General features: G+C 71.7%; 103 protein-coding genes, 1 tRNA gene and 6 pseudogenes (2 of these 110 only partly in view). 65 read left to right on the forward strand and 45 right to left on the reverse strand.

The features are described 5' to 3' along the window. A protein-coding gene (locus tag IPK81_18090) for a sigma-70 family RNA polymerase sigma factor (protein ID QQS11468.1) crosses the window boundary here: on the forward strand, positions 1-85 show its 3' end. Its footprint begins 419 nt before the window's first position; only the last 85 of its 504 coding nucleotides appear in the window; its start codon lies beyond the left edge, outside the window; it ends in the stop codon at positions 83-85. Beyond that, complete coding sequence (locus IPK81_18095; protein ID QQS11469.1) at positions 82-903, forward strand: anti-sigma factor; 822 nt, start codon at positions 82-84, stop codon at positions 901-903. The genes IPK81_18090 and IPK81_18095 overlap by 4 nt, the downstream gene beginning before the upstream one ends. A gap of 22 nt (positions 904-925) precedes the next feature. On the opposite strand, the gene IPK81_18100 is transcribed toward IPK81_18095, so the two are convergent. Together IPK81_18100 and IPK81_18105 are read right to left on the reverse strand one after the other, a co-directional pair. Continuing rightward, the gene (locus tag IPK81_18100; protein ID QQS11470.1) at positions 926-2,344 is read right to left on the reverse strand and encodes a sodium:proton antiporter; all 1,419 of its coding nucleotides are present in this window, start codon (positions 2,342-2,344) and stop codon (positions 926-928) included. A 126-nt stretch (positions 2,345-2,470) separates the two neighbouring features. Then, the gene (locus IPK81_18105; GenBank protein QQS11471.1) at positions 2,471-3,235 is read right to left on the reverse strand and encodes an SDR family oxidoreductase; all 765 of its coding nucleotides are present in this window, start codon (positions 3,233-3,235) and stop codon (positions 2,471-2,473) included. 100 nt (positions 3,236-3,335) lie between these two features. Between IPK81_18105 and ugpQ the strand changes: the two genes are divergently transcribed. The 8 genes and pseudogenes from ugpQ to glpK all read left to right on the forward strand — a co-directional run bounded on the left by ugpQ (position 3,336) and on the right by glpK (position 12,519). Then, positions 3,336-4,085 (forward strand): glycerophosphodiester phosphodiesterase, encoded by a 750-nt coding sequence (ugpQ, locus tag IPK81_18110; GenBank protein ID QQS11472.1) that lies wholly within the window; start codon positions 3,336-3,338, stop codon positions 4,083-4,085. Between the two features lie 151 nt (positions 4,086-4,236). Next, positions 4,237-5,553 (forward strand): sn-glycerol-3-phosphate ABC transporter substrate-binding protein UgpB, encoded by a 1,317-nt coding sequence (gene ugpB, locus IPK81_18115; protein QQS11473.1) that lies wholly within the window; start codon positions 4,237-4,239, stop codon positions 5,551-5,553. Between the two features lie 71 nt (positions 5,554-5,624). Further along, entirely contained in the window at positions 5,625-6,554 is a 930-nt protein-coding gene (gene ugpA, locus IPK81_18120) for a sn-glycerol-3-phosphate ABC transporter permease UgpA (protein ID QQS11474.1), read from the forward strand. An 8-nt stretch (positions 6,555-6,562) separates the two neighbouring features. Further along, positions 6,563-7,411 carry a sn-glycerol-3-phosphate ABC transporter permease UgpE gene (gene ugpE / locus IPK81_18125; GenBank protein ID QQS11475.1) on the forward strand — a complete coding sequence of 283 codons (849 nt, stop codon included), beginning with the start codon at positions 6,563-6,565 and terminating at the stop codon, positions 7,409-7,411. Between the two features lies 1 nt (position 7,412). Further along, positions 7,413-8,500, forward strand: a pseudogene (locus tag IPK81_18130) (sn-glycerol-3-phosphate import ATP-binding protein UgpC). A gap of 36 nt (positions 8,501-8,536) precedes the next feature. Continuing rightward, complete coding sequence (locus IPK81_18135; protein QQS11476.1) at positions 8,537-9,388, forward strand: endonuclease/exonuclease/phosphatase family protein; 852 nt, start codon at positions 8,537-8,539, stop codon at positions 9,386-9,388. Positions 9,389-9,445: 57 nt separating this feature from the next. Beyond that, positions 9,446-10,999, forward strand: coding sequence for a glycerol-3-phosphate dehydrogenase (gene glpD, locus IPK81_18140; protein QQS11477.1), 1,554 nt, complete (start codon positions 9,446-9,448; stop codon positions 10,997-10,999). Positions 11,000-11,031: 32 nt separating this feature from the next. Beyond that, entirely contained in the window at positions 11,032-12,519 is a 1,488-nt protein-coding gene (glpK, locus tag IPK81_18145) for a glycerol kinase GlpK (GenBank protein QQS11478.1), read from the forward strand. A 9-nt stretch (positions 12,520-12,528) separates the two neighbouring features. Here glpK and IPK81_18150 read toward each other — a convergent pair whose 3' ends face one another. Continuing rightward, positions 12,529-13,311: a helix-turn-helix domain-containing protein gene (locus tag IPK81_18150; protein ID QQS11479.1), complete on the reverse strand. Its 783-nt coding sequence runs from the start codon at positions 13,309-13,311 to the stop codon at positions 12,529-12,531. A 140-nt stretch (positions 13,312-13,451) separates the two neighbouring features. Between IPK81_18150 and IPK81_18155 the strand changes: the two are divergent. Then, positions 13,452-14,287: pseudogene (locus tag IPK81_18155) on the forward strand (TauD/TfdA family dioxygenase). Between the two features lie 8 nt (positions 14,288-14,295). Here the strand turns inward: IPK81_18155 and IPK81_18160 are convergent. From IPK81_18160 to IPK81_18170, 3 genes are read right to left on the reverse strand one after another with little or no spacing between them, the layout of a single operon-like run. After that, entirely contained in the window at positions 14,296-15,396 is a 1,101-nt protein-coding gene (locus IPK81_18160; protein ID QQS11480.1) for an ionic transporter y4hA, read from the reverse strand. Between the two features lie 37 nt (positions 15,397-15,433). After that, positions 15,434-16,645 carry a GTP-binding protein gene (locus IPK81_18165; GenBank protein QQS11481.1) on the reverse strand — a complete coding sequence of 404 codons (1,212 nt, stop codon included), beginning with the start codon at positions 16,643-16,645 and terminating at the stop codon, positions 15,434-15,436. Then, the gene (locus tag IPK81_18170) at positions 16,642-17,622 is read right to left on the reverse strand and encodes a CHAD domain-containing protein (protein QQS11482.1); all 981 of its coding nucleotides are present in this window, start codon (positions 17,620-17,622) and stop codon (positions 16,642-16,644) included. Before IPK81_18170 ends, IPK81_18165 begins: the two co-directional genes overlap by 4 nt. Positions 17,623-17,770: 148 nt before the next feature. On the opposite strand from IPK81_18170, the gene IPK81_18175 reads away from it, so the two are divergent. After that, entirely contained in the window at positions 17,771-18,286 is a 516-nt protein-coding gene (locus tag IPK81_18175) for a flavin reductase family protein (GenBank protein QQS11483.1), read from the forward strand. On the opposite strand, the gene IPK81_18180 is transcribed toward IPK81_18175, so the two are convergent. Next, positions 18,283-19,107, reverse strand: coding sequence for an enoyl-CoA hydratase/isomerase family protein (locus tag IPK81_18180; protein QQS11484.1), 825 nt, complete (start codon positions 19,105-19,107; stop codon positions 18,283-18,285). The two genes, IPK81_18175 and IPK81_18180, sit on opposite strands and share 4 nt — an antisense overlap. 152 nt (positions 19,108-19,259) lie before the next feature. Between IPK81_18180 and IPK81_18185 the strand changes: the two genes are divergently transcribed. Both IPK81_18185 and IPK81_18190 read left to right on the forward strand, forming a co-directional pair. Continuing rightward, on the forward strand, positions 19,260-19,469 hold the full coding sequence (locus tag IPK81_18185) for a hypothetical protein (protein QQS11485.1): 210 nt from the start codon (positions 19,260-19,262) through the stop codon (positions 19,467-19,469). After that, positions 19,466-20,866 (forward strand): amidase, encoded by a 1,401-nt coding sequence (locus tag IPK81_18190; protein ID QQS11486.1) that lies wholly within the window; start codon positions 19,466-19,468, stop codon positions 20,864-20,866. Before IPK81_18185 ends, IPK81_18190 begins: the two co-directional genes overlap by 4 nt. A 140-nt stretch (positions 20,867-21,006) precedes the next feature. Here the strand turns inward: IPK81_18190 and IPK81_18195 are convergent, their stop codons facing one another. Continuing rightward, positions 21,007-23,346 carry a xanthine dehydrogenase family protein molybdopterin-binding subunit gene (locus IPK81_18195; protein ID QQS11487.1) on the reverse strand — a complete coding sequence of 780 codons (2,340 nt, stop codon included), beginning with the start codon at positions 23,344-23,346 and terminating at the stop codon, positions 21,007-21,009. Positions 23,347-23,577: 231 nt separating this feature from the next. On the opposite strand from IPK81_18195, the gene tcuA reads away from it, so the two are divergent. From tcuA to IPK81_18210, 3 genes are all read left to right on the forward strand, one after another. Next, positions 23,578-24,975, forward strand: coding sequence for an FAD-dependent tricarballylate dehydrogenase TcuA (gene tcuA, locus IPK81_18200; protein ID QQS11488.1), 1,398 nt, complete (start codon positions 23,578-23,580; stop codon positions 24,973-24,975). After that, on the forward strand, positions 24,962-26,089 hold the full coding sequence (gene tcuB / locus IPK81_18205) for a tricarballylate utilization 4Fe-4S protein TcuB (protein ID QQS11489.1): 1,128 nt from the start codon (positions 24,962-24,964) through the stop codon (positions 26,087-26,089). The genes tcuA and tcuB overlap by 14 nt, the downstream gene beginning before the upstream one ends. Positions 26,090-26,159: 70 nt before the next feature. Further along, positions 26,160-26,234, forward strand: a tRNA-Gln gene (locus tag IPK81_18210). Between the two features lie 292 nt (positions 26,235-26,526). On the opposite strand, the gene IPK81_18215 is transcribed toward IPK81_18210, so the two are convergent. Then, positions 26,527-27,279 (reverse strand): cyclic nucleotide-binding domain-containing protein, encoded by a 753-nt coding sequence (locus IPK81_18215; GenBank protein QQS11490.1) that lies wholly within the window; start codon positions 27,277-27,279, stop codon positions 26,527-26,529. A gap of 252 nt (positions 27,280-27,531) precedes the next feature. On the opposite strand from IPK81_18215, the gene IPK81_18220 reads away from it, so the two are divergent. The 7 genes from IPK81_18220 (at position 27,532) to IPK81_18250 (ending at position 38,325) form a co-directional block, all read left to right on the forward strand. Next, complete coding sequence (locus IPK81_18220; GenBank protein ID QQS11491.1) at positions 27,532-30,264, forward strand: MFS transporter; 2,733 nt, start codon at positions 27,532-27,534, stop codon at positions 30,262-30,264. Positions 30,265-30,289: 25 nt separating this feature from the next. Beyond that, the gene (locus IPK81_18225; protein QQS11492.1) at positions 30,290-34,021 is read left to right on the forward strand and encodes a nitrate reductase subunit alpha; all 3,732 of its coding nucleotides are present in this window, start codon (positions 30,290-30,292) and stop codon (positions 34,019-34,021) included. 31 nt (positions 34,022-34,052) lie between these two features. After that, a complete protein-coding gene (gene narH, locus IPK81_18230) occupies positions 34,053-35,579 on the forward strand; it encodes a nitrate reductase subunit beta (GenBank protein QQS11493.1) in 1,527 nt (508 codons plus the stop codon). Further along, a complete protein-coding gene (gene narJ, locus IPK81_18235; protein QQS11494.1) occupies positions 35,579-36,253 on the forward strand; it encodes a nitrate reductase molybdenum cofactor assembly chaperone in 675 nt (224 codons plus the stop codon). Before narH ends, narJ begins: the two co-directional genes overlap by 1 nt. 9 nt (positions 36,254-36,262) lie before the next feature. Further along, complete coding sequence (gene narI, locus IPK81_18240) at positions 36,263-36,973, forward strand: respiratory nitrate reductase subunit gamma (protein QQS11495.1); 711 nt, start codon at positions 36,263-36,265, stop codon at positions 36,971-36,973. 70 nt (positions 36,974-37,043) lie between these two features. Next, positions 37,044-37,754: a peptidyl-prolyl cis-trans isomerase gene (locus IPK81_18245; GenBank protein ID QQS11496.1), complete on the forward strand. Its 711-nt coding sequence runs from the start codon at positions 37,044-37,046 to the stop codon at positions 37,752-37,754. Positions 37,755-37,761: 7 nt separating this feature from the next. Next, the gene (locus tag IPK81_18250) at positions 37,762-38,325 is read left to right on the forward strand and encodes a hemerythrin domain-containing protein (GenBank protein QQS11497.1); all 564 of its coding nucleotides are present in this window, start codon (positions 37,762-37,764) and stop codon (positions 38,323-38,325) included. 144 nt (positions 38,326-38,469) lie between these two features. Here IPK81_18250 and IPK81_18255 read toward each other — a convergent pair whose 3' ends face one another. Beyond that, positions 38,470-38,928 carry a hypothetical protein gene (locus IPK81_18255; GenBank protein QQS11498.1) on the reverse strand — a complete coding sequence of 153 codons (459 nt, stop codon included), beginning with the start codon at positions 38,926-38,928 and terminating at the stop codon, positions 38,470-38,472. Between the two features lie 257 nt (positions 38,929-39,185). Between IPK81_18255 and IPK81_18260 the strand changes: the two genes are divergently transcribed. Further along, entirely contained in the window at positions 39,186-40,025 is an 840-nt protein-coding gene (locus tag IPK81_18260) for an amidohydrolase family protein (GenBank protein QQS11499.1), read from the forward strand. An 88-nt stretch (positions 40,026-40,113) separates the two neighbouring features. Continuing rightward, positions 40,114-41,322 carry a CoA transferase gene (locus IPK81_18265; GenBank protein QQS11500.1) on the forward strand — a complete coding sequence of 403 codons (1,209 nt, stop codon included), beginning with the start codon at positions 40,114-40,116 and terminating at the stop codon, positions 41,320-41,322. 259 nt (positions 41,323-41,581) lie between these two features. Here IPK81_18265 and IPK81_18270 read toward each other — a convergent pair whose 3' ends face one another. The 5 genes from IPK81_18270 to IPK81_18290 all read right to left on the reverse strand — a co-directional run bounded on the left by IPK81_18270 (position 41,582) and on the right by IPK81_18290 (position 45,742). Next, positions 41,582-41,872 carry a hypothetical protein gene (locus tag IPK81_18270; protein ID QQS11501.1) on the reverse strand — a complete coding sequence of 97 codons (291 nt, stop codon included), beginning with the start codon at positions 41,870-41,872 and terminating at the stop codon, positions 41,582-41,584. 63 nt (positions 41,873-41,935) lie between these two features. Beyond that, positions 41,936-42,196: a hypothetical protein gene (locus tag IPK81_18275; protein QQS11502.1), complete on the reverse strand. Its 261-nt coding sequence runs from the start codon at positions 42,194-42,196 to the stop codon at positions 41,936-41,938. 136 nt (positions 42,197-42,332) lie between these two features. Continuing rightward, positions 42,333-44,048 (reverse strand): amidohydrolase family protein, encoded by a 1,716-nt coding sequence (locus tag IPK81_18280; protein QQS11503.1) that lies wholly within the window; start codon positions 44,046-44,048, stop codon positions 42,333-42,335. A 235-nt stretch (positions 44,049-44,283) separates the two neighbouring features. After that, complete coding sequence (locus IPK81_18285; protein ID QQS11504.1) at positions 44,284-44,631, reverse strand: hypothetical protein; 348 nt, start codon at positions 44,629-44,631, stop codon at positions 44,284-44,286. A gap of 4 nt (positions 44,632-44,635) precedes the next feature. Then, entirely contained in the window at positions 44,636-45,742 is a 1,107-nt protein-coding gene (locus tag IPK81_18290) for a fatty acid desaturase (GenBank protein ID QQS11505.1), read from the reverse strand. A 422-nt stretch (positions 45,743-46,164) separates the two neighbouring features. Here IPK81_18290 and IPK81_18295 point away from each other — a divergent pair, with 422 nt between their 5' ends. Next, positions 46,165-46,413, forward strand: coding sequence for a hypothetical protein (locus IPK81_18295; GenBank protein QQS11506.1), 249 nt, complete (start codon positions 46,165-46,167; stop codon positions 46,411-46,413). 97 nt (positions 46,414-46,510) lie between these two features. Beyond that, entirely contained in the window at positions 46,511-46,948 is a 438-nt protein-coding gene (locus IPK81_18300) for a hypothetical protein (GenBank protein ID QQS11507.1), read from the forward strand. 25 nt (positions 46,949-46,973) lie between these two features. Here the strand turns inward: IPK81_18300 and IPK81_18305 are convergent, their stop codons facing one another. The 3 genes from IPK81_18305 to IPK81_18315 form a co-directional block, all read right to left on the reverse strand. Beyond that, the gene (locus IPK81_18305) at positions 46,974-47,120 is read right to left on the reverse strand and encodes a hypothetical protein (GenBank protein QQS11508.1); all 147 of its coding nucleotides are present in this window, start codon (positions 47,118-47,120) and stop codon (positions 46,974-46,976) included. Positions 47,121-47,209: 89 nt separating this feature from the next. Continuing rightward, complete coding sequence (locus tag IPK81_18310; protein QQS11509.1) at positions 47,210-47,422, reverse strand: cold-shock protein; 213 nt, start codon at positions 47,420-47,422, stop codon at positions 47,210-47,212. Positions 47,423-47,640: 218 nt separating this feature from the next. Next, entirely contained in the window at positions 47,641-48,258 is a 618-nt protein-coding gene (locus tag IPK81_18315; protein ID QQS11510.1) for a DUF488 domain-containing protein, read from the reverse strand. 67 nt (positions 48,259-48,325) lie between these two features. Between IPK81_18315 and IPK81_18320 the strand changes: the two genes are divergently transcribed. Next, a complete protein-coding gene (locus IPK81_18320; protein ID QQS11511.1) occupies positions 48,326-48,790 on the forward strand; it encodes a PaaI family thioesterase in 465 nt (154 codons plus the stop codon). A gap of 199 nt (positions 48,791-48,989) precedes the next feature. Further along, complete coding sequence (locus tag IPK81_18325) at positions 48,990-49,508, forward strand: PaaI family thioesterase (protein ID QQS11512.1); 519 nt, start codon at positions 48,990-48,992, stop codon at positions 49,506-49,508. A gap of 6 nt (positions 49,509-49,514) precedes the next feature. On the opposite strand, the gene IPK81_18330 is transcribed toward IPK81_18325, so the two are convergent. The 6 genes from IPK81_18330 to IPK81_18355 all read right to left on the reverse strand — a co-directional run bounded on the left by IPK81_18330 (position 49,515) and on the right by IPK81_18355 (position 55,488). Further along, complete coding sequence (locus IPK81_18330; protein QQS11513.1) at positions 49,515-50,231, reverse strand: helix-turn-helix transcriptional regulator; 717 nt, start codon at positions 50,229-50,231, stop codon at positions 49,515-49,517. 217 nt (positions 50,232-50,448) lie between these two features. Then, positions 50,449-50,985, reverse strand: coding sequence for a DUF3035 domain-containing protein (locus IPK81_18335; protein QQS11514.1), 537 nt, complete (start codon positions 50,983-50,985; stop codon positions 50,449-50,451). 114 nt (positions 50,986-51,099) lie between these two features. Further along, on the reverse strand, positions 51,100-51,369 hold the full coding sequence (lspA, locus tag IPK81_18340; GenBank protein ID QQS11515.1) for a signal peptidase II: 270 nt from the start codon (positions 51,367-51,369) through the stop codon (positions 51,100-51,102). 81 nt (positions 51,370-51,450) lie between these two features. Continuing rightward, complete coding sequence (locus tag IPK81_18345) at positions 51,451-54,324, reverse strand: isoleucine--tRNA ligase (GenBank protein ID QQS11516.1); 2,874 nt, start codon at positions 54,322-54,324, stop codon at positions 51,451-51,453. 187 nt (positions 54,325-54,511) lie between these two features. Further along, positions 54,512-55,177 carry an endonuclease/exonuclease/phosphatase family protein gene (locus tag IPK81_18350; GenBank protein ID QQS11517.1) on the reverse strand — a complete coding sequence of 222 codons (666 nt, stop codon included), beginning with the start codon at positions 55,175-55,177 and terminating at the stop codon, positions 54,512-54,514. Next, positions 55,174-55,488: a hypothetical protein gene (locus IPK81_18355; GenBank protein QQS11518.1), complete on the reverse strand. Its 315-nt coding sequence runs from the start codon at positions 55,486-55,488 to the stop codon at positions 55,174-55,176. Before IPK81_18355 ends, IPK81_18350 begins: the two co-directional genes overlap by 4 nt. A 148-nt stretch (positions 55,489-55,636) precedes the next feature. Here IPK81_18355 and IPK81_18360 point away from each other — a divergent pair. Together IPK81_18360 and IPK81_18365 are read left to right on the forward strand one after the other, a co-directional pair. Beyond that, positions 55,637-56,303: pseudogene (locus IPK81_18360) on the forward strand (glutathione S-transferase family protein). Positions 56,304-56,584: 281 nt separating this feature from the next. Continuing rightward, positions 56,585-57,877, forward strand: a complete 1,293-nt coding sequence (locus IPK81_18365; protein QQS11519.1) for an RICIN domain-containing protein — start codon at positions 56,585-56,587, stop codon at positions 57,875-57,877. A 226-nt stretch (positions 57,878-58,103) separates the two neighbouring features. Here the strand turns inward: IPK81_18365 and IPK81_18370 are convergent, their stop codons facing one another. Beyond that, the gene (locus tag IPK81_18370) at positions 58,104-58,364 is read right to left on the reverse strand and encodes a hypothetical protein (protein ID QQS11520.1); all 261 of its coding nucleotides are present in this window, start codon (positions 58,362-58,364) and stop codon (positions 58,104-58,106) included. A gap of 253 nt (positions 58,365-58,617) precedes the next feature. Between IPK81_18370 and IPK81_18375 the strand changes: the two genes are divergently transcribed. After that, complete coding sequence (locus IPK81_18375) at positions 58,618-58,968, forward strand: topoisomerase DNA-binding C4 zinc finger domain-containing protein (GenBank protein ID QQS11521.1); 351 nt, start codon at positions 58,618-58,620, stop codon at positions 58,966-58,968. Between the two features lie 181 nt (positions 58,969-59,149). Here IPK81_18375 and IPK81_18380 read toward each other — a convergent pair whose 3' ends face one another. Further along, entirely contained in the window at positions 59,150-59,677 is a 528-nt protein-coding gene (locus tag IPK81_18380) for a hypothetical protein (protein QQS11522.1), read from the reverse strand. Between the two features lie 282 nt (positions 59,678-59,959). Between IPK81_18380 and IPK81_18385 the strand changes: the two genes are divergently transcribed. The 6 genes and pseudogenes from IPK81_18385 to IPK81_18410 all read left to right on the forward strand — a co-directional run bounded on the left by IPK81_18385 (position 59,960) and on the right by IPK81_18410 (position 67,529). Beyond that, positions 59,960-61,009: a zinc-binding dehydrogenase gene (locus IPK81_18385; GenBank protein ID QQS11523.1), complete on the forward strand. Its 1,050-nt coding sequence runs from the start codon at positions 59,960-59,962 to the stop codon at positions 61,007-61,009. A 212-nt stretch (positions 61,010-61,221) separates the two neighbouring features. Next, on the forward strand, positions 61,222-61,884 hold the full coding sequence (locus tag IPK81_18390) for a superoxide dismutase (GenBank protein ID QQS15170.1): 663 nt from the start codon (positions 61,222-61,224) through the stop codon (positions 61,882-61,884). A gap of 66 nt (positions 61,885-61,950) precedes the next feature. Continuing rightward, a complete protein-coding gene (locus IPK81_18395; protein ID QQS11524.1) occupies positions 61,951-62,709 on the forward strand; it encodes an SDR family oxidoreductase in 759 nt (252 codons plus the stop codon). Between the two features lie 273 nt (positions 62,710-62,982). Further along, positions 62,983-63,824, forward strand: a pseudogene (locus IPK81_18400) (LLM class F420-dependent oxidoreductase). Positions 63,825-63,933: 109 nt separating this feature from the next. After that, a complete protein-coding gene (locus tag IPK81_18405; protein ID QQS11525.1) occupies positions 63,934-65,739 on the forward strand; it encodes a hypothetical protein in 1,806 nt (601 codons plus the stop codon). Continuing rightward, the gene (locus IPK81_18410) at positions 65,736-67,529 is read left to right on the forward strand and encodes a tetratricopeptide repeat protein (GenBank protein QQS11526.1); all 1,794 of its coding nucleotides are present in this window, start codon (positions 65,736-65,738) and stop codon (positions 67,527-67,529) included. Before IPK81_18405 ends, IPK81_18410 begins: the two co-directional genes overlap by 4 nt. A 469-nt stretch (positions 67,530-67,998) precedes the next feature. Here the strand turns inward: IPK81_18410 and IPK81_18415 are convergent, their stop codons facing one another. Beyond that, a complete protein-coding gene (locus IPK81_18415) occupies positions 67,999-69,198 on the reverse strand; it encodes an ABC transporter substrate-binding protein (GenBank protein QQS11527.1) in 1,200 nt (399 codons plus the stop codon). 157 nt (positions 69,199-69,355) lie between these two features. On the opposite strand from IPK81_18415, the gene IPK81_18420 reads away from it, so the two are divergent. The 6 genes from IPK81_18420 (at position 69,356) to IPK81_18445 (ending at position 74,235) form a co-directional block, all read left to right on the forward strand. Next, on the forward strand, positions 69,356-70,111 hold the full coding sequence (locus IPK81_18420) for an ABC transporter ATP-binding protein (GenBank protein QQS11528.1): 756 nt from the start codon (positions 69,356-69,358) through the stop codon (positions 70,109-70,111). After that, positions 70,104-70,808, forward strand: a complete 705-nt coding sequence (locus tag IPK81_18425; protein QQS11529.1) for an ABC transporter ATP-binding protein — start codon at positions 70,104-70,106, stop codon at positions 70,806-70,808. Before IPK81_18420 ends, IPK81_18425 begins: the two co-directional genes overlap by 8 nt. Positions 70,809-70,853: 45 nt before the next feature. Further along, positions 70,854-71,735, forward strand: coding sequence for a branched-chain amino acid ABC transporter permease (locus tag IPK81_18430; protein ID QQS11530.1), 882 nt, complete (start codon positions 70,854-70,856; stop codon positions 71,733-71,735). Continuing rightward, positions 71,732-72,664, forward strand: a complete 933-nt coding sequence (locus IPK81_18435; protein ID QQS11531.1) for a branched-chain amino acid ABC transporter permease — start codon at positions 71,732-71,734, stop codon at positions 72,662-72,664. The genes IPK81_18430 and IPK81_18435 overlap by 4 nt, the downstream gene beginning before the upstream one ends. Positions 72,665-72,711: 47 nt before the next feature. Beyond that, positions 72,712-73,611, forward strand: a complete 900-nt coding sequence (locus IPK81_18440; protein QQS11532.1) for a protein kinase — start codon at positions 72,712-72,714, stop codon at positions 73,609-73,611. 81 nt (positions 73,612-73,692) lie between these two features. Further along, complete coding sequence (locus tag IPK81_18445) at positions 73,693-74,235, forward strand: DUF4142 domain-containing protein (GenBank protein ID QQS11533.1); 543 nt, start codon at positions 73,693-73,695, stop codon at positions 74,233-74,235. 277 nt (positions 74,236-74,512) lie between these two features. Here IPK81_18445 and IPK81_18450 read toward each other — a convergent pair whose 3' ends face one another. The 5 genes from IPK81_18450 to IPK81_18470 form a co-directional block, all read right to left on the reverse strand. After that, on the reverse strand, positions 74,513-74,737 hold the full coding sequence (locus IPK81_18450; GenBank protein QQS11534.1) for a hypothetical protein: 225 nt from the start codon (positions 74,735-74,737) through the stop codon (positions 74,513-74,515). A gap of 380 nt (positions 74,738-75,117) precedes the next feature. Next, positions 75,118-76,065 carry a bifunctional riboflavin kinase/FAD synthetase gene (locus tag IPK81_18455; protein ID QQS11535.1) on the reverse strand — a complete coding sequence of 316 codons (948 nt, stop codon included), beginning with the start codon at positions 76,063-76,065 and terminating at the stop codon, positions 75,118-75,120. Between the two features lie 19 nt (positions 76,066-76,084). Continuing rightward, positions 76,085-76,507 carry a MaoC family dehydratase gene (locus tag IPK81_18460; GenBank protein ID QQS15171.1) on the reverse strand — a complete coding sequence of 141 codons (423 nt, stop codon included), beginning with the start codon at positions 76,505-76,507 and terminating at the stop codon, positions 76,085-76,087. An 88-nt stretch (positions 76,508-76,595) separates the two neighbouring features. Then, a complete protein-coding gene (locus IPK81_18465; protein QQS11536.1) occupies positions 76,596-78,020 on the reverse strand; it encodes an amidase in 1,425 nt (474 codons plus the stop codon). 91 nt (positions 78,021-78,111) lie between these two features. Then, the gene (locus IPK81_18470) at positions 78,112-79,185 is read right to left on the reverse strand and encodes a glycosyltransferase family 4 protein (protein ID QQS11537.1); all 1,074 of its coding nucleotides are present in this window, start codon (positions 79,183-79,185) and stop codon (positions 78,112-78,114) included. A 96-nt stretch (positions 79,186-79,281) separates the two neighbouring features. Between IPK81_18470 and IPK81_18475 the strand changes: the two genes are divergently transcribed. Further along, positions 79,282-80,325: a phosphotransferase family protein gene (locus tag IPK81_18475; GenBank protein QQS11538.1), complete on the forward strand. Its 1,044-nt coding sequence runs from the start codon at positions 79,282-79,284 to the stop codon at positions 80,323-80,325. A 1-nt stretch (position 80,326) separates the two neighbouring features. Then, positions 80,327-80,686, forward strand: coding sequence for a hypothetical protein (locus IPK81_18480; GenBank protein QQS11539.1), 360 nt, complete (start codon positions 80,327-80,329; stop codon positions 80,684-80,686). Between the two features lie 64 nt (positions 80,687-80,750). Here IPK81_18480 and IPK81_18485 read toward each other — a convergent pair whose 3' ends face one another. Then, entirely contained in the window at positions 80,751-81,923 is a 1,173-nt protein-coding gene (locus IPK81_18485) for an MFS transporter (GenBank protein QQS11540.1), read from the reverse strand. Positions 81,924-82,073: 150 nt separating this feature from the next. Between IPK81_18485 and IPK81_18490 the strand changes: the two genes are divergently transcribed. Then, positions 82,074-83,447: an insulinase family protein gene (locus IPK81_18490; protein QQS11541.1), complete on the forward strand. Its 1,374-nt coding sequence runs from the start codon at positions 82,074-82,076 to the stop codon at positions 83,445-83,447. Beyond that, on the forward strand, positions 83,444-84,820 hold the full coding sequence (locus IPK81_18495) for an insulinase family protein (GenBank protein ID QQS11542.1): 1,377 nt from the start codon (positions 83,444-83,446) through the stop codon (positions 84,818-84,820). The genes IPK81_18490 and IPK81_18495 overlap by 4 nt, the downstream gene beginning before the upstream one ends. A 17-nt stretch (positions 84,821-84,837) precedes the next feature. Here IPK81_18495 and IPK81_18500 read toward each other — a convergent pair whose 3' ends face one another. Continuing rightward, positions 84,838-85,821 (reverse strand): NAD(P)-dependent oxidoreductase, encoded by a 984-nt coding sequence (locus IPK81_18500; protein QQS11543.1) that lies wholly within the window; start codon positions 85,819-85,821, stop codon positions 84,838-84,840. 219 nt (positions 85,822-86,040) lie between these two features. Here IPK81_18500 and IPK81_18505 point away from each other — a divergent pair, with 219 nt between their 5' ends. After that, complete coding sequence (locus IPK81_18505) at positions 86,041-86,511, forward strand: MAPEG family protein (GenBank protein QQS11544.1); 471 nt, start codon at positions 86,041-86,043, stop codon at positions 86,509-86,511. 214 nt (positions 86,512-86,725) lie between these two features. On the opposite strand, the gene IPK81_18510 is transcribed toward IPK81_18505, so the two are convergent. Further along, the gene (locus tag IPK81_18510) at positions 86,726-87,418 is read right to left on the reverse strand and encodes a lectin (protein QQS11545.1); all 693 of its coding nucleotides are present in this window, start codon (positions 87,416-87,418) and stop codon (positions 86,726-86,728) included. A gap of 199 nt (positions 87,419-87,617) precedes the next feature. Between IPK81_18510 and IPK81_18515 the strand changes: the two genes are divergently transcribed. Beyond that, complete coding sequence (locus IPK81_18515) at positions 87,618-88,244, forward strand: glutathione S-transferase N-terminal domain-containing protein (protein ID QQS11546.1); 627 nt, start codon at positions 87,618-87,620, stop codon at positions 88,242-88,244. A gap of 164 nt (positions 88,245-88,408) precedes the next feature. Here IPK81_18515 and IPK81_18520 read toward each other — a convergent pair whose 3' ends face one another. From IPK81_18520 to queG, 3 genes are all read right to left on the reverse strand, one after another. Continuing rightward, positions 88,409-89,077 (reverse strand): DUF1028 domain-containing protein, encoded by a 669-nt coding sequence (locus tag IPK81_18520; GenBank protein QQS11547.1) that lies wholly within the window; start codon positions 89,075-89,077, stop codon positions 88,409-88,411. A gap of 42 nt (positions 89,078-89,119) precedes the next feature. Then, complete coding sequence (locus IPK81_18525; GenBank protein ID QQS11548.1) at positions 89,120-89,578, reverse strand: hypothetical protein; 459 nt, start codon at positions 89,576-89,578, stop codon at positions 89,120-89,122. 177 nt (positions 89,579-89,755) lie between these two features. Continuing rightward, the gene (gene queG, locus IPK81_18530) at positions 89,756-90,922 is read right to left on the reverse strand and encodes a tRNA epoxyqueuosine(34) reductase QueG (protein ID QQS11549.1); all 1,167 of its coding nucleotides are present in this window, start codon (positions 90,920-90,922) and stop codon (positions 89,756-89,758) included. Positions 90,923-91,246: 324 nt separating this feature from the next. On the opposite strand from queG, the gene IPK81_18535 reads away from it, so the two are divergent. The 4 genes and pseudogenes from IPK81_18535 (at position 91,247) to IPK81_18550 (ending at position 95,918) form a co-directional block, all read left to right on the forward strand. Further along, complete coding sequence (locus IPK81_18535) at positions 91,247-91,960, forward strand: gamma-glutamyl-gamma-aminobutyrate hydrolase family protein (protein ID QQS11550.1); 714 nt, start codon at positions 91,247-91,249, stop codon at positions 91,958-91,960. A gap of 368 nt (positions 91,961-92,328) precedes the next feature. Beyond that, positions 92,329-92,994 (forward strand): annotated as a pseudogene (locus IPK81_18540) (rRNA pseudouridine synthase). Positions 92,995-94,683: 1,689 nt separating this feature from the next. Continuing rightward, complete coding sequence (gene rsmD, locus IPK81_18545) at positions 94,684-95,304, forward strand: 16S rRNA (guanine(966)-N(2))-methyltransferase RsmD (GenBank protein ID QQS15172.1); 621 nt, start codon at positions 94,684-94,686, stop codon at positions 95,302-95,304. Continuing rightward, entirely contained in the window at positions 95,301-95,918 is a 618-nt protein-coding gene (locus tag IPK81_18550) for a histidine phosphatase family protein (protein QQS11551.1), read from the forward strand. Before rsmD ends, IPK81_18550 begins: the two co-directional genes overlap by 4 nt. A gap of 9 nt (positions 95,919-95,927) precedes the next feature. On the opposite strand, the gene IPK81_18555 is transcribed toward IPK81_18550, so the two are convergent. Then, the gene (locus IPK81_18555) at positions 95,928-96,485 is read right to left on the reverse strand and encodes an RNA 2'-phosphotransferase (GenBank protein QQS11552.1); all 558 of its coding nucleotides are present in this window, start codon (positions 96,483-96,485) and stop codon (positions 95,928-95,930) included. Between the two features lie 102 nt (positions 96,486-96,587). On the opposite strand from IPK81_18555, the gene queF reads away from it, so the two are divergent. Both queF and IPK81_18565 read left to right on the forward strand, forming a co-directional pair. Further along, positions 96,588-97,046 carry an NADPH-dependent 7-cyano-7-deazaguanine reductase QueF gene (queF, locus tag IPK81_18560; protein ID QQS11553.1) on the forward strand — a complete coding sequence of 153 codons (459 nt, stop codon included), beginning with the start codon at positions 96,588-96,590 and terminating at the stop codon, positions 97,044-97,046. A 23-nt stretch (positions 97,047-97,069) separates the two neighbouring features. Next, positions 97,070-97,501 carry a nucleoside deaminase gene (locus IPK81_18565; GenBank protein ID QQS15173.1) on the forward strand — a complete coding sequence of 144 codons (432 nt, stop codon included), beginning with the start codon at positions 97,070-97,072 and terminating at the stop codon, positions 97,499-97,501. A gap of 122 nt (positions 97,502-97,623) precedes the next feature. Here IPK81_18565 and IPK81_18570 read toward each other — a convergent pair whose 3' ends face one another. Both IPK81_18570 and IPK81_18575 read right to left on the reverse strand, forming a co-directional pair. Beyond that, complete coding sequence (locus tag IPK81_18570) at positions 97,624-98,580, reverse strand: nitronate monooxygenase (protein QQS11554.1); 957 nt, start codon at positions 98,578-98,580, stop codon at positions 97,624-97,626. A gap of 166 nt (positions 98,581-98,746) precedes the next feature. Further along, on the reverse strand, positions 98,747-99,946 hold the full coding sequence (locus IPK81_18575; protein ID QQS11555.1) for a CoA transferase: 1,200 nt from the start codon (positions 99,944-99,946) through the stop codon (positions 98,747-98,749). 254 nt (positions 99,947-100,200) lie between these two features. On the opposite strand from IPK81_18575, the gene prfA reads away from it, so the two are divergent. Next, positions 100,201-101,277 carry a peptide chain release factor 1 gene (gene prfA / locus IPK81_18580; protein ID QQS11556.1) on the forward strand — a complete coding sequence of 359 codons (1,077 nt, stop codon included), beginning with the start codon at positions 100,201-100,203 and terminating at the stop codon, positions 101,275-101,277. A 177-nt stretch (positions 101,278-101,454) separates the two neighbouring features. Further along, on the forward strand, positions 101,455-102,057 hold the full coding sequence (locus tag IPK81_18585) for a hypothetical protein (GenBank protein QQS11557.1): 603 nt from the start codon (positions 101,455-101,457) through the stop codon (positions 102,055-102,057). A 37-nt stretch (positions 102,058-102,094) separates the two neighbouring features. Here IPK81_18585 and IPK81_18590 read toward each other — a convergent pair whose 3' ends face one another. Continuing rightward, positions 102,095-102,784: an ankyrin repeat domain-containing protein gene (locus tag IPK81_18590; GenBank protein QQS11558.1), complete on the reverse strand. Its 690-nt coding sequence runs from the start codon at positions 102,782-102,784 to the stop codon at positions 102,095-102,097. An 82-nt stretch (positions 102,785-102,866) separates the two neighbouring features. Between IPK81_18590 and IPK81_18595 the strand changes: the two genes are divergently transcribed. From IPK81_18595 to IPK81_18610, 4 genes are all read left to right on the forward strand, one after another. Beyond that, positions 102,867-103,382, forward strand: coding sequence for an L-2-amino-thiazoline-4-carboxylic acid hydrolase (locus tag IPK81_18595; protein QQS11559.1), 516 nt, complete (start codon positions 102,867-102,869; stop codon positions 103,380-103,382). Positions 103,383-103,492: 110 nt separating this feature from the next. After that, positions 103,493-104,350, forward strand: coding sequence for a peptide chain release factor N(5)-glutamine methyltransferase (gene prmC, locus IPK81_18600; GenBank protein QQS11560.1), 858 nt, complete (start codon positions 103,493-103,495; stop codon positions 104,348-104,350). Between the two features lie 252 nt (positions 104,351-104,602). Beyond that, positions 104,603-105,754 carry a DUF4167 domain-containing protein gene (locus IPK81_18605; GenBank protein ID QQS11561.1) on the forward strand — a complete coding sequence of 384 codons (1,152 nt, stop codon included), beginning with the start codon at positions 104,603-104,605 and terminating at the stop codon, positions 105,752-105,754. A gap of 316 nt (positions 105,755-106,070) precedes the next feature. After that, positions 106,071-106,292: a hypothetical protein gene (locus IPK81_18610; protein QQS11562.1), complete on the forward strand. Its 222-nt coding sequence runs from the start codon at positions 106,071-106,073 to the stop codon at positions 106,290-106,292. Positions 106,293-106,308: 16 nt separating this feature from the next. Here the strand turns inward: IPK81_18610 and IPK81_18615 are convergent, their stop codons facing one another. Both IPK81_18615 and IPK81_18620 read right to left on the reverse strand, forming a co-directional pair. Beyond that, on the reverse strand, positions 106,309-107,328 hold the full coding sequence (locus IPK81_18615) for an MOSC domain-containing protein (protein ID QQS11563.1): 1,020 nt from the start codon (positions 107,326-107,328) through the stop codon (positions 106,309-106,311). 42 nt (positions 107,329-107,370) lie between these two features. Beyond that, the gene (locus IPK81_18620) at positions 107,371-107,763 is read right to left on the reverse strand and encodes a nuclear transport factor 2 family protein (protein ID QQS11564.1); all 393 of its coding nucleotides are present in this window, start codon (positions 107,761-107,763) and stop codon (positions 107,371-107,373) included. 183 nt (positions 107,764-107,946) lie between these two features. Between IPK81_18620 and clpB the strand changes: the two are divergent. Together clpB and IPK81_18630 are read left to right on the forward strand one after the other, a co-directional pair. Continuing rightward, positions 107,947-110,576 (forward strand): annotated as a pseudogene (gene clpB, locus IPK81_18625) (ATP-dependent chaperone ClpB). Positions 110,577-111,073: 497 nt separating this feature from the next. Further along, complete coding sequence (locus IPK81_18630) at positions 111,074-111,841, forward strand: methyltransferase domain-containing protein (GenBank protein QQS11565.1); 768 nt, start codon at positions 111,074-111,076, stop codon at positions 111,839-111,841. Positions 111,842-111,859: 18 nt separating this feature from the next. Here the strand turns inward: IPK81_18630 and IPK81_18635 are convergent, their stop codons facing one another. Further along, a protein-coding gene (locus tag IPK81_18635; GenBank protein ID QQS11566.1) for a Rieske 2Fe-2S domain-containing protein crosses the window boundary here: on the reverse strand, positions 111,860-112,287 show its final stretch. The gene runs 865 nt beyond the window's last position; only the last 428 of its 1,293 coding nucleotides appear in the window; its start codon lies off the right edge, out of view — the gene reads right to left on this strand; the stop codon is at positions 111,860-111,862.

Raw genomic sequence — 112,287 nt, forward strand, 5'->3', positions numbered from 1 at the left:
CATGTCGCGCCTCTCGCGGGCTCGCGACAGGCTGCGCGATTTGATGGCCGGCGGCCCCGCCGCCGAGCCGAGGAGGGCGGTATGAGCGCGTCCGGGTCCGACCGGCCGGGCGTGCGGGACGACGACCTGCACGCCTATGTCGACGGCCAGCTCGACGCCGACGCGCGCCGGGCGCTGGAGGCGTTGCTGGTCGACGACGCCGAGGCGGCGGCTCGCGCCGCCGACTGGTCGGCGCAGAACGCCGCCCTGCGCCACGCCTTCGATCCGGTGCTGCACGAGCCGTTGCCGCCGGCGATGCGCCGGACGCTGGAGAAGGCGCGCCGCGGGACCGCCGCGTCCGGCGGCGGCTTCGCGCCGTGGGCGATGCGCCTCGCGGCGGCCGCCGCCTGGCTGATGGTCGGCGGCGCCGTCGGCTTCGGCGCCGCCCGCTGGGGCGGGGTCGGCGCGCCGGCGGAGACGCCGCCGAGCCTCAGCGCCGCCTTGCCGCTCGAGGCCGCGAGCGCCTACCGCGTCTACATCTCCGAGCGGCGGCACGTGGTCGAGGTGCCGGCCGCCGAGGTCGACCACCTGACCAACTGGCTCAGCAACAAGATGAAGACCAAGGTCCGGCCGCCGGACCTGGCGCCGCTGGGCTGGAAGCTGCTGGGCGGCCGACTGCTGGCGAGCACCGCCGCCGGCCCGGCCTGCCTGTTCGTCTACGAGAACGCGGCCGGAAAGCGCGTCATGGTGTACCTCGTCTCCAACGCCAGGAACGAGGGCACGACGGTGCAGTTCCGCGACCGCGACAACGTGCGCTCGCTGTTCTGGCTGGAGGGGCCGCTCGGCTACGCGCTGACCGGCGACCTCGACCGCGATTCGCTCGCGCCGATCGCCGCGGTGGTGCGCGAGAAGATGAGGTTCTGACGCCGCTGGCGGCCGGCGCCGATCAGCGGAAGAACACGAACGTCATCACGACGAAGATCGGCACCAGGATGCCGCACGACCACGCCATGTAGCCGAAAAAGCTCGGCATTCGGATGCCCGAATCCTCGACCACCGCCTTGACCATGAAGTTGGGAGCGTTACCGATATAGGTGTTGGCCCCCATGAACACCGCGCCGGACGAGATCGCGGCCAGCGTCAAGGCCATCGGCCCCATCAGGTTCGCCGCGTCGCCGCCCGCCAGGTTGAAGAAGACGAGGTAGGTCGGCGCGTTGTCGAGGAAGCTCGACAGGCCGCCCGCCAGCCAGAAGTACCACGCGTTGATCGGCGTGCCGTCCGGGCGCGTGACCAGCGCCACCAGCGGGCCGAACGCGCCGTCCTTGCCGGCCTTCAGGATCGCGATGGCCGGGATGATCGTCAGGAAGATGCCGATGAACAGCTTGGCGACCTCCAGCATCGGCCCCCAGCTGAACCCGTTGCCGTCGCGCGTCTCCTGGCGCGTCAGCTTGAGCGACAGCGCCGTGATCGCCAGCAGCAGCACGTCGCGGACGACGTTCTGCAGCTCGATGTCGACGTGGTAGACCGTCCACTTGACGCCGGGATTCCACGTGCCGCTCATCAGCACCGCGCCGATGATCGCGAGGATCAGAACGACGTTGACGCCGCCCTCGATCCGGATGGGGCTATCCGGCGTCGGATCGCGCGGCAGGTGGCCCTCCTTGGAGTACCAGTAGCGGTCGAGGGCGTAGAAGCCGCCGAGCAGCACGATCGCGCAGAACAGCATCTCGGCGAAGAGGTGGGTGGTCGGCCAGAAGAAGTCGACGCCCTTGAGGAAGCCGAGGAACAGCGGCGGGTCTCCGAGCGGCGTCAGCGCGCCGCCGACGTTGGACACGAGGAAGATGAAGAACACGAAGACGTGGGTCTTGTGGCGGCGGTCGTCGTTGGCGCGGATGACGGGGCGGATCAGCAGCATCGAGGCGCCGGTCGTGCCGATCCAGCCGGCGAGAACCGTGCCGATCGCGAGCAGCGCGGTGTTCAGCGACGGCGAGCCGTGCAGGTTGCCCGTGATCCGGATCCCGCCGGCGACGGTGAACAGCGCCAGCAGCAGGATGATGAACGGGACGTACTCCAGCGCCAGCGTGTGCAGCAGCTCGTAGCTCGCGACGCCGATCCCCGCGAACGCGGCGAAGGGGACGATGAACAGGGCCGCCCAGGCCGCAGACACCTTGCCGAAATGATGGTGCCAGAAGCCCGGCGCGGCCAGCGGCATGATCGCGATCGACAGCAGGATGCCGACGAACGGGACGACCCAGAGGAAGCCGAGCTTCGCGCCGTCGACGTGCGGCGCGCCGCCGGCGGCCTGCGCGGCGCCGGCGGACCCGAACACGAGCGCCGCCGCGGCGAGCGCGCTGAATATCCGCATCGAATCACTCCCCGGCCTTCATTGGCGGCCGCGCGATGGGGCCACGGACTCCGACCTTCCTCAGCCGCGGCCAAGACGCAAGGCGGCTGATCGGCGCGGCGGACGCGCCGCGGGCGTCAGGCGGCGTCACCCCACGCCCAGCGTCGCGGCGACGCCGCCGTCGACCACCAGCGTGTGGCCGTTGATGAAGGCGCCGGCGGGCGACGCGAGCAACAGCGCGGCGCCCGCGATCTCGGCGGGTTCGCCCCAGCGTCCCAGCGGCACGCGCGCCGCCCAGCGCGCGCCGACCTCGGTGCGCGACCAGTCGCGGTTGGTCTCGGTGGCGAAGAAGCCCGGCGCGATGGCGTTGCAGGTCACGCCGTGGCGGCCGTACTCGGCGGCGATGGCGCGCGTCAGCGCCGCGAGCCCGCCCTTGGCGGCGATGTAGGCGGGGTCGCCGGGCGCGGCCAGCTCGGCCACCACCGTCGTCACCATCAGCACGCGGCCGGAACCGCGCTCCGCCATGCCCGGCAGCAGCGCCCGCGTCAGGCGGTAGGCTGCGGTCAGGTCGACAGCGACCAGCCGGGCGAAATCGTCGGCGTCCATCCGCCGGATCGAGCGGCGGTCCCGCGCGCCCACGTTGTTGACGAGGATGTCGATCGGTTCCGCCGCCGCCGCCGCGCGCTCGACGGCGGCCGCGTCGGCGACGTCGAACGCCGAGGCCTCGGCGGCGAGGCCCGCGCCACGCAGCTCCGCGACGCGCGGCGCCAGGCGGGCGGCGTCTCGGCCGTTGAGCAGGACGTGGGCGCCGGCCTCGGCCAGCGCCCGTGCGATCTCCCAGCCCAGCCCGCGTCCCGCGCCGGTCACCAGCGCGCGCTTTCCATCGAGGCGTAGCGAATCGAAGATCGTCATGGCGTCCTTCGTGGCGTGTCGTCGCGCACGCATACCGCGCCGCGTCGGCCGGGAGTAGGGGCCCGTTGAAGCCGCGTCGCGGCGGCCCTATCGTGCGACGATGACCCTCGCACCGCTCCGTCTTCCCCGTGTCGTCGGCCACCGTGGCGCCGCCACCTACGCGCCGGAGAACACCCTGGCGTCGCTGCGCGAGGCGCGCCGGCGCGGCGCCACCTGGGTCGAGTTCGACGTCAAGCTGTCGTCCGACGGCACGCTCCTGCTGATGCACGACGACTCGCTGAAGCGCACGGCCGGAATGGACCGGCCGGTGGCCGCGACGCCCTGGGCCGATATCCGCGCGCTCGACGCCGGCGCCTGGAAGGACCCGCGCTTCGCGGGCGAGACCGTGCCGTCGTTCGAGGCGGCGGTCGCATGCCTGGCGGCTGAGGGGCTGGGGGCCAACGTCGAGATCAAGCCTTGCGCCGGCAGGATCGAGGAGACCGGCCGGGCGGTCGTCGGGGCGCTGCGGCGCCTGTGGCCGGCGTCGCTGCCGACGCCGCTGCTGTCCAGCTTCAAGGATGCGGCGCTGGCGGCGGCCCGCGACGCCGCCCCGGAGTATCCGCGCGCCATCCTGATCGACGAGCTGAAGGACGACTGGCGCGCCCGCGCCGAGGCGGTCGGCGCGGTCGGCGTCAACACCAACGGCGGCAAGCTGGCCGCCGCCCGCGCCAAGGAGATCAAGGATTCCGGCTACCTGTTGAGCGTCTACACGATCAACGACCCCGCGCTGGCCGCGACCCTGGTCGGATGGGGCGCGGATTGCGTGATCACCGACGCGCCGGACGCGATCATCGCCGCCATCGGCGCCTGACGTTCCCGCGGCCGGCCGTCCGATCGTTTTTCCCCCCTTTCCGCCGGCGGGCGCGCCGGGTAACGTGACCGTCATCAAACCGCAACCAAGCGGTGACGACGGCGCCCTACGCGGTGCCCTCGATCGAACGTCACGAGGGAGACGACGGGACATGCGCACCAGAATTCTCGCCACCGCCGCCGGCATGCTGTTGGCCGCCGCGCCGGCCAGCGCCCAGAAGGAAATCCAGTGGTGGCACGCCATGGGCGGCAACCTCGGTGAGACGGTCAACCAGCTGGCGGACGCCTTCAACAAGTCGCAGACCGAGTACAAGGTCGTGCCGGTGTTCAAGGGCTCCTACACCGAGACCCTGACGGCGGCGATCGCCGCGTTCCGCGCCCGCCAGAACGCCCATCCGCACATCGTCCAGGTGTTCGAGGTCGGCACCGCCACGATGATGTCGGCCAAGGGCGCCATCTATCCGGTGCACCAGCTCATGGCCGACGCCAAGGAGCCGTTCGACCCCAAGACCTACATCGGGCCGGTCTACGGCTACTACTCGACGACCGACGGCAAGCTGCTGTCGATGCCGTTCAACTCCTCGACGCCGGTGCTGTACTGGAACAAGGAGCTGTTCAAGAAGGCCGGCCTCGACCCGAACGTCCCGCCCAAGACCTGGCCCGAACTGGGCGAGATGGGCAAGAAGCTGGTCGCGTCGGGCGCCAAGTGCGGGTTCACGCCGCAGTGGCAGACCTGGACGATGATCGAGAATTTCGGCGCCTGGCACAATCTGCCGTTCGCCACCAAGGCCAACGGCTTCGGCGGCCTCGACATCGAGCTGAAGTTCAACAGCCCGGCGCACGTCAAGCACATCCAGACGCTGGCCGACTGGGGCAAGGACAAGGTCTTCGTCTACGGCGGCCGCGAGGGCAAGTCGACGGCGATCTTCAACGCCGGCGAATGCGCCATGCACATCGGGTCGTCGGCCTCGGCGTCCGCGATCACCAAGGCGCTCGGCGCCGACAAGATCGGCATCGCCATGATGCCGTACTGGCCGGACGTCGCGGCGAAGCCGCAGAACTCGATCATCGGCGGCGCCACGCTGTGGACGCTGACCGGCAAGCCGAAGGAGGAGTACGCCGGCGTCGCCAAGTTCTTCACCTTCCTGTCGCGCGGCGACGTGCAGGCGAAATGGCACCAGGAGACGGGCTACGTGCCGATCAGCGTGTCGGCCGCCGAGATCACGGAGAAGGCCGGTTTCTACAAGACCAACCCGGGCCGCGACATCGCCGTCAAGCAGCTCGAGCTGAACCCGGCGACCGAGAACTCCAAAGGCCTGCGCATCGGCAGCTTCGTGCAGATCCGCGACGTGATGGACGAGGAGCTGGAGTCGGTGTGGGCCGGCAAGAAGACCGCCAAGCAGGCGCTCGACGACGCCGTCGCCCGCGGCAACAAGCTGCTCAAGGACTTCGAGGCCGCCAACAAGTAGGGCCGGCGGCGGGCCGCGCGGCGTAGCGCGGCCCGCCTTCGCGCCGCGGGGGAAGGGCGGACGGTCCGGCGATGGAAAAGCGCGTCACCTTCGACGGCCGGCTGCTGCCGTATCTGCTGCTGGCGCCGCAGATCATCGTCACGATAGCGTTCTTCATCTGGCCGTCGGCGCAGACCGTCTGGCAGTCGTTCCTGCTCGAGGACGCGTTCGGCGGCAACACCCAGTTCCTGTGCGCCGCGTTGCCGGGCGATCCGCTCGGCGCGGACGCCTGGAGCCGCTGCTTCCGCCACTTCAACAAGTTGTTCGCCGATCCCGGCTACTGGCACTCGGCGCGCCTGACGCTGGTGTTCAGCGCCCTGGTCGCGGTGATCGGCCTGGCGTTCTCGCTGCTGCTCGCGGTCATGGCCGACCGCACGCTGCGCGGCGCCACGACCTACAAGACCTTCCTGATCTGGCCCTACGCCGTGGCGCCCGCCGTCGCCGGCGTGCTGTTCGGCTTCCTGTTCAACCCCCGGGTCGGCATCCTGGCGTGGTGGCTGGAGCGCGCCGGCATCCCGTGGAACCACCAGACCAACGGCGACCAGGCGCTGATGCTGGTGGTCTTCGCGGCCTGCTGGAACCAGATCAGCTACAATTTCATCTTCTTCCTCGCCGGTCTGCAGTCGATCCCCAAGTCGCTGATCGAGGCCGCCGCGATCGACGGCGCCGGCCCGTCGCGGCGCTTCTGGACCATCGTGTTCCCGCTGCTGTCGCCGACCGGCTTCTTCCTGCTGGTCGTGAACATCATCTACGCCTTCTTCGGCACGTTCGGCGTGGTCGACGCGCTGACCCAGGGCGGTCCCGCCCAGGCCACGGAGATCCGCGTCTTCAAGGTCTACAAGGACGGCTTCCGCGGCCAGGATTTCAGCGGCTCGGCCGCCCAGTCGACGATCCTGATGATGATCGTCGTCACGCTCACCGTGGTGCAGTTCCGCTACATCGAGCGGCGGGTCCACTACTGAGGCGCGCCATGGTCGAGAACCGCCCCTTCCTCACCTTCGTGGCGCACGCCGTGCTGATCCTCGGCGTCGCCGTGATCGCGTTCCCGGTCTGGGTCACCTTCGTGGCCACGACCCACGACAGCGCCACCATGCTGCGGGCCCCGATCCCGCTGCTGCCCGGCCCGCACATGATCGAGAACTACATGGCGGTGCTGACCGAGGGCTTCGCGCAGGCCTCGCGCACGCCGCTGTGGCGCGTCCTGCTCAACAGCCTGATCATGGCGCTGGGCGTGTGCGCCGGGAAGATCGCGATCTCGCTGATCGCGGCCTACGCCATCGTCTATTTCCGCTTTCCGCTGCGGATGACGGCGTTCTGGATGATCTTCATCACGCTGATGCTGCCGATCGAGGTGCGCATCGTGCCGACCTACACGGTGGTCGCCAATTTCGGGATGCTGAACACCTACGGCGGCCTGATCGTCCCGCTCATCGCGTCGGCCACCGCCACTTTCCTGTTCCGGCAGTTCTTCATGAGCGTGCCCGACGAGCTGACCGAGGCGGCCCGGGTCGACGGCGCCGGACCGGTGCGCTTCTTCATCGACATCCTGGTGCCGATGAGCCGCACCAGCATCGCCGCCCTGTTCGTCATCCAGTTCATCTACGGCTGGAACCAGTACCTGTGGCCGCTGCTGGTGACGACCAAGGAGGAGTTCTACACCGTGATCATGACGCTCTCGCGCCAGGCCAACGCGGTGGACGGCGTGCCCCAGTGGAACCTGATCATGACGGTCGGCATGCTCGCGATGCTGCCGCCGGTGCTGGTCGTCGTGCTCATGCAGCGCCAGTTCGTGCGCGGCCTCGTCGAGACGGAGAAGTGACATGGCCGGCGTGAGCCTGCGCGGCGTCAAGAAGTCTTACGACGGCAAGGTCGACGTCATCCACGGCGTCGACATGGAGATCGCCGACGGCGAGTTCGTCGTCATCGTCGGTCCGTCGGGCTGCGGCAAGTCGACCCTGCTGCGCATGGTCGCCGGACTCGAGCGCACCACCGGCGGCGAGATCGCGATCGGCGACCGCGTCGTGACCAACCTGGAGCCCAAGGACCGCGACATCGCGATGGTGTTCCAGAACTACGCGCTCTATCCGCACATGTCCGTGTACCAGAACATGGCGTTCGGGTTGAAGATCCGCGGGTTCGCGAAGGACGAGATCGAGAAGCGCGTCCAGAAGGCGGCCGGCATCCTCGAGCTGTCGGCGCTGCTCCAGCGCAAGCCGCGCCAGCTCTCCGGCGGTCAGCGCCAGCGCGTCGCCATGGGCCGCGCCATCGTGCGCCAGCCCGCGGTGTTCCTGTTCGACGAGCCGCTCAGCAACCTCGACGCCAAGCTGCGCGTGCAGATGCGGCTGGAGATCAAGCGCCTGCAGCGGGACCTCGGCACCACCAGCGTCTACGTGACCCACGACCAGGTCGAGGCGATGACGCTGGCCGACCGCCTGGTGGTGATGAACGCCGGCCGCGCCGAGCAGATCGGCACGCCGATGGACGTCTACGAGACGCCGGCGACCGCCTATGTCGGGGCTTCATCGGCTCGCCGTCGATGAATTTGCTACCCGGCCGGATCGCCACCGACCGGCGCGCCGCCGAGGTGGCCGGCGCCACGCTGCCGCTGATGGCGTCGGCGGCCGCCGGCGTCGAGGCGGGCCAAGCCGTCAGCGTCGGCATCCGGCCCGAGCACCTGACGCCGCACGGCGGCGCCGGCGCGGCGCTGGCGCTGACGGTCGAGATGGCCGAGCCGCTGGGCGCCGACACGCTGCTGCACGGCCGCTTCGCCGGCGCCGACGGGCTCGTCACCGTGCGGCTGCCGGGCCACGTGCGCGCCGCGCCCGGCGAGAAGCGCTCCTTCGCCGTCGAATCCGGCCAGCTCCACCTGTTCGACGCCGCGACCGGGCGGCGCATCGGCGCGGCCTGACGCGACACCGGCGCGTCGGCGCGGTAAGACGGCGCCATGCTGTTCGCCTCCTACAACATCCACTACGGCCTCGGCCGCGACAACCGCTACGACGTGGCGCGTATCGCCGACGTGGTCGCGGCCGCCGACGTGATCTGCCTGCAGGAGGTCGTGCAGGGCTGGGCCCTCAACGCCTTCGCCGACCAGGCGGCCGAGATCGCCGAACGGCTGAACCGCTACTTCTTCTTCCATGGCGCGTTCGACGCCGATTCCAGCTCGGTCGATGCCGACGGCCGGATCGTCAACCGGCGGCGCACCTTCGGCAACGCCCTGGTGTCGCGCTGGCCGATCCTGGAGGCGCGCGGTCACCTGTTGCCCAAGACGGCGCTGCCGGCGCAGTTCGACCTGCAGCGCGGCGTGGTCGAGGCGCTGGTCGCCGCGCCGTCGGGCGCGTTGCGCGTCCACAGCGCCCACCTCTCGCACGTCGCCACGCGGATGCGCCGGCCGCAGGTCGCGGCGATCCTCGACCTCGTGCGCGGCGCGGCCCGCCGCGGCGGCGCCTGGGACCACCGCGCCTCGGACATGTTCGTGTTCGACGAGGAGGCGCGGCCGGTGCCGGAATCGGCCGTCGTGATGGGCGACTTCAACTTCACCTCGACCGATCCCGAGTACCCCATGCTGGCCGGCGAGATCAGCCCGATCTTCGGCCGCGTCGCCACGGTCGACGACCTGGTCGACGCCTGGGTGGCCGCCGGCAACGCCGAGGGGCCGGAGAGCTTCCCCGGCGAGGGCCGCATCGACCATTGCTTCGTCACCCACGATCTGGCCGGCGCGGTGCGGCGCGCCTGGATCGACGAGTCGACGCCGGCCTCCGACCACTTCCCGCTGTTCGTGGAGATCGACCGCTGATGGCGCGGCGCGCGTCAGGCCTCCCCCCGTCGGCGGCCGCGGCGTAGGATCGCCGCCATGGAACCTCCGGAGGACAAGCGTCCGCTCGACCTGTTCGTGATCGGCGGCGGCGTCAACGGCGCCGGCATCGCCTGCGACGCGACCGGCCGCGGCCTGCGCGTCGGGCTGTGCGAGGCCAACGATTTCGCGTCGGCGACCTCCTCGTCGTCCAGCAAGCTGATCCACGGCGGCCTGCGCTACCTCGAGCGCTACGAATTCCGCCTCGTGCGCGAGTCGCTGATGGAGCGCGAGGTGCTGCTGGCGAAGATGCCGCACATCTCCTGGCCGCTGCGCTTCGTGCTGCCGCACGAGCCGCATCTGCGGCCGCGGTGGATGCTGCGCATCGGGCTGTTCATCTACGACCACCTGAACCCGCGCATGCGCCTGCCGAAGACCGAGAGCGTACGGCTGGGGCGCAGCCCCTACGGCGCCGGCCTCAAGCCGGAGTTCGACCATGGATTCGTCTACTCCGACGGCTGGGTCGACGACGCGCGTCTGGTCATCGGCAACCTCAAATCGGCGCGCAACCGCGGCGCCGACATCTACGCGCGCCACCGCTGCGTCGCCGCCCGCCGCGTGGCCGCCGCCGGCGGCGCGCCGCTATGGGAGGTCGACCTCGAGGAGGCCGGTACCGCGCGGCGCCTGACGCTGAGGGCGAAGGCGCTGGTCAACGCCGGCGGGCCGTGGGTCAAGTCGCTGCTGCACGTCGTCGACGGCGTCGAGACCCGCAAGCGCGTGCGCCTGGTCAAGGGCAGCCACATCGTCGTGCCCAGGCTCCACGACGGCGACCACGCGTTCATCCTCCAGAACAAGGACGACCGGATCGTTTTCGTGATCCCCTACGAGCGCGACTTCTCGCTGATCGGCACCACCGACATCGCGCTCGACGACGACGACGCGGCCGGCGCGGCGGCGATCTCGGCCGAGGAGACGGCGTATCTGTGCGACCTCTCCAACCACTACATGGCGCGCCGGATCGCGCCATCCGACGTGGTCTGGTCGTACGCCGGCGTGCGGCCGTTGTTCGACGACGGCAGCGACGATCCCTCGGCCGTCACCCGCGACTACGTGCTGGAGACCGACGCCGGCGACGGCAAGGCGCCGCTGCTCAGCGTGTTCGGCGGCAAGATCACGACCTACCGGCGGCTGGCGGAACACGCGCTCGAGGATCTGCGGCCCTATCTGCCCGGCATGGGCGGGCCTTGGACCGCGTTCGAGCCGCTGGCCGACGGCGAGATGGCGCGGTCCGACTTCGAGGCCTTCGTCGAGGGCCTCTACCAGCGCTACCTCGGCCTGCCGGAGGTCTACCTGTATCGCCTCGCGCGTCGCCACGGCACGGGCTGCGAGGAGGTGCTCGGCGAGGCGTCGGAGGTCGCGTCGCTGGGGCGGCATTTTGGCGGCGACCTGTACGAGATCGAGGTCGACTATCTGATGCGCGAGGAGTGGGCGCGCGAGCCCGGCGACGTGCTGTGGCGGCGCACCAAGGAGGGGCTGCACATGACGCCGGCCGAACGCGAGGCGTTCGCCGCCTGGATGGCCGCCCGCCGACGCAACGACGACACGCCGCGCTGACGCCGCGACGACAACGCTGGGACACGCACGCCATGGCCGCCCGACACATCCTCGCCATCGACCAGGGCACCACCAGCACGCGCGCCATCGTTTTCGACGCCGCCGCGCGTCCGCTCGCCACCGCGCAGAAGGAGCTGCCTCAGATCTTCCCGCGGCCGGGCTGGGTCGAGCACGACGCCGACGAGATATGGCGCGCCACGGTCGAGGTCTGCCGCGGCGCCATCGCCAAGGCCGGCGTCGAGCCGCGCGCCATCGCCGGCATCGGCATCACCAACCAGCGCGAGACCACCGTCGTGTGGGACCGTGCGACCGGCGCGCCGATCCACAACGCCATCGTCTGGCAGGACCGCCGCACGGCGGACCGCTGCGCCGATCTGCGCGCGGCGGGCCTCGAGGCGGATGTCGCCGCCCGCACCGGCCTGCTGCTCGATCCCTATTTTTCCGGCACCAAGGTGGCGTGGATCCTCGACAGCGTCGCCGGCGCGCGAGCGCGGGCGGAGCGGGGCGAGCTGGCGTTCGGCACGATCGAGTCGTTCCTGCTGTGGCGTCTGACCGGTGGACGCCGCCACGCCAGCGACGCCACCAACGCCAGCCGCACCATGTTGTTCGACATCCACCGGCAGGTCTGGGATCCGGAGCTCGCGCGCGCCCTGAACGTGCCGATGGCGGTGCTGCCGGCGGTGGTGGACTGCGCCGGCACGTTCGGCGCCACCGACGCCGCGTTGTTCGGCGCGCCGATTCCCGTGCTCGGCATGGCCGGCGACCAGCAGGCCGCCACCGTCGGCCAGGCCTGCCTCGAGCCGGGCATGGTCAAGAGCACCTATGGCACGGGCTGCTTCGCGCTGCTCAACACCGGCGCGACGGCGGTGGCCTCGCGGCACCGGCTGCTGACGACGGTCGCCTACCGGCTCGACGGCGTCGCGACCTACGCGCTGGAGGGCAGCATCTTCGTCGCCGGCGCCGCCGTGCAGTGGTTGCGCGACGGCCTCAAGCTGATCGCGCGCTCGTCCGAGATCGAGGCGCTCGCGCACTCGGCGCGGCCCGACCACGGCGTCCACATGGTGCCGGCCTTCGTCGGGTTGGGGGCGCCGTACTGGGACGCGGACGCGCGCGGCGCGCTGCTGGGCCTGACACGCGACACCGGCCCGGCCGAGATCGCCGCCGCGACGCTCGATTCCGTCTGCTACCAGACCCGCGACCTGGTCGAGGCCATGCGGGCCGACGGCGCCGCGATCGCCGCGCTGCGCGTCGATGGCGGCATGGTGGCCAACGATCCGCTGATGGCGCGGCTGGCCGACACGCTGGGCGCGCCCGTCGAGCGCCCGGTGGTGACGGAGACCACGGCGCTGGGCGCCGCGTTCCTCGCCGGACTGCAGGCCGGGCTGTTCCCTTCGCTCGCCGCCATCGCCGCGAGCTGGAAGCTGGACCGCGCCTTCACGCCGTCGGAGGATGCGGCCGCCCGCGACCGCCGCTACGCCGGCTGGAAGGCCGCCGTGGCGCGCGTCCGCACGGCGCCGTAGGCCGCCGACTCAGCCGACGTCGGTCTTGAACGCGCGCGCGGCGGCGGCGCGTGCCAGCGCCGCCAGCGGCGGCACGTACCGCCTGGTGGCGTCGGCCTCGGTCATCACCGACTTGGGATAGCGCAGCGACACGCAGCCCAGCACGTGGCCGCCGTGCTGGATCGGCACGGCGATGCCGTTCAGGCGGCTGGGCCGCGCCGGCACTGTGACGGCGTAGCCGTCCCGCCGGATGCGCTGGAACGCGGCATCGAGCGCGGCCTCCTGGCGGACGCCGGTGCGCGCGTCGCGGCCGGTGGCGCCGATCTCGCGCAGGATGGCGGCGCGCTCCTCCTCCGGACAGAACGCGAGATAGGCGCGGCCGATCGCGCTGGCGAGCGGCGCGGCGCGCTGGTTGTAGCCGGCGGCCTCGAACGACATCGGACTCTCGGGCGCGGTGCTGTACCGGATGACCATGGCGCCGTGGCTGATGGTGCCGAGATACAAAGGCCAGCCATGGTCGCGCGTGAACTTGCGCATCAGCGGCGCGGCCACGTCGACCAGATGGTCGACGAAGCGGATGCCGCCCGACAGGGTCAGCACCCTGTCGGTCACGCGGTAGCCCAGCCGTCGCGACACCTGCGCGGCGTACCCCAGGGCGACCAGGGTCTCCAGCAGGCGCGACAGCGTCGGCTTGGGCAGGCCGGTCTCGGTGCTCAGCTCGGTCAGCGTGCTGGCGCGGCGGCCGTTCAGCGCCGCCAGCACCGCGAAGGCCCGGCGCACCGGCTCGATGGCGATGGGTGACGCGAGCGGCATGGCGGCCTCCTTCCGCCGGAAACGATATTCCGTAATACGGAAAACGTCGACTCCGCAGGCGGTCGCGCGCCCGTCGCCGCGTATGATGCGTCCACGGCCGCCGGAAACGCGGCGGACGGACACGGGAACGGAGACGCGCGATGGCCTACCAGACGATCGAAGTGCGCAAGCTGACGCCGGTGATCGGCGCCGAGATCGGCGGCGTCGACCTCTCCAAGCCGCTGGGCAACCAGCAGTTCCAGGAGGTGCACGACGCGCTGATGGACAACCTCGTCGTGTTCTTCCGCGACCAGACCATGACGATCGAGCAGCACAAGGAGTTCGGACGGCGCTTCGGCAAGCTGCACGTCCATCCCAACGCGCCGATCGAGATCCCGGAACACCCCGAGATCCTGGTCATCAAGGCCGATGAGAAGTCGAAGCACGTCGCGGGCGAGGAGTGGCACTCCGACGTGAGCTGCGACGTCGAGCCGCCGATGGGCTCGATCCTGCACCTGACGACGGTGCCGCCGGTCGGCGGCGACACGCTGTTCGCCAACATGTACGCGGCCTACGAGGCGCTGTCGCCGGCGATGCGCCAGTTCGTCGAGGGGCTGACGGCGACCCACGACAGCTCCAAGGCGCACTACTACCGCGTCAAGGCGACGGACCGCGACGACATCAAGTTCCCCAACGCCGAGCATCCCGTGGTGCGCACGCATCCCGTGACCGGCCGCAAGGCCTGTACGTCAATCGCGGCTTCACCCTGCGCATCCCGCAGCTGCGCCGCAACGAGAGCGACGCGCTGCTGGAGATGCTCTACCGCCATATCGAGACGCCGGAGTTCCAGTGCCGCTTCAAGTGGCAGCCCAACTCGGTGGCGTTCTGGGACAACCGCTGCGCCCAGCACCACGCGATGTTCGACTACCACCCGCACCGCCGCTACGGCCACCGCGTGACGGTGTGCGGCAACAAGCCGTTCCTGCGCGCCGGCTGAACGGCGCGCTACGGCGCGAAGACGAGGAAGACGAAGGTCGCGAACAGCACGAGGTGCACGAACCCCGGCAGGATGTTCGTGCGCCCGGCGCCGAAGGTGACGAGGCTGACGCCGAAGGTCAGCGCCAGCAGGATGGCGTCGATGGCCTCCAGGCCGAGCGCCAGGGGCCGGTCGACGATCACCGACAGCGCCGCGACCGCGGGGATCGTCAGCCCGATCGTCGCCAGCGACGAGCCCAGCGCCAGGTTCAGGCTCTTCTGCAGCTCGTCGCGCCGCGCCGCGCGCAGCGCCGCCAGCGTCTCCGGCAGCAGCACCAGCAGCGCCACCAGCAGGCCGATGACCGCGACCGGCGCGCCCAGCGCGGCGACCGCCGTCTTGACCGAGTCGGCGAAGCTCTTGGCCAGCAGCACGACGGCGGTCAGCGACATCAGCAGCAGGCCCGCGCTTTCCCACACCGCGCCGGCGGTCGGCGGCGGGTGCTCGGCGCCGGCCGGCGCCTTCGCCGCGTCCGACAGGAAGTAGTCGCGGTGGCGCACGGTCTGCACGTAGAGGAACACGCCGTACAGCGCCAGCGTCGCGGCGCCGATGAACAGCACCTGGGGCGCGGTGTAGAACGGGCCGGGCGCGCTGGTGGTGTGGCTCGGCAGGATCAGCGTCAACGTCGCCAGCGGCATCAGCACCACCAGATAGGCGCTGGCGCCGGTCACGCGGAAGCCCTGCTCGCCGTATTTCAGGCCGCCGAACACGAGGCAGAGGCCGACCAGGCCGTTGCACACCAGCATGACGACGGCGAACACGGTGTCGCGCGCCAGCGTCGGGCTGCCGTCGCCCGCCAGCATGATCGAGACGATCAGCGACACCTCGATCACCGTGACCGCGACGGTCAGCACCAGCGTGCCGTAGGGTTCGCCGGTGCGGTGGGCGATGACGTCGGCGTGGTGCACGGCCGCGAACACGGCGCCGGTCAGCACCGCCAGCTCGAGCGGCGGCCAGGCGACCGCCAGCGGCGCCGGCAGGTGGAGGCTGCCGGCGGTGGCGAACGCCACGACGGCGACCAGCAGCGCCACCGGCGGCACCACGCGCCAGAGGGGGAAACGCGCGCCCGTCATCGCGCCGCTCCGCCGGCGCGGCGGAGGAGGCCGCCCGTCAACGGCCGGTGGGGGCGCCCGTGTCGCCCCATTTCTCCGCGCTCTCGATGAACGACACGAAGACCTTGCGGATCGTCGCCTCGGGGATGTCGCGGGTGATGAAGACGATGCGCGTGCGGCGGTCGTCGTCCGGCCACTTCTCCAGCACCGCCGGCGGATGGAACACGTGCTGCACGCCGTGCACCACCACCGGCTTGTCGCTGTCGACGACGTTGAGGATGCCCTTGATGCGCAGCAGATCGGGGCCGCGGTAGGTCACCAGCGCGTCGAACGCCGCCGCGACGGTGGCCCATTGCATCGGCTTGTCGAACACCACGCAGAACGAGCGGATGCGGTCGTCGTGGCGGTTGACGTCGTGCGGATCCTGCGCCGCGTAGCCGGCGGCGTCGAGTCCGTCGAACGGCGAGTCCGGCGACCCGGTGGCGCCCTTGGCGCTGTGGCCGTGCTTGTGGCCGTGGTCGTGGCCATGCTCGTGATGGTGGTGCCCGTGTCCGTGCCCGTGGTCGTGCTCGCCGAGGTACGCCTCTTCGCGCAGCCAGCGCTTGACGTCAGCGGTCTTGGTCTCGGGATTGTAGAGACCGGCGTTCATCACGTCCGCCGGCGTCACGTCGCCGTGCCGGACGGGCAGCAGCGGCGCGCCGGGATTCAGCACGTGCAGCCGGGTGCGGACCGTGTCGATCTGCTCGGCGCTGGCGATGTCGGTCTTGGTCAGCAGCAGGCGGTCGGCGACGGCGGCCTGCTTGACCGCCTCCTCGTGGTTGTCGAGCGTGCCGCCGCCGTTGACGGCGTCGACCGTGACCACGACGCCGTCCATGCGGTAGCGCGTCGCCAGCAGCGGGTCGGTCATCAGCGTGTGCAGGATGGGCGCCGGATCGGCCAGGCCGGTGGTCTCGACCACCATCCGCTTGAACGGCGTGACCTCGCCGCGGGCGCGCTTGAGGTACAGCTCGCTCATGGTGCGGACGAGGTCGCCGCGCACGGTGCAGCACAGGCAGCCGCTGTTCAGCGTGACCATGCCCTCCTCGCTCGAGTTCTCGACCAGCTGGTGGTCGAGCCCGATCTCCCCGAACTCGTTGATGATGACGGCGGTGTCGCCCATCTCCGGCCGCTTCAGCAGCTCGCGCAGCACCGTCGTCTTGCCGCTGCCGAGGAAGCCGGTCAGCACCGAGACGGGGATGCGCTCCTCGGGCGCCGGGGGTCTATCCGTCATGTCCACTCTCCGTCTCCGGCGGCGCCGCGCGCCGCCGCCTTGACACGCCAGAACAGGGGTGCGGCCTCGAATCGCTTCCACGCCCGGCGCAGCGCCTTCTCCTCGCCATCGGCGCGGGCGGGATCGGCGTCCCGCGCCGCCAGCCAGCCCTCGATCGCGCCGCCGATCCGGTCCAGCCGGCCCTTCGGCCGGGCGGCCGCCCGGATATCCGCCGCGACCCGCGTGGCGACGGCGCGGTCGTTGGCCAGACCCAGCGCGTCCTGCAGCCCGGCGGCCGCCTCGATATAGGGACGCGCGGCGGCCGGGTCAAAGAGTCCGGCGAAGAACGTCGCCGCGTAGCGCAGCTTCTTCACCCTCAAGCGCAGCGCGTGGCGCCCGTCGGCGTCGAGCGCGCGCAGCTTGCGGCCGGCCTTCCGCGCCTTCCGGTGGAGCCTGTCGAGCGCCCGGCGGGCGAAGTTCCGCGCGGCGTCGGCCGTCGCGTCGTCGACGCCCTCGGGCGCCGGTAGCGTCGTCGCGAGCCGCGTGTCGAACGCCGCGAACACGTCGCCGGCCAGCGCGCGGCGCGCCGAGTCGTGGCGGGTCCGCCGCAGCCGCAGGGCCGTGGCGCGCCAGGCGCGGAGGGAGTCGTCGATGCCGGGCACCGCCGCCAATCCGGCCGCGGCCTGGGCCATCGCGCCGGCGATGAACACGTCGAGATCGCGCGTCGGCCCGCACGAATCGGCGAGGAACCGCGCGTCGCCGCGCAACGCGCGCAGCACCGCGATGTCGGCGGCCGGCAACGCCGCCGCGCCGGCCGTATCCTCGGCGGCCGCGAACAGACCGCATGCCGCGCGCAGCCGCCGAAGCGCCACGCGGGCGCGGTGGATTCCCTCCGGATCGCGCGTCTCGAGCGCCGCCCGGCGCGCCGCCAGCAGCTCCTCGCGGCAGCGGCGCGTCGTGGCGCCGGCGAGCCGCGCGACGGGGGAGGGGGCGTCCATGGCGCCCTTGTGGCCCGCGCGCGGCGGCGATTCAACCGCCATGGCGCCGCGCCGCCCGCCGGCATCGGCGGCATGCGCCTCCGGCGCTTGCGTCGACGCGGCGTCCGGGCCACTTTCGGGCTCGGCAACCACGCGGAACCCGCATCCCATGACCATCGACGCCGGCGCCTTCAAGAAAGGCATGCGCCACCTCGCGGCCAGCGTGTGCCTGATCACGACGCGGCACGGCGCGGAGCGCGGTGGATTGACCGCGACGGCGGTGTGCTCGGTGTCGGCCGCGCCGCCGCAGCTTCTGGTCTGCGTCAACCGCGACGCCAGCGCGCATCCGCTCATCGTCGCCAGCCGCAGATTCTGCGTCAACGTGCTGGCGCCGGCCCACCGCCGCATCGCCGAGCGCTTCGCCGGCATGGACGGCGTCGAGGGCGATGCCCGCTTCGAAGGGCTCGGCGAGTGGCGCGCGATGATGGGCGACGTGCCGGCGCTGGCCGGCTGCCCCGTGACGTTCGCGTGCGAGACCACCGACACGATGGTCGCCGGCACGCACACCATCGTGGTCGGCCGCATCGTCGACGTGGCGCTCGACGCCGACGCCAGCGCGCTGCTCTACGCCGACGCCACCTTCGTGCCGGCCGAGGTCCTGCGCGGCATCGCGCCGCCGAGCTAGCGGCCGGCGAAGACGGGCGCGCGCTTCTCGACGAAGGCGCGCACCGCCTCCTTGTGGTCCTCGGTCTGCGAGCCGGCGATCATCAGCTCGGCCTCCCGGTCGGCGGCCTCGACGTAGCCGGCGCGCTCCGCGAGGTCGAGGTTCTCCTTCATGGAGCGCAGCGCGATCCGCGGGCCCGCCGCCATGTCGCGCGCCATCGCGAAGGCGGCGTCGGCCAGCGCCGCGTCGTCGACCACGCGGTTGACGATGCCCAGCCGCTCGGCCTCGGCGGCCTCGACGCGGGCGTTGGTGAACATCAGCTCGCGCGCCTTGCCGGTGCCGACCTGGCGCGTCAGCAGCCAGGCGATGCCGTAGTCGCCGGACAGGCCGACGCGGGCGTAGCCGGTGCCGACGAAGGCCGAGCGCGCCGCGATGCGGACGTCGGCGGCCAGCGCCAGCGCGAAGCCGGCGCCGACGGCCGGGCCGGGCAGGGCGGCGATGGTCGGCTTCGGCACCGCAAGCAGCGCGCCGGTCAGCGCCTGCTGCCGCCACTTCAGGTCGACCACGCGCTCCTCGGGCGTCATCGTGGTCCTGCGGTTCTCGCCCATGCCCTTGACGTCGCCGCCGGCGCAGAACGCCTTGCCGGCGCCGGTGACCACGATGGCGCCGACCGAGTCGTCCTCGCCCATCTCCTTGATCATCCGGCGCAACGCCGGCGTCAGCTCGGTCGACATGGTGTTGCGGGCTTCCGGCCGGTTCAGCGTGATCGTCGCGACGCCCTCGCGCACCGCGCAGAGCAGCTGGGTGGTGCCGGTGTCGATCTCGCGCGCGGTCGTGGCCATGTCGTGTCTCCCTCGGTTGAGGGCGCGAGGATGGTCCGGGCCGGCGGTCCCGGCAAAGCGCGATTTTCGCCGGTACCGCCATGCGGCCGGATCGGTTGGACCGGACGCGCCGGGCCGACTACGCTCGTCGCGAGGGCAGAGGAGCGACCGCCATGGACGATCTCGCGGCATTGCGCCGGCGCGCGCGGGAACTGGGGCTCGACCGTTTGACGGACACGCAGCTGGCGGAGTTCGGCCGCGCCATGGCGGCGGCGGAGAGGCACGTCGCCACCGTCCCGCGCGCCTTCCCGCCGGCCGACGAGCCGGCGCACGTGTTCCGCATGCCGCCGCGCGACGCTGGCGGCCGGGGGAACGGCCGATGACCGAGCTCGCCTGGTTGACCGTCGCGGAGGCGTCCGGGCTGCTGCGCGCGCGCAAGCTGTCGCCGGTGGAGTACGCCACGGCGCTGCTGGACCGCATCGCCCGGCTGAATCCCAGGATCGACGCCTTCATCCGCGTCTGTGGCGAGCACGCGATGGCGGCCGCGCGCCGCGCCGAGGCCGAGATCGCGGCCGGCGGTTGGCGCGGTCCGTGGCACGGCGTGCCCTACGGGCTGAAGGACATCATCGATTTCGCCGGGCTGCCGACCACGGCCCACAGCGCGGTGCTGCTCGACAACGTCGCGTCGGCGCACGCGCACGTCACGTCGCGGATCGAGGCCGCCGGCGCCGTGTTCCTCGGCAAGCTCGCGACGCATGAATTCGCCATCGGCGGACCGATCTTCGACCTGCCGTTCCCGCCCGCCCGCAACCCGTGGAACCGCGACCACCACCCCGGAGGCTCGTCGTCCGGCTCGGGCGCGGCGCTGGCCGCCGGGCTGCTGCCGTTCGCGCTGGGCACCGACACGGGCGGCTCCGTGCGCAACCCCGCCTCGGCCTGCGCCATCGTCGGCATGAAGCCGACCTACGGGCTGGTGTCGCGCGCCGGCGTCGTGCCGCTGGCCTTCAGCCTCGACCATGTCGGGCCGATGACGCGGACCGTGCGCGACAACGCCATGCTGCTGAACCTGCTGGCCGGCCATGACCCCGCCGATATCGGGTCGGCGCGGACGCCGGCCGTCGACTACGCCGCCGATCTCGACCGCGGCGTGAAGGGCATGCGCATCGGGATCATCCGGCACTTCCACGCCCGCGATCTGATCGCCGATCCGGAGATGGCCGCGGCCATCGAGAAGGCCGTCGAGACGCTGGCCGGCCTCGGGGCCGAGATCCGCGAGATCGAGGTCGAGCCGCTCGACCATTACCTCGCGATCAACCGCCTGATCCTCTCGGCCGAGGCCTTCGCGATCCACGAGAAGTGGTTGAGCGAGAAGCCGGAGGCCTATGGCGCGCTGACCCGCGAGCGGCTGCTGGCCGGCGCGTTCTACCGCTCGGTCGACTACCTGCAGGCGCTGCGCGCGCGCCAGCGCGCGGTGGCGGGGATGACGGCGGCGATGGAGGGGCTCGACGCGGTGGTCGCCGCCTCGGCCATGGAGCCGCCCTGCGCCATCGAAGATCCCGCCGCCGTCGCGCGCACCTATCCGCGCCAGGCGCGGCAGGTGTTCAACGTCACCGGCCATCCCGCGATCTCGGTTCCGACCGGCTTCTCGCGGGCGGGGCTACCGCTGGCCATGCAGATCGTCGGCCACGCCTTCGAGGAGGCCACGGTCTACCGCGTCGCCCACGCCTACGAGCAGGCAGCCGGCTGGCACACCGCCCACCCGAAGCTGGACGCGGCGTAAGGCGGAGCCGGAGCGAGCCTTCTCTGCCATCCCGAGCGCAGCGAGGGATCCAGGTGTCGACCCTGGATCCCTCGCTGCGCTCGGGATGACAGAAGAGGTGGTCCGGCAACTTGCCTCTATCCGGCCACGCCGCATCCCTCTCACGGATTGAGCGCGCGCCAGACCTTCTCCGGGGTCGCCGGCATGTCGATGTGCGCGACGCCGCGCGCCGACAGCGCGTCGACGATGGCGTTCATCACCGACGGCAGCGCGCCGGCGCAGCCCGCCTCGCCGCAGCCCTTGACGCCCAGCGTGTTGGTCTTGGCCGGCACGGGGTGGCTGATCACCGTGAAGGACGGGGAATCGGAGGCCCGCGGCATGGCGTAATCCATGTACGAGCCGGCCAGCGGCTGGCCTTGCTCGTCGTACACCGTCCGCTCCATCAGCGCCTGGCCGATGCCCTGCACGACGCCGCCGTGGCTCTGGCCTTCGACCAGCGGCGGATTCACGACCGTGCCGAAATCGTTGACCATGACGTAGCGCGCCACCGTGACGGCGCCGGTGTCGGGATCGATCTCGACCTCGGCGACGTGGCAGCCGTTTGGGAACGCCGAGGGCGGCGTGTCGGAGACGTGGCCGACGTCGAGCGACGAGGGCACGTCGTCCGGCAGCTTGGCGGCCTGGCGCAGGCGTTGCGCCACCTCCAGCAGGCCGATGCTCCGGTCCGTGCCGGCGATGCGGAAGCGGCCGCGCGCGAACTCGATATCGGCGAAGGCGGCCTCCAGCAGATGCGCGGCGGCCTTCCTCCCCTTCTCGATCACCAGGTCGCCGGCCTCGAGGAACGCCTGTCCGGCGACGATCATCGAGCGCGAGCCGCCCGTGCCGCCGCCGGCCTTCAACTCGTCGCTGTCGCCCTGCACCAGCCGGAAGCGGTCGAACGGGATGCCTAGCTTGTCGACCAGCACCTGCGCGAAGGGCGCGGCGTGGCCCTGGCCGTAGTCCAAAGTGCCGCTGATCATCGTGACCTTGCCGTCTGCCTCGAAGCGCAGCCCGCCCATCTCCTTGCCCGGCGGGGCGGTCACCTCGAGGTAGCTGCCGATGCCGCGGCCGCGCAACATGCCCCGCGCCTCGCTCTCGGCGCGGCGCTTGTCGAAGCCGTCCCAGTCGGCCGCCGCCAGCGCCTTGTCGAGCACGGCGCGGAACTCGCCGCTGTCGTAGAGCATGCCCGACGGCGCCTTGTACGGCATCGCCTCCGGCGCGATGTGGTTGCGCCGCCGCAGCTCGACGCGGTCGATGCCGGTCTCGCGCGCCGCCGTGTCGATCAGGCGCTCCATGAAGTAGTTGCCCTCCGGGCGCCCGGCGCCGCGGTAGGCCGCGATCGGCGTCGTGTTGGTGAACGCCACCTTGGTGTTCACCTCGATCACCGGCGTGCGGTAGACGTCGACGATGTTCTTCACCGCGTTGGCCGTCGCCGGCACCGGCGGATAGATGAACGCGCCGGCGTTGCTGGTGCCGGTCAGGCGCACGGCGAGGAAGCGCCCGTCGGCGTCGAGCGCGAGTTCCGCCACGCGCTGGTGGTCGCGGCCGTGGTGGTCGGACAGGAAGCTCTCCGAGCGTTCGTCCGTCCACTTCACCGGCCGGCCCAGCAGCTTCGCCGCCAGCAGCAGCGGCGGATACTCGGGATAGGCCGGCGCCTTCATGCCGAACGAGCCGCCGACGTTGCCGGTCAGCACGCGCACCTTGTCGGGCGCGACGCCGAGGATCTCCTTGGCGATGGTCGCGCGCATGCCGAACGCGCCCTGGCAGCCGACATGCAGCGTCCAGCGGCCGCTGGCGGCGTCGTATGCGCCGATGGCTGAGCGCGGTTCCATGGCGTTGACCACGATCCGGTTGCTGTCGATCGCCAGCCGCGTCACGTGCGCGGCCTTGGCGAACGCGGCCGCCACCGCCGCGGCGTCACCGTAGTGGAAGTCGAGCACCAGATTGCCCGGCGCCTCGGGGTGGATCCGCGGCGCGTCCGGTGCCAGCGCCGCGTCGGGCGTGGTCACCGCCGGCAGCTCCTCGACGTCGAGGACGACGGCCTCGGCGGCGTCCTTGGCCTGGATCTGCGTCTCGGCGACGACGACCGCCACCGCCTCGCCGACGAAGCGCACGTGGCCCTTGGCCAGCGGCGGCCGCACCGGGGTCTTCATCGGCGTGCCGTCGCGGTTGGGGATGTTCACGGGGCATTTCAGCGTGCCGAACCCGGCGGCCTCGAGATCGGCCGCCGTGTAGACGGCGAGCACCCCCGGCATGCCCAGCGCCTCCACGGAGTCGATGCCGCGCAGGACGCCGTGCGCGTGCCGGCTGCGCACCATCACGGCGTGGGCCTGGCCCGGCAGGTTGACGTCGTCGGTGTAGCGCCCCTCGCCGCGCAGCAGGGTGGGGTCCTCGGTGCGCGGCACGGGCTGGCCGACGCCGAATTTCATCAGCGCCGGATCGGCGTCGGTCATGGCGTTCATGGGTGTCCTCGCGGGAGTCGCGCCGCCGGCCGCGCTGAACGCGTCGCCGGGGCAGGGGGGAGAGTGGAGGCCGATGCTAGCGCGCGCCGCCCGCGCCCGCCAACCGCGCCACCCCGCGAGCATGTCCGCATTGCGCGCCACGCTACCGCGCCACCGGCGGTGCTTGAACATCGCGGCCCGCGGCCGTATCCACGGAGCGGCCGCGGCGCTCCCCGCGGGTCGGGGAGCATGATGGTCGATCTGACGCGCAAGTACGACGTGCTGGTGATCGGCGGCGGCAACGCCGCGCTGTGCGCGGCGATCAGCGCGCGCCGGGCCGGCGCCTCGGTGCTGGTGCTGGAGGCGGCGACGAAGTTCTGGCGCGGCGGCAACACGCGCCACACCCGCAACATGCGTTGCGCCCACGACGCGGCGACGGCCACTTTGTCGGGGCCCTACACCGAGGAGGAGTTCTTCGACGACCTGCTGCGCGTCACCGGCGGCGAGACCGACGAGAAGCTCGCCCGCATGATGATCCATGAATCCAAGGAGATGCTGGACTGGATCGTCGAGCAGGGCGTGCGCTTCCAGCCGTCGCTGGGCGGCACCCTGAGCCTCGGCCGCACCAACTCGTTCTTCCTCGGCGGCGGGCGCGCCATGCTCAACGCGCTGTACCTGACGGCCGAGCGGCTGGGCGTCGACATCCTCTACGAGGCCGAGGTGGTGTCGATGGACATCGCCGACGGCATGTTCCTGTCGGCCACCCTGCGCCGCGACGGCGCCGACGCCACGGTGCGGGCCGGCGCGCTGGTCGCCGCCGCCGGCGGCTTCGAGTCCAACATCGAGTGGCTGAAGGAGTACTGGGGCGACGCCGCGGATAACTTCCTGATCCGGGGCACGCGCAACAACAAGGGCACGATCCTCAAGATGCTGCTCGCCGCCGGCGTGCGGCGCGTCGGCGATCCGACCCAGTGCCACGCGGTGGCGATCGACGCGCGCGCTCCGAAGTACGACGGCGGCATCATCACGCGGCTGGACTGCGTGGTGTTCGGCATCGTCGTCAACCGCGACGCCGAGCGCTTCTACGACGAGGGCGAGGATTTCTGGCCGAAGCGCTACGCCATCTGGGGCCGGCTGGTCGCCGGCCAGCCAGATCAGATCGCCTACATCGTGTTCGACGCGAAATCGCTGACCATGTTCATGCCCTCGCTCTATCCCGCCATCGAGGCGCCGAGCATCGGCGCGCTTGCCGGCAAGCTCGGCCTCGATCCGGCGGCGCTCGAGGGCACGGTCGCGGCGTTCAACGCCGCCGTGCGGCCCGGCACGTTCGACCACACGATCCTCGACGACTGCCGCACCGAGGGGCTGACGCCGGCCAAGACGCACTGGGCGCGGCGCATCGAGACGGCGCCGTTCTACGCCTATCCCGTGCGCCCGGGCATCACCTTCACCTATCTCGGCACCCGCGTGAACGAGCGCGCGCGCATGCTGATGGAGGACGGCCGGCCCTCGGCCAACATGTTCGCCGCCGGCGAGATCATGGCCGGCAACGTCCTCGGCAAGGGCTACGCCGCCGGCATCGGCATGACGATCGGCAGCGTCTTCGGCCGCATCGCGGGACGGGAGGCCGCCGGCAATGCACGCAACTAGGCTCCTGGAGGAGGCGGATCGTCTGATGACGGTCTGCAACTCCTGCCGGTACTGCGAAGGCCTCTGCGCCGTGTTCCCGGCGATGGAGATGCGGCGCGCCTTCCCGGACGGCGATCTCAACTACCTCGCCAATCTCTGCCATGGCTGCGGCGCCTGCTTCAGCGACTGCCAGTTCTCGCCGCCGCACGAGTTCGACGTGAACGTGCCGGTGACGCTGGCGGCGCTGCGCGCCGAATCCTACGAGCGCTACGCCTGGCCGGCGGCGTTCTCCGGCCTGTTCCGGCGCAATGGCCTCGCCATCGCGGCGATCGCGGCGTTGAGCGTGGCGGGCTTCATCGCCGGCTTCGCGGCGTGGCACGATCCCGCCGTCCTGTTCGCCAGCCACACCGGGCCGGGCGCGTTCTACCGGCTGATGCCGCACAACGCGATGGCGGCGCTGTTCGGCGCGGCGTTCCTCTACGCCGTCGTCGCGTCCCTGATGGGTCTGCGCAATTTCTGGCGCGATATCGGCGAACCGGCGGCGACGCTCGCGGAGCCGGTCTCGCTGTGGCAGGCGATGCGCGATGCCGGCCGGCTGCGCTATCTCGACGGCGGCGGCGTCGGCTGCGTCAACGACGACGAGCGGCCGACAGACAACCGGAGGCTCTACCACCACCTGACCTTCTACGGCTTCCTGCTGTGCTTCGCCTCGACCTCGGTGGCGACGCTCTACCACTACGTCCTCGGCCGCGTGGCCCCGTACCCTTGGTACGACCTGCCGGTCGTGCTCGGCGCGCTGGGCGGCGTCGGGCTCCTGATCGGGCCCGTCGGATTGCTCAAGGCCAAGATGACGCGTGATCCGGCGCTGCGCGATCCGCCGCGGCTGGGCATGGACGTGGCGTTCCTGGCGATGCTGTTCCTGACCAGCGCCACCGGGCTGGCGCTGCTGCTGCTGCGCGCGACGCCGGCCATGGCGTCGCTGCTGGCGTTGCATCTCGGCGTCGTGTTCGCGCTGTTCCTGACCATGCCCTACGGCAAGTTCGTGCACGGCCTGTACCGCTTCGCGGCGCTGGTGCGCTACGCGCGCGAGAGCCGCCGCCTGGCGGCGGGCGAAATCGACGCCGGCGGGGCGTGAGGCGGCGGACTTGAGGCGCGCGGCCGGTTGGAGTACCAGTCCGGCGCCCGCCGGACGGGCGGCGCGACGCTGGGGCGTAGCCAAGCGGTAAGGCAGCGGATTTTGATTCCGCCATCCCCTGGTTCGAATCCAGGCGCCCCAGCCAGTCGCCAGAAAATACAATCATATCAATAGCATATGACGGGCGAAGTCGCCTCTCGGGGATTTATTCCGACGCCAATCCATCTCTCGTCGGTGGCGCGACGCCGCCCTCGGCTGGCCTAGCTGCGGTGCCACCGAGATGATCGGCGAACGAAGCGCGTTCTTCAGCGTTCAGCGTCGGCATGGCGCGGCTTGACGAGGCGCGGCGCCCCGCCGCCAAGGATGGCGTAAGCCCGACGGCCGCGGTGCGGGAGGCCTACGGCGTCGTATCTACCGCCGCCGTCGAGACCTCGCCGTCAGGTCGCGCGCGCCTCCACGTTCACCGGCGGCCTCCGCGTCGCGGCCGCGGCGGCCGGCGCGGGGAGCGTCGGCCAGCCGCCGCCCGCGAGGTCGCGGAGCCGCTGCGGGTCGTCGATGGTCACGTCGCGTCCGCCGCCGGAGACGCCGTGGTGCTTTAGGACCGCGTAGGCCCGCGAGAAGCATTCCGGGCTGATGCCGACGCGCGCGGCGATCAGGTTGCGGCCTTCGGGCAGGCGCACCGTGACGGGGCCGTGCTCGCGCGGCGATAGCTTGACGAGGAAGCCCGCGACGCGCTGGACCGCGGTGTGGAGCTTGAGATCCTTGATCTGGCCGACCAGCGACCGCCAGTACCCCGCCAGCAGCATCGACATCCCGTAGGACAGATCCGGGTCGCTTTTCAGGGCGGCCCGGAACGGCCCGGCGGGCCACATCAGGATCCGCGAATCGGCGATCAACGTCGCGGTCATGAGGTAGGGCGCGTCCAGCATCGCGGCGGGCGCGATGAAGGCGTCGCCGCACCCGAAGAACTCGACCACCGTCCGCTGTCCTTCCTTGTTGTCCGCGAACAAGCCGACGCGGCCGTCCATGACGATGTGCAGGAACTCCGGCCGCTCGTCCTGCACGCACAGCGTCGTTCCCTTGGGGAGCGTCTGCGCGAACGTCCCCAGCAGCAGACCGGAGATGTGCGCGTCGGTCATCCGGGCGAAGAGCGGGGAACGGCGCAGCAGCGGCGCGTCGGTCGGTCTCATGGGGCCTCCGGGGCGGTCGTCCACCCACGCCAGCATGTGCGCGGCCCGCGGCGCCATCATTGATCCGAATCAACCCGCGGTCTTCCGGCGGCCATCACGGATCTTGACCGCGATCAAGGCCAGGGCACCCCGCCGGTCAAGTTCCGGCGTCGGCGTGCCCGTGGCGGCCGATTCGTTGACCCAGGTCAACAGGCCTCGCGCCCGCGACGGCGAAGCATGCGCCTTGGAAGCGGCACGACACCGGGGGGAACCATGCAAGTCGGTGGTGGCGGGATACGGAGCGGCGACCAGACCAACGCGTTGGGATGGAGCACGGTGGCCTTCACCGTCTGCTTCGCGGTGTGGACGATCTTCTCCATCATCGGCGTCCAGATAAAGGCCGACCTCGGCCTCTCGGACACCCAGTTCGGCCTGCTCGTCGGCACGCCGATCCTGACCGGCTCCCTCAGCCGGCTCATGCTCGGCATCTGGACCGACCAGTACGGCGGCCGGATCGTCTACGTGCTGGTGATGCTCGCCGCGGCGGTCGCCACGTGGTTGCTGACCTACGCCACGACCTACACGACCTTCCTGATCGCCGCGCTCGGCGTCGGCATCGCCGGCGGCTCCTTCTCGGTCGGAATCGCCTACGTCTCGCGCTGGTATCCGACCGGCAAGCAGGGAACGGCGCTCGGCGTGTTCGGCGCCGGCAACGTCGGCGCGGCGGTCACCAAGTTCCTCGCCCCGTTCATCATGGTCGCCTACGGCTGGAAGACGGTCGCCGAGATCTGGGCCGGAGCGCTGGTCGTCATGGCCGCGCTGTTCTGGTTCGGCACGAAGGACGACCCGCTGCTCGCCGAGCGCCGTCGCACGGGAGCGCGGCCGGAGCCGATGTCGGCGATGCTCGAGCCGCTGCGCAACGTCCAGGTCTGGCGGTTCTCGCTCTACTACTTCTTCGTCTTCGGCGGCTTCGTGGCGCTCGCGCTGTGGCTGCCGCGCTACCTCATCGGCGTCTACGGCCTCGACATCACCACCGCCGGCATGATCGGCGCCGCCTACTCGGTGCCCGCCAGCCTGTTCCGGATCTACGGCGGCGTGCTGTCCGACAGGTACGGCGCGCGGCGCGTCATGTACTGGACGTTCGGCGTCTCGGTGGCGGCCTGCTTCGTGATGTCCTACCCGCCGACCCAGTACGTCGTGAAGGGCATAACCGGTCCGATCGCCTTCACGATGGAGATGGGCCTCGTCACGTTCACGGTCGTGGCGTTCGTGCTGGGCTTCTTCATGAGCCTCGGCAAGGCCGCGGTCTACAAGCACATCCCGGTCTACTACCCGAAGCACGTCGGCGCCGTCGGCGGCGTCGTCGGCTTGGTCGGCGGCCTGGGCGGCTTCGCGCTGCCGATCGCCTTCGGCGTCATGAACGACCTCACTGGCGTGTGGACGAGCTGCTTCATGCTGCTGTTCCTGATCGCCGCCGGCTCTCTGGTCTGGATGCACGTGTCGATACGCGCGATGGAGCGGGAAGCCGCCGGCGAGGCGCTCGACCGCCTGCCGGAACTGCCGGAGATGCGCGAGATCCACGAACCGCGCCACGTCGGCGCGCTGTCGGCCAAGACGATCGCCGACTGGCGCCCCGAGGATCCGGCCTTCTGGTCGTCCACGGGACGCGCCATCGCGCGGCGCAACCTGCTGATCTCGATCCCGGCGCTGCTGCTGTCGTTCGCGGTGTGGATGGTGTGGTCGGTGGTGGTCGCGAAGCTGCCGGCGATCGGCTTCCGCTACAGCACGGACCAGCTGTTCTGGCTGGCGGCGCTGCCCGGCCTGTCCGGCGCCACGCTGCGGATCTTCTACTCCTTCACGGTGCCGATCTTCGGCGGGCGGCTGTGGACGACGCTGGCGACGTGGTCGCTGCTGATCCCGGCGCTGGGGATCGGATTCGCGGTCCAGAACCCCGCGACGCCGTACTGGATGTTCCTCGTGCTGGCGCTGCTGTGCGGCTTCGGCGGCGGCAACTTCGCCTCGTCGATGTCGAACATCTCCTTCTTCTTCCCGAAGGCGGAGAAGGGCAACGCGCTGGCGCTCAACGCCGGCCTGGGCAACCTCGGCGTCAGCGTCGTGCAGTTCGTGGTGCCGCTGGTGATCACCGCCGGCGTGTTCGGCTGGCTGGGCGGCGATCCCGTGACCGCCAAGGAAGCCGGCCGCGAGAGCAGGATGTGGCTGCAGAACGCCGGCTTCATCTGGGTGCCGTTCATCGTCGCGTCCGCCTTCGCGGCGTGGTTAGGGATGAACGACCTCGCCTCCGCCAAGGCGTCGTTCGCCGACCAGTCGATCATCTTCCAGCGCCGCCACAACTGGATCATGTGCTGGCTGTACACCGGCACGTTCGGATCCTTCATCGGCTACTCGGCCGGATTCCCGCTGCTGGCGAAGACGCAGTTCCCCGAGATCAACGCCCTGCAGTACGCCTTCCTCGGGCCGCTGGTCGGCGCCGTGTCGCGGTCGCTGACCGGCTGGGTCTCCGACCGCTGGGGCGGGGGCCGCGTGACCTTCTGGGTGTTCATCGTCATGGCGTTCGGCGCCGCCGGCGTCGTGCACTTCCTCGGCGAGCGGAACTTCGCCGGGTTCTTCGCGATGTTCCTGCTGCTGTTCTTCGCCAGCGGCGTGGGCAACGCGTCGACGTTCCAGATGATCCCCGCGATCATGCGCAGGGACATGGACCGGCTGATGCCGGGCGCCACCGCCGACGCGCGCCGCCTGCAGGGCGACAAGGAGTCGGCCGCGATCATCGGCTTCACCTCGGCGATCGCGGCCTACGGCGCGTTCTTCGTGCCCAAGGCCTACGGCAGCTCGATCTCGATCACCGGCGGACCGCAGGCCGCGTTGTGGGCGTTCTGCGCCTTCTACGTCACCTGCATCGCCATCACCTGGTTCTTCTACACCCGCCGGGGCGGCCTGCTCCACGACATCGAGCGCGCCCGTCCGGCGGCCGCGCCCGCCGCCGCCTGACGCGACCGATCAAGGAGACCGCACCATGAGCCACTTCCTCGACCGGCTGATGTTCTTCCGCAAGAATGTCGAAGCCTTCTCGGGCGCCCACGGCACCGTCACCAACGAGGACCGGACGTGGGAGGACGGCTACCGCGGCCGCTGGAGCCACGACCGGATCGTGCGCTCCACGCACGGCGCCAACTGCACCGGCTCCTGCTCGTGGAAGATCTACGTCAAGGGCGGGATCGTCACCTGGGAGACGCAGCAGACCGACTACCCGCGCACGCGGCCGGACCTGCCGAACCACGAGCCGCGCGGCTGCTCGCGCGGCGCCAGCTACAGCTGGTACCTCTACAGCGCCAACCGCGTGAAGTACCCGCTGGTGCGCGGGCGGCTGCTGCGCCTGTGGCGCGCCGCCAAGGCGGTCTCGCCGGACCCGGTGACCGCGTGGGCGTCGATCGTCGAGGATCCCGCCAAGGCGCGGACCTACCGCGAGGTGCGCGGCCGCGGCGGCTTCGTGCGCGCCGGCTGGGACGAGATCAACGAGCTGATCGCCGCCGCCAACGCCTACACCGTCAAGCGGCACGGCCCCGACCGGATCATCGGATTCTCGCCGATCCCGGCGATGTCGATGGTCTCCTACGCCGCCGGCTCGCGCTACCTGTCGCTGATCGGCGGCGTCTGCATGAGCTTCTACGACTGGTACTGCGACCTGCCGCCGTCCTCGCCGCAGACCTGGGGCGAGCAGACCGACGTGCCCGAGAGCGCCGACTGGTACAACTCCACCTTCATCATGATGTGGGGCTCGAACGTGCCGCAGACGCGCACGCCCGACGCCCATTTCATGACCGAGGTCCGCTACAAGGGCGCCAAGACCGTCACGGTCACGCCCGACTACAGCGAGGCCTCGAAGTTCGCCGACGTGTGGCTGGCGCCCAAGCAGGGCACCGACGCCGCGCTCGCGATGGCGATGGGCCACGTCGTGCTGAGCGAATGGCACGTCAAAGGCAGGAGCGCCTATTTCGACGACTACTGCCGCCGCTACACCGACATGCCGATGCTGGTCCGGCTCGAGAAGCGCGACGGCCGCTACGTCGCCGGCCGCTTCCTGCGCGCCTCGGACTTCGTCGACGGCAAGGGCGAGACCAACAACCCCGACTGGAAGACGCTGTGCGTCGACGACGCCACGGGGAACATCGCCGTGCCGACCGGCACCGTGGGCTTCCGGTGGGGTCAGCAGGGGAAGTGGAACCTTGAGACGCGCGACGCCACGACCGGTTCCGAGTTCAAGCCGCGCCTGACGCTGGCCGCCGGCCACGACGAGGTCGTCCCGGTCGGCTTCCCGTATTTCGGCAACATCGCGCACGAGCACTTCAAGAGCACGGCGCACGAATCCGTCCTCGACCGGAACGTGCCGGCCAAGCGCCTCGCGCTGAAGGACGGCGAGGCGCTGGTCGCCACGGTCTACGACCTCTTCCTGGCCAACTACGGCGTCGATCGCGGCCTCGGCGGCGGCAACGTGGCGGCCTCGTTCGACGACGACGTTCCCTACACGCCGGCCTGGCAGGAGCGGATCACCGGCGTTCCCCGCGCCAGCGTGGTCGAGGTGGCGCGCGCCTTCGCCGAGAACGCGCACAAGACCAACGGCAAGTCGATGGTGATCCTCGGCGCCGCGGTGAACCACTGGTACCACGCCGACATGAACTACCGCGCCATCATCAACCTGCTGGTGATGTGCGGATGCGTCGGCCAGTCGGGCGGCGGCTGGGCCCACTACGTCGGCCAGGAGAAGCTGCGGCCGCAGACCGGCTGGGCGCCGCTGGCCTTCGCGCTCGACTGGCACCGCCCGCCCAAGCAGATGAACTCGACCTCGTTCTTCTACCTGCACACCGGCCAGTGGCGGTACGAGAAGGTCGGCGTCGAATCGATCCTCTCGCCGCTCGAGAAGGGCAGCGTCAAGGGCAGTTTGGTCGACCTCAACGTGCGCGCAGAGCGCATGGGCTGGCTGCCGTCGGCGCCGCAGCTGGCGGCCAACGCGCTCGACGTCTGCCGCGACGCCGCCGCCGCCGGCAAGGATCCGGTGGCCTACGCGTGCGACGCGCTCAAGAACCGGACCCTGCGCATGGCCAGCGAGGATCCCGACAATCCCGTGAACTTCCCGCGCAACATGTTCGTCTGGCGCTCGAACCTGCTGGGCTCGAGCGGCAAGGGTCACGAGTACTTCCTCAAGCACCTGCTCGGCACCCAGCACGGCGTGCAGGGCAAGGATCTCGGCGAGGAGGGGGCGGAGAAGCCGCTCGAGGTCCGGTGGCGGGACGCTCCCGACGGCAAGCTGGACCTGCTGGTGACGCTCGACTTCCGCATGTCCACGACATGCATGTACTCCGACATCGTGCTGCCGACTGCCACCTGGTACGAGAAGCACGATCTCAACACGTCGGACATGCACCCCTTCATCCATCCGCTGACCGCGGCGGTCGATCCGGCGTGGGAGGCGCGCAGCGACTGGGAGATCTTCAAGGGCATCGCCAGGTCGTTCTCGGAGGTCTGCAAGCCGCATCTCGGCGTCGAGAAAGAGCTCGTGCTGACGCCGATCATGCACGACACGCCCGGCGAACTCGCGCAGGCGTTCGAACCGAAGGACTGGGGCGCCGGCGAATGCGAGCTGGTCCCGGGCAGGACCGCGCCGTCGATGGCCGTGGTCGAGCGCGACTATCCGAACACCTACCGCAAGTTCACCTCGCTCGGTCCGCTGATGGTGAAAGCCGGAAACGGCGGCAAGGGCATCGGCTGGAACACGGACGACGAGGTCAAGTTCCTCGGCGAGCTGAACGGCGTCGTGACCGAGGACGGCGTGAGCAAGGGCCTGCCCCGGATCGAGACCGACATCGACGCGGCCGAGGTGATCCTGAGCCTGGCGCCGGAGACGAACGGCCACGTCGCGGTCAAGGCGTGGGCGGCCTTGGGCAAGGCCACCGGCCGCGACCACCGCCACCTCGCCGAGGCGCGCGAGGACGACAAGATCCGGTTCCGCGACACCGTCGCGCAGCCGCGCAAGATCATCTCGTCGCCGACCTGGAGCGGGCTGGAGTCCGAGAAGGTCTCCTACAACGCGGGCTACACCAACGTGCACGAGCTGATCCCGTGGCGCACGCTCACGGGCCGCCAGCAGCTCTACCAGGACCACGCGTGGATGCGGGCGTTCGGCGAGGCGCTGTGCTCTTACCGGCCGCCGGTGGACACCGGCACCATCGCGCCGCTTCTCGGCAAGCGCGGCAACGGCAACCGCGAGCTGGTGCTGAACTTCATCACGCCGCACCAGAAATGGGGCATCCACAGCACCTACACCGACAACCTGCTGATGCTGACGCTCTCGCGCGGCGGGCCGATCGTGTGGCTGAGCGAGACCGACGCGAAGGCCGCCGGCATCGAGGACAACGACTGGATCGAGGCGTTCAACGCCAACGGCGCGCTGGTCGCGCGCGCCGTCGTCAGCCAGCGCGTCCCGTCGGGCATGGTCATGATGTACCACGCGCAGGAGAAGATCGTGAACGTGCCGGGCAGCGAGATCACCGGCGCGCGCGGCGGCATCCACAACTCCGTCACGCGCGCCTGCCCGAAGCCGACGCACATGATCGGCGGCTACGCGCAGCAGAGCTACGGGTTCAACTACTACGGGACGATCGGCACGAACCGCGACGAGTTCGTGATCGTGCGGAAGATGGCGAACATCGACTGGCTCGACGGCCCGCTCGTCGCGCCGGCGGCGCGTTGAGCCGGCGTCGCGGCGGACCTGGAGGACGACCATGAAAGTGCGCGCCCAGATCGCGATGGTGCTCAACCTCGACAAGTGCATCGGCTGCCACACCTGCTCGGTGACGTGCAAGAACGTCTGGACGAGCCGGTCGGGCGTCGAATACGCCTGGTTCAACAACGTCGAGACCAAACCGGGCATCGGCTACCCCAAGGAGTGGGAGAACCAGGACAAGTGGAAGGGCGGCTGGACCCGCCTGCGCAACGGCCGCATCCAGCCGAGGATCGGCGGCCGCTGGCGCGTTCTGTCGAAGATCTTCGCCAATCCGCATCTGCCGGAGATCGACGACTACTACGAGCCGTTCACCTTCGACTACGAGCACCTCCAGACGGCGCCGGAGTCCGAGGCTATGCCGGTGGCGCGCCCGGTGTCCCTCATCACCGGCAAGCGCATGGACCGCATCAAGTGGGGTCCGAACTGGGAGGAGATCCTCGGCACCGAGTTCGCCAAGCGCTCGCGCGACGCCAACTTCGAGGGCGTCCAGAAGGAGATCTACGGGCAGTTCGAGAACACCTTCATGTTCTACCTGCCGCGGCTTTGCGAGCACTGCCTCAACCCGGCCTGCGTCGCGGCGTGCCCGTCGGGATCGATCTACAAGCGCGAGGAGGACGGCATCGTCCTCGTCGACCAGGACAAGTGCCGCGGCTGGCGCATGTGCGTCAGCGCCTGCCCCTACAAGAAGATCTACTACAACTGGCAGTCGGGGAAGGCCGAGAAGTGCGTGTTCTGCTATCCGCGGATCGAGGCGGGCGAACCGACGGTCTGCTCGGAGACCTGCGTCGGACGCATCCGCTACCTCGGCGTGATGCTCTACGACGCCGACCGCATCGAGGCGGCGGCCGCCGTGGAGGGGGACCGGAACGTCTACCAGGCGCAGCTCGACCTCTTCCTCGACCCCGAGGATCCGGCGGTGGTCGCGCAGGCGCGGCGCGACGGCGTCCCCGAGGCGTGGCTGACCGCGGCGCGCAGGTCGCCGACCTACCGGATGGCGATCGACTGGAAGATCGCGTTCCCGCTCCATCCCGAATACCGCACGCTGCCGATGGTGTGGTACGTGCCGCCGCTCTCGCCGATCCACGCCGCCGCCGACGCGGGCAAGATCGGCATGTCGGGGGACATTCCCGACGTGCGGTCGCTGCGCATCCCCGTGCGCTACCTCGCCAACCTGCTGACCGCCGGCGAGGAGGCGCCCGTGGTCTCGGCGCTGGAGCGCATGATGGCGATGCGCGCCTACATGCGGGCGCGCCACGTGGACGGCGTCGAGCGCGCCGACCTGCTCGAGCGCGTGTCGCTGACCGCGGCCCAGGTCGACGACATGTACCGGACCATGGCGATCGCCAACTACGAGGACCGGTACGTCATCCCCTCGACGCACCGCGAGTACGCGGAGAACGCCTTCGACCTGCGCGGCGGCTGCGGCTTCTCGTTCGGCAACGGCTGCTCGGACGGGGCCGCGACCAGCGGCATCGGCCTGTTCGGCGGCGCGAGAAAGGCCCGCAAGCCGGAGGAGGTGTCGTGATGTTCACCCTGCGCGTGATCGGCCGGCTGCTGTCCTATCCCGACGTCGGGCTGCGCGCCGCGCTGCCGGAGCTGCGCGACGCGCTGCGCTCGGAGGCCTTCCTCTCGCCGTCGGCGCGCGCCGGCGTCGAGCGGCTGATGCTGGCGCTCGGCGGCGGCGACACGCTCGACCGCCAGGCGGAGTTCGTGTCCCTGTTCGATCGCGTGCGCACGCTGTCGCTGCACCTGTTCGAGCACGTGCATGGCGATTCGCGCGACCGCGGACCGGCGATGCTCGACCTCGTCGCCCTGTACCGCCAGCACGGGCTGGACGTGACCGCCGGCGAGCTGCCGGACTACCTGCCGCTGTTCCTCGAGTTCCTGTCGATCCTCGACCCGGCCGAGGCGCGCCGGCTGCTGGCCGAGACAGGCCACATCCTGGCGGCGGTCTACGCCCGCCTCGACAAGCGGCGCTCGCCCTACGCGGCGGCGTTCCTCGCGCTGGCCGAGATCGCCGGCGCGACGCTGCCCGCCGACGTCTCGGCGGTCGACGACGTCGACGAGAACGACCTCGTGGCGCTCGACCGCGCCTGGGAGGACGCGGCGGTGACGTTCGGCCCGGAGAACGCGCCCGGTCTCCAGGACGGCGCCGGCTGCGGCCGGGCGTCGGCCATGGTCGCGCGCATGACGGCATAGGAGAGGACGATGCAGGCCTACCTCCACCAGTTCGTCTTCGGCATCTACCCGTACATCTGCGGCGCGGTGTTCCTCGCCGGCAGCCTGATCCGGTTCGACCGCGAGCAGTACACCTGGCGCAGCGGCTCGAGCCAGATGCTGCGCGCGCGCCAGCTCCGCTGGGGCAGCAACCTGTTCCACGTCGGCGTGCTGTTCCTGTTCGCCGGGCACTTCGTCGGCATGCTGACGCCGCACGCCGTCTACGAGCATTTCATCTCCGCCGGCGGCAAGCAGCTGCTGGCGATGGTGTCCGGCGGCATCGCCGGCGCGGCGTGCTTCGTCGGCCTCTCGATGCTGCTGCACCGGCGCCTGTCGGATCCGCGCATCCGCGCCACCAGCTCCGCGATGGACATCGCGATCCTGGCGATCCTCTGGGTCCAGCTCGTGCTCGGCATGGCCACGATCCCGTTCTCGGCGGGTCACCTCGACGGCGGCGTGATGATGGCGCTGTCGGAGTGGGCGCAGCGGATCGTGACCTTCCGTGGCGGCGCCGCCGACGTGGTGGCCGGTGTCGACGCCGTGTTCAAGGCGCACATGTTCCTCGGCATGACGATCTTCCTGCTGTTCCCCTTCAGCCGGCTCGTGCACGTCTGGAGCGCGCCGGTCTGGTACGTGTTCCGTCCCTACCAGGTGGTCCGCCGCCGGGGATCGGCGCCGCCGGCGTCGGGAGCGCGGCCATGACCGCGGTCTCGGTCGACGGCGTCGAGATTCCGAGGCGGCGATCGCGCGCGAGACCCAGCACCATCCCGACGTGTCGGTCGACGCCGCGCGCGGATCGGCGGCGCGGGCTCTGGTGGTGCGCGCGCTGCTGCTTCGCGAGGCCGCGCGCCGCGGCCTGACCGGCGCGGCGGCGGTCGAGTCCGATCCCGACGGCGACGACGCGGCGATCGCGGCCCTGTTGTCGGAGGCCGTCGCCGTGCCTGAGCCCGACGACGCGACGTGCCGCCGCTACTGGGCCAACAACCGCGCCCGCTACCGGAGTCCCGACCTCGTCGAGGCGGCGCACATCCTGCTGATGGCGGCGCCCGACGACGCGGACGCCCGCGTCCGCGCCAAGGCGGCGGCGCAAGAGCTGATCGCTACGCTGGCGGCGCGACCGGAGCTGTTCCCGGCGCTGGCGGCGGAGCGTTCCGCGTGCCCCTCGAAGAGCGACGGCGGCCGTCTCGGCCAGGTCGCGCGCGGCGACACCGTCGACGAGTTGGAGACGTTCCTGTTCAATCTCGACGCGCCGGGGCTCTGCCCCGTGCCCGTGCCGACGCGCTACGGCTATCACGTCGTGCGCGTCGACCACATCGCGCGCGGGCGCGAGCTGCCGTACGACGCGATGGCCGGCGCGATCGCCGAGGAGCTGCGCACGCGGTCGTGGACGCGCGGCGTCGCCCAGTATATCCGCCTGCTGGCCGGAGCGGCCCGTATCGAGGGGGTCGATCTTCCCGCCGCCAGCTCGCCGCTGGTCCAGTGAGAGGTCGATGGACGCCCGCGCCGATGGAGGCGCCCCGGAGGCGGCCCGCGGTGGCGCGATCGAGGCGCTGGACGCCGCGCTCCTCGACGAGCCGCTCGACTACCACGACGCCGAGCACTACCGCCTGCTGGCGGTGCTCAACTTGCTGGAGAACATCGCCGGCGGCGGCGGGGCCGGCGCGTGGCGGCGGCTGGCGCGCGCCGTGGTCGCCTATCTGCGGACGGATCTCGCGCGCCACGTCGCCGACGAGGAGGACCTGGTCGCGATCCTGATCGACGCTCCCGGCGTCGACGCCGCGGCGAGAGGCCTGATCGAGTCGCTACGGCGCGGCCACGCCGACGTCCTGGCGGCCGCCGGGCGGCTGGCGCGCGCGCTGGAGGCGCGCCTTCACGTCGACGCGGCCGATGCCCGCGAGGAGGTCGCGCGCGCGGCCGGGGCGTTCATCACCGCGCAGCGCGCGCGCCTCGCGCTCAAGGGCGATCTGTTGATGCCGGTCGCCCGCGCGCGGCTCGGTGCGCGGCAACGCCGGCGCCTCGCCCGCCGCATGGCCGGTCGGCGCGCGGCCCGTTGAAGGGCCTGTCCGGCGCCGGCCGGATGGGCGGCGCGACGCACGTGCGTGGCGAAGGAGTAAGGGTGCGGATTCTAATTCCGCCACTCCCTCATCCGAATTCAGACGCCCCGGCCAATCGCTACACGTGCCGCTATGGCGACCGCGTCACTCCAAGGGATAGTCCCGTATTCTGTGACCGTTACATCTGAGCGCCGTTGCGATCGAGCCGTGGAAGCTCGCGCAGGTTCGGTCAAGCGCATCAAGCGTCGGACGGGTAAATGCGCCTCGCCGAATATATCGGACAGTCAAGACGTCCATCTCCATCATGAGCTTGACTACTTCGTGATCTTCATTGTCAAAGCACAGCCCTCGTTCTCGTGCGTCGGCCGCCAAGCGGTTGACGTTGTGACCGTAGTCGCGTCGAAGCGCCATCACGGAAACGTCGCGAGAGCGAAGAAACGCTTTCAAATATAGCTCGATGGCGTGACAGTACAGGAACCATGCCGGGTCCTCGGGATGAGTTGCCTTCGCCGGATGCGCACGCAGCGTCGCGGCTGATCGCCAGTAGGAATGGGCGAAATTGAAGAGTCCAACCGCCGTTGTTCGATCATCGTCGTCCGGCATTGCGCTGTCCTGCCACATTGCGAACAACGACCATTGTACGTGCGATGACGTATTCGATAAAGTTCGCTCGTAAGTGCGGGGCGGACGTGCGCACTGTGGATAGAATCGTCTGGCCAAGATCTCGGTTTCGGAATGCGTCTCGGCAAGCGCCGCCTTGAACGGCGGCGCCGCGCGACCTAGCCTCGCGTCCAATGACGGTCGGACGGGCGCGCCTTGAAGCGGCGCGCCGGCGCCGACGGGGCGAAAGGGTGGAAGCGATGCCGGTGATCGACGCGCAGGTGCATGTCTACGAGCGGAACCATCCCGGACGGCCGTGGACGGCCGTGCTGCACGGCCCGCCGCAGGTCACCGGCGACGACATGGTGGCGGCGATGGACGCGGTCGGCGTCGACGCGGCCCTGCTGGTGTCCGTGTGGACCATGTACCGCTACGACCCCAGCTACATGATCGCGGCCCACGCCGCCCATCCCGGCCGCTTCGCGATGATCAAGCCGGTCGACGCCAACGACCCGGCCGTGGCCGACACGATCGCCGACTGGGCGGCCACCAAGGGCGCCGTCGCGATCCGCATCATGATGGTCGAGGGCGTGTCGACCGATCCCGCCGATCCCGGCGTCAACCGCGTGCTCGCGGCCGCCGGCCGCCACGGCCTGCCGGTGAACCTGATGGCGCGCGGCCGGCTGGACCAGGTCGCGGCGCTCGCCGCGCGGCATCCCGACACCACGCTGGTGATCGACCATCTCGGCCTGGCGCAGCCGTTCGAGCCGCCGGCGCCGCCGGAGCCGTGGACCGAGCTGCCCAAGCTGCTGGCGCTGGCGGCGCGGCCCAACGTGGTTGTGAAGATCACCGGCGCCTGCACGCTGGCGCACCAGCCGTTCCCGTACAAGGACATCTGGGATCCACTGGGCCGCATCTTCGACGCCTTCGGGCTCGAGCGCTGCATGTGGGGCACGGACTGGACGCGGGCGGTGGCGCTGCTGACCTACAAGCAGGGCGTCGACTCGTTCCGCGTCACCGACCGGTTGTCCGACGGCGACCGCGCGACGCTGATGGGCGGCTCTCTCCAGCGCATCTACAAGTGGACGCCGGGCGCCTGACCGCCGGCGTCCGGCGCCGCGTCGGCCGCCTCGTTCCGTCCTAGACCGCCCGGCGCCGCCGCCGGGCCCAGCGAATCGGTGCGCATCCATGGCAAGCTCCGGCCGTCCGCCGCTCGACGGAATCCGCGTCGTCGATTTCTCCCGCGTCATCGCCGGACCGTTGTGCACGCAGATCCTCGCCGACATGGGCGCCGACGTGGTGAAGATCGAGAATCCCGACGGCGGCGACGACACGCGCAAGGGCGCCGGTCCGCGCGCCGGCGGGCCGGACGGCGAACACCACATGTTCATGACCTTCAACCGCGGCAAGCGCAGCGTCGCGCTCGACTTCACCCGGCCGGAGGGCCAGGCGGTCGTGCACCGGCTGCTGGCGAAGGCCGACGTGATGGTCGAGAATTTCCGTCCCGGCGTGCTCAAGAAGCACGGCCTCGACTACGACAGCGTCCGCGCGGAATATCCCGCGCTGATCTACCTCTCGATCTCGGCCTACGGCCAGACCGGCCCGCTGTCGGACCGGCCGGGCTACGATCCCGTGCTGCAGGGCGAGTCCGGCATGATGAGCGTCAACGGCGAGGCCGACGGCGAAGGGCTGCGGCACGCCATCGCCGTGGTCGACACCATGACCGCGCTTCATTCGGTGGCCGCGATCAACGCCGCGCTCTACGCCCGGCGCGACACCGGCCGCGGCCAGCGCGTCGACCTGGCGCTCTACGACACGGCGCTGGCGGCGCTCGGCAATATGGGATCGTACTACCTGATTGGCGGCGAGGAGCCGCGGCGCGCCGGCAACGGCCATTTCGCCTCGGCGCCCAACAGCTCGTTCGACACCGCCAACGGCAAGATCTACATGGCGGTCGCCAACCAGAAGCTGTTCGCGGACACCTGCCGCGCGCTGGGCCACCCCGAGTGGATCGCCGATCCGCGCTTCGCCACGCTGGCCGACCGCGTCGCCAACAAGCCGGCGTTGATGGCGGCGATGGAGGCGGTGCTGCGGACCGACACCAAGGAGAACTGGGGCGAGAAGCTGCGCCATCTGCCGGCCGGTCCGATCCGCAGCATGAAGGAGGCGCTCGACGAGCCGGAGGTGCGCCGCCGCGGCATGCTCAAGACCTACCGCCACGCGCGCGCCGGCGACGTCCCGATCATGGGCTCCAACTACCGTTTCTCCGACACGCCGGTCGACGACAGCCGGCCGCCGCCGGCGCTGGGCCAGCATACCGACGAGGTCCTGCGCGACATCGCCGGCCTCGACGCCGCCGGGATCGCCGCGTTGCGCGCCAAGGGCGTCATCGGGTAGGCCGCGAGGCGCCGCTGACCGCTCGGACTTGGGCGGACGTCAGATCAAGGACGCCGGCTGTCATCCCGAGCGCGGCGAGGGTGTGGATTCACATTCGAAGCGCAACAGTGTTTCGAGGAAGATCTCGGCCGGCGACCTGAAGCCGAGGCGCTTGCGGGGCGTGTTGTTGTAGGCGGCGTGCGCGGTCCGTTCGGACCGGCCGTATGACGGTGGGCGCCCGCGCGGAGCGCGTTCGTCCGCTTACGCCGCGCGCCGCGTCCTAGTTGCTCAGCGACGACGGCGCGGCCGGAGCGGTGGCGCCGATGGCCTTCGCGGCGCCGGCGACGAGGTCGGCGCTGTCGCGCGGCGCCGTCGCGCCCTCGGTGGTGGTCGGACCCTGCGTGGACAGCGCGACCTGCGCGTCGGCCGCCGCGGGCGCGGCGGCGGCGCCGGTCTGCTCGCCCTGCGCGCGGCCGGACATCGGCGGCGACTGCGACGGCGCGAGCACGCCCAGCGCGACGACGCCGACGGCGAGGATCGCGACGATGGCGAGGGGAGGGGAGATCTTCATGATGGCTTCCTTCGTGGCCTGGATGGCCGGTGGTTCGATGGCCGCGCGCCGGGCGCGTGGACGCTAGGGCGCGTCGTCGGCTTCCCGCGCGGCGGTGAGCTCGAGCGGGTCGATGGTGATCGTCTCCGCGAACCCCGCGCGGCCGGGCGGTCCGGGCAGGAACAGGCGGGTCTCGACGCGTCGCCAGACAGGGAACGAGACGCTTTCGATCAGCTCCTCGTCGGTCTCGACCTGGTAGATGCCCGCGGGTCGCTGCGCCTCCATGCCGTCGAGGCGGAACGGACGGCTGAACCGGATGGTGCTCTGGGTGGTGCGGGTCGTCATGGCGTCCTCGCCGCGGCGGGACCGCCCGCGGAAACGCGATGAAACCTGATCCCTTGCCACTGCCGATATGGGTCGCGGGCGCCGCGATTCACAGATGGGGCGGAAAAGAAACCTTCCGCGGGCGGCGTGCGTGGCCTCAGGCCGCGGCGGCGCGCATCAGGCGGCCCGGCCGGGCGCCGGTGTCGGCGCCGTCGACCTGCGTCACCTCGCCGCCGACCACCACGGCGGCGATGCCGGCGGCCTTCTGCACCAGCCGGCGCGCGCCGCCCGGCAGGTCGCGCTCGACCGTCGGCAGCAGCGGCCGCACGGCGGCTTCGTCGAACACCACGACGTCGGCCGCCATGCCCGGCCGCAGCAGGCCGCGGTCGCGCAGATCCCACGCCGAGGCGATGTCGAACGTCATCTTGCGCACCGCCTCCTCGAGCGTGAAGGCGCCGCGCTTGCGCACCCAGTAGTTCAGCATGTGCGTCTGCAGCGACGACCCCATCTCCTGGGCGACGTGGGCGCCGGAGTCGGAGAACGTCGCCAGCGTGCGGGGATGCCTGAGCAGGCCCAGCACCTCGTCCGGCCGCTCGTTGACGATCGGCTGCACGAACACCTGGTGCTCGTCGGCGACCATCATGTCGAGCATCGCCTCGACGGGATGCACGCCCCGCCGGCGCGCCACCTCGCCGACCGGCGGCTCGTCCCAGTCGACGCCGGTGAGCCCGAACAGGTTCTCGTAGTCGGGCCGGCGCGGGTCGGTGGTCGCGGCGCCGCCGCCCTGGAAGACGTTGTCGCGCGGCTTCATGCCGGCCTCGGCGGCGACCAGCGCGCGCCGCGTCTCCGGATCGGAGAATCGCCGGCGCTGCTCGTCGGCCGCCAGCGCGCGCACCGGCTTCCACGCCGGCAGCGCGTCGAACGGCAGGTAGGATTTGAGCGAGAAGATCGCGTTGATCGAGCGCGTCGTGGTCTGGCCCCAGATGCGGCCGCCGGCGGCCGCGACCTCGTCGAGCCAGCGCGTCTGGTACTCCCACGGATTGGGCGCCTCGCCCTGGCGCGTCGAGATCGTGCCGAACATCACCGGCCGGCCGATGTCGAGCGCCAGAGCCTTGAGCTGCGCCAGGAAGGCGCGCTGGCCGGCGCCGCTGCTGGTGTCCGGCGCCACCTGGAAGATGCCGGAACCGGTCTCGCCCAGCACGGCGGCGATGCGCTCGACCTCGCGCCATTCGGCGATCCGGCTGGCCACGGGCGCGTCGCCGGGCGCGGTGTGGGTCGGCGAGCGCGAGGTCGAGAAGCCCATCGCGCCGGCCGCCAGCGCCCCGCGCACGACGGCGCGCATGCGCTCGATCTCCTCGTCGGTGGCCTTCTCGGTCATGGCGCGCGCGCCCATCACGTACATGCGCGTCGCGGAGTGGCCGACATAGGCGCCGTAGTTGATCGCCTTGGGGAACGACTCGATGGCGTCGAGGTACTGCGGGAAGCTCTCCCAGCGCCAGTCGACGCCGGCCAGGATGGCCTCCGTCGGGATGTCCTCGACGGCGGTCAGGCAGCGCGCGAACCATTCGCGGTCCCCGGGCCTGCACGGCGCCAGCGCGAAGCCGCAATTGCCCATCACCACCGACGTCACGCCGTGCCAGCACGAGCACGAGCCCAGCGGATCCCACGCCACCTGCGCGTCCATGTGGGTGTGGCCGTCGATGAAGCCGGGCGCGACGATCAGGCCGTCGGCGTCGATGACGCGGCGCGCGGGCTCGCGGATGCGGCCGACACGGACGATCACGCCGCCCGCGATCCCGACATCGGCGCGGAACCGCGGCCCGCCCGATCCGTCGACCACCGTGCCGCCGCGGATGACCAGATCGAGCGCCATGCTTCCCTCCCTCGGCGTGTCAGCGTCCGGGAGCATAGCCGATCGCGCGCGCCGTCGCTCCACCCCGCCGGTCGCTCGTGGAGCGCCGTTGGGGCCGCGGCGATGCGGAACCGCGGGGTCGCGCCATCGCGACTGCCATCCCGAGCGCAGCGAGGGATGACAGGCGGCTCGGGACGACGGTTGGGAGCGGATCGCGGCGCGATAGCGGGCGGGACGACGCCCGCCCGCCGTCGCGCTACTTCGAGCGGCCCTTGCGGGCGGCGTAGCGGGCGTCGCGGGCGGCCTTGCGCTCGATCTCCAGCGCGGCCTCGCGCGCCGCCGCCTCGGCGGCCTCGCGCGCCTGCCGCTCGGCGTCGGCGGCGGCCTTCTCGGCGGCCGCCTTCTCCGCGGCGGCCTTCTCGAGCGCCTTGCGCTCCGCGGCCTTGCGCTCGCGCTCGGCGTTGGCGGCGCGCCGCGCCTCCTGCTGCTGGATGAACTCGGGGCGCTTGGTGGGGTCGTTGGCGCGCGCCCTCTCGAGCTGCGCCCGGCGCGCCTCGTTGGAGGCGCTCAACCGGTCCTGCAAGCTCGTTTCCCTGGCCTTCATATCCTCAGCTCTCCGTTGTGGCGTGGATCGTGGAACCGCGCTCGCGCGCGTACTGGTCGAAGCGGATCATCCGCCCCTCCGCCTCGTCCCACAGCCAGTATGCCGCGGCGCGCAGCCCGTCGCCGATGCTCAAGGTCGGCACGCGTTGCAGATCGGCGTTGCCGGCATGGCAGGCCGCGAGGCGGTAGTTGGGGATGCGGGGGTCGAGATGGTGGACGTGGTGGAAGCCGATATTGCCGGTGAACCACCGCAGCACGGCCGGCAGCCGTAGGTACGAGGTGCCGCGCAGCGACGCCGGCGTCGCCGCCCACGTGTCGCGGGTGAACCAGCGCGCGCCGTCGAAACGGTGCTGCACCGAGAACAGCCAGACGCCGATGATGGCGGCGAACGCCATGATCGGCAGCTGCACCTGCGCCATCGCGCCGAAGCCCAGCGCGAAGCCGAGCGCCGTCACCATGGCCGCCAGCGCGAGGTTGGTGGCGTGCACCGAGAGCCGTTCGCGCCACCAGTCGGCCGGCGTGTCGAACGGCAGGCGGTAGAGCAGCAGAAACACCAGCGGCGGCAGCAGGATCAACGCCACCACGGGGTGGCGCATCAGACGGTGGCCGAGCCGCTGGCGCGCCGTCAGGCGGCCGTACTCGGCGGTCGTCAGGCAGGTCGAGTAGATGTCGGCGCCGCTCTCGCGGCGGTCGAGGTTGTTCCAGTTGGCGTGGTGGTTCGCGTGCTGGCGGCGCCAGTTGGCGTAGGGCGTCAGCGTGGCGAGGCTGCAGAGGCGGCCGATCCAGTCGTTGGCCGCGCGCGAACGGAAGAACGCCCCGTGCCCGCAATCGTGCTGGATGATGAAGATGCGGACGACGAACCCCGCCGCCAGGGGCGCCAGCGCCAGGGTCAGCCAGAACGAGATGTCGACGGTGGCGTACATCAGCGCGCACACCGCGACGAACGGCAGGAACGACGAGGCGATCTGGCCGAGGCTGCGCGCCGGGCTGGCGGTCCGGTGCGCCGACAGCGCGCGGCGCAGGGCGGCGCGGTCGATGCCGTCCGCGGCCGCGTGGATGGAGGGCGCGGCCGCGTTCCGCGGCGCGCTGGTGGGAGTCGTATCGCTGCTCATCGTGGAACCGCCTTCCAAACGGCGACGATGCCTCGCCGTGCGTGCGGACGGTCGTGCGGCGGCGGGCATCGATCGCCACCATGGGGCGTCCCGGGGGACCGGTCGCCGAATTCCGATATAGGTACTGGGGCCGCTTCCCGCATCGCCGGCGGAGCGGAACATCGGCGCGCGCGACCACGTTTGTCGTTCCATGCGCGCCTCCCCGCTGGCTCCGTCGGCGGCGTCGGCGGGGAACACGCTTGAAAGATGATCCCGCCGGCATCATCTGTAGACCACGCATTCGTCGTTTTGGTCGGTCCCGCGGGCGTCGCCCGGAAGCGGGGCCGCGCTCCGAACCGCCCCGAACGATGGTCACGACAGGATGGTCCGGCGAACACACGGCGCCGCGGCCGGACGCGCGATTCGCGGGAGGGACACGCACCATGACCGACGACACAAGCTGGAAGCGCGAGAGCGGCGTCGACGAGGCCGTGGTCAACGGCCGCGCCTGCCGCGTCGTGCGCTATCCCGCCGGCTCGCCGATGGAGGGCCGCTTCGGATGCTATCTCGACGGCCAGTTCAAGGGCGCGGCCAACAGCGCCGACGCCGCCCGCTCGCGCTGCCGCAGCCTGAGCGGCTCCGGCCGCACCGCGCGCGACCGCATCAACATGAGGGCGTGGCAGCCGCAGTGAACCGCGCGCCCGTCCCGGCGCCGGCGCGCCCATCTCGACATCGAAGGGACATGACCATGCGCTCGACCAGATGACGCCCGTGCTGTCGATACCGCGGATGCCACCCGAGCTCGACGCGTTCCTGTACGCGCCGATCGGCGAGGACGGCAACGGCATGGCGCTGAGCGTGCTATCGGGCCTCTGCCGCCTCGATATCGACCCGTGGGACGAGGCCGAACGGCTGGCGCGGCTGCCCAAGGACCGCGCGATCGCGGCGCTGGGACGCCGTCTGGCGCTGCTTCCGCCGGCGGTGCGCGGATTGTCGGATGCCGCCGGCATAGCGGCGCGGCTGGTGGATCTGCTGCCGAGGCGCGACTTCGTGGCGTCGGTGCAGCCGAAGGCGGTCGTCGCGATCCTCAAACCGTCGCCGGCGACGCTGCTGTTGCTGGTCGCGGCGGTCATCGCGGTGGTCCTGATCCTCGGCATCGCCGGGCGCGCCGAGAGCGCGTCGGGCGGCGCGGCCGGAGTCGTGGCGGCCATGAGGCCGGCGCCATAGGCGCCGCCGTCCGGCGCGTCGCGCGTCAGCGCTTCTTCTTGCCGTCGCCGGGCGCGGGCGCGAGGCCCCGCGTCATGAACGAGGGCTGCGGGGCGCCGGGGGCCGGGGCCGCGGGCTTCTTCGCCTTCGGCTTCTTGGCTTCGCGGTTGCTGCGTTGCTGGCCTTTGGCCATCGTGGCCTCCTCTGCGCCCAGGACCGGCGCGGTCGACATGGCGCGGAAGAAGCCGGCGGCCCGGGAGACCCGGGCCGCCGTCGTCGGGATCAGCCTACGGCGCGCAGGTTGTCGGCCGACATCTTGCCGCTGCGGCGGTCCGAGACGAGCTCGAACTCGACCTTCTGGCCCTCGCGCAGGTCGGACATGCCGGCCCGCTCCACGGCGCTGATGTGGACGAAAGCGTCGTTACCGCCCTCGTCCGGCGCGATGAAGCCGAAGCCCTTCTGGAGATTGAACCACTTCACGGTTCCCGTCGTCATGGGAAACCCTTTCAAGAACATAGGTTAGGCGCGCCCGCGCGGACGCGGGCCGTCGAATTCGCATTTTTCGGGAGAGAGGATGGTTAGCTCGGCGCGGCGTTGAGTCCGCGCAAGGCCAAGTCTTCTGGCCGTCTATCGACGCCGCTCATATGCGCCCTATGCGCGCCGGGCGCAAGGCGGCGGCGCGGTTTATTTCGTCGGGCCGCGCGCCGCGGGTATCAACCGCCCAGCATCCAGCGCGCCCGCGCGTCGTAGGCGGCGTCGATGGCTCCGCCACGCGCCTCCGCGGTTGGCGCGAACAGGTCGCTTTGCGCGGCGGGCGCGCCGCCCGCCCGGCGCCTGTGCCACGCCAGCAGGCGCTCCTCGAGCGCGGCGTGCGGTTCGACGCGGCCGTCGGCGTGCACATGAGCCAGCGCCGCGCCGCGGCGGGCGAGATGGCGCGCCACCAGCACGACGCGGTGGCATTCCAGCGGCTCGCGCTCGGCGCACATCAGCGCCACCGTCGCGCGCGCCGCCTCCGCCTCGACCAGGTCCAGCGCCGTGGTGAAGGACGGCGCGGCGGCGATGCGCTCATAGCGCCGCGCGCCGTCGCCGGCCGCGTCGTCGGGCGGCTTGCCGCCCAGCGCCTCGCCGAGGTGGCGGTAGCCGATGCCCGCGTCCGCCAGCGCGCGCGCCAGCGCCGGCCGCGAGAAATGCGGCAGGCGGCGCGAGTAGGGGATCGAGCGCACGTCGATCACCGCCGCCACGCCGGCGCCGCGCGCCAGCGCGACGAAGGCGTCGATGGCGTGGTTGGAATGGCCGATGGTGAGGATCGGCGCGGTGGTTTCGTCGGCCATGGAAGCGCGCTATGTGGGGGGCTCCACTGTCGCCCGTCCGTGGCGGCGTCGCAACGCGGGACGATCCGTGCCGTCATCCCCAGCAGATCCGCCCGCCGGTTTCGTCGAGCTGCCGTCGCGCGGCGGCTTCACCGGCCTGAACGGACCGTGGTTCGAGCGGACCGACGCCGACGGCCGCGTCACCCGCGGCATGCGGGCGCTGCCGCACCACCTCAACGCGCTGGGCATCGTGCACGGTGGATTGCTGACCGCGTTCCTCGACGCCGCGCTGGGCGGCGCGGCGTGGCGCGCCAGCGGCCGCCGGTGCGTGACGCTCAAGCTCGACGTGTCGTTCCTCAGCCACGGCCGGCTCGGCGACTGGATCGAGGCCGAGGCGGTGTGCGCCGGCTTCGACGACCACGTCGCGCATGTCGAGGGGCGCCTGTCCGGAAAGCGCCACGCCATCATGACCGGCCAGGGTGTGTTCGCCCTGCTGCGCGCCAACCGTCCGCTGAAGGCGCCGCCCGACGGCGCGCGGCGGGACGACGCGTGACAGCGGCCGTCGCGGCGCGCCGGCGCCTTGTCGTTCCCGTCATCCCGAGCGCAGCGAGGGATCTTTTAGCGGCGGAAGGATCCCTCGCTGCGCTCTGGATGACGGGAGGTCTTCGGTGTCTAGGAAGCGGATCCATTGCCGTCCCGGCGAAGCGCGGCAACTCTCGCTGCGCGCCTGCCCATCCAGCCCGGAACCACGCATGACCCTCGACACCGCTTCCCCGCCCGCGCCGCCCTCGATCCCGGACGATCCGCCGGCCGGCTTCAAGTTGATCGACTTCCAGCGCGGCGGGCTGGCGCGCGATTTCAACTCCCATATCGGGCCGCTCTACGCGCGGCGCGGCGCCGAGGGCTCGGCCGATCGCTTCGTGATGGGCTTCCGCGTCCAGCCGCACATGTGCAATCCAGCCGGCACGCTGCGTGGCGGCATGATGATGTCGGTGGCCGACCTGATCGGCGGGATGGGCGCGGCCTATGTCGCGGGCGTGCGCCGCGACTTCTATCCGACCATCAACATGACGTTCGATTTCGTGGCGCCGGCCCGGCTCGGCGACTGGGTCGAGGGCCGGCCCGAGGTCGTGCGCGCGACGCGCTCGATGATCTTCTCGCACATCTACCTGACGGTCGGCGCGACGCGCATCCTGCGCGCCAGCGCCATCGTCAAGCTGCCGTCGGGCGACGGCTGGAAGATCGGCCGCAAGGACTCCACGCCGGCTTGACACGCCTCACGGCGTGGCCCGGAACACCTCGCGCAGCGCCCGCGCGCCCGACGGCGTCAACGCCACGGCGCGGCCCTTGCGGGCGCGCTTGGCCCAGCCGCGGCGGAAGAACATGTCGGTGATGGCGGCGCCCAGCGCGCCGGCGATGTGCGGCCGCCGCTCGCTCCAGTCGAGGCATTGCCGCGCGAAGCGGCGCCGGCCGGCGGCGGCCGCGGCGCGCGCGCCGTCGACGTCGACGCCGATACGCCGGCACAGCGCCTCGCCGGTCTCGGTCAGGCGCCAGTCCTTGCCGGCGAACGGCTCGATGGCGCCGTCGCGCGTCAGCGCGTCGGTCACCGCCATGCCGACCTGGCCGGCGAGGTGGTCGTAGCAGGTGCGGCAGAACCGGAGGTCGGGATCGCGGCGCCACGCCGCGCTCCTCGGCGCCGGCGGCGGATCGGCGGCGCGCCGGCCGGCCACGACCATGATCGCCTCGATGGCGGTGGCGACCGAGGGATCGGCCAGCCGATAGAAGCGGTTACGGCCGTCGCGGCGGACGTCGAGCAGCCCGGCCGCGACCATGCGCGCGAGATGGCCGCTGGCGGTCTGCGGCATCACCCGCGCCTCGATCGCCAGCTCGCTGGCCGGCCGCGCGCGACCATCCATCAGCGACACCAGCATGCTGGCGCGCGCCGGATCGCCCATCAGGGCGGCGACTTCCGAGACGGCGTTGGTGGTCGGCATGGCGGCGTCTCCCGATCTCCCGGGAGTATACGCCATCGCCCGCGGCGATGGTTCGGCACGCGCCGAAGTGACGGTGATCTCGGGAACGAAGCTTCCGTCACCCCTTGCGCAGCGAGGGGTCCTTCAGCGTCGGAAAGTTCCCTCGCTGGGCTCGGGAGGACGGCGGAGGGACCGAAGGTCGACCGACGACGGCGGCGACCGCGTCGCCGCCCGCGTCCTAGAAGATCCCCTCGAGGATGCCGCGGCGGCGGCGCTCGATGACGGGGGCGTCGCTCTTCGGCGGCGCGCCGCTGGCCTGGGCCTCGCGCAGGCGTTGCTGCTCCTTGGCGGGGTCGAGCAGCACGCCGGGCTGCGGCTCCTCCTGCCAGAAGATCAGGCTGTTGATGAAGGATTTGTTGCTGTCGGCGATCACGCGGCTCTCGCGGTTGACGCGGTTGCGGATCTCCGGATCGGCGGCCGAGCCCGAGGCGCTGGACTTCGCCAGCAGCGCCGCCTCGGCGGCGCCGCCGCCGCGCGCCGCCGGCGCCGGCTTGCGGCCCTCGCGGCCGCCGGTGGTCACGATCTCGCGCGCCTGGGCGGTCGGCGTCGTCTCCATCGGCCGCGGCGCGCCCGGCGTCGGCGGCCGCAGATCGGCGCTCGGCGGCATCGTCAGCGGCGTGTGCGACACGATCTTGAACTCGTCGGGCGACGTCTTCTTGCCGCCGCCGATCAATTCGAACGCCGAGCAGGCGCCCAGCAGGGAGAGCGCGCCCATCAGCGCGGCGCCGCGCAGGATGACCCAGGTTCATCGTTCCGTTCCTCGTTCGACCATACGGGGGGACGCCCTACCCATCGTCCGCGCGCTCGGTAGCACCGAATCGCCCGCGCGTCACCGCTTCGGCGCGGTCCGCGACGCCAGCGCCGATTCGACCAGCAGCATGCCCACGCCGACCACGATGGCCGAATCGGCGACGTTGAAGGCGGGCCACCGCCATTCGCCGACGTGGAAATCGGCGAAATCGAACACCGCGCCCCAGCGCGCGCGGTCGATAACGTTGCCGATGGCCCCGCCTATGACAAGCCCGATCCCGATCACGCTCAAGGGGTGGGTTGCGCGGCGCAACCATACCCCGAGCCCAATGCAGATCGCGACCGCCACGGCCGAGTCGCCGCCGTCAGGGCGGCGATCAGCAGGCCGATGCGGAACATCGGCTTCATCGCGCGCGGTCCCGGCCTGGGGTCACGCCGCCGCCTTGGGCTGGGCCGTCACGGCGTCCTCGCAGCGCCCGCACAGCTCGGGATGGGCGGCCGATTTCCCGACCTCCGGCAGCACCTGCCAGCAGCGGCCGCACTTGGCGCCATCGGCCAGCGCCGGCACGACGCCGACGCCGGGCACGTCGGGGAGCGTGAAGGCGCCCGCCGGCGGCTCGCCCTCGACCAGGGTCGCCGCCGACACGATGCAGATCTCCGCCAGGTCGAGCCCGGCCAGCGCCTCGACGTGGTCGCGCGTCGCGTGCACCACCGGCGCGGCCTGCAGCGAGCTGCCGACGCGCTTCTCGGCGCGCTCCTTCTCCAGCGCGCCGGTGACGACGCGGCGCAGCGCCCGCACCCGGCGCCAGCGCTCGCCCAGGGCGTCGTTCCGCCACGCCGCCGGGATCTCCGGGAACAGCCGCTGGTGCACGCTCTCGGGGCCGCCGTCGGTCGCCGCCGTCGGCCGCGCCAGCCACGCCTCCTCGGCGGTGAAGCAGGCCAGCGGCGCCAGCCACGCCGTGACGAACGACAGCAGCTCGGCCATCACCGTGCGCGCGGCGCGGCGGCGGATCGAGCCGGGTCCGTCGCAGTAGATCGCGTCCTTGCGGATGTCGAAGTAGAACGCCGACAGGTCGACTGCGCAGAAATTGTGCAGCGTCGTCGAGATCGCGTGGAAGTCGAAATCGTGCACGGCCTGGCGGAACTCGACGTCGAGCTCGGCCATGCGGTGCAGCACCCAGCGGTCGAGCTCCGGCATCTCCGCCGGCGCGACGCGCTCGGCCGGCGCGAAGCCCGCGAGGCTGCCCAGCAGGTAGCGCAGCGTGTTGCGCAGGCGGCGGTAGGCGTCGGAGTGGTGCTTCAGGATCTCCGGCCCGATGCGCTGGTCCTCGACGTAGTCGGAGCCGACCACCCACAGGCGCAGGATGTCGGCGCCGGCGGTCTCGCAGACCTCCTGCGGCGCCGTCACGTTGCCCATCGACTTGGACATCTTGCGGCCCTGCTCGTCGAGCGTGAAGCCGTGCGTCAGCACCGCCTCGTAGGGCGCGCGTCCCCGCGTGCCGCAGCTCTCCAGGAGCGAGGAATGGAACCAGCCGCGGTGCTGGTCGGAGCCCTCGAGGTAGAGCGACGCCGGCCATTTCAGCTCCGGCCGGTCCTCCAGCGTGAAGGTGTGCGTCGAGCCGGAGTCGAACCACACGTCGAGGATGTCGGTCACCGGCTCGTAGCGCGCCGGATCGTGGTCGGGGCCGAGGAACGCCTTGGGATCCTCGAACCAGGCGTCGGCGCCCCTCGTGCGGAACGCCGCCACGATGCGGTCCATCACCTTCTGGTCGCGCAGCGGCTCGCCGGTCTCCTTGTCGACGAACACCGCGATCGGCACGCCCCAGGCGCGCTGGCGCGACACGCACCAGTCCGGCCGCTGCTCGATCATCGCGCGCAGCCGCGTCTGGCCCGCCGGCGGCACGAAGCGCGTCTCGTCGATCGCCTTCGGGGCCACCTCGCGCAGCGTGCCGGGGATGCCCTTGATCGGCCGGTCCATCGCGATGAACCATTGCGGCGTGCAGCGGAAGATCACCGGCGCCTTCGAGCGCCACGAGTGCGGATAGGAATGCGTCAGCGTCGCCTTGCCCAGCAGCGCACCCGTCTCGGCCAGCCGCGCGATCACAGCGCCGTTGGCATCGCCCGGTCCGCCGAGCTGGGTGTAGACCCGCTTGCCGCCGAACAGCGCGACCCGCGGATGGTAGACGCCGTCGTCGGCGACGTAGTCCTCGGCCGGGATGCCGTGCTTGCGGCCCAGCTCGAAATCGTCGGCGCCGTGGCTGGGCGCGATGTGCACCACGCCGGTGCCGGCCTCGGTGGTGACGAACTCGCCGGTCAGCACCGGCGTGTCGCGGCCGTAGAACGTGTCCAGCGGCGCCAGCGGATGCGCGCAGACCGTGCCGACGAGGTCGGCGCCTTTGAGCGTGGCGCCACGCTTGAACGACTCCACCTTGACGGCTGCGCGCACCGCCTCCTCGAGCGCCACGGCGAACACCAGCCGGTCGCCCGGCTTGGCGGCCGCGCCGTCGGCGGCGGTCTCCACCGTGTGCACGGCGTAATCGATGTCGGCGCCGACCGCGAGCGCGCGGTTGGCGGGGATCGTCCACGGCGTCGTCGTCCAGATCAGGACGGCGGCGCCCTCAAGCTCCGGCCGCGACGCCGTCACCACGGGGAACCGCGCGTACAGCGTCGTCGATTTATGGTCGTGGTACTCGACCTCGGCCTCGGCCAGCGCGGTCTTCTCGACCACCGACCACATCACCGGCTTGGCGCCCTTGTAGAGCCCGCCGTTCATCAGGAACTTGCCGAGCTCGCCGACGATGCGCGCCTCGGCCTCGAACGCCATCGTCGAGTAGGGGTTGTCCCAGTCGCCGATCACGCCCAGCCGCTTGAACTCGCCGCGCTGCACGTCGATCCAGTGCGACGCGAAGGCGCGGCACTCCTGGCGGAACTCGTTGATCGGGACCTGGTCCTTGTCCTGGTTCTTGAGCCGGTACGCCTCCTCGATCTTCCACTCGATCGGCAGGCCGTGGCAGTCCCAGCCCGGCACGTAGTGGCTGTCCATGCCGCTCATCTGCCGGCTGCGCGTGATCACGTCCTTGAGGATCTTGTTCAGCGCGTGCCCGATATGGAGGTTGCCGTTGGCGTAGGGCGGGCCGTCGTGGAGGATGAATTTCTCGCGCCCCTTCGACTCGGCGCGCAGCTTGCCGAACAGGTCGATGCGCTCCCAGAACGCCAGCAGCTCCGGCTCTTTCTTCGAGAGGCCGGCGCGCATGGGGAACGGCGTGTCGGGCAGGAAGACGGTCGATTTGTAGTCGGTGGTCACGGCGGATGCTCGTCGGAAAGTCCGGCGCGAAGCGGGCGCGGAGCGGGAAAACGATGTCGAATCAACGGGATCACCCGGCCGCGTTCAGCGGACCGGGCGGCTAATTCGCTCCGGACGGACGTTCTGGCGTCCGATGACGCGCCGCATCGACATGACCGCCGCAAGATACGGACCCCCCCGCCGGGGGTCAAGGCGCGGGGGAGGTCACGGCGCGGCACCGCACCGTCGCGTGCACGGGGCGGTGGTCGGAGCCGACGGGCGGCCCGACGCGGCGTTCGACGACCGCGCAGCCGCCGCCGGCGAGGATGTGGTCGATGGACACGGCGAACGGACCGAGGAACCACGGCCACGTGCCGCCCCACGCGCCGGCCGGCAGCGCCAGCCCGGCGCCGGCGAGGAAACGCCGCAGCGGCGCGGCCCACGGCGTGGCGTTGAAATCGCCGGACACGACCAGCGGGCCGTCGACCGAACGCGCGAAGGCCGCCGCCGCGTCGATCTCGCGCCGCCGCCGCGCGTCGAGCGGCGCGAACATCGGCGCTGGCGGATGCAGCGCCAGCACGGTGAGGCGAACGCCCGCCGCGTCGATCTCCAGCGCGCGCCCGTGCCCGCCGCGCACGCCGTCGATGCGGCCATGGATCCGCGTGATGGGATGCTTGGAGAGGACGCCGATATCGCCGCCCGCCAGCAGCCGGTGGGGATACCGCGGCGCCAGCGTCTCCAGCGCGACCGTCCACGCAGACGTCAGCTCCTGCACGACGATCACGTCGGAATCGACGGCGGCGAGATAGGCCAGCATGCGCCGGTGGTCGCGGTTGCCGGCGAACAGGTTGACGCCTGTGATCTCCAACCTCACGCCGCCATCGCCATCCGCCGCCGCGCCGCGGCCGGCGTCGACGCGCAGCGACGGCGCCAGCAGAGCGCCGGAGACGCCGAGCAGCGTGGCGCCCAGCGCCAGCGCGGCGTCGCGCGCGGCGGCAGCGCCATCGCGACCGCGGTGGCGACGCACGCGACGGCGATCTGCGGCCGCAGCTCGGCGGGGATGTCCAGCGGCCACGGCCAGTCGGCGCCGGCCATGGCGAATGCGGCCGCGCCCAGCGCCGCGATGGCGAGGACGACGGCGCCGGCGTGGACCAGGTCGGGCGGCGGTCGGGGTCGATCGGGCATCGTCGGCTCGCGGTGTTCGGGCGCGGAAGCGGGAGCGGCGATGATGACCGGCCACCGTGCGCGCGATGAGGCGGCTGCGTGCACTTTCCGTGCGCTCTTTGCTTGTGCCGATCCTTGCCAACGTAGGGGAGCCCGCATGCCCGCGCCGATCCGCCTCTACTCCTGTCCGCTCAGCATGTCCGGCGCCAAGGGCGAGATCGCGGCGCTCGAGAAAGGGCTCGACGTCGAGGCCGTGGTGGTGCCGTTCGCGATGCGGACGCTCGACGAGCCGAATCATACCGAGGGGGCGCGCGTCAATCCCAAGCGCCAGGTGCCGGTGCTGGTCGACGGCGATCTCGAGATCTTCGATTCGACGCGGATCTTCGAGTACCTCGAGGATCTCGAGCCCGAGCCGCCGATATGCCCCGCCGATCCGAAAGCGCGGGCCCGCGCGCGCCTGCTCGAACACACATCCGACGAGGTGTTCTTCCCGCACGTCGTCAGCCTGATGGGATCGCAGGCCGATCTCGCCGGCGCCGCCGCCGCCGCGGCGCGCGACGCCGCCGTCGCGTACGACCGCTACATCGAGGCGTCGCTGGCCGGCCGCGACTTCCTCGCCGGCGCCTATATCCTACGCCGACATCGCGTTCCACATGGCGCGGTTCTTCGCCGACCGGCTCGGCGCGCCGAGGCCGCCCGACGTCCCGCGGCTGCTGGCGTGGCGCGAGCGCATGACGGCGCGGCCGGCGGTGCGCAAGGTGGCGTCGGCGATGGCGCGCTACCTCGTCTCGGTCGGTGGCCGCGCGCCGGGCTTCGCGCCGCTCGACGCGGCGTGAGGCGCGACACCCGTCGCGCCGGAAGCCACCGCGCGCGCCGGCGATCCAGCGGGCCGCTTGGCGGTTCCCGCGCGCGTCTGCTATACGCGGCGGGCCAACAGCTGCCCATCGGCCATGCGCGGTCGCAAGCGACCTTGGCCGCCGGATCGAGAACGTCCAGATCGGGACGCGCGGATCGGCGGGAGCGGCGGCGATTCTCACGACGCGTCGTCAAGCCTCCGGGGCCGTGTTGGGGGACACGGGCCCGGGGTCGCGCGCATGTTCCCCGTGGGAGTCCGGCAATGATCGATCCGAAACGGATCACGCGGCGTCTCGGCGCGTTCCTCGTCATGGCGTTGCTGCCGCTCGCGGCCGCCGTCGCCTTGGCCGCGCCGGCGTCGGCGCAGCAGTTCCAACGCATTGAGAACCGCTGGACGCAGGCGCAGATCCACGTCCAGAACGGCGTGCCGGAAGCCGGCGCCACGCAGCCGGGCTGGTTCAGCGCCGACTGGGTCGTGGAGCCGGTGGCCGGCGAGCCGTTCGTGCGCATCCGGAACCGTTGGAAGAACCAGTTCCTCCATGTCCAGAATGGTTCGCTCGAGGCCGGCGCCATCCAAACGGGCTGGTGGAGCGCCCAATGGGCGATCGAGCCGGCCGGCGGCCAGTTCGTGAGGATCAAGAACCGTTGGACCAACGTGTTCCTGCACGTCGAGAGCGGCACCCTGGTCGCCGGCGCGATCCAGCCGGGCTGGCAGAGCGCGCAGTGGCGGATGGTCGGGGCGTCGTCGACGCCACCGCCGCCGCCGTCGCGGATCCCCTCGGCACCGCCGTCGCCCGTGCCGCCGGTGGCGTCGTCGCCCTCAGCGCCGGCATCGACCGGGCAGTTCCAGCGCTTCGAGAACCGCTGGACGCAGGCGCAGATCCACGTCCAGAACGGCGTGCCGGAGGCCGGCGCCACGCAGCCGGGCTGGTTCAGCGCCGACTGGGTCGTCGAGCCGGTGGCCGGCGAGCCGTTCGTGCGCATCCGGAACCGGTGGAAGAACCAGTTCCTCCATGTCCAGAATGGTTCGCTCGAGGCCGGCGCCATCCAAACGGGCTGGTGGAGCGCCCAATGGGCGATCGAGCCGGCCGGCGGCCAGTTCGTGAGAATCAAGAACCGTTGGACCGGCGTGTTCCTGCACGTCGAGAGCGGCCCCCTGGTCGCCGGCGCGATCCAGCCGGGCTGGCACAGCGCGCAGTGGCGGATGGTCGGGGCCTCGTCGACGCCGTCGCGCATCCCCTCGGCACCGCCGGTGGCGTCGCCGACTCCCATGCCGCCGGGAGCGCCGCCGTCCTCCGCGTCGCCAGCGTGGCAGATGGCGAAGGGGCGGTGCGAGACCGCCGTGTTCAACCGGGTCGCGCGCGACAAGAACACGCGCAACGTGACGATCCAGTCCGATGACGTCGACGGCGGCTTCGGGGGGCCGGGTCCCGTCGCCGTGCGCGGGCAGGGGACGTACCCGTCCTCGAACGAGACCCAGCAGTTCCAGTTCCGCTGCACCTACGATCCGGGCAGCGACCGCGTCGTGACCGTCGACTACCACAAGACGAACTGAACGCCGCCGCGCCGCCGCGCCTCGCCGCGGCGGCGGTACGACACCTCGTCCCGGCCGCCTGCCGTGCGCCGGGAGTGGCGCCGCTTCGCACGTCGTGGTGGACCGCGGCCGCGGCTCGGTCGGTCGACGGCGGCGCGTCCGCCACGGCGTCGTGGCGCCGTGGGCGACGCGACGCGCGATCCCGTTCCCGCCTTCCCGCGTCGTGGAGACGTCGACTGGCGCCGCCCTACCGCGGCTTGCGGTACAGCGCCGAGGGGTCGAGCCGCGCGGGATGCGCCTTCATCGATCCGAGGATGCGCACGCGGGCGTTGACGCACCGCTTGTTCACGGCGCGCCGCGTCTCGGGATCGGCCAGCAGGCGCGCCGCGTCGGACTCCAGATAGCCGCGGGCGATCAGCTGCCGTTCGACGTCGGTCGAATCCATGCATTCGCCGGTGTCCGCCAGCGCCTCAATCAGCGGCCGTATGTTGGCCTCGCGCACACCCATGATCGACACTGTCCGTCCCCCGATTCCGCGGCCGACATCGATGCGTGGCGCGCGCCCCGCGCGACCGCCGCTTCGTTCAAACCGGACGCGTCTGCGGGAGATCGTCCCCCCGCGCCCGTCCGATACCGACCATCTGCCACATGCACATGAATGCAATATGAATGCCACCTCATTTGCGACACCGGCGCTATGCTGCGGGCCTTCGTCGCATGCGCGGCGGACAGCCTCGTCGGACAGCGCCACCAGCATCGCCATGATCGACCCGATCGACACGCCGCGCCGGATCGCGGCCGCCATCTCGGCGGCGGCCGCCTTCGCCGCCGCCTATCTCGCGATCGCCGACGGCGTCGACTTCGTGCCGCGGATCATCGGCGCGTCGGCGGCGGCCGCCGTCGCGTGGTTCGCGGCGTACTGGCTGTGGTGGTGGGCGCGCGGGCTGTGGCGGCGCCGCGTGGCGCGGTCGCGCGACGATCCGGACGCGCCGCGCTGCCTGCGCTGCGGCGCGCCGATGCTGCGCAAGGTCGCCCGCCACGGCGCCGACCGCGGCCACGAGTTCTGGGGCTGCTCGCGCTTTCCGTCGTGCCGCGGCGTGCGTGACGTCTGATCCGCCGCGGTCCGGACAAAAAAGCGCCCGTCGCGGGTCTGGACCCGTCGGCGGGCGCGCGGCGAATGGCGGCGGGGCGAGGATAGGGGGAGAGCGGCCCGGCCGCGTGGCGCCTGTCCCGTAACGCGCGCCGCCGGGAATGGTTGCGCGCCGGCGCCCGGTGGGCGCCACGCCGGCGCCGTCAGCCGCCGAACGGCAGCGCGCCGAGCTTGCCGGCGAGGTCGGTGTAGCGGACCCTGGCCTGGGTCATCTTGGTCGGGTTCGGCTTGATGACTTTGAGCTGGCCGTCGATCAGCAGCTTCAGCACCTGGCGCGACATGTTCTTGTTGTCGGCCATGTGCACGCGCCAGCGGCCGACGCCGTTGTTGTGCAGGTCCATGTCCTTGCGCGAGCGCGGATTGTCGTCGATCTCCTCGTGCAGCGAGGTGATGAAGCCCGACACGTCCTGCCCGCATTCGCGCATCACCAGCGCGCTCCAGAAGCAGTGCCGGAAGGCGTCGCCCTCGTCGTCCTCGCCGGTCGAGAAGAAGATCGCCTTCTCCTCCTCGTAGGCCTCCGACGCGCAGTTCGAGATCTTGCGGGCCGAGAAGGGATGCGTGAGGTACCACGCCTCCTCGGCCGTGGTGAGATGGTGGCCGGTGAGCTTCTCGATCATCTGGAGGCCGACATAGCCCCGGACGATCGCGTAGATGGCGGCGTTGATGACCATGGATGTTTCCTCCCGCGACCAGACGCCGGGAACATCCGGCGGGATGGAGAAGTCTAGGACCCCGCCGCCGGTCGCGGCAATCCGCCGGGCGGGGCCGCGCCGGTAACGATCCGGTGCGCGGCGTCGGAGCCCATGTTCCTCTCGTTCATCGCGGGAGAGGCGAGGTGAGGGGCGCCGCCGCGACGCCGGGCATTCGCGGCCCGCACTTGCGGCGTGGGCGGGCCGGGTCGACGATGTCGCGGCGCGCGGCGATCCGCGCCACGAAGTCGGGGGAGGAAGACCATGAAGGCCGTCGTGTTCACGGGCGACCGCCAGCTGGCGTTGATGGAGTTCGACGATCCGTCGCCCGGACCGGGCGAGGTCGTGCTCGAGATGAAGGCGTCGGGCATGTGCGGCACCGACCTGAAGACCTACCGCGCGCCCAAGGGCGGCGCCGCCGGCCTCGGCCTCGCCGGCGCCGCCGGTCCGGTGATCGCCGGCCACGAGCCCTGCGGCGTGGTCTGCGCCGTCGGCGCCGGCGTGCCCGCCGCGGTGGCGTGGATCGGCCAGCGCGCGATGTGCCACCACTACAAGGGCTGCGGCGTCTGCCGCCACTGCCTGACGGGATGGGCCCAGCTCTGCGCCAAGGACGGCATGGTGGTCTACGGCGCCAACGGCCACGGCGGCCACGCGCGCTACATGAAGGTGCCGGCCTCGACGCTGGTGACCCTGCCCGACGCGCTGTCGTTCGAGACCGGGGCGGCGATCTCCTGCGGCACCGGCACCGCGTTCGGCGCGCTCCAGCGCATCGACCTGTCGGGCCGCGACACCATCGCGATCTTCGGCCAGGGTCCGGTCGGGCTGTCGGCGACGCAGTTCGCCGTCGCGATGGGCGCCCGCGTCATCGCGCTCGACGTCAGCCCCGAGCGCCTGGCGCGCGCCAAGGAATTCGGCGCCGACGCCGTGGTCGATCCGCGCGCCGTCGATCCGGTGGCCGCGATCCGCGATCTCACCTCGGGCGAGGGCGCCCACAAGTCGCTGGACACGTCGGGCGCGCCGGACGCGCGCGCCCAGGCGGTGCGGGCGCTGCGCACCTGGGGCGTCGCCTGCTTCGTCGGCGAGGGCGGCACGCTGTCGCTCGACGTCAGCCCCGACCTGCTGCGCCGCCAGATCTCGATCGTCGGCTCGTGGACCTTCTCGACCGTCGGCCAGGCGGATTGCGCCCGCTTCGTCGAGGAACGCCGGATCGACGTCGACCACCTGTTCACGCACCGCTGGCGGCTCGACCAGGCGGCCGAGGCCTACGAGGTGTTCGACAAGCAGAACACCGGCAAGGGCGTGTTCTTGATGTGACGGCGCGGCGCCGCCACGCGCGGCCGACGCCGCCGGCGCGTCGCGGGTCGATTGACGCGCGCCGCTCCGGCTGCGAGCCTCGGGCGTGGCGTCGCGGCGGGCGCGGCCACGGTCGCGGCGCCCGGCGTCCGGCCGCCAACCTCGGAGGCGTGGAGATGCGCAGGCTGAACCGTGCGACGGCGCGCGCGAAATCCATCGACCGTCGCGGATTCATGGTGGCCGCCGCCGCCGCGGGCCTCGCCACCGGCGTGGCCGTCATCCGCGCCGCGCGGGCGGCGCCGCTCGCGCTGCCGCCGCTGCCGTATCCCGACGGCGCGCTGGCGCCGGTGGTCTCCGCCAACACGATCGGCTTCCACTACGGGCGGCACCACAAGGGCTACCTCGACAACCTGAACGCGATGGTCGCGGGCACGCCCCACGCCGACGCGCCGCTGGAGCGGATCGTCCTCGACAGCGCCGGCAAGGCCGACGCCGTCGCGCTGTTCAACAACGCCGCCCAGGTCTGGAACCACACCTTCTACTGGAACAGCATGCGGCCGTCCGGCGGCGGCCGGCCGCCGGCGTCGCTGGCGCGGCGCATCGAGGCCGATTTCGGCAGCTTCGAGAATTTCCGCAAGGAGATGACCGCGACCGCCATCGGGCAGTTCGCCAGCGGCTGGGGCTGGCTGGTCGAGGACGCCGGCAGGCTGCGGTGCGTCCGCACGTCGAACGCCGAGACCCCGATCACGCGCGGCCAGAGGCCGTTGCTGACGATCGGCGTCTGGGAGCACGCCTACTACCTCGATTACCAGAACCGCCGCGCCGACTACGTGAACGCCGTGTTCGACAAGCTGCTGAACTGGGAGTTCGCCGAGGCCAACCTCGCGCGGCGCTGACCGCGCGCGCCGCCGGCGTCGGGCGCGTCCCTGTCGCGACGCCCGCGCCGCCACGAAGGAGCTCCGATGCCGCTCGCCGGTAGGACCGCGCTCGTCACGGGCGCGCAGCAGGGGATCGGGGCGGCCATCGCGCGGGCGCTGGCGGCGGCCGGCGCCGACGTCGCCGTCAACTTCCTCGACGACGCCGCGGCCGCCGGGACCGTGGCGGCGGGTGTCCGCGCGCAGGGCCGCCGCGCCGCGCTGGTGCGGGCCGACATGTCGCGGATCGACGAGATCGAGCGGATGGTCGCCGACACCGCGGCCGCGATCGGAATCCCCGACATCCTCGTCAACAACGCCGGCGTCTATCCGCGCGTGCCGTTGCTGGAGATGCGCGAGGCCGACTGGGACCACGTGCTCGACATCAACCTCAAGGCCGGCTGCTTCGCGACCATCGCCGTCGCCAAGGCGTTGATCGCGGCCGGCGGCCGGCGCGGCGCCGTGATCAACCTGGCGTCCGCCGCGGTCCGCGGCGCCGTGCGCGGCGTCCACTACAGCGCCAGCAAGGGCGGGATCGTCTCGATGACGCGGGCGATGGCGCTCGAATTGGCGCCGCATGGCATCCGCGTCAACGCCATCGCGCCCGGCCTGACCGACACCGCGCAACCGCGCTTCGGCAACACCGACGCCGAGCTGGTGGAGATGGCGCGCGCCACCATCCCGCTCGGTGGCCGGCTGCTGACGCCCGACGAGATCGCCGGCAGCGCCGTGTTCCTCGCGTCGGACGCCGCGTCCATGGTCACCGGCCAGGTGCTGCACGTGAACGGCGGCTCGTACATGCCGTGAGCGGGCGAGTCGGACGTGGGCGCGCCCGCTGTCGGTTCCCGGTGCCTCGGTCGTCCTGCATCACCTTCCGCCGTCATCCCGCGCGCAGCGAGGGATCTTTCTTTCGTCGGCGTCGCGGGCACGCATCGCTGAAAGATCCCTCGCTGCGCTCGGGATGACGCGAGTGACAAGGGGGCGAAGCATCCGGCTGCTGGACTGCTGTCTAATCCCGCATCCCCGATCCTGCGCAAATCCGCTACGCTCCCTCCCGACACCACCCGGGAGGACCAGAACATGCGGATCGGCATCACGATGTTTCCCACCGACTACGCGATCCCGCCGCACGAGCTGGCGGTCGAGGCGGAGGCGCGCGGCTTCGAGTCGCTGTGGTTTCCCGAGCACAGCCACATCCCGACCAGCCGCAAGTCGCCGTGGCCCGGCGGCCCCGAGCTGCCGAAATGGTACTACGACACCTACGATCCGTTCGTGGCGATGGGCGCCGCCGCCGTGGTCACGAAGACCATCAAGCTCGGCACCGGCGTCTGCCTGGTGATCCAGCGCGATCCCATCCACACCGCGAAGGAGGTCGCCACGGTCGACCGGCTGTCGAACGGCCGCCTGCTGTTCGGAATCGGCGGCGGCTGGAACGCCGAGGAGATGGCCGACCACGGCACCGCCTTCGGCACGCGCTTCAAGCGATGCGCGAGCGCATCGAGGCGATGAAGGAGATCTGGGCCCGCTCCAAGCCGAAATATGCCGGCGAGATGGTCAAGTTCGACGAGATGATGCAGTGGCCCAAGCCGGTGCAGAAGCCGCACCCGCCGATCATCGTCGGCGGCGGCTTCCCGCAGGGCGCCCGCCGCGCCGTGGCCTACGCCGACGGCTGGATGCCGATCGGCGGCCGTGGCGGCGACACCTTGGCGATGCTGCCGCCGTTCCGCGCGATGCTGAAGGAGGCCGGCCGCGCCGAGGCCGACGTGCCCGTCACGCTGTTCGGCGTCGGCATGGACGGCGAGGCGCTCAAGCGCGCCCGCGACGCCGGCGTCGACCGCGTCGTGTTCGGCGTCCCGCCCGAGGCGAAGGACAAGGTCCTCCCGCTGCTCGACAAGGGCGCCGCGCTGATGAAGGGGATGTGAGGGGCGCCGCCGCGCGGCCGGTTGCCGCTGGCCCCGGCGCGCCGTAGCGTGCGCCGCGATGGGGATGGGCACGGGGGAGGCGGGCCGCTTGGCGCGCGAGCAACGCAGATTGGCCGCGATCGTCGCGGCCGACGTCGTCGGCTACTCGCGGCTGATGGGCCGCGACGAGGCGGGCACGCTGGCCCGGCTGCGCGGGCATCGACAGGCGCGGCTGGAGCCGGTCGTGGCGCGCCACGGCGGGCGGATCGTGAAGCTGACCGGCGACGGGGCGCTGGTCGAGTTCGGCAGCGCGGTGGACGCGGTGTCGGCGGCGGTGGCGTTCCAGCAGGCGATGGCCGCGGCGAACGCCGGTCAATCGGAGGACACCGCCATTGTGTTCCGCATCGGCGTCCATCTCGGCGACCTGATCGTCGACGGCGACGACCTCTACGGCGACGGCGTGAACGTGGCCGCCCGGCTGGAAGCGGAGGCGCCGCCGGGCGGGATCGTGGTCTCGGGCGACGTGCACAACGCGGTCGCGGGCCGGCTGAAGGCGGTGTTCGACGATCTGGGCGACCTCGCGCTGAAGAACATCGACCGCCCGGTCCGCGCGTTCCGCGTCGATTGGAGCGCCGCCGACTGGCCGGCGCGGACGGGCGCGTCGGCGACGGCGCCGCCATCGGACGGCGCGCCGCCGCCTCTGCCCGACAAACCCTCCATCGCCGTCCTGCCGTTCACCAACATGAGCGGCGATCCGGAGCAGGAGTACTTCACCGACGGCATGGTCGAGGACATCATCACCGAGCTCTCGCGCTTCCGCTCGCTGTTCGTCATCGCCCGCAACTCGTCGTTCTCCTACAAGGGCAGCTCGCCGGACATCAGGCGGGTCGGCCGCGAGCTGGGCGTGCGCTACGTGCTGGAAGGCAGCATCCGTCGCGCCGGCGACCGGATACGTGTGACGGGCCAGCTGATCGACGCGCCGACCGGCAACCACATCTGGGCCGAACGGTACGACCGGGTGCTGGACGATGTCTTCGCGGTGCAGGTGGAGGTCACGCGCGCGATCGTGGCGGCGATCGCGCCGCGGATCGATGCCGCGGAGATCGCGAACGCGCTCCGGAAGCGCCCGGGCCATCTCGGGGCCTACGATCTGGCGCTGCGCGCCTACGCGGATGTCGCCGCGTCGTACGACAGGACAGACGTCGAGTTGCGCGACCGGGCGATCAACACCGCGCTGCGCGCGCTGGCCATCGACCGGGAATGCGGGCTCGCGCAGGTCGCGATCGCGGAAGCCCATTGGCAGCACATCAACTTCAACACGGCCGCCGATGTCGGGGCGGCTTGGTCGACCGGCTTGACGGCCGCCGGCAGGGCGGTCGAGATCGATCCATCGGACCACATGGCGCTGCGCATCAGGGGCACCCTTCGATACTACGCGGGACAACGCCGCGCCGGCCTCGAGGATCTGCGGCTCGCGCTGCTTCGGAACCCCAACGATTGCGGAACCCTGAATTCCCTGGCGTTCTGCGAGGCCGCTTTCGGCGATGCGCGCCGGGGCGTCGAGTGCGGCGAGCTGTGCCTTCGGCTCAGTCCGCGGGACCGCCGCCTCGGGCAGATGCAGACCGGGTTGGCCAACGCCTATTTCTACGGACGCCGGTATGCGGAGGGCGGGGATGTGGCGGCCGCCGCCATCCGCGAGATGCCGGACAGCGCCTCCGGCCACGCCATTCTCGCGCTGAACCTCGTGGGGCTCGGTCGGATCGACGAGGCGAAGGACGCCTTGCGGATGGTGCGCGCGTTGGCGCCCGCCTATCTCGAACGACGTCTCTCCGGCGGATCGCACGTCGAGCGTGTGGACGACCGTGAGCGTGCGACGGTCTTCCTGCGCGTCGCCGCCGGCCTCGAGGATCCCTCCGCCGCGGAGGCTTTGCGATGACCGGAGAGCGCCGCCGCCTCGCCGCCATCGTCGCGGCCGACGTGGTCGGCTACTCGCGGCTGATGGGCCGCGACGAGTCGGGCACCTTGGCGCGGCTGCGGGCGCACCGGACCGAGCGGCTGGAGCCGGTGGTCGCGCGCCACGGCGGGCGGATCGTCAAGCTGACGGGCGACGGGGCGCTGGTCGAGTTCGGCAGCGCGGTGGACGCCGTGTCGGCGGCCGTGGCGTTCCAGCAGACGATGGCCGAGGCGAACGCGGAGGCGCCCGAGGACGCGGCGATCGTGTTCCGGATCGGTGTCCACCTCGGCGACCTGATCGTCGACGGCGACGACCTCTACGGCGACGGCGTCAACGTCGCGGCGCGGCTGGAGGCCGAGGCGCCGGCGGGTGGGATACTCGTGTCGCGCACGGTCCACGAGGCGGTGGGCGGCCGGCTGAAGGCGGTGTTCGACGATCTGGGCGAACTGTCGCTGAAGAACATCGACCGCCCGGTCCGCGCGTTCCGCGTCGATTGGAGCGCCACCGACTGGCCTTTGGCCGCCACCGCACCCGTGCCAGCCGCCGGCACGCCGACAACCGACGCGCCGCTGGCGCTGCCCGACAGGCCGTCGATCGCCGTCCTGCCGTTCACCAACATGAGCGGCGATCCCGAGCAGGAGTTCTTCGCCGACGGCATGGCCGAGGACATCATCACCGCGTTGTCGCGCATCGGGTCGTTCTTCGTGATCGCGCGCAATTCGACGTTCACCTACAAGGGCAAGGCCGTCGACATCAAACAGGTGGGGCGCGACCTCGGGGTCCGGTACGTGCTGGAGGGGAGCGTCCGGAAGTCGGGCGACCGCGTGCGCGTCACCGGCCAGTTGATCGACGCCGCGACCGGCGCGCATGTGTGGGCCGACCGCTTCGACGGGCCGCTCGCGGACATCTTCGACCTGCAGGACCGGGTGACGACGAGCGTCATCGGGGCGATCGAGCCGCGGCTGCGCCAGGTCGAGATCGAACTGGCGCGCCGCCGCCGGCCGGAGAGCCTCGACGCCTACGCCTGCGTGATGCGGGCGATGCCGGCGGTGTGGTCGTTCGATCCGGGCGGGAGGGCCGAGGCGCTGGCGGGGCTCGAGCGGGCGATGGCGCTCGACCCCGGCTACGCGCTGCCGCGCGCGCTCGCGGCCTGGTGCCACGCGCAGAATGTGAGCCATCACGGCGCGGCCGACCTTTCGGAGGAGAGGTCGCAAGCCTTGCGACTCGCCGAGTCCGCCGCCCGTCTCGACAGCGACGACGCGATCGTGCTGACCGTGCTGGGCGCGACCTACTCCATCCTCAGGGAGAACGCGCGGGCGGCGCCGCTCATCGAGAAGGCGCTGCTGCTCAATCCGAACTCGGCATGGACATGGCAGCGCAGCGGCTGGTTGGCCCTGTACACGGAGAGGTACGTGGTCGCGATCGAACACTTCGAGCGGAGCGTGCGGATCAGCCCGCTCGATCCGCTCAACTTCCTCGCCTTCGTCGGGACAGGTGCCGCGTGCTTCGGACTCGAGCGTTACGCCGAGGCGGTCGCGTGGTACGAAAAGGCCATCGCCGCGCAGCCGGGCGCCACGTTCAGCTTGCGCACCCTGGCGTCTGCCCTCGCCCACCAGGGACGCCTCGACGAGGCCCGGGACGTGATCCGGAAATTCCAGATCGCCCATCCCGGCGTGACGATCTCCGTCATCCTCGACGCGCTGCCGCCGACCAGCGCGGACTACCGTCGGCGCCTGACGGATGGTCTGCGCTTGGCGGGCCTGCCGGAATGACCGGACGCCGCCGCCTCGCCACCGTCGCGGTCGGTGTCGTCGGCGAATGCCCGCCGATCGATGGGGGACGAGGCCGCCCCGCGCGTCGTCGTATGCGCCCGCCGCGCGGCATCGCGGGGCCTTGGGCCGTTCCGTCGGCGGTGTCGGCGTATGATGGTGAAGCGCGGCGGTCGACATGAAATTTCGACGGCTGCCGCGTTGACGAAGAACCGTGTCGTTGAACGTGAAGATCGAACAATCAAGTTGCCGCGTATTCGCCTCCCGGCCCATTTTGTATATTGTATACAAAATACAATATACAAAACCGGATTCCGGCCTCCACGGGCGCGTCTGACGACGCGGGAGCGTCGATTTTCCGGGCTCTCAAATGTCACGGACACGTTGGCGCGGACGCGAAAACGGCGCCGCGCGCGAACGCGGCGCCGTTCCGTCGGACGCGCCCCGCGGGAGGCGTCCGAAACGCGTCAGATCATTTGATCAGCGGGCAGTTGCCGTCCTTGAGCGGGCGGAACGCCTCCTCGCCGGGCACGGTGGCGAGCAGCTTGTAGATGTCGTCCTTGTGCTTGGACTCGGCCGGCGACTTGACCTGGAACAGGTACATGTCGCGCACCAGGCGGCCGTCCGCGCGCAGCTTGCCGTTGCGCGTCATCGGGTCGTTGACCGGCAGCTCGCGCATCTTGGCCATCACCGCCAGCGGCTCGTCGGTGCCGGCGGCCTGCACCGCCTTGAGGTAGTGCAGCGTCGAGCTGTAGACGCCGATCGTCAGCATGCTCGGCAGCTTGTCGCGCTTCTTGCGGAAGCGCGCCGTCCAGGCGCGGGTCTCGTCGTTGAGGTCCCAGTAGAACGACTCCGTCAGCACCAGGCCCTGCGCCACCGGCAGGGTCAGCGCCTGCACGTCGGTCGAGAACACCAGCAGGCCGGCCAGACGCTGGCCGCCCTTGACGATGCCGAACTCGCCGGCCTGCTTGATGGCGTTGATCGTGTCGCCGCCGGCGTTGGCCAGCCCGATGATCTTGGCCTTCGAGGCCTGCGCCTGCAGCAGGAACGACGAGAAGTCCTGCGTGTTCAGCGGCGCGCGCACGCCGCCCAGCACCTTGCCGTTGTTGGCCTTCACCACCGCCGTCACGTCGCGCTCGAGCGCGTGGCCGAAGGCGTAGTCGGCGGTGAGGAAGAACCACGAATCGCCGCCCGACTTCACGATCGCCGAGCCCGTCACCTTGGCCAGCGCGTAGGTGTCGTAGGTCCAGTGCGCGCCGGTGGCCGAGCAGGCCGGACCGGTGAGGTCGGCCGAGGCGGCGCCGGAGTTGATGTCGATCTTGCCCTTCTCCTGGGCGATCTTGCGCACCGCCAGCGCCACCGACGAGGTGCCGATGCCGGTGATCATCTTGACGTCGTCGACGTCGTACCACTTGCGCGCGATGGCGGCGCCGACGTCGGGCTTGGTCTGGTGGTCGGCCGACAGCAGCTCGATCGGACGGCCCAGCACCTTGCCGCCGAAATCGTCGATCGCCATCTGGATGGCCTCGACCTCGCCGATCGTCAGGTCGCCGTAGACGCCGGAGAAGCCCTCCATCACGCCGATGCGGAACGGCGCCTGCGCCTGCGCGGCCGCCCCCCACGCCAGCGACGCCGCGACCAGTCCGGCCGCCGCGAATTTCGCTCTCGTCATCCCATCTCTCCTTTGCGGAACGCGGCCGGGCCGCGCGGGGGCGGACGTTAGCCGGCGGGCCCGGCGGCGTCCACGCCGGCGGCGCGCGGGGCAGGGCCGCGCCGGGGCTGTACACCGGCCTCGGCCGCCGTGCTATAGGCGCGCGCCGGGGAGCGCGATGACCGACGATATCATTCTCGAGGCGAAGGGCCTGACCAAGGAGTTCCGGGGCTTCGTGGCCGTGAAGGACGTCGACCTGCGGGTCCGGCGCCACACGATCCACGCCCTGATCGGACCCAACGGCGCCGGCAAGACGACCTGCTTCAACGTGCTGACGCATTTCCTGCCGCCGACCGCCGGCCGCATCACGTTCAACGGCCGCGACATCACCGGCAGCGCGCCGGCGGCGATCGCGCGCATGGGGCTGGTGCGCTCGTTCCAGATCTCGGCCGTGTTCCCGCATCTCTCGGTGCGCGAGAACGTGCGCGTGGCGCTGCAGCGCAAGCTCGGCAACTCGTTCCATTTCTGGCGCTCCGAGAAGGTGCTCGGCGCGCTCGACGACCGCGCGCTGGAGCTGATCCGCTCGGTCGGGCTGGCCGACTACGCCGAGTCGCCGGCGGTCGAGCTGCCCTACGGCCGCAAGCGGGCGCTGGAGATCGCCACCACGCTGGCGCTCGAGCCGGAGATGATGCTGCTCGACGAGCCGATGGCCGGGCTCGGCACCGAGGACATCGGCCGCATCGCCGCCCTGATCCGCGCCGCCGCCAAGGACCGCACGGTCCTGATGGTCGAGCACAACATGTCGGTCGTGGCCGAGCTGTCCGACACGATCACGGTGCTGGCGCGCGGCGAGGTGCTGGCCGAGGGACCCTACGCCGAGGTGTCCAAGAATCCCGCCGTGATCGAGGCCTACGTGGGGACCGGCCATGGCTGATCCCATGCTGAAGGTCGCCGGCCTCAACGCCTGGTACGGCGAGTCGCACATCCTGCACGGGATCGATTTCGAGATCGGCGCCGGCGAGCTGGTGACGCTGCTGGGCCGCAACGGCGCCGGCAAGACCACGACGCTGAAGTCGATCATGGGCATCGTCGGCCGCCGCGAGGGCTCGGTGCGTCTCGACGGCCGCGAGCTGGTGGCCTGCGAGTCCGACGTCGTGGCGCGCGCCGGCATCGCCTACTGCCCGGAGGAGCGCGGCATCTTCTCGAGCCTCGACGTCGAGGAGAACCTGCTGCTGCCGCCCGTGGTCCGGCCCGGCGGCATGACGGTCGAGGAGATCTACGAGCTGTTCCCGAACCTGCGCGAGCGCCGCCGCAGCCAGGGCACCAAGCTGTCGGGCGGCGAGCAGCAGATGCTGGCCATCGGCCGCATCCTGCGCACCGGCGCCCGGCTGCTGCTGCTCGACGAGCCGACCGAGGGTCTGGCGCCGGTGGTGGTCCAGCGCATCGGCGAGGCCATCCGCCTGCTGAAGACGCGCGGCTTCACCATCCTGCTGGTCGAGCAGAACCTGCGCTTCGCCACCTCGATCGCCGACCGCCACTACGTCGTCGAGGACGGCCGGGTGGTCGACATGGTCGCCGCCGCCGACGTCGCGGGCAGCATGGACAAGCTGCGCGCCTTCCTTGGAGCCTGACCGCCATGCCGCGTCCGATACCGTCCGGCGCCGCGCGAGCGCCCCATGTTTGAGCTGCTGGGCATCGCACCGCAGGCCCTGTTCGGCCAGCTGGCGGTCGGGCTCATCAACGGCGCGTTCTACGCCATGCTCAGCCTCGGGCTCGCCGTGATCTTCGGCATGCTCAACGTCATCAACTTCACGCACGGCGCGCAGTACATGGTCGGCGCGTTCGTGGCGTGGATGTTGCTGACGCTGCTCAACATTCCGTTCTGGGTGGCGCTGGTGGTGGCGCCTATCGTCGTCGGCGCCTTCGGAGTGGTCCTCGAGCGCCTCGTGCTCAAGCGAATCTACCACCTCGACCACCTCTACGGCTTCCTGCTGACCTTCGGCCTGGCGCTGATGATCGAGGGCGTGTTCCAGGTGCGCTGGGGCTCGTCCGGCCAGCCCTATCCGAACCCGTGGCCGGGCGGCAACGACCTCGGCTTCATGTTCCTGCCCAACTACCGGGCCTTCGTGGTCAGCGCCGCGCTCGTCGTCTGCCTCGCCACCTGGTACGCGATCGAGCGCACGCGGCTGGGCGGCTACCTGCGCGCCGCGACCGAGAACCCGACCCTGGTGCGCGCCTTCGGCATCAACGTGCCGCGGCTGATCACGCTGACCTACGGGCTGGGCGTCGGGCTGGCGGCGCTGGCCGGCGTGCTTGCGGCGCCGATCTACCAGGTGTCGCCGCTGATGGGCACCAACCTCGTGCTGATCGTGTTCGCCGTCGTCGTCATCGGCGGCATGGGCTCGATCATGGGCTCGATCGTCACCGGCTTCGGCCTCGGCGTGGTCGAGGGCCTGACCAAGGTGTTCTACCCGCAGGCCTCCAGCACGGTGATCTTCGTCATCATGGCGATCGTCCTGCTGGTCAAACCGGCCGGCCTTTTCGGGCAGACCAAATGAACCCGCGCCTGATCGCCCTCGTCCTGCTGGCGCTGGCCCTGGCCGCGCCGTGGTTCGCCTATCCGATCTTCCTGATGAAGGCGCTGTGCTTCGCGCTGTTCGCCTGCTCGTTCAACCTGCTGCTGGGCTACGCCGGGCTGCTGAGCTTTGGCCACGCGATGTTCTTCGGCATCGCGGGCTACTGCTTCGGCCACGCGGTCAAGGCGTGGGGCCTGCCGCCCGAGCTCGCGATCCTGTTCGGCGTCGCCGGCGCGGCGGCGCTCGGCCTGGTGACCGGCGCGCTGGCGATCCGCCGCCAAGGCATCTATTTCGCGATGATCACGCTGGCGTTCAGCCAGATGGTCTACTTCTTCTGCATCCAGGCGCCGTTCACCGGCGGCGAGGACGGGCTGCAGGGCATCGGCCGTCCGCCGCTGCTGGGCGGGCTGCTCCCGACCAAGGACGACAAGGTCCTGTACTACGTCGTGCTGGCCATCTTCCTGTTCGGCTACGGCGCCATCCACCGCGTCATCCACTCGCCGTTCGGCCAGGTGCTCAAGGCGATCCGCGACAACGAGCAGCGCGCCCTGTCGCTGGGCTACAACGCCGACCGCTACAAGCTGCTGGCCTTCGTGCTCTCCGCCGCGCTGGCCGGGCTGGCCGGTTCGACCAAGGCGCTGGTGCTGCAGTTCGCGACCTTGACGGACGTCAGCGCCGGCACCTCCGGCGAGGTCGTGCTGATGGCGCTGGTCGGCGGCCTGGGCACCATCGTCGGCCCTGTCGTCGGCGCCTTCGTGATCATCACGATGCAGAACTACCTGGCCTCGGCGGGGGAGTGGATCCTGGTCATCCAGGGCGGCATCTTCGTGGTCATCGTGCTGGCCTTCCGCCGCGGCCTGGTGGGCGAGCTGACGGCGTTCTGGCAGGCGCGCTTCAAATCCGCGAAATAATCCGCGCGCCCGGCGCGCGCGGCGCGCGGACGCGCTAACATCGCGGCATGGCCACGCTTCCCCCGCCCATGGTCACGGCGCCCGCCGTCGCGCGCGCGCTCCCTTTCGCGCCGCACAGCGTGCTCGAGAACCCCTCGACCGGCACCGCCTACCGGCTGCTCGAGCCGATCGGCGAGGGCTATTTCGGCATCGTCTACGCCGCCATCGACTCGTGGGAGAACGACCTCGCGATCAAGGTGCTGAAGCCGCACGCCTCGCCGTGGCTGAACGCCACCAAGGCGGCCGCCGAGGTCGACAAGCTGGTGATGCTGCGCAGCCCGTTCTTCACCTACATCTACGAGGCGTTCGCGCTCGACGGCCAGTTCTGCATCGTCACGGAGCGTTGCGAGCACACGCTGTCGCGGGCGCTGGGCCAGCCGTGGTTCAAGGGCCCGCACTCGGTCCGCTCGGTGGCGCGCTGCGTGCTCCAGGCGGTGCACCGCATGCATGAGTTCCAACTCGTGCACCAGGACATCCATCTCGACAACGTGTTCGTCTCGGTGGCGCGCGACGAGCTGGTCGGGGGGCCCGCCGGCGCCACCGGCTTCAAGCTCGGCGACGTCGGCCTGGCCAAGCCGGTGGGTCAGCTCGATCCGGCCAACACCAACGTCAACCCCGACACCATCGCGCCGGAGTTCCTCGATCCGGCGGCGTTCGGGGCGCCCGACCACCGCGTCGACATCTACCACAGCGCGCTGCTGCTGCTGCAGGTGCTGGTCGGCCGACGGCTGAACTTCACGCGGGCGCAGATCCACGACGGCGCGCCCGGCCGCGCCGCCGCCGCGCTCGGCACGCCGCTGGGCCACGCGCTGTCGCAGGCCCTGCGGCGGCGGGTCGACGGCCGTCCCGCCTCGGCGCGCGACCTGTGGAGCGCGATCGCGCAGGCGGCGGTGGCGTCGGCGTCGTGACCCGGCGCGGCCGCCGCGCGTCGTCGGCGGAATCGGCGGTGGCGATGGACGTTTGAAGTCCATCGCACACCGGAGGTTTCAATGAATCGTTCATCTCGCCGCGCGCTGTTGGCCGCGGTCGCCATCGCCGTCGCCGTTCCCGCCTTCGTCGCCGTTCCGCCCGCGTTCGCGCAGAGCATGGACCAGACCGGCGGCACGACCACGTTCGTCCGTCTCGCGTCGCTCGGCGGCCATTTCGGCATCGAATCCAGCCAGATCGCGCTGCAGCGGTCGCGCGATCCCGGCGTCCGCGGCTTCGCCCAGCGCATGATCGACTCGCATGGCCAGGCGCTGAACGATCTGAAGTTCACCAACGACGCGAACGCCAACGCCTCGATGCCGCAGCAGCTGACCGGCGACTACCAGGCGATGATCAACGAGCTGCGCGGCACGCCGGACGAGCGTTTCGACGGCGTCTACATGTCGATGCAGGTCCAGGGACACCAGACCGCGCTCGCGATGTTCACCGACTACGCCCGCGTCGGCAGCGTCGACTCGCTGCGCAAGCTGGCGGTCAAGTGGATGCCGCTGATCGAGGCGAACTTGAAGGACGCGCAGACCGTTCTGGGCGCGGTCTCGCGGTAGGTCCGGAACCGGTCCGGGCGGCGGCTTCGGCCGCCCGGCGCCACCGGCCCGTCCGGCCGCACGAAACGAGGGCCGCCCACTCCGGGCGGCCCTCGTTTCGTGCGGCCGGATGTCGACGGCGCTGCGCGGTTCCTCCCGCCGCCGTGGCGCGGCGCGAAAGCCGGTGCCGTGGTGTTCATCCCGCGTCTCGACGGCGGGAGGAACGGCGCAACGTCGTGCCGCCGGTCGATGGCGGCCCTCCCTCCCGGCCGCGTCGCGGCCGGGAGGGTCCGTCGAACTAGTAGCGGTTGCGGTCCGGCGTGGTCGCCGCGCCGACGCCGGCGCCCACGACACCGCCCACGACGGCGCCCGGCAGCACGCCGATGCCGGTCACGCCGCCCACGACCGCGCCGGAGCCGGCGCCGATGGCGCCGCCGGTGACCGCGCGCTGGCCCCACGTGTCGCCGCAGGCCGTGAGGCCGAGAAGGATTGCCGAAGCCGCGATGATCTTGCTGGTCGACATGAGAACCTCCGAGTGATGCTTGGACGTCAACGCGGCCCCCGGTGGAGGGTTCCGTGTCGCCAATTCATCGCCCGGGGACAAGTCGGCGCGCGGGCGTAACGAAGGCGGAAACGTGGCGGTGTCCGCCGGGAGGGATGACGCCGATCCTGGAGTCCTCCGCCCTTCTTCCCCGTCTTCGAGGGATAAGGTGCCCGAAGGTGCACCGCCGCTGCCGCGTGGGCATGAGGGGGCATCGTCCTCACCATCACCCGCGCCGCGCGCGCCATGCCGGCGATCTCGCGGATGCGCCGAACCGCGCCCCTCATCCGACGCTTCGCGCCACCTTCTTCCCGATCCGTACAAGGACGGGGGGGAGAGGGGAGTCTGGTCGGCGTCGGACGCTACGCGGGTTCGGCGGCCAGGATTGTCCGGGCGGCCTGGCTGTCGGCGGCGATCTGGGCCTTGAGCGCGTCGAGGCCGGCGAACTTCATCTCCGGCCGGATGAAGTCGACGAACTCGACGCGCATCGTCCGGCCGTAGAGGTCGCCGGCGTAGTCGAAGACGTGGACCTCGAAATTCTCCGCGATCTTGCCGAAGGTCGGACGGCGCCCGAGATTGGCGACCGCGTCGCGCCACACCGTCGCGCCGTCCTCCTCGACGCCGCAGCGTACCGCGTAGACGCCGAAGCGCGGCCGCAGGTGCTCGCCGAGCGCGACGTTGGCGGTGGGGAAGCCGATCGTGCGGCCGCGCTGGTCGCCTTTCTCGACGACGCCCTCGATCTCCCATCGGTGGCCCAGCAGCTCCGCCGCCTCGCGCGCCATGCCGGCGCGCAGCGCCTCGCGGATGCGGGTCGAGGAGTAGATCTCGCCTTCGCGCATGACCGGCGGCACGATGTCGACGCCGAAACCGCGGGCCGCGCCGAGCCGCTGCAGCAGATCGACGTTGCCGGAGCGCCGCGCGCCGAAGGTGAAATCGTAGCCGCAGACCACGTGGCGTGCGCCGAGCCCCTCGACCAGAACGCGGTCGACGAATTCCTCGGCCGGCAGCGCCGCGAACGCCGCGTCGAAGCGCTGCGCCAGAACGGCGCCGGCGCCGTGGCGCGCCAGCAGCCGCGTCTTGGCCGCCGCCGCGGTGAGGCGGAACGGCGCGGTGTCGGCGACGAAGAAGGCGCGCGGATGCGGCTCGAAGGTCAGCGCCAGCACCGGCGCGGCGGCGCCGGCGGATCCGCGCGCGACGCGCAGCAGCGCCTGGTGGCCGGGATGCACGCCGTCGAAATTGCCCATCGCCACGGCGGCGCCGCGCCACGCCGCCGGCACGTCGCGCCAGCGCTCGAACACGGGGATCGTCATGTCGCGCGTTCCGTTCCGCTCACTTGGCGCGGCGCGGCGCCATCACGACGGCCTCGCCGTCGATCACGACGCGGTCGCCGACCCTGCACACCGTCTCGAGCCGCACGCGCCGGCGCTCGGCCACGATCTCGACGATGGTCGCGGTGGCCGTCACCGTGTCGCCGATGACCACGGGCGAGCGGAAGTTCAAGGTCTGCGACACGTAGAGCGCGCCGGGCCCCGGCAGCTTGGTGCCGACGACGGTCGAGATGAAGCTGCCCGACAGCATGCCATGCGCGATGCGCGTGCCGAACCGCGTGGTGCGCGCGAACTCCTCGTGCAGGTGGATCGGATTGGTGTCGCCGGACACGCCGGCGAAGGCCATGATGTCGGCCTCCGTGACGGTCTTGCCGAACACCGCCGACATGCCGACGGAGAGATCCTCGAGATAGAGGCCGTGCATCCGCTCGGCGATCGACGTCATTCCATCCTCCCGTTCGTCTTCGAGTTTCTCCCACTCCTCCGCTTCGCGATGGAGAGGGATCCGCCTCCTAGTGCCGCACCACCGGGTCGATCGGCAGGCGCTTGTACAGGCCGAGCGCCTCCTCGAACAGGCGCGCGGCCTGCAGCAGCGCGCCCTCGCCGCGCGGGCGGCCGACGAGCTGCATGCCGACCGGCAGGCCCGACCGCGTGAAGCCGCACGGCACGCAGATCGCGGGGAAGCCCGACATCGTGACGATCGAGCTGCCCAGCACCCAGTCGATGTAGCTGGGCATCTTCCGGCCGTTGATCTCCTCGACGTAGCGCTTCTCGACGGGGAACGGCTCGACCGGCGCGCCCGGGAAGCACATCACGTCCCAGGTCGAGAAGAACTGCGCGAAGCGCTGGATCAGGGCGCCCTGCGCCTTGGCGGCGTCGCGCACGTTCTCGGCCGTCAGCGAGCGGCCGTACTCGATGTTCCAGACCACCTCGGGCTTCAGCAGGTCGCGGTGCGCGTCGAGCGTGGCGCCGTGGGTCGCCGCCATGTTGTGGCCGCGGAACACCTGGAAGGCGTCGCGCGCGCCGGCGCAGTCGGGCGACGCCGCGTCGGTGGTGGCGCCCAGCTCCTTGAAGCGCGCGAAGGCCGCGGTCGTGATCTCCATGATCTCGGGGTCCGTCGGGCACAGCCCGCCGAACGTGCCGGCCCACGCGACCCTGGCCGGCGCGACGGGCGCGGCGACCTGCGTCGAATACGCCACCGCCGGCGCGTCGTAGGTCAGCGGATCGCGGATGTCGTGGCGCGCCTCGGCGTCGAGCATCAGCGCCACGTCGGCGACGCAGCGCCCCATCGGGCCGTGCAGCGACAGCGTGTTGAGCGGCAGCGCCGTCGGTCCGGTCGGGATGCGTCCCGGACTCGGGCGGAAGCCGACCACGCCGCAGAAACTGGCGGGCGTGCGCAGCGAGCCGCCGAGGTCGGAACCGGTCGCCAGCCAGATCTCGCCCGAGGCCAGCGCCACCGCCGAACCGCCCGACGAGCCGGCGCAGGTCATGCGCGTGTCCCACGGGTTGCGCGTGACGCCGAACACCTCGTTGAAGGTCTGCGCGCCGGCGCCGTACTCCGGCGTGTTGGTCTTGCCGATGACGAGCCCGCCATAGGCCTCGAGATGCTGCACCGTCAGATCGGTGCGGGCCGAGACGTTGTCCTTCATCACGCGCGAGCCGAAGGTGGTGCGCACGCCCTCGACGTCCTCGAGGTCCTTGACCGCGATCGGCAGGCCGGCGAGCCAGCCGGGATGGCCGGCGTTGCGCGTGTCGAGGGATTTGGCGCGGGTCCGCGCCCGGTCGTAGGTCCGCGTCACCATGGCGTTGAGCGCGCCGTCCACCTCGGCGATGCGCGCCTCGGCCGCGTCGATCAGATCCAGCGGCGAAACCTTCTTCCTCTTGAGCAGGTCGACCGCGGCGACGGCGGTCAGACGGCACAGCGACGTGTCGGCCAAGTTCGCGTTCCCCCTCGTCGGGGTCGCAGGCGGCGCCCCGGTTTCCAGTCCCTTATCACGCGCCGCGCGCCGCCGGAATGCGCGCCGCCGCTCACCCCGTGCCCAGCACCCTGCGCATCAGCGATTCCGCATCGCGGCAATCCGTCAGCTCGTTGACGAAGATCGACGGCCACGCCGCGCGGATGGAGCGCTGGACGCCGGCGCGGTCGACGATGTCCTGCAGGAATTCGATGAAACGTTCGCGCTCGGCGCGCATGCGCGCCACTACGCCGGCGCGGATCCCGGCCGGGTCCGGCGCCCGGCGCACCCACGCCGCGACCGCGTCGGCCACGGCGCGCGGATCGGGTTCGACCTCGGTCCACCACGCCGGATCGGCGTAGTGATCGCGTCCGCCGATCGACGGTGTCGAGACGACGGGACGGCCGCACAGCATGTACTCGACCACGGCGCGGTTGGCGCCCTCGACCGCCGACAGCGCCAGCCCGACGCGCGACCGGTTGATGACGGCGGCGACCTCGGCGCGGTCGAGCCGGCGGTAGTCGGCGCCGAACATGCCGTTGCAGAACGTGGCGCCGGGCATCGCCGCGCGCACGCCCGTCCAGTAGGCCAGCACTTCCGCGCTGGCGCCGGGCCAGTTGTCGGCGATCAACGCCAGCCGCGGCACGTCGCGCGCCAGCGCGTGGCGCTTCCACGCCAGCGGCGCGGCGTTGAGCACGGCGTCGTGGATCGGCACCGCCGCCGGATCGATCTCGAAGAACCGCTCCTCGATGAAGGTCTGGCCGTTGAACAGCTCCGCCGGCACGCCGCGCTGACGGCACAACTCCACCTCGGCGGCGGTCGACGACAGCGCCACCAGCCTGTGCGCGGGGTACGCCGCGGCGTGCGCGCGCCACGCCCGCGCCAGCCGGTCGGCGCCGTCGCCGGCCTCGAGCGTCCAGGTCGGGCGCACCAGCCAGGTCAACGGCACGCCGTCGAGCCACGGCCCCATCAGCTCGAGGCCGCCCATCGGCAGGTCCATGCGGGCGATGCCGACCAGGATCAGCGGGTCGCGGCACAGCATCCCGCCCGAGAACGCGTTGGTCCACGTCCTGGGCGGCGGCTCGACCTTGGGTGCGGCGGGCCCGCTGGCGGCGGCCGGGCGCCGCGCCGGTTTCGTCCTGCGCATCGGCGCCTCCTAGCATCGCGGGGCGATTGTCGCATCCGGCGCGGCGTGCGAGATTTCGCTGAACGACGGTTCACCACGCGATCGATCCTGGAGCCCATGCCGGACCCCACCGCCGCCTCCCCCGGCCGCGACGCCGCCGCGCTCGTCCCGGCGCTGACCACGGTCTGCGCCCGGTATTTCGGCGCGCCGTGCGCCGTCGAGGGGCTGTTCCGCCACTCCGGCGGCGCGTCGCGCCAGACCTGGGGCTTCGACGCCGTGGTCGGCGGCGCGCGCCAGAAGCTGGTGATGCGCCGCGACCCGCCGGCGCCGCCCGGCGGCAAGCCGTCGTCGCCGGCCGAGAACAGCCTGGCGCTCGACCGCGGCACCGAGTTCGAGGTCATGCGCGCGGCCCGCGCCCACGGCGTGCCGGTGCCCGAGCTGCTGTTCCAGCTGCGGCCGGGCGACGGGCTCGGCGACGGCTACGTGATGCGCCACGTCGACGGCAGCGCCATCGCCCGCAACCTGCTGCGCGAGCCGCGCTACGCCGAGGCGCGGCCGCGCATCGTCGGCCAGCTCGGCGCGATCCTCGCCCGCCTGCACGCCGTGCCGGTGGCGGCGGCGCCGCCGCTGGGCGTGTCGAGCCCGGCGCATCTGCTGGCCGGGCTGCGGCGCGTGCTCGACGCCATCGGCGAGCCGCATCCGGTGTTCGAGCTGGCGATCACGTGGCTCGAGCGGCGCATCCCGCCGACCGGCGCGCCGCGCTTCGTGCACGGCGACTTCCGGACCGGCAACTACCTCGTCGACGAGAACGGCGTCAGCGCGATCCTCGACTGGGAGATCGCCCATCTCGGCGATCCGCTCGAGGACCTCGGCTGGCTGTGCATCAAGTCGTGGCGCTTCGGCGCCATCGACAAACCGGCCGGCGGCTTCGGCACGCGCGAGGAGCTGTGGGCGGCCTACGCGGCGGCCGGCGGCGATCCGGTCGATCCAGCCCGCGCCCGGTGGTGGGAGATCTTCGGCACCGTGCGCTGGGGCGTGATCTGCATCAACCAGGCGTGGAAGCACCTCTCGGGCGCCGAGAAGTCGATGGAGCTGGCCAGCATCGGCCGGCGCGCGGTCGAGACCGAGGTGGATCTGCTGCAGCTGCTGGCGGAGGCGTGACATGGCGCAGGACCGTCCCACCGCGCCCGAGCTGCTCGACGCCATCGAGGGCTTCCTGCGCGACGAGGCGCTGCCGGCGCTGGAGCGCATCGACGCGCGGCTGGCCTTCCAGACCAAGGTCGCGATCAACTCGCTGATGATCCTCAAGCGCGAGGCCGCGCTGGGCCCGCGCGCCGATTCCGCCGAGCGCGCCCGAGTGGCGGCGCTGCTGGGCCGCGACGGCGACCTGCTCGATCTCAACCGGGAGCTCTCGCGCCAGCTCCGCACGGGCGAGCGCGACGAGCGCGATGCCGCCCTGATGGACCATCTGCGCGCCACCATCGCCGACAAGATCGCCATCGCCAATCCGAAGTGGCGGTAGGCGCGGCGATTGTCTTCCCTTCTCCCCGCGAAGGCGGGGAAAAAGGAAGAGCATTGCTATCGCCTCACCCCGGCGGCGGCATCCGGCGGCGGAGGGCGGCGAAGATGAAGACGAGCGGCAGCATCGCGATGAGGAGGCCGCTGGCGACGTGGAGCGGCGCCTCGGCGCGCGCCAGCAGGTCGGTGAGCCAACCCGCCACCGCCGGCGTCACCGCGAAGCCGATGTAGAGCCAGACGAAGAACACGCCGAGGCCGGCGCCGCGGGTGCGCGCGCGCAGCACCTGGCCGGGCAGGGAGGAGATCACGCCGGCCGGCAGGCCGCCGACGAGGGCGGCCACGATAAGGGTCGGTGCCGGCCCGAGGATCGGCGCCAGCGACAGCGCGACAGCCCAGAAGACCGCGGTGATGGCGATGAACGCCTCGTGCCGCGCCATCAGCCGGGCGATGAAGCCGCCGGCCATCACGCCCGCGACGCTGGACAGCGTGATGGCCGCGGCGGCGACGCCGGCGGCTTCCGGCGTGGCGCCGCGGCTGACGAGATAGGACAGCGAGAAGCCGGTCAGCACGATGTAGGCGCCGTTGTAGGCCGCCCACATCGCGCCGGCGACGTTCACCGCCGTGAACTCCTGCCGCGACAGGCGCCCGCCGGCCGTGCCATCGGCGGATGGCGTGGCGCGGTCGTTGGCGTGCGGCCGGTACGGCAGCGCCAGCGCGACGAACGCGAGCGCCGCGCCCGAGACGCCGGCGACGCAGGCCGCGCGCCAGCCCCACGAGCCCGCCAGCGCCGGATCGAGCAGCTGCGCGGCCGCCATGCCGACCGGGAAGCCGTTGAGCATCACGGCCATCGCGAAGGGCAGGTCGCGGCCGGCGAACCAGTCCGCCGTCATCTTGACCGTCAGCACGCCCATCAGGATCGCGCCGGTGCCGGCCACGAGCTGCCCGATGGCGAGCTGGAGGAAGCCGCCGGCGCCGGCCGTCACTGCGCCGCCGGCCATCATCAACGCGAGGCCCGCCAGCGCCACCCGCCGGTCGCCGAAGCGGCGGCCCAGCAGCCCGGCGGGCACCGCGACGAGGATGCCCGGCAGCATGTAGAGGCCGAACAGCGCGCCGATCTCGGTGAACGCCACGCCGAGGTCGCGGGCGAGGTCCGGCGCCACGGCGGGGATCGCCTGGAACTGGAAACCGAACGCCGTGCGCGCCGTCAGGATCAGCGCCATCGCCCGCCAGCGTCCGCCCATCGCCATGCCGCTCCCCGGCGCGCCGTGCCGCGGCGCGTGACCATCGCGTGGCATCATAGCGGCCAAAACGCGGCGCGCGCTGTCGGCATCGTGATGGCGTCCCTGCCATCGTGATGGCGGCTCCGCGGGGGACCGGCTAGAATCGTGGTCATGCTCCCCCGTCGCGAACTCCTCGCCGTCGGCGCCCTCCCGGCGCTTCTCGGTCTCGCCGCGCCGTCGATCGCGCGCGCCCAGCTCCCCGTCGCCGCGCGCCCCGGCGCGCGTCGCGTCGAGACGTTCGACCTGGCCAACGGCCTCAAGGTCCTCGTCCTGCCGTCCAGGCGCGCGCCGATCGTGCAGCAGATGCTGTGGTACCGGGTCGGCTCCGCCGACGAGGCGCCGGGCAAGTCGGGCATCGCGCATTTCCTCGAGCATCTGATGTTCAAGGGCACGCCCGAGGTGCCGGCCGGCGAGTTCTCCAAGCGCGTCTCCCGCGTCGGCGGCCGCGACAACGCGTTCACCAGCTTCGACTACACCGCCTACCACCAGAATGTCGCCGCCGACCGGCTCGAGATGATCATGCGGATGGAGGCCGACCGCATGGCCAACCTGATCGTGTCGGAGAAGGAGCTGCTGCCCGAGCGCGACGTGATCCTCGAGGAGCGCCGCCAGGTGGTCGAGAGCCGGCCGTCGTCGCTGCTCGACGAGGTCACGCGCGAGGCGCTGTTCGGGCGCCGCGCCTACGGCGTGCCGATCATCGGCTACCCCGAGGAGATCGCGAAGCTCGGCGTCGACGACGCGCGTTCCTTCCACGACCTGCACTACGCGCCCAACAACGCCATCCTGATCGTCGCCGGCGACACCACGGTCGAGGCGGTGCGGGCGCTGGCCGAGAGGTACTACGCGCCGGCCAGGCCCAAGACGATCCCGGCGCGCGTCAGGCCCGACGCGCCGGCCGCCGATCTGCCGCGCCAGGTCGAGCGCGTCGACAAGCGCGTGGCGCAGCCGGAATGGTCGCGCGACTACATCGCGCCGTCCTACCGCAAGGGCGCCACCGAGCACGCCTTCGGCCTGCAGATCCTCACGCAGGTCCTCGGCGGCCATCAGACCAGCCGGCTGTACCGCTCGCTGGTGGTCGACCGGAAGATCGCGCTGGAGGCCGCCGCCGGCTACTCGGCGCGCAGCCTCGGACTCACCGCGTTCGGGATCGGCCTGTCGCCGGCGCCGCAGCGCACGATCGCCGAGATCGAGACCGCGGCGATGGCCGAGATCGAGCGCGTGCGCCAGGACGGCGTCACCGCCGAGGAGGTCGAGCGCGCCAAGCGCCGGCTGATCGCGTCGACGGTCTACGCGCTGGACTCGATGTCGAGCGGACCGGGCCTCTACGGCGCCGCGCTGGCCACCGGCGGCACGGTCGCCGAGGTCGACGAATGGCCCGAGCGGATCGCCGCGACCACCGTGGCGCAGGTCAACGCCGCCGCCCGCGCCACGCTCGACGACAAGCGCGCGGTGACGTCGCTGCTGCTGCCGGAGACCAAGCGATGATCCGCCCGGTCCCTCCCGCCGCCGCGACGCGCCGCGGCGTGATCGCCGCCGGCGCCGCGACCGTGGCGCTGGCCGGCCTCGGCGCGCTGGCGCCGCGCGCCGCCCACGCCGTCGACATCCGCACGCCCGCCACGCCCGGCGGGTTGAGCTACTGGCTGGTCGAGGACCGCACCGCGCCGGTGATCTCCATCGCCTTCTCGTTCGAGGGCGGCTCGACGCTCGATCCCGCCGGCAAGGAGGGCGTGTCGCAGCTCGTGGCGGCGCTGCTCGACCAGGGCGCGGGACCGCTCGACGCCAACGCCTTCAAGGCCAGGCAGGACGATACCGCCGTGCGCTTCGGTTTCGGCGCCGCCGTCGACCGCTTCGGCGGTTCGGTGCGCATGCTGGCGGAGCGCCGCGTCGAGTCCATCGAGCTGCTGCGGCTGGCGCTGGCCGAGCCGCGGTTCGACGCCGAGGCGGTCGAGCGCGCCCGGCGCCAGACCATCGTCGGCCTGCGCCGCGCCGAGCAGTCGCCGGGATCGGTCGCCGGCCGCGTGCTCGCGACCGCCGTGTTCGGCGCGCATCCCTACGGGCGGCCCGCGAGCGGCACGCTGGAGAGCGTCGCGGCGATCACCGCCGAGGATCTGCGGGCGCTCGCGAAATCGCAGTTCACGCGCGCCGGCCTGACCGTCGCGGTGGTCGGCGACACGACGGCGGCGGAGATCGGTCCGCTGCTGGACCGCGTGTTCGGCGCGCTACCCGCAGGCGGCGCGCCCGTCGACATCCCCGCCTGGACGCCCGGCGCGCCGAAGCCCGGCGGTCGCCTGATCGTGGTCGAGCGCGACGTGCCGCAGAGCGTGGTGCTGCTGGCGACGCCGGCGATCCGCCGCGACGATCCCGACTGGTACGCCGCCATGCTGATGAACCACGTGCTGGGCGGCGCCGGCTTCGCCGGCAGGCTGATGACGGAGGTGCGCGAGAAGCGCGGGCTGGCGTACGGCGCGTCGAGCCGGCTGACGCCCTACAAGCGCGCCGGCCTGTTCAGCGCCTCGGTCGCCACCGCCAACGCCCGCGTGGCCGAATCGCTGGCGATCGTGCGCGAGCAGATCGCGCTGATGGCCAAGGACGGCGTCAGCGACGCCGAGCTGGCAGACGCCAAGACCTATCTCGACGGCTCGCTGGCGGTGACGCTCGACTCCACCGGCGCGATCGCCAACCTGCTGCACGGCATGCGCGTCGACGGGCTGGCGCCCGACCATCTGACGCGCCGCAAGGCGCTGATCGACGCCGTCACGAAGGACGCCGTGAAGCGCGTCGCCGCCCGCATCCTGCGCGAGGACCTGTCGGTGACGGTGGTGGTCGGCAAGCCGCAGGGCGTGACCGCGACGGAGTAGGGGCGCGGGTCCGGGGCTCAGGCGACCGGATAGGGTCCCTCGGCGAACGCCACGTCGTGGTAGCCTTTTGAGCCGACCGTGATCGCCAGGCCGCTTCGGAAGTCCACGCCGGCGCTCAAGCGGTCGAGCGCGCTCCGGAAGTCGTGGCGCGGCCGCCATCCCAACGCCGACCTCGCGCGCGCGTTGTCGTAGACGCGGTCGATGCCCGGGAACATCGACCAGCCGCGCTCCGCGTAGAGCCCGTCGAAATCCGGGAATAGCCGGCGCACCACGGCGGGCGCGTCGCTCCGCAACGTCGCGAGATCGCCGCGCGTGAAGGGCGTGGTGGCCGAGACGACGTAGCGGCCGAATCCGAGGGCCGGCGCCTTGTCGATCGCGAGCAGATGCGCGTCGACCACGTCGTCGAGATCGACGCGCCTGTGCAGCAGCTCGTTGACCTGGACGTTGGCCGTCGCGTAGGCACCACGCACCGCCGCGTCGTCGTCGGCCTCGGGGAAGAACCGCGACGTGCGCAGCACGACCACCGGCAGGCGGTCGCGCCGGTGGAACAGTTCGCACAGGTCCTCCGCGGCGACCTTGGTGACGCCGTAGATGTTGCGCGGCACCGGCGCGACGTCCTCCGTCACCCACGCCGCCGGTCCGCCCGCCGCCGGCGTCAGAGCCGCGCCGAAGGCGCTGGTCGTGCTTGTGAACACGAACGCCTCGACGCGCGCGGCGGCCGCCGCCTCGAGCAGCGTCAGCGTGCCCGCCACGTTGGTGTCGATGAACCGGCGGGCGCTGTGCGTGGCGACGTGCGGCTTGTGGAGCGTGGCCGCGTGCGCGATGGCGCGGACGCCCGGCATGAGCGCCGTGACGAACTCCCGGTCGTCGATCGAGCCGATATGGTCGGTGAAGGGCGATGGTTTGATGTCGACGCCACGGACATCGCGCCCGGCGTCGCGCAGGCGCCGCACCAGCCCCTCGCCGAGATGTCCCGCGCTGCCCGTCACGAGGATCGTCATGGCGGCCGTCTACCACGCGGTCGGGGCGCCCGACGAGCGGGTTTGTGCGCGGTGATGGCGGTCGTGGGATCAGGCCTGCATGGCGGCAATTTTTCTGGCAGCCTCGCGGTGAGCGTGCCGCTTCGCGGGCCCGACCCCCGAAGCCGCGCCCCGCCGCGACGGTCCTTGAGGGATGTCGGGTGGCGCGGCCGGCACGGCGCGATATTGGGGAGATGAACCGTGGACAAGCTCGGCCTGCACAACCCGGTCTTCGCGACCTACGTCGTCGCCGCCACGATCATGATCCTCAAGGCGGTGGCGATGTCGTGGCTCACGGTCGCGCGCATGATGCAGGAGAAGGGCGGCTACCGCGCCCCGGAGGATCTGCGCAAGACGCCGCTCAATCCCGACCCCGATCCCAGGCAGCTGCTGCCCAACGAGCGCGTCGAGCGCATCCGGCGTATCCAAATGAACGATCTGGAGAACCTGCCGTTCTTCCTCGTCGCCGGCTTCCTGTTCGTCTTCACCGACCCGTCGTTGCTCTGGGCGCGGTTGCTGCTCTACGGCTACGTCGTGTCGCGCCTGCTGCACTTCGCGGCGTACTTCACCGCGCAGACGCACGATGTGCGCGCGACCTTGTGGACCGTCGGCTCGTTGATCCTGATCGGCATCACCGGATGGACGCTGATCGTGGCGCTGGGGGTCCGGTAGCGGGCGCTTAGGATGGCGGGAGGGGGCGACGATATCTCATAGCCGTGAAGTCACGACCCCTCCGTGTCATCCCGAGCGCAGCGAGGGATCCAGGGTCGGCGCCTGGATCCCTCGCTGTGCTCGGGATGACAGTGGGGGCGAGGTGATCCGTGGCGCGCCCCGGAAGACGAGATGCCGTCCGGCGACCGCGGCGCCGGACGGTCGTCGCGCGGCGCTAGTTGGCCGCGAAGCAGTACAGCAGGCCGGCGCCGCCGGAGGCCTTGAGCTGGTCGGGCGAGCAGCCGCGCGAGGGATGCGAGGTGTTCCACGACTTCGACGGCGCGTCGTCGCGCAGGCCCATGCGGTCGTGGTGGCCGACCATCGCGGCGCCCTCGCCGCTCTTCGTCCAGTTGCCGCAGGTCAGGTCCTTGTCCGGCGGCGGCGCGGTGCCATCCTCGAGCGTGCCCGTGAGGATGTCGTGCTGGTTGACGACGAACAGCCGGCTGGGGATGCGCCGGCCCGTCTCCGCGAGGCCGCCCTCTGTGTCGATGCGGTTGTGCGGCGAGTGCAGGTCGGCGACGTCGACGGCGATGCGCAGGCCGGCGGCGTTGAACCACGGGCCCTTGCCGATGCGGTCGCGCGCGTTGATGGCGGTGGCGCCGCCGATCGCCTGCTGGCTGAGATAGGCGCGCCACGTCTTGGCGCCCGCGCCGGCCCGCGTCGCCAGCGCCTGGCAGTGCGCGTCCGCGCCGGCGATGCCGCCGTAGTCGGCGCCCTTCGGCCCGCCCGTGCTGGTGATGAAGAAGCTCATGTTGGGGAATTGCGGCGGCTGCGGCGGCGGCGTGGGCTGCGCCGGCTGCTGCGCCAGCGCGCTCGCGGCGAGGGTCAGCGGCGCGAGCGCCGCGAGGGTGGTCAGGGTCTTCCGCATGGTGTCACCTCCGATTGCGCCGGTTGGCCGGCTTCGACATGCCGGTCACGCGACGCGGCGATGGCGGACCCTACGTGGATCGCGGGCGCGCGCGAAGTAGTGGCCGTGCGGTGACGCGGTGACGGATGTGAAACCTGATAGGCTTGCGCCAATCCCAGTTGATGTGGCAGCGTCCCTGTCCTTTCGTGAGGGCGACCCCATGATCCTCATCGGCCAGTACGATTCTCCGTTCGTCCGCCGCGTCGGCATCGCGCTGACGCTGTACCGCCTGCCGTTCGAGCACAGGCCGTGGTCGACCTTCGGCGACGCCGAGAAGATCCGGCCGTACAACCCGCTGACGCGCGTGCCGGTGCTGGTGCTCGACGACGGCGTGGCGCTGGTCGAGAGCCACAGCATCCTCGACCATCTGGACAGCCTCGTGCCGGCGAAGCGCGCGATGTTCCCGCGGTCCGAGCCGGCGCGGCACCGCGCGCTGCGGATCGCGGCGCTGGCGACCGGTCTGGCCGACAAGGCGGTCAGCCTGTTCTACGAGAAGCGCCTGCACGGCGAGGTGTCCGACATGTGGGTCGAGCGCTGCCGCTCGCAGATATCCGGCACGCTGGCGATGCTCGACGCCGACCGCGCGAAGTGGACGGGCAAGCACTGGTTCGACGGCCGCCTCGGTCACGCCGACATCGCGGTGGCCTGCGCCCTGCGTTTCCTCAACGAGGCGCATCCCGGCATGGTCTCGATGTCGGCGTTCCCGGCGCTCGCCGCGCACGCCGCCCGGATGGAGAAACTGCCGGCGTTCAAGGCGGTGGCGCAGGAATTCATCCCGCCGTCGTAGCGCGTCGCCAGCCGGCTGGACGCGCGTCGTCGATCATCCACGACCGTCATCCCGAGCGCCGCGAGGGATCTTTCAGCGGTGGAAAGATCCCTCGCGGCGCTCGGGATGACGGGTTGGTCCGGCTCGATCGAAACGCGCACCAACGGTCCGTTCGGCGCGGCCGCCTATGGCTTCCACTCGTGCCACGGCGGCACGCGCGGATCGCGCTGGCGCTGGACGTAGTAGGGCAGGTAGGGCCGGTACGCCTCGAACACGCGGCGCAACTCGCCGACCGGCTCGTCGTGGTGGTCGACGCGTAGATCGACCTCGGCGAATTTGTCGCCGGCGTAGACCAGGATCGCGGCCGACACCTGGCCGCCGATCTGCCCGCCGGCGTCGCGCCCGGCCTCCAGCGCGTCCATCAGGCGGTCGGCGAACGGCGCGTCCGGACGGGCGGTGAACGTGTCGCGCATCGCCGCGAGGGTCGCCGGCCCCGGCAGCACGTTGCCCAGCACCACGAAGCCGTCGTGGATCTCGTGGCCGGCCCACGCCGTGTTCGACGCGCCGGTGCGCACCGCGATGGCGCCGTCGTCGTCGATCACCGCGAGCTGGCGCTGCTCCGGCCAGCGGTCGTTGGCGACCAGCGCGTCGAGCGTCGCCCGCGCGCCGTGGCCGTCGCGCAGCAGGCGCATCGCGAAATGGCCCATGCGCGCGTCGGCCCGCGACATGATGGCGACGACACCGGTATGCGCCATGGCGTGCGGCACGCGGGCGCCGACCGCGAAGGAGCGCGTCGCCGTGGCGATGCCCAGCCGGCGGGAAGCCGGGCAGCGCGCGAGGATCGAGAAGGTCATGGCGGCGCCTCCTTCGGCGGGCCGTGCGTGGACGTCGTGGCGCTACCGCTTCGAGAGGCGGCCCGACTCGAAGCCTTCTGGCGTGCGCCGCGTCGCGTTCAACGTCGCGCCGGACATGCGGAAGCTGTAGCTGGTCCGACCCTCCGCCCATGACAGCGTGCCGCCGCTGATCCGGGCGGTGTGGCGGGCATTGCCGGGCGTGCGCACATCCTCGTTCTTGCCCCAGATGTAGAGCACTTTCGCGGTGCCGTCGGCCTCCACCGATTCGACGACCAGCGCGGCGCAGAGCGGGCCCATGCTCTCGTCGAACGCGCCGTAGGCCCAGTTGCCGGCCCAGACGCCCGAGAAGGCCCGCGCCTCGGCGGGCGCGCCGGGCGCCGGCGCCGCGAGCGTGTATTCCAGCCGCTGGTCGCAAGCCGCGATCTGCGCGGCGTGGCCGGGCGCGGCCGCGAGCGTGGCGCCGAGCGCGGCGAGCGCCCGGAACGTGGTCCGGATCGTCATCGTGTCCGCCTCCCCCGACGGCGAGAACGCTGATGCCAACTTAAGCTCGGGACTATGTTCGGCGCGTTGCGGCGGATCAATCCGGGGGGGGCGCCGTCCGGTCGGTGCGGCGGGGCCAACCCCTCCGCGCTCACATCCCCGGTTTGGATCGTCCGTCGTGGACATGCGACGCAGCCCCTATCCTCGGCGATCCCATTCGGCGCGCACCTCGGCGTCGGATTCGGACGCCAGCCGCGCGGCGCGGTCGGCGGCGAAGCGCGGCGGCGACAGCCGCGCCAGCGCCCACACGGCGGCGCCGCGCACGACGGCGTCGGGATCGTCGAGCAGGCGCAGCACCGCCGGCAGCGCCGCGGCTTCGCCGCTATTGCCTAGCGCCAGCGCCACGTTGCGCGCCAGCCGCCCGCGGCCCATGCGCTTGATCGCGGTGCCGGCGAAGCGGCGGCGGAAGCCGGCCTCGTCGAGCGCCGCCAGCTCCGTAAGTAGTGGCGCCGCGAGATCGGCGCGCGGCGCGAAGGCGGCCTCGCGCGACGCGGCGGCGAACTTGTTCCACGGGCAGGCCGCGAGGCAGTCGTCGCAGCCGTAGACGCGGTTGCCCAGCTTCTCGCGGAACTCCCGCGGGATCGGACCGGGGTGCTCGATGGTGAGGTAGGAAAGGCAGCGCCGCGCGTCGAGCCGGTCCGGCGCCGGGAACGCCGCCGTCGGGCAGGAATCGAGGCAGGCGCGGCAGGTGCCGCAATGGTCCTCGCCCGGCGCGTCGGCCGGCAGCGCGACCGACAGCGCGATCTCGCCGAGGAACAGCCAGGAGCCGTGAGCGCGCGACACAAGGTTGGTGTGGCGTCCCTGCCAGCCGATGCCGGCGCGCGCCGCCGCCGGCTTCTCCATCAGCGGCGCGGTGTCGACGAACACCCGCAGCTCGCGACCCCAGCGGTTCCAGATCCACAGGCCGAGTTCCTTGAGCCGCGACTTGACCACGAGGTGGTAGTCGCGGCCGCGGGCGTAGATGGAAATGGCCGCGCGGTCGCCCCGCGCCAGGATCGCCAGCGGATCCTCGCCCGGCGCGGGCGCGTAGCTCATGGCCAGCGACACGATGGTGCGCGCCTGCGTCCACATCTTCGCGGGGTCGGCGCGGCGCTCGATGTCGTCGGCCATCCAGTCCATGGCGCCGTGGCGGCCTTCGGTGGTGAACGCGACGAGCGCCTCGCGCTGCGCGGCCGGCGCCGCCGCCGTCGCGAAGCCGACGGCGTCGAAGCCCAGCCGCGACGCCTCGGCGCGGATCTCCTCGCGGATCGCCGTCGGATCCTTCGGCGCGCGCCGCTTCAGCCCGGGGCGGGGTTGTGTCGCCATGCCGCCACGATGCGCGGTGCCGGCGCGGGGCTCAAGGGGTGGCCTCCGTTCGCTCGGAGGGAGCGTGTGCGGCGGGCGAAGCCCCTCATCCGCCCCTGCGGGGCACCTTCTCCCCTCCTTCGAGGGGAGAAGGGAACAAATCGACCATCGTACGCTCCCGCGGGGTTGGCACGTCGTCCCCGCATGCGGGCGGAAAGGGACGATGCCGGCGTCGCTTCTCTTGCCCTGCTCCCCCGTCATCGGGGGAGAAGGTGCCCGAAGGGCGGATGAGGGGCTCCTCGGCACGCACTCGATCCACGAACGCGGCGGGCGTATGATGGCCCCATGACCAGACCCCTGATCGGCGTCACGCTCGACGCGGAGAAGCCCGGCGGCTACTCGAAGTTCCCGTGGTACGCGGCGCGGCAGAACTATTTCGACGCCGTGGCGGCGGCCGGCGGCCTGCCGGTGGCGCTGCCGCACGATCCCGAGCGCGCCCAGGCGTATCTCGACACGATCGACGGGCTGGTGGTGACCGGCGGCGCCTTCGACGTCGATCCCTCCTACTACGACGGCGGTGCCAGGCACGGCACGGTCGTGACCAAGGACCGTCGCACGGCGTTCGAGTTCGCGGTCACGAGGGGCGCGGTCGAGCGCGACATGCCGGTGCTCGGCATCTGCGGCGGCCAGCAGCTGCTGCACGTCGCGCTCGGCGGCAAGCTGATCCAGCACATCCCCGACGCGATCGCCGGGGCGCTGGCGCACGAGCAGCCCAACCCGCGCGACCAGGCCGGCCACGACGTCCGGATCAGGCGCGGCACGCTGCTGCACCGCGTCGTCGGGGCCGAGACGATGGCCGTCAACAGCGCCCACCACCAGGCGGCGCTCGACGAGCCGGCGGGGATCGTGGTCAACGCCCGCGCGTCGGACGGCGTGATCGAGGGCATCGAGGCGCCCGGAAGGCGATTCTGCCTCGGCGTCCAGTGGCATCCGGAGTTCCACATCTCCGACGGCGACCGGCATATCTTCACCGCCTTCGTCGAGGCCTGCCGGCGGTAGCCGGTTTGGAGCGTCGACGCCGGCGCTCGTCATCCTGAGGGCGCCCGCGTAGCGGCGTCGTCGAAGGATCCTGTCGCCGTCGAGCGCCGCGGAAGGATCCCTCGACTGCACGCCTGCGGCGCTCCGCTCGGGATGACGGGAGCGGGCGGCGAGGGACACGATCGCCGCGGGGGATACCGCGGGGCCGGGAAACCCTCTAGAAGCCGGCCATGAACGACATTCCCATCGACGATCCGGACGCCGGCCCACCCGAAACCGACCCGACGTCTGCCGGCGCGCCGCAAGCCGCAGTTCCCGAAGCCGCGACTCCCGAAACCGCGTCCGCCGACACCCCCGACGCCGCCAAGGGCGAGCGCGTCGCCAAGCGGCTGGCGCGGGCGGGCGTGTGCTCGCGGCGCGACGCGGAGCGCTGGATCGCGGCCGGCCGGATCACCGTCGACGGCGTCCGCGTCGACACCCCGGCGACGCTCGTCACCGAGGCCAGCGACATCCGGGTCGACGGCGCGCGGCTGGAGAAATCGCAGCGCTCGCGGTTGTGGCTCTACCACAAGCCGGTCGGGCTGGTGGTCACCCACCGCGACCCCGAGGGCCGGCCGACGGTGTTCGACCGCCTGCCGAAGGACATGCCGCGGGTGATGTCGGTCGGACGGCTCGATCTGAACTCCGAAGGCCTGCTGCTGCTGACCAACGACGGCGAGCTGGCGCGCCGGCTGGAGCTGCCGTCGAGCGGCCTGGTCCGGCGCTACCGCGTGCGCGCGCATGGCGAGATCGGTGAACGGACGCTCGAGCAGCTGCGCCATGGCGTGACCGTCGAGGGCGTCGCCTACGGCCCGATCATGGCGTCGATCGAACGCCAGCAGCGCAGCAATCTCTGGCTCTCGGTGGCGCTGAAGGAAGGCAAGAACCGCGAGGTGCGCCGCGTGATGGCGCATCTCGGCCTGGGCGTGAATCGCCTGATCCGCATCGCCTTCGGTCCGTTCACGCTCGACGCGCTGCCCGAGGGCGAGGTGGTCGAGGCCAGCCCGCGGCTGGTGGCGCAGATGTCGGGCGAAGCCGACCTCGACGCGCACGGCCGCAAGCCGGGCTGGGCCAAGGCCAAGCACCGCCCGTCGCGCAAGCGGTCACCCGCCGGCGCCACGCGGCCGCGCGCGGACGAGCGCGGCGATGGCGAGCGGGAGCGGCCACGGGCGCCCCGCGACGCCCGGCCGGTGAGGGAGCCCCATGTGGGCGCCGGATTCCGTCGCGCCGGGACCGGCTTCGCGCGCGACGACGCGCCACGTGAGGAACGTCGTCCGGATCGATTCGAGGGCGCCCGCGCTCCTGCCCCCTCGCCCCGCGACGGCGGGGAGAGGGTCGGGGTGAGGGGCTTCGCCCGTGACGAGAGCGCTCCGCGGCGTGGCGACGACGCGCCGCGTGGGAGATTCGCGCGACCGGAATCCGGCCGTCGCGACGAGGATCGCCGGCCGCCGCGACGCGATCCCGACGGACCGCGCGATCAGCTCCGCAACGGGCACCGCGACGACCGACGGCAGCCCCTCACCCCGACCCTCTCCCCGCCTGCGCGGGGAGAGGGAGGAAGACGCCAGGACCCCGGTGCGCAGCAGCGCGATCATGCCGGTTCGCGCGACCGCGAGGACGCGCGGTTCCACGGTGGACGCATGCGCGCGTCGTACGCGGGCCCGCGCGAGCGAGACGATGCGCCGTCGCGTGATCACGACGAGCGCCTCAGCCGTCATCCCCCCTCGCCCCGCGAAGGCGGGGAGAGGGCCGGGGTGAGGGGCTTCGACCGCGACGAGCGCGCGCCGCGTCGCGACGACGACGCGCCGCGCGGACGATTCGCGCGGCCGGAATCCGACCGTCGCGACGAGGATCGCCGGCCGCCGCGACGCGATCCCGATGGGCCGAGCGATCATTCCTACGGCCGGCATCATGAGGACCGACGAAAGCCCCTCACCCCGGCCCTCTCCCCGCCTGCCGCGGGGAGAGGGAGGAAGACGCGACGACCGCGGTGCGCGGCAGCGCGCTCATGCCGACCCCCGAGACCGCGATGAGCGCGCGCTGCGTCGCGACGAGTACGCGCCGCGGGATCGATCCTCGCGACCGCACGCCGACCGCGACGTGCGTGCCACCCGCCCTTCCCCCTCTCCCCGCGCAGGCGGGGAGAGGGCCGGGGTCAGGGGCTTCGACCGCGACGAGCGTGCGCCGCGCCGCGACGACGACGCGCCGCGTGGCCGCCTCGCGCGGCCGCACGCCGGTCCCCGCGATCGTGACGAACGCGCGCCGCGGCGCGACGAATACGCGCCGCGGGAACGAGCCGCGCGACCGCATGCTGGACCGCGCGACCGCGACGAACGCGCGCCCCGTCGCGAGGACGACCGTCGCCCGTCGCGGCAGGGACCGGCGGCGCCGCGCGGCCACGAAGCGCGCCGGCCTCGCGACGACGACCGGCGGAAGCCCGTCACCCCCACCCGTTCCCCGCCGGGGCGGGGAGAGGCGGCAAAGCGGGACCGCCACACCGGCGGCGACCGCGCGTCCTCCCGCGACGGAGCGCCGCCATCGAAGAAGCCCGGCCGCCCGACGCCGGACCGGCGCGGCGGATCGCGCTTCGGCGGACCGGCGCGCGGCAAGCCGCCGCGTGGCGGCGGGCCGCCGAAGGGGCGTCGTCCGTGAGCCGCCGGCCCTCGCCGCGCAACGGCCGGGCGCCGCCGGAGCCGAGACGGCCGCTGGCGCAGTCGGCCGCCACGCCGCGCATCGCCGGCGGCGCGCATCGCGGCCGGCCGCTGCTGGTGCCGGCCGGCGCCGACGTGCGGCCGACGGCGGCGCGCGCCCGCGAATCGCTGTTCAACATCCTGCTGCACGCCGATCTGCGCGGCGACGGCACCTCGCCGCTGCCCGGCGGCCGCGTGCTCGACGCCTTCGCCGGCAGCGGCGCGCTCGGGCTCGAGGCGCTGTCGCGCGGCGCCGCCCACGCCACCTTCATCGAATCGTCGGCGTCGGCCGTGCGCGTGATCGGCGAGAACCTGCGCACGCTCGGCGAGGCGTCGAAGGCCCGGGTGCTGCGCGGCGACGCCACCCAGCCGCAGCCGGCGCCGGCCGACGCCGCCTGCGACGTGGCGCTGCTCGATCCGCCCTACCGCTCCGGCCTCGGTCCGGCGGCGCTGCTGGCGCTGGCGCGCGCCGGCTGGCTGGCGCCCGGCGCGGTGTGCTCGCTGGAGGTGGCGTTCGACGAGGACGTCGATCCGCCGGCCGGCTTCAGCGCGCTCGACGAGCGCCGCTACGGCAAGGCCAAGCTGCTGCTGTTCCGCTACGGAGCGGCGGCGGCGCCCGTGGAAGGCGCGGCGTGACGCATCCCATCTACCTGTTCCGCCACGGCGAGACGGTGTGGAACGCCGAGAAGCGCGCGCAGGGCGCGCTCGACTCGCCGTTGACCGACGCCGGCGAGGCGCAGGCGCGCGCCATGGGCGCGGCCTTCGCCGCCGAGCTGCGGCGCGCCGGCACCGCCGCCGCCGACGTCGCGGTGCGCGCCAGTCCGCTGGGCCGCGTGCGCCGGACGCTGGCGCTGGCGGCGGCCGCCGCCGCGCTGGCGCACGACGAGGCGTGCTTCGACCCGCGCCTGCGCGAGATGAGCTGGGGCGACTGGGACGGGCTGGTCGCGGCCGAGATCGAGGCGCGCTGGCCCGGCGAGCTGGCGGCGCGCCGGCGGGCGCACTGGACCTACGCGCCGCCGGGCGGCGAGAGCTACGTCATGGCCGTGGAACGCGCGCGGCCGGCGCTGGCCGATCTACGGGCGCTGGCCGTGCGCGCGCCGGTGGCGGTGTTCGCGCATGGCGCCATCGGCCGCGTCCTGCGCGGCCTCTGGCTGGACGCGCCGCGCGAGCGCGTGCTGACGATGGACCAGCCGCAGGACGCGTTCTACGTGCTCACCCCCGGCGGCTGCGAGCGCGTGCCGGCGGCGTGAGGGGACGCCTCAGGCCTCGCGCGTGATGAAGCCCGGCGGGATGGCGTCGGCCAGCCATATCCGGTCGTCGACCTCGAAGAAGGCGACGCCGGCGCCGTGCGCGGCGAGCGCCCGCACCACGAGGATCGCCGGCGCCGCGCTTTTGCGCCGGCCGACCCGCAGCGCCGTGTCGCGGTCGGCGGAGAGGTGGACCTGCCGGCGCGCCATCGGCCGCAGGCCGGCGTCGAGGATCGAGGCCACGGCGTCGGGCGACGTGCCGTGGAACAGGATCGCCGGCGGCGGCGTCGGGTCGCGCGCGATGTCGACCGCGGCGGAGTGGCCGTAGCGCGCGCGGATGCGGCCGTCCTCGATGGCGTGGCGCTTCTTCTCGGACGCGTCGATCGCGGCGCGTAGATCGGCTTCCTCCAGCGCGCTCCAGCGGGAATGCGCCTCACGCAGCGCCGCCACGAGATCGTCGAGCGGCGCCGATCCATCGGCCGCCAGGGTCAACCCGTACGCCGCCGGCGCGTGCCGCAGCGCGTGCGACATGGCGCGGCTGAGCGCGGTGAGGTCGGCGGGGTCGATCAACGCGGCGTCTCCTTGGTGTCGCAGCGTAGCACGCGGCGTCCTCGCGTCGCGGCGGCGGACGCGATAGAACGGGCGTCGTTCCGCGACCGCAGGCGATCCGACATGGCCCGACCCAAGACCCTGACCCAGCTCGGCCGGCCGAGCGCGCTGCCGGCATCGCCCGACGCGGCGGTGATCGAGACGGTGCCCAATCCGCACAAGGGGACGCTGTATCTGGTGCGCTTCACGGCGCCGGAATTCACCTCGCTGTGTCCGATCACCGGTCAGCCGGATTTCGCCCATCTCGTGATCGACTACGCGCCGGCCGCGGCGCTGGTCGAGAGCAAGTCGCTGAAGCTGTTCCTCGGGTCGTTCCGGAACCACGGCGCCTTCCACGAGGATTGCACGGTGGGCATCGGCAAGCGGCTGGTGGCGGCGATGCGGCCGAGATGGCTACGCATCGGCGGTTACTGGTATCCGCGCGGCGGCATGCCGATCGACGTGTTCTGGCAGACCGGCGCGCCGCCGAAAGGCCTGTGGCTGCCCGATCCCGGCGTACCGGCCTACCGCGGGCGCGGCTGAGCGTGGCCGGCGACCCGCCACCGATGGCGCTGGCGTTGGCAGAGGCGCGCGACGCCGCCGCGCGCGGCGAGGTGCCGGTGGGCGCCGTCGTGACCGGGCCGGACGGCGCCGTGCTGGCGCGCGCCGGCAACCGCGTCGAGGCGCTCAACGACCCTACGGCGCACGCCGAACTATTGGCGATCCGCGCGGCCGCCGAAGCGCTGGGCTCGCCGCGGCTGGTCGGTTGCGACCTGCACGTGACCTTGGAGCCGTGTCCGATGTGCGCCCAGGCGATCTCCTTCGCGCGCCTGCGGCGGCTGTACTTCGGCGCGTCTGATCCCAAGGGCGGCGGCGTCGAGCACGGTCCGCGGATCTTCGGCCAGCCCACTTGCCATCACGCGCCGGAGGTCTACTCGGGAATCGCCGAGACCGAGGCCGCCGCCCTGCTGCGCGATTTCTTCCGCGCGAGGCGTTGATACATTCGCGCAGCTATTCGTCCCTCTCCGCCGCGCAGCGGGGGAGAGGGAAATGGCGGCGACCTCCGGGATGTGCCGATTCGCCACCTGCCACGCGGGCGGAGATGGAGCGAAGCCGCCCTTCACGCCGCCAGGCGGCGCATCTCGTCCCTCGCGGCGCGGTACTCGGCCTTGAGGCGGCGGCACAGCTCGGCGGTGCCGATGACGCTGTCGATGTTCCCGACGCCGTGGCCGGCGGTCCAGATGTCCTTCCAGCGCTTCTTCGATTCCTGAGCCGAGACGATCTTCCCCGGTAGGGTGGTGCGCAGGACGTCGAGGTCGACGCCGGCGGCGATCAGGCTCTTGGTCAGCCAGTTGGCCGGCGCGCCGTCGATCGAGGCCGACAGGAACACGTCGGTCGATTTCGACTCCAGGATCATCGCCTTGTGGCCGTCGGCCGCGGTCGCCTCGGTCGTGGCGATGAAGCGCGTGCCCATGTAGGCGAGGTCGGCGCCCATCGCCTGGGCGGCCAGCGCGTCGCGGCCGGTGGTCATGCCGCCAGCCAGCACGACGAGGCCATCGAAGATCCGCCGGACCTCGTTGAGCAGCGCGAAGGGGTTGATGGTGCCGCAATGGCCGCCGGCGCCGCCGCACACCGCGATGACGCCATCGACGCCGGACTCCATCGCCTTCTCGGCGTGCCGCTGGCTGGCGACGTCGTGGATGACGATGCCGCCGTAATCGTGGATGCGCTTCACCGCCTCGCCCGGCGCGCCCTTGGAGGTCAGCACCACCGGCACCTTGTGGCGGACGACGATGTCGAGATCGCCCTGGGCGCGCGGGTTCGACGCGTGCACCACGAGGTTGATGGCGAACGGCGCGACCTTCCCTTCGTGCGGCTGGTCGGCCAGCCGCCTCACGCCTTCCTCGGTCTCGATCAGCCAGCGCTCGAACGTCTCCGCGTCGCGCGTGCCGTGGGCGGGAAAGCTGCCCATCACGCCCTCCGAGCAGGCGGCGATGGTCATCGCCGGGTTGGACACCAGGAACATCGGCGCCGCGATCACGGGAATTTCGAGCTTGTCGACGATGGAATGGGGCATGACGGTCGATCTCCGGCGGCTTTCACCCTCTCCGCCGCGTAGCCGGGGAGAGGGAGGGGCCCGCGCGTGGCGCGGGAGGGTGAGGTGGTGTCGGAAATGGTGGAGGTGGTGGCTCAAGCGTGACGTGCGTCGCCATCGGGCGCCGCGATCCGCACGAAAACCCAGCTCACCCCGACCCTCTCCCCCCGCGCGCGGGCGGAGAGGGGGAAAGACCCGGCGGCGCGATGCCGAGCTCGGCGAGGATTTCGGCGGTGTGCTGGCCGATCGCGGGCGCGCCGCGGCGGATCGGGGCGACGCCGCTGGCGCGGCCCAGCCCGAAGCCGATGGTCGGCACCGTGCCGCCCGACGCGTGCGGCATCTCCGTCACCCAGCCCATATGCGCCATCTGCGGCGAGGCCACGACCTGGTCGTAGCTGGCGATCGGCCCGCAGATGATGTCGGCGGCCTCCAGCGCCTGGATCCACTCCGCCGTCGTCCGCCGCCGGAAATGCGCCGACAGGGCCGCGAACAGCGCCGGCCGGTTGGCGACGCGCTCCGGCAGGTCGGCGAAGCGGGGATCGCGCGACAGTTCCGGCTCGCCCAGCAGATCGCACAGCGCGATCCACCTCTCGGGATGGTAGGCCGCGACCATGATCCAGCCGTCGGCCGTGGGATAGGCCTCGTTGGGCGAGGCGTAGGGCGCGGCGCTGCCGGCGCGCTCCGGCGGCGTTCCGGACACGAGGTAGCCGACCATGGAGTGCTGCTGCAGCAGGATGGCGCTGCCGTACATGCCGATGTCGAGCAGCTGGCCCTCGCCGGTGCGGTCGCGTTTGCGCAGCGCCGCCAGGACGGCCGTCGTCGCGAGGAACGCCGTCGTCATGTCGACCACCGGCACGCTGACCTTGGTCGGGCCGGCGCCGGGCTCGCCGGTGACGCTCATCAGGCCGGACGCGCCCTGCACGATGCCGTCGACGCCGGGCTTGTCCTTCCACGGGCCGGTCTGGCCGTAGGCCGAGATCGCGATGTAGATCAGCCGCGGCTGCGTCGCCTTGAGCGACTCGTAGTCGAGCCCGAAGCGCCTCATCACGCCGGGCCGGAAGCTCTCCAGCACGATGTCGGCCGTGGCGATCAGCTTGCGGGCGGTGGCGCGGCCCTCCGCGGTCTTGAGGTCGAGGACGACGCTGCGCTTGCCGCGGTTGGACATGGTCGACGACGCGCTCTCGCCGTCGATGTAGGGCGGGCCCAGCCGGCGGCCGATGTCGCCGGCCGGCGACTCCAGCTTGATCACGTCGGCGCCGAGATCGGCCAGCATGGCGCCGCACACCGGCCCGGCCGCGACCTGCGCGAAATCGATGACGCGGATGCCCGCGAGCGCGTCGTCCAGCATGGCGTATGCGGTCCCTCCTGACGGGGAAGCCCTTCATCCGCCCTTCGGGCACCTTCTCCCCCGATGCCGGGGGAGAAGGGGACGGGAGCGGTCCTCTCCGTTTCCCCTCGAAGGAGGGGAGAAGGTGCCCCGGAGGGGCGGATGAGGGGCCTCCGCCGACGTGGCGTCGATGAAAGCGGGGTCATTCTACGACGTCCCCGACGCCCGTCGCGGGCGATTTCGCGGCCGGGGCCGGATGCAGTATAAGCGCCGCCATGTCCCTCGACGCCAAACTCGACCAGGTCGTCCACCGGCACGCCGAACTGCAGGCGATGCTGTCCTCCGGCGCGCTCGATTCCGCCAGGATCGGCCAGGTCTCCAAGGAGTTCTCCGATCTCGGCCCGCTGGTCGAGGCGGTCAACGCGCTGCGCCAGGCGCAGAAGGAGGCCGGCGACCTCGCCGCGATGATCGCCGATCCGGCCACCGACAAGGACATGAAGGCGATGGCGGAGGAGGAGTTCGCCGCGCTCAAGGAGCGCGTGCCGGCGCTCGACCGCCAGATCAAGATCATGCTGCTGCCCAAGGACGCGGCCGATTCGCGCAACGCCATCCTCGAGGTCCGCGCCGGCACCGGCGGCGACGAGGCGGCGCTGTTCGCCGCCGACCTCTTCCGCATGTACCAGCGCTACGCCGCCCTGCGCGGCTGGAAGTTCGAGGTCATGGAGGTGTCGGAGACCGGCATGGGCGGCTACCGCGACGCCACCGCCGAGGTCACCGGCACCGACGTCTTCGCGCGGCTGAAGTTCGAGTCCGGCGTGCACCGCGTGCAGCGCGTGCCGGCGACCGAGGCGCAGGGCCGCATCCACACCTCGGCGGCGACCGTGGCGGTGCTGCCCGAGGCCGAGGAGGTCGACATCAAGATCGAGGACAAGGACCTGCGCATCGACGTGTTCCGCTCCTCCGGCCCGGGCGGCCAGTCGGTCAACACCACCGACAGCGCCGTGCGCATCACGCACATCCCGACCGGCGTCGTGGTCAGCCAGCAGGACGAGAAGAGCCAGCACAAGAACAAGGCCAAGGCGATGAAGATCCTGCGCGCCCGCCTCTACGAGGCGCAGCGCCAGAAGCTGCACGACGAGCGCGCGGCGTCGCGCAAGGGCCAGATCGGCAGCGGCGACCGCAGCGAGCGCATCCGCACCTACAACTTCCCCCAGGGCCGCTGCACCGACCACCGCATCAACCTGACGCTCTACGAGCTCGACAAGGTCATGGACGGCACCGCGCTGGACAAGGTCGTCGAGGCCCTGGTCGCCGACGACGAGGCGGCGCGGCTCAGCGAGGTCGAGGCATAAGCAAGGACGAGGCGGCGGACGATCTGCACGCCGCGCAGAAGGCTTCTCAAGGCTAGAGTTGATGTAAATGCAACCATAGATATCTAGAGCTTCTATTTCTTTCGAGGTTTTGCTTGTTGGACGACCAGTGGTGCTGTCAATCTGCGAACGCCCATGAACGTTTCGTTGGGGGACGCCATGCTGGGATGGTTGGTCAAGAAGGGACAAAATTCGCGCGTCTATATGTGTGTCAAAGAGGTGAAGTGGGAAGTTGAGGCTGCCGACGCAACGCGTCGCGCGTCGCTGCTCGCGCTCGCACAACTCTATCGCGTCGAGTTGTTCGATGAATACCCTGGGATCGCGTCGGCGATCGACAGGCCTCTCGACTTCGGGCGAGAGGACTTGATGCGGTTCTATGAAATGCTTGAAGACATTCGTAACGCTGCCAATTTGAATCTCGAGTCTACTCAAAAAACTTTTCGTCGGCTCGGTGGAGAGCTGCCGGACTTCGCAGTCAAACACGCCAAGCTCACGACGAGAGCGCTAGAGATCTGGATGTGCACTGTCGGCGCTGGGATTCAGCCTAGTCTGCGGGATGACGTACGAGCTATCTGGCGCGATCTCCAAGGCGCGTCGAAGGACATAACAAAGGGGATTGATCATCTGAGGGAGGTCGAGTCTAGGACGGCAGCGACGACCGGCGGATCCGGACCAGCAATGTTCGCTGGAGTGGATACGGACCGATGGATTGAAGTTTCCAAGTACGTGCCTGCGGGGTTCAGCAAGGAGCTTCGTCTCTGAAACGATTTGCGGAGCACTCACAAATTGATAGGTGCGCCTACCGCGCCGCCGCCTCGAACGCCGCCACCATCTCCCGCATCCCGCGGCGTTTGGCGTGCTCCAGCGGCGTGACGCCGTCGCGGTCGGGGATGTCGCGGCGGGCGCCGGCCGCCAGCAGCGCGCGGGCGCAGGCGACGTGGCGCGGGCCGCCGTCGCCCAGCACGACCGCCTCCATCAACGCCGTCCAGCCGAGATTGTTGACGTGGTCGAGCGGCGCGCCGCCTTCGATCAACGCCCGCACCACCTCGTCGTGGCCGAGATGGGCGGCGGCGATCAACGCCGTGCCGTCGTAGGGGCTGGTGATCAGCCTGGCGTCGCCGCCCAGCGACAGCGCCAGCCGCACCATCGCGGCGTCGTCGCGGACGGCGGCTATCGTGACGACGTCATAGCGCCGGTTCTCCAGCGCCCGCAGATCGGCGCCGCCTTTGGCGAGGGCGCGCAATGCGTCGGGGGCCGCCGCGAACGCCGCGACATGCGCCGCCGTGCGGCCGGCGGCGTCGCGCGCCTCGGGATCGGTCTTGGCGGCCAGCAGCCGCGCGACCTCGGCGGCGTCGTTGCGCGCGGCGGCGGCGTGCAGCCCGGTGTAGGCGGCGGTCTCCGCCGCCGTCGGCGGCATCTGCGCGACGGCGGCGGCTGATGGTGCGCTGGCGGCGCATAGGATGGCGAGCAGGTGTCGACGCGGCAGCATGGATTCCCCGGGCGGTCGTCCGGACGGTTGTCAGAACCGATCCTCCGATGCAGCCTTCACCGACGCAACCCGGAGACCGAACATGGCCGACACCGCCCCATCAGCCGCGCCTCCCGCGCCCCCGACCGACCTGACGATGGGCATCCTCGCGCGCCGCCGCATCGAGGCGGAGATCATCAAGCCGATCTACGAGGAGATGAAGACCGCGTTCGGCGTCGAGGCCGCCCGCGGCGTGATCGAGCGCGCGGTCAAGAAGGCGGCGCTGGAATCGGCCCGAGCCTTCGCCGCGACCGAGAAGGGCGGCACGTCGCTGCGCAGCTTCGCCGCGCTGCAGCCGCTGTGGCAGAAGGAGGACGCGCTGCGGCTCGACGTGCTGCGCTCGGACGACAAGGCGATGGACTACAACGTCACGCGCTGCCGCTACGCCGAGATGTACCACGCCATGGGGCTGGGCGAGATCGGCCACCTGCTGTCGTGCAACCGCGACGCCACCTTCATCGAGGGCTACGACCCCTCGATCAAAATGGAGCGCACCCAGACCATCATGCAGGGCGCCTCGCATTGCGACTTCCGCTACCGCGCCGCGCCGGCGAAATGACCCGCCGCCGGCGCCGGCCGTTCCATCAGGCGAATCGGCGGCGCGGCGGGCCTTGTCAGACCGCCCGCGGCCGGCCAGCCTGATCCGGGGTGATGGGGATTCCGGAGACGATGACCACGGCGGGGGAGTTGGTGCGGTCGGTGGCGCGGCGGCTGGAGGAGGCCGGCGTGGGCGACGGCCGTCTGGAGGCGCGGCTGCTGCTGGGCGACGCCGCCGGCTGGACGACGGAGCGCATCGTCGCCGATTCCGAGACGCCGCTCGACCCCGGGATCGTCGCCCGCGTCGAGCGGCTGGCGCAGCGCCGTGTCGAGCGCGAGCCGATGTCGCACATCCTGGGCCGGCGCGAGTTCTGGAGCCTCACGTTCAAGGTCTCGCCCGACGTGCTGACGCCCCGGCCCGACAGCGAGGCGCTGGTCGAGGCCGTGTTGAAGGCGCTGCCCGACCGCGGCGCCCGGCTACGCGTGCTCGATCTTGGCGTCGGCTCCGGCTGCCTGCTGCTGTCGCTGCTGCACGAGCTGCCCAACGCCACCGGCGTGGGCATCGACCGCAGCGAGCGGGCGCTGGCGGTGGCGCGCGACAACGCCGCCGCGCTGGGGCTGGCGGATCGCGCCACGATGACGCCCGGCGACTGGGGCGAGGGCATCGCCGACGTGTTCGACGTCGTGGTGTCGAATCCGCCCTACATCCGCAGCGACGACATCGAGCTGCTCGATCCCGAGGTCTGCGACCACGAGCCGTGGCTGGCGCTGGACGGCGGACCGGACGGGCTGGACTGCTACCGCCGGCTCGCCGGCCAGCTCGGCTACCTGGTCCGCCCCGGCGGCTGGGTGGCGCTGGAGGTCGGCAAGGACCAGTGGGAGGCGGTCACCCGCCTGGTGCGCCACGCCGGCTTCCGGGTCGAGGCGCCGATCCGCGATCTCGGCGGTGTCGACCGCGTGGTCCTCGGCCGCCGCCCGACCCCGGGGTGAGAGGGTTTCGTCACGAAACTCCACCCCTTCTTGGCGCGCATGGGTCGGTTGTTTTGCACATTCCGGCGGAATACCGGTTGGCAAGGCGCCGGGGAGGCTATACCTTGATGACGTCCGACGAGGGCCTGAGCCGGTGAATTGGCCGGCATGAACTCGCACCTCCATTGATGTCCGTGACGGGGTCCACGCTAGGTGGACGAGGGGCAAGTCGGATCATAGACCACCCGTCGCGGCCGACCATCGGCAGAGTGAATGCGTCCGAACAATCAGCGTCGCCACCAGCGTGGCCGCACCGGGAAACCCAATAAGTTTCCCAGCCGCAACCAGAGTTACGACAGCAACGGACCCGACGTGCGGGTTCGCGGCACCGCGCACCAGATCTACGAGAAGTACCAGGCGCTGGCGCGCGAGGCGACCGCCTCGGGCGACCGGATCCAGGCGGAATCGTACTACCAGTACGCCGAGCACTACTACCGCATCATCGCGGCGCAGGGCGGCTTCGTGCAGCCGCGCTTCGGCCAGTCCTGGGAAGAGGGCGGCGACGGCGACGAGGGCGGTCCCGACGGCGGGCCCGGCGAGGGCGGCCAGAACGGGCAGGGCGGCTTCGATCCGACCGCCGAGCCGCAACCGACCGTCGAGTATCCGCGCCGCGGCGTCGATCCGCAGGGCGGCGAGGAATTCCAACGGCCGCGCGAAGGCTATGCCGGTGGCGACGCCTATCGCGGGCGCGACGACAACCGCGGCGGCGAGGGGCGCAACGACGGCGGCCGCCATGACGGCAACCGCAACGACGGCAATCGCAACGACGGCAACCGCAACGACGGCAATCGTGGCGACGGCGGACGCCGGGACGACGGCCGCGACCGCGGCTACGACCAACGCCAGCGCGACGGGCGCCGCGACGATGGACGTCGTGACGACGGCCGCCGCGCCGAGGGTGGTGGCCGGCCGGAAGGCGACCGTGACGGCAACCGCGAGGAGTTCGCGGGCCGTGGCGGTGGACGCCGCGATTTCGTGACCCGCGCAGAGCAACGCCAGCAGGAGCGCCAGGCCTACGCGCCGGCCGGCAACGGTGTCGCCGACGCCCCGGTCCCGGCGGCAGCGCCCGCTCCGGTCGCGGGCGGCCCGGACGTGATCGACGGCGCACCGGTGGCGGCGCCCCCCGTGATCGGCGCGGCGCCGGTCGTCGGCGTGGCGCCGCCGGTCGATGGCGTCGAGGGCGACGGCCGCAATCCGCGCGACGGACGGCCGTTCCGGCCCCGGCACCCGCATTTCCGCCGCTTCCGCGGCGGCGCCCGCGGCGACCGCGATCCCGCACTCGAGGACCAGCCCGACATCTCCGCCGGGGCGGCGCCGGCCGCGGAGCCGACCGGCGGCACGGGCACCGGCGGCGCATCGGACTAGCGCCACGACCGGAAGCTGAAATTCACGCGACGGGCGATCGAGAGATCGCCCGTTTCGCTTGCGCCGCCGGTGCGCGCCGATCGCGGCGTCGGTACCTGGATCGGGTTACAAGCCAGCTCGCGGGTTCAATCATCGCGGTGATCGCGACGTTCGTCGCGTAGCATTGGCCGCGAAGGAAACTTGGCGATGCGTTGGATCCGGATCCTTCCGCTCGTCGCGGCCGCCGTGGTCGTGACGCTTCCCGGCCAGGACGCGCGCGCAGGTCGAGACCTACTCGGGCAGCGGAAGGAACGACAGCTCGGGCAACAGCCCCCGCTTGACGGTCCAGCGCAACGGCGACGATCTCACCTTCACGATCACGTTCGCCCGCCTGATGACCTGCGAGCCGACCGAGCTGACGGCGCAGAAGACGTTCACGACCTATCGCGGCGGCCAGGACATGAACCGCCGTAGGCTGTCCGGCGACCTGACGTCGGCGTCGCTGGAACGGGCCGGCTCGGCCGGCGGTGTGAGCTACACGCTCCGAAAGTCCAAGTAGCCGCCGCGCGCTGCGCCTATCCGTCGACCATCACGGGATCGCCGTAGCCGATCTCGCCGCCGTCGATCACCTCGGCGTAGACGCCGGCCCGGGTCGCGCCGGTCCGTCGGTCCAGCGTCTCCAGCACCGGCAGGTCGCGGCCGCCGCCGGCGGGATCGGCGTCGATCGCGACGCAGCGCTCGATCGGCTCGACCACGCGCAACCGCGCGGCGCCGATCCGCAGCGTGCGGCCAGCCCAGCCGAGTTCCTGCCACGCCGGCACGCCGTCGAGCACGATGTTGGCGCGGAAGCGCATCGGATTCAGGCCACCGCCCCAGGCGCGGTCCTCCTCCGCGGGGTTGAGCCGTCCACCGGGCGCCGCGACCGGCGCCGTCAGTCCCATGGCGGCGGCGAGATCACGCACGGTGGCGAGGCCGACCAACGACACGAGCGGCGCCGGCAGGTCGGCGAGGTGCCCGTCCGGCGGCGCCTCGACGATCTGGATGGCGCGGTCCAGCGGGTCGTCGAACGCGTCGGACAGCGCGCGCGCCACGCGCAGACGCGCCGCCGACGAATCGAGCCGGTTCATCGTGCCGGCGACGACGGCCGCGCCACCGTCACCAGCGTATGTGATGGGGAACCGCGGCAGCCCGGCCTGGTTGGCCAGACTTAGGAACCGTCCACGCGGACGCCAGGCGTCGAGCGGGGGCGGCGCCGCAGGTAGGCGCATGAACCGCGGCAGCGGCGGCAAGGTGCGCGGCGCCTCGGTCTGCACGGTCTGGCCGGGTGCGCCGCGGACCGCCCGCCCGTCGGCGTCGAGCGCCACCATCCGTCCGCGGAACGGGCTGGCGCGCAGCCGCCGCGCCTGCATGACGTGCGCCAATTCGTCGGGGCTGAACGGGCCCTCCGCGAACGGCACCGACACTAGCGCCCAGCGCCGGTCGTTGGGCACGGGCCGACCGGCGGTCAGCGTCGCCCGCGGCAGCGGGTGCGGCGCCAGCCCCTTGATCGGGTAGGTGAAGACGCCGGCGATGGTGGTGATGGGTGGCGGGGTCATGGTGCGGCGTGGCCTCGCGCGGGCGGGAACGGGGCGGCGATCTCAGCCTTCGACCATCTTCCAGTAGGAATCCTTCTTGACCACGAGCCCATCGCGGAAGGTGTAGAAGTCGCAGCCGTTGGCGCGGATCCGCCGGCCGTCGGGCGTCGTGCCGGTGACGGTCCAGCGCGACGTGCCAGTTTCCCCGGCGGCCATGTGGACGGCGCCGCCGAAGTGGACGTCGGGCAGACCGGCGAACCGCGCCGCCAGCCCGGCCCGCACCGCCGCCTTGCCGGTGAAGCGCGCACCCCATGGATCGGGTCCACGCGGCATCTCGAGGACGGCGTCGTCGGCGAAGTGATCCATGATGCGGTCGAGGTCGTGGGCGTTGAACGCGTCGGCGAGCGAACGCAGCGCGGCCAGGACCGGGTCGGTCGATGGATCGGACGTCGGCATCGTCGTCTCCGTGGAGGCGTGGCGGGGCGGGCACCCACTATCGGACGCTGCCGCGTCGAGGACAACCTCCGCGCCTCTTGCTCCAGCGCAAGGCGCTCCCATATCAGCGGGCGGATGCTTCACTCGAAGGTCCGCCCGATCGCCCGCCGCACGAGCGGGGGCTTGTGGAGAAAGGGTCGCGTAATGGATCAGGAGAAATACACCGACCGCGTCCGCGGTTTCCTTCAGAGCGCCCAGATGCTGGCGCTGCGGAGCGGACATCAGCGTCTGGCTCCCGAACATCTGCTCAAGATTCTGCTCGACGACGAGGAGGGCCTCGCGGCCAACCTGATCGGCGCGGCCGGCGGCGATTCGCGGCTGGCCCTGCGCGAGACCGAGGCCGCTCTCGCCAAACTGCCGAAGGTCGAGGGGTCGGGCGCCGGCCAGGTCCATCTCGCGCCGGAACTGGCACGCGTCTTCGACCAGGCCGAGACGGTCGCCAAGAAGGCCGGCGATTCGTTCGTCGCCGTCGAGCGCCTGCTGCAGGCGCTGGCAATGCCCGGCGCCGGCGCCGCCGCCGACATCCTCAAGCGCGCGGGCGTGCAGCCGGCGGCGTTGAACGAGGCGGTCAACAAGCTGCGCAAGGGCCGCACCGCCGACAGCGCCGGCGCCGAGGGCGCCTACGACGCGCTCAAGAAGTACGCCCGCGACCTGACGCAGGCGGCGCGCGACGGCAAGCTCGATCCCGTGATCGGCCGCGACGAGGAGATCCGCCGCACCATCCAGGTGCTGAGCCGCCGCACCAAGAACAACCCCGTGCTGATCGGCGAGCCCGGCGTCGGCAAGACCGCGATCGCCGAGGGCTTGGCGCTGCGCATCGTCAACGACGACGTGCCGGAGTCCCTGAAGGGCAAGAAGCTGATGGCGCTCGACCTCGGCGCCATGGTGGCCGGCGCCAAGTTCCGCGGCGAGTTCGAGGAGCGGCTCAAGGCGGTGCTGTCGGAGATCGCCGCCGCCGAGGGCGACATCGTGGTGTTCATCGACGAGATGCACACGCTGGTCGGCGCGGGCAAGGCCGACGGCGCGATGGACGCGTCCAACATGCTGAAGCCGGCGCTGGCGCGCGGCGAGCTGCACTGCGTCGGCGCGACGACGCTCGACGAGTACCGCAAGCACGTCGAGAAGGACGCGGCGCTGGCGCGCCGGTTCCAGCCGGTGTTCGTCGGCGAGCCGACGGTCGAGGACACGGTCTCGATCCTGCGCGGCCTGAAGGAGAAGTACGAGCTTCACCACGGCGTGCGCATCGCCGACGCGGCGATCGTGGCGGCGGCGACGCTGTCGAACCGCTACATCGCCGACCGCTTCCTGCCCGACAAGGCGATCGACCTGATGGACGAGGCCGCCAGCCGCATCCGCATGCAGGTCGACAGCAAGCCCGAGGACATCGACGAGCTGGACCGCCGCATCCTGCAGCTCCAGATCGAGCGCGAGGCGCTGCGCAAGGAGACCGACTCGGCGTCGAAAGACCGGCTGGGCAAGCTCGAGAAGGAGCTGTCGGGCCTGAAGAGAAGTCGTCGTCGCTGACCGCCGGCTGGAAGGCCGCCAAGGACAAGCTGGAGGACGCCCGCAAGATCAAGGAGCGTCTCGACAAGGCGCGCGCCGATCTCGAGATCGCGCAGCGCAAGGGCGAGCTGGCGAAGGCCGGCGAGCTCGCCTACGGCACCATCCCCGAGCTGGAGCGGCAGCTCGCCGCCGCCGAGCACGCCGACGCCGATGTGCCGGGCGGCCGCGCGCTCAAGGAGGAGGTGCAGCCCGAGGACATCGCCGCCGTCGTGTCGCGCTGGACCGGCGTGCCCGTCGACAAGATGCTGGAGGGCGAGCGCGCCAAGCTTCTGCGCATGGAGGACGAGCTGCACAAGCGCGTCATCGGCCAGCACGAGGCGATCGTCGCGGTGTCGAACGCCGTGCGCCGCGCGCGCGCCGGGCTGCAGGACCCGAACCGGCCGATCGGCTCGTTCCTGTTCCTGGGGCCGACGGGCGTCGGCAAGACCGAGCTGACCAAGGCGCTGGCGGCCTTCCTGTTCGACGACGACCAGGCGATGGTGCGCATCGACATGTCGGAGTTCATGGAGAAGCACTCCGTGAGCCGCCTGATCGGCGCGCCGCCGGGCTACGTCGGCTACGACGAGGGCGGCGTGCTGACCGAGGCGGTGCGGCGCCGGCCCTACCAGGTCGTGCTGTTCGACGAGGTCGAGAAGGCGCATCCCGACGTGTTCAACGTGCTGCTGCAGGTGCTCGACGACGGCCGTCTGACCGACGGCCAGGGCCGCACGGTCGACTTCAAGAACGTCATGATCGTGCTGACCAGCAACCTCGGCAGCGAGCATCTGGCGGCGCTCAAGGACGGACAGCCCGTCGAGATGGCGCGCGGCAAGGTGATGGACGAGGTGCGCCGCGCCTTCCGGCCGGAGTTCCTCAACCGCCTCGACGAGATCCTGCTGTTCAGCCGGCTGGGCCGCGCCGACATGGGCGACATCGTCGACATCCAGCTCGGCAGCCTGCGCAAGCTGCTCGACGCGCGCAAACTGTCGCTCGAGCTGGACCGCGCCGCGACCGACTGGCTGGCCAACGAGGGCTACGACCCGGTGTACGGCGCGCGGCCGCTCAAGCGGGTGATCCAGCGCGCGCTGCAGAACCCGCTGGCGCAGCTCATCCTCGAGGGCGCCGTCAAGGACGGGGACACCGTCAAGGTCACGGTCGAGGACGGCGAGCTCAGCGTCGCCGGCCGCACCGTGCCGCGCGACGGCGACGCGCTCGACGCCGCGGCGGACTAGCCGCGGATCTCTCCGGCCGCGCCCGCGCCAAGCCGCGGGCGCGTGCCATTCCACTACATGCGCCGACCGTTCGGGCAACGCCGCCGCGGGCGTGGCCGCGCTCTGCGGCGCGCCGACGGCGCTGATTCCCACGAGCCGCGACGGCGGCTCGAAGCCCAGCGCGGCGACCGCCTCCGGATCGTAGGTGTTCGCGCCCGTCACCCACATGGCGCCGAGCCCGACACGTTGGACCGCGTCACGACGTGTCGGACGTGCGTGTTGCGTTCAATGGTGTGGGAGGATGCGGCGCGATCCGCATCGCCAGCGTCACGGCGAGGGCGGCGCCGGCGCGATCGCGAACGGAGGCGTCGACTGGCGAGGACCCGCGTTGATACTCACGATATCCGAGTCGAAATGGCTCGTAACACATGGACTCGACGAGCACCCCTCCGCGCCGCGGTGCGTGACCGCCGTATCCACCGCTCGATTTTCCGTCCCAATCGCGCCACTCTAGGCCGATGGCATGGGATCCCGAGCAATACCTGAAATTCGCCAGCGAGCGTCTGCAGCCGGCGCTCGACCTTCTGGCGCGCGTGCCTGCCGCCGCGCCGCGCACGGTCGTCGATCTTGGCTGCGGCGCCGGCACCTTGGCGCCGATGCTGACGGCGCGCTGGCCTGGCGCGGCGCTCACCGGCATCGACGGGTCGCCGGAGATGCTGGCTCGCGCCCGCACCGACCATCCCGGCGCGACATTCGTCGAGGCCGACGTGTCGGCCTGGCGGCCGGAGGCGCCGGTCGACGTGCTGTTCAGCAACGCCACGCTCCATTGGCTCGACGGCCACGACGAATTGTTGCCGCGCTTGTTGGCGAACGTCGCGCCCGGCGGCACGCTCGCCGTCCAGATGCCACGCAATTTCGACGCGCCGTCGCACACCAGCGTGACCGCCGCGATCGAGAACGGGCCGTGGCGGTCCAGACTGGAGCCGCATCTGCGCCGCCGTCCCGTGGCGCCGCCGGAGGACTACCACCGCATCCTCGCGCCGCGCGCCGTGACGCTCGCGATCTGGGAGACGGAGTATCTCCAGGTGCTGTCGGGCCCGAACCCGGTGGCGGAGTTCACCAAGGGCACGTGGCTAAAGCAGTTCCTCGACCGGCTCGAGGAGCCGGAGCGCTCGGCCTTCGAGGCCGACTACCGCGCCCGCGTCGCCGCCGCCTACCCGAAAGAGCCGGACGGCCGCACGTTGTTCCGGTTCCGCCGCCTGTTCGTCGTCGCCACCGCGAAGTGACCCGGCGCGGACAGCCGATCAGCGCACCCGCGCCACCGGGTCGCCGAAGCGCTGGTCCATCACCGTCGTGAAGGGCGTACCCTCCGGCGCGGTCCAACTGCCGGAGCGCAGCGTGTAGGCCTCCGGCAGGGCCGCGGCCGGCGGCGCCTCGCCGCGCTCCCTCAACGCGCGGGCGCCGGCCATCAGCTCCTGGCGGAAGCGCACCACGGCGGCGTCGGTCGGGGTCAACGTCTCGCGCGCGCGGTCGACGATCGGGCCCTGGCTCTCCTGCACCATCGCGTCCTGCTCGGCGACGCCGCGCACGCCGGTGAAGCTGCGCGTGCGCATGTCCTCGACGTCGCGCAGGTAGCCGTTGGCGATGTTGCGCACAGGCACGTAGGCGGCGTCGACCTCGGCGATGACGCCGTGGCCGCGGCCGTACTTGTCGCGTTCGGAGTTCGACAGCG

The sequence above is a fragment of the Rhodospirillales bacterium genome, assembly GCA_016699855.1.
Lineage (GTDB): Bacteria > Pseudomonadota > Alphaproteobacteria > Reyranellales > Reyranellaceae.

What these genes read in the sequence shown, in the direction of transcription:
- IPK81_18095 (QQS11469.1), top strand. Translation starts at nt 82, where the DNA reads ATGAGCGCGTCCGGGTCCGACCGGCCGGGCGTGCGGGACGACGACCTG.
- IPK81_18100 (QQS11470.1), bottom strand. Translation starts at nt 2,344, where the DNA reads ATGCGGATATTCAGCGCGCTCGCCGCGGCGGCGCTCGTGTTCGGGTCC.
- IPK81_18105 (QQS11471.1), bottom strand. Translation starts at nt 3,235, where the DNA reads ATGACGATCTTCGATTCGCTACGCCTCGATGGAAAGCGCGCGCTGGTG.
- ugpQ (QQS11472.1), top strand. Translation starts at nt 3,336, where the DNA reads ATGACCCTCGCACCGCTCCGTCTTCCCCGTGTCGTCGGCCACCGTGGC.
- ugpB (QQS11473.1), top strand. Translation starts at nt 4,237, where the DNA reads ATGCGCACCAGAATTCTCGCCACCGCCGCCGGCATGCTGTTGGCCGCC.
- ugpA (QQS11474.1), top strand. Translation starts at nt 5,625, where the DNA reads ATGGAAAAGCGCGTCACCTTCGACGGCCGGCTGCTGCCGTATCTGCTG.
- ugpE (QQS11475.1), top strand. Translation starts at nt 6,563, where the DNA reads ATGGTCGAGAACCGCCCCTTCCTCACCTTCGTGGCGCACGCCGTGCTG.
- IPK81_18135 (QQS11476.1), top strand. Translation starts at nt 8,537, where the DNA reads ATGCTGTTCGCCTCCTACAACATCCACTACGGCCTCGGCCGCGACAAC.
- glpD (QQS11477.1), top strand. Translation starts at nt 9,446, where the DNA reads ATGGAACCTCCGGAGGACAAGCGTCCGCTCGACCTGTTCGTGATCGGC.
- glpK (QQS11478.1), top strand. Translation starts at nt 11,032, where the DNA reads ATGGCCGCCCGACACATCCTCGCCATCGACCAGGGCACCACCAGCACG.
- IPK81_18150 (QQS11479.1), bottom strand. Translation starts at nt 13,311, where the DNA reads ATGCCGCTCGCGTCACCCATCGCCATCGAGCCGGTGCGCCGGGCCTTC.
- IPK81_18160 (QQS11480.1), bottom strand. Translation starts at nt 15,396, where the DNA reads ATGACGGGCGCGCGTTTCCCCCTCTGGCGCGTGGTGCCGCCGGTGGCG.
- IPK81_18165 (QQS11481.1), bottom strand. Translation starts at nt 16,645, where the DNA reads ATGACGGATAGACCCCCGGCGCCCGAGGAGCGCATCCCCGTCTCGGTG.
- IPK81_18170 (QQS11482.1), bottom strand. Translation starts at nt 17,622, where the DNA reads ATGGACGCCCCCTCCCCCGTCGCGCGGCTCGCCGGCGCCACGACGCGC.
- IPK81_18175 (QQS11483.1), top strand. Translation starts at nt 17,771, where the DNA reads ATGACCATCGACGCCGGCGCCTTCAAGAAAGGCATGCGCCACCTCGCG.
- IPK81_18180 (QQS11484.1), bottom strand. Translation starts at nt 19,107, where the DNA reads ATGGCCACGACCGCGCGCGAGATCGACACCGGCACCACCCAGCTGCTC.
- IPK81_18185 (QQS11485.1), top strand. Translation starts at nt 19,260, where the DNA reads ATGGACGATCTCGCGGCATTGCGCCGGCGCGCGCGGGAACTGGGGCTC.
- IPK81_18190 (QQS11486.1), top strand. Translation starts at nt 19,466, where the DNA reads ATGACCGAGCTCGCCTGGTTGACCGTCGCGGAGGCGTCCGGGCTGCTG.
- IPK81_18195 (QQS11487.1), bottom strand. Translation starts at nt 23,346, where the DNA reads ATGAACGCCATGACCGACGCCGATCCGGCGCTGATGAAATTCGGCGTC.
- tcuA (QQS11488.1), top strand. Translation starts at nt 23,578, where the DNA reads ATGGTCGATCTGACGCGCAAGTACGACGTGCTGGTGATCGGCGGCGGC.
- tcuB (QQS11489.1), top strand. Translation starts at nt 24,962, where the DNA reads ATGCACGCAACTAGGCTCCTGGAGGAGGCGGATCGTCTGATGACGGTC.
- IPK81_18215 (QQS11490.1), bottom strand. Translation starts at nt 27,279, where the DNA reads ATGAGACCGACCGACGCGCCGCTGCTGCGCCGTTCCCCGCTCTTCGCC.
- IPK81_18220 (QQS11491.1), top strand. Translation starts at nt 27,532, where the DNA reads ATGCAAGTCGGTGGTGGCGGGATACGGAGCGGCGACCAGACCAACGCG.
- IPK81_18225 (QQS11492.1), top strand. Translation starts at nt 30,290, where the DNA reads ATGAGCCACTTCCTCGACCGGCTGATGTTCTTCCGCAAGAATGTCGAA.
- narH (QQS11493.1), top strand. Translation starts at nt 34,053, where the DNA reads ATGAAAGTGCGCGCCCAGATCGCGATGGTGCTCAACCTCGACAAGTGC.
- narJ (QQS11494.1), top strand. Translation starts at nt 35,579, where the DNA reads ATGTTCACCCTGCGCGTGATCGGCCGGCTGCTGTCCTATCCCGACGTC.
- narI (QQS11495.1), top strand. Translation starts at nt 36,263, where the DNA reads ATGCAGGCCTACCTCCACCAGTTCGTCTTCGGCATCTACCCGTACATC.
- IPK81_18250 (QQS11497.1), top strand. Translation starts at nt 37,762, where the DNA reads ATGGACGCCCGCGCCGATGGAGGCGCCCCGGAGGCGGCCCGCGGTGGC.
- IPK81_18255 (QQS11498.1), bottom strand. Translation starts at nt 38,928, where the DNA reads ATGCCGGACGACGATGATCGAACAACGGCGGTTGGACTCTTCAATTTC.
- IPK81_18260 (QQS11499.1), top strand. Translation starts at nt 39,186, where the DNA reads ATGCCGGTGATCGACGCGCAGGTGCATGTCTACGAGCGGAACCATCCC.
- IPK81_18265 (QQS11500.1), top strand. Translation starts at nt 40,114, where the DNA reads ATGGCAAGCTCCGGCCGTCCGCCGCTCGACGGAATCCGCGTCGTCGAT.
- IPK81_18270 (QQS11501.1), bottom strand. Translation starts at nt 41,872, where the DNA reads ATGAAGATCTCCCCTCCCCTCGCCATCGTCGCGATCCTCGCCGTCGGC.
- IPK81_18275 (QQS11502.1), bottom strand. Translation starts at nt 42,196, where the DNA reads ATGACGACCCGCACCACCCAGAGCACCATCCGGTTCAGCCGTCCGTTC.
- IPK81_18280 (QQS11503.1), bottom strand. Translation starts at nt 44,048, where the DNA reads ATGGCGCTCGATCTGGTCATCCGCGGCGGCACGGTGGTCGACGGATCG.
- IPK81_18285 (QQS11504.1), bottom strand. Translation starts at nt 44,631, where the DNA reads ATGAAGGCCAGGGAAACGAGCTTGCAGGACCGGTTGAGCGCCTCCAAC.
- IPK81_18290 (QQS11505.1), bottom strand. Translation starts at nt 45,742, where the DNA reads ATGAGCAGCGATACGACTCCCACCAGCGCGCCGCGGAACGCGGCCGCG.
- IPK81_18295 (QQS11506.1), top strand. Translation starts at nt 46,165, where the DNA reads ATGACCGACGACACAAGCTGGAAGCGCGAGAGCGGCGTCGACGAGGCC.
- IPK81_18300 (QQS11507.1), top strand. Translation starts at nt 46,511, where the DNA reads ATGCCACCCGAGCTCGACGCGTTCCTGTACGCGCCGATCGGCGAGGAC.
- IPK81_18305 (QQS11508.1), bottom strand. Translation starts at nt 47,120, where the DNA reads ATGGCCAAAGGCCAGCAACGCAGCAACCGCGAAGCCAAGAAGCCGAAG.
- IPK81_18310 (QQS11509.1), bottom strand. Translation starts at nt 47,422, where the DNA reads ATGACGACGGGAACCGTGAAGTGGTTCAATCTCCAGAAGGGCTTCGGC.
- IPK81_18315 (QQS11510.1), bottom strand. Translation starts at nt 48,258, where the DNA reads ATGGCCGACGAAACCACCGCGCCGATCCTCACCATCGGCCATTCCAAC.
- IPK81_18325 (QQS11512.1), top strand. Translation starts at nt 48,990, where the DNA reads ATGACCCTCGACACCGCTTCCCCGCCCGCGCCGCCCTCGATCCCGGAC.
- IPK81_18330 (QQS11513.1), bottom strand. Translation starts at nt 50,231, where the DNA reads ATGCCGACCACCAACGCCGTCTCGGAAGTCGCCGCCCTGATGGGCGAT.
- IPK81_18335 (QQS11514.1), bottom strand. Translation starts at nt 50,985, where the DNA reads ATGGGCGCGCTCTCCCTGCTGGGCGCCTGCTCGGCGTTCGAATTGATC.
- IPK81_18355 (QQS11518.1), bottom strand. Translation starts at nt 55,488, where the DNA reads ATGCCCGATCGACCCCGACCGCCGCCCGACCTGGTCCACGCCGGCGCC.
- IPK81_18365 (QQS11519.1), top strand. Translation starts at nt 56,585, where the DNA reads ATGATCGATCCGAAACGGATCACGCGGCGTCTCGGCGCGTTCCTCGTC.
- IPK81_18370 (QQS11520.1), bottom strand. Translation starts at nt 58,364, where the DNA reads ATGGGTGTGCGCGAGGCCAACATACGGCCGCTGATTGAGGCGCTGGCG.
- IPK81_18375 (QQS11521.1), top strand. Translation starts at nt 58,618, where the DNA reads ATGATCGACCCGATCGACACGCCGCGCCGGATCGCGGCCGCCATCTCG.
- IPK81_18380 (QQS11522.1), bottom strand. Translation starts at nt 59,677, where the DNA reads ATGGTCATCAACGCCGCCATCTACGCGATCGTCCGGGGCTATGTCGGC.
- IPK81_18385 (QQS11523.1), top strand. Translation starts at nt 59,960, where the DNA reads ATGAAGGCCGTCGTGTTCACGGGCGACCGCCAGCTGGCGTTGATGGAG.
- IPK81_18390 (QQS15170.1), top strand. Translation starts at nt 61,222, where the DNA reads ATGGTGGCCGCCGCCGCCGCGGGCCTCGCCACCGGCGTGGCCGTCATC.
- IPK81_18395 (QQS11524.1), top strand. Translation starts at nt 61,951, where the DNA reads ATGCCGCTCGCCGGTAGGACCGCGCTCGTCACGGGCGCGCAGCAGGGG.
- IPK81_18410 (QQS11526.1), top strand. Translation starts at nt 65,736, where the DNA reads ATGACCGGAGAGCGCCGCCGCCTCGCCGCCATCGTCGCGGCCGACGTG.
- IPK81_18415 (QQS11527.1), bottom strand. Translation starts at nt 69,198, where the DNA reads ATGACGAGAGCGAAATTCGCGGCGGCCGGACTGGTCGCGGCGTCGCTG.
- IPK81_18420 (QQS11528.1), top strand. Translation starts at nt 69,356, where the DNA reads ATGACCGACGATATCATTCTCGAGGCGAAGGGCCTGACCAAGGAGTTC.
- IPK81_18425 (QQS11529.1), top strand. Translation starts at nt 70,104, where the DNA reads ATGGCTGATCCCATGCTGAAGGTCGCCGGCCTCAACGCCTGGTACGGC.
- IPK81_18430 (QQS11530.1), top strand. Translation starts at nt 70,854, where the DNA reads ATGTTTGAGCTGCTGGGCATCGCACCGCAGGCCCTGTTCGGCCAGCTG.
- IPK81_18435 (QQS11531.1), top strand. Translation starts at nt 71,732, where the DNA reads ATGAACCCGCGCCTGATCGCCCTCGTCCTGCTGGCGCTGGCCCTGGCC.
- IPK81_18440 (QQS11532.1), top strand. Translation starts at nt 72,712, where the DNA reads ATGGCCACGCTTCCCCCGCCCATGGTCACGGCGCCCGCCGTCGCGCGC.
- IPK81_18445 (QQS11533.1), top strand. Translation starts at nt 73,693, where the DNA reads ATGAATCGTTCATCTCGCCGCGCGCTGTTGGCCGCGGTCGCCATCGCC.
- IPK81_18450 (QQS11534.1), bottom strand. Translation starts at nt 74,737, where the DNA reads ATGTCGACCAGCAAGATCATCGCGGCTTCGGCAATCCTTCTCGGCCTC.
- IPK81_18455 (QQS11535.1), bottom strand. Translation starts at nt 76,065, where the DNA reads ATGACGATCCCCGTGTTCGAGCGCTGGCGCGACGTGCCGGCGGCGTGG.
- IPK81_18460 (QQS15171.1), bottom strand. Translation starts at nt 76,507, where the DNA reads ATGCACGGCCTCTATCTCGAGGATCTCTCCGTCGGCATGTCGGCGGTG.
- IPK81_18470 (QQS11537.1), bottom strand. Translation starts at nt 79,185, where the DNA reads ATGCGCAGGACGAAACCGGCGCGGCGCCCGGCCGCCGCCAGCGGGCCC.
- IPK81_18475 (QQS11538.1), top strand. Translation starts at nt 79,282, where the DNA reads ATGCCGGACCCCACCGCCGCCTCCCCCGGCCGCGACGCCGCCGCGCTC.
- IPK81_18480 (QQS11539.1), top strand. Translation starts at nt 80,327, where the DNA reads ATGGCGCAGGACCGTCCCACCGCGCCCGAGCTGCTCGACGCCATCGAG.
- IPK81_18485 (QQS11540.1), bottom strand. Translation starts at nt 81,923, where the DNA reads ATGGGCGGACGCTGGCGGGCGATGGCGCTGATCCTGACGGCGCGCACG.
- IPK81_18490 (QQS11541.1), top strand. Translation starts at nt 82,074, where the DNA reads ATGCTCCCCCGTCGCGAACTCCTCGCCGTCGGCGCCCTCCCGGCGCTT.
- IPK81_18495 (QQS11542.1), top strand. Translation starts at nt 83,444, where the DNA reads ATGATCCGCCCGGTCCCTCCCGCCGCCGCGACGCGCCGCGGCGTGATC.
- IPK81_18500 (QQS11543.1), bottom strand. Translation starts at nt 85,821, where the DNA reads ATGACGATCCTCGTGACGGGCAGCGCGGGACATCTCGGCGAGGGGCTG.
- IPK81_18510 (QQS11545.1), bottom strand. Translation starts at nt 87,418, where the DNA reads ATGCGGAAGACCCTGACCACCCTCGCGGCGCTCGCGCCGCTGACCCTC.
- IPK81_18515 (QQS11546.1), top strand. Translation starts at nt 87,618, where the DNA reads ATGATCCTCATCGGCCAGTACGATTCTCCGTTCGTCCGCCGCGTCGGC.
- IPK81_18520 (QQS11547.1), bottom strand. Translation starts at nt 89,077, where the DNA reads ATGACCTTCTCGATCCTCGCGCGCTGCCCGGCTTCCCGCCGGCTGGGC.
- IPK81_18525 (QQS11548.1), bottom strand. Translation starts at nt 89,578, where the DNA reads ATGACGATCCGGACCACGTTCCGGGCGCTCGCCGCGCTCGGCGCCACG.
- queG (QQS11549.1), bottom strand. Translation starts at nt 90,922, where the DNA reads ATGGCGACACAACCCCGCCCCGGGCTGAAGCGGCGCGCGCCGAAGGAT.
- IPK81_18535 (QQS11550.1), top strand. Translation starts at nt 91,247, where the DNA reads ATGACCAGACCCCTGATCGGCGTCACGCTCGACGCGGAGAAGCCCGGC.
- queF (QQS11553.1), top strand. Translation starts at nt 96,588, where the DNA reads ATGGCCCGACCCAAGACCCTGACCCAGCTCGGCCGGCCGAGCGCGCTG.
- IPK81_18565 (QQS15173.1), top strand. Translation starts at nt 97,070, where the DNA reads ATGGCGCTGGCGTTGGCAGAGGCGCGCGACGCCGCCGCGCGCGGCGAG.
- IPK81_18570 (QQS11554.1), bottom strand. Translation starts at nt 98,580, where the DNA reads ATGCCCCATTCCATCGTCGACAAGCTCGAAATTCCCGTGATCGCGGCG.
- IPK81_18575 (QQS11555.1), bottom strand. Translation starts at nt 99,946, where the DNA reads ATGCTGGACGACGCGCTCGCGGGCATCCGCGTCATCGATTTCGCGCAG.
- prfA (QQS11556.1), top strand. Translation starts at nt 100,201, where the DNA reads ATGTCCCTCGACGCCAAACTCGACCAGGTCGTCCACCGGCACGCCGAA.
- IPK81_18585 (QQS11557.1), top strand. Translation starts at nt 101,455, where the DNA reads ATGCTGGGATGGTTGGTCAAGAAGGGACAAAATTCGCGCGTCTATATG.
- IPK81_18590 (QQS11558.1), bottom strand. Translation starts at nt 102,784, where the DNA reads ATGCTGCCGCGTCGACACCTGCTCGCCATCCTATGCGCCGCCAGCGCA.
- IPK81_18595 (QQS11559.1), top strand. Translation starts at nt 102,867, where the DNA reads ATGGCCGACACCGCCCCATCAGCCGCGCCTCCCGCGCCCCCGACCGAC.
- prmC (QQS11560.1), top strand. Translation starts at nt 103,493, where the DNA reads ATGACCACGGCGGGGGAGTTGGTGCGGTCGGTGGCGCGGCGGCTGGAG.
- IPK81_18605 (QQS11561.1), top strand. Translation starts at nt 104,603, where the DNA reads ATGCGTCCGAACAATCAGCGTCGCCACCAGCGTGGCCGCACCGGGAAA.
- IPK81_18615 (QQS11563.1), bottom strand. Translation starts at nt 107,328, where the DNA reads ATGACCCCGCCACCCATCACCACCATCGCCGGCGTCTTCACCTACCCG.
- IPK81_18620 (QQS11564.1), bottom strand. Translation starts at nt 107,763, where the DNA reads ATGCCGACGTCCGATCCATCGACCGACCCGGTCCTGGCCGCGCTGCGT.
- IPK81_18630 (QQS11565.1), top strand. Translation starts at nt 111,074, where the DNA reads ATGGCATGGGATCCCGAGCAATACCTGAAATTCGCCAGCGAGCGTCTG.